Origin of the sequence: Pseudoalteromonas sp. APC 3893 (assembly GCF_030408095.1) — a bacterium.
Classification (GTDB): Bacteria; Pseudomonadota; Gammaproteobacteria; order Enterobacterales; family Alteromonadaceae; genus Pseudoalteromonas.
This window is the reverse complement of the sequence record NZ_JASDCD010000016.1, coordinates 1-99,115: the sequence shown is the minus strand read 5'-3', so window position 1 is coordinate 99,115 and position 99,115 is coordinate 1. Positions and strand designations below refer to the sequence as shown.

The following is a 99,115-nucleotide window of genomic DNA, read 5'->3' as shown; positions in this document are numbered from 1 at the left end:
ATCGATGCGCGGTACGGGTATAAATCACACATAATAATAAGCCAGCTCCCGCAGGAAAACTGGCATGAGATGATAGGAGAATCAACTCATGCTGACGCCATTTTAGATAGGCTAATTCATGGTTCGACTAAGTTGAATTTAAAAGGAGAATCGATACGAAAACAGTTAAATAAATTGACTGATGATGATCAGTTAAGCTAATTTAAAAACGGCTCTACAAAATGATAAATCAAGTGTTCAAAGCTGATGAGAACCGGTGATCAAAGTCATGAGAATGCGCACTAACACCCAATTTCATTAAACTGCGTACTTTGGTGCGTGCTATTCCTTTGTAAAGAGCGCCATTGTCGCCAGTAGACATTTTTATCCTACGGCGGATCCAATGATCTAAATCCACCGTTAGCTAATTAAAATGAAGGTCAAAATAGACAGCCCAATGGGGCGACGGCAGCTTTTTATTGAAGGAATGGCAAACGACTAGGCTGTATAGAGCCTGCTTTCCTTTAAATAAAAAGCGGAACATTACAGTCAATAAAGGCATGAACAAGTTTACCTTACGCGGACAAACGAAAGTGAATGCATTTACTTCATTCTGCGGCAACTGTATTGCTTAGTTCATAATATAGAAAAGCTGCAAACGCGATGCATTAAGAAGGGTAAGTCCTTATCACCTTAAATAAGCCACTCAAACACTTGTGATACCTTCCAAAACGCCAATTAAAGCAACAGCAAATCCTCTTTTTATATTTTATGTAAAACCAAAGTAAGCGATTGAATCAAAATAGGAACTCGGCTATGGTTAATGCATCAATAAAAATAAATTAAAAACGAGTAATTCTACAGCCTCGTTAGCTGCCGTAAAAAATCACCACACACTATGTCCAATTTACTGTACAAGTATGATTGCAATGGTTATACTTGTACCATAAAACGTACATGAGGAGGTTATATGAGAATCGTATCTTTTACAGAAGCTAGAAATGGTTTAAAAGCAGTATTAGACGGTGTGGTAAATGATGCTGATACAACGGTAATTACGCGCAGAGACTCAGAAGATGCAGTTGTGATGTCCTTGGACTATTACAATAGTCTAATGGAAACTGTTCACTTACTTCGTTCCCCTGAAAATGCGGAGCACTTGAATCGTTCAATCGCACAGTATCGAGCAGGTCAAGCAACGGCGCGAGAGCTAATAGATGAGTAGTAGTCAGCGTTTATTATCCTGGACTGATGAAGCTTGGGGTGATTATTTGTATTGGCAAACCCAAGATAAAAAGACGCTTAAACGTATCAACAAGCTCATCAACGATGTAAAGCGTTCACCATTTGAAGGTATTGGTAAACCCGAACCATTAAAAGAAAACTTATCAGGTTTTTGGTCACGTCGAATTGATGACATAAATAGGTTGATTTATGCGGTTGATAATCAGGCAATCACGATAATTTCATGTCGTTACCATTACTAACTTTATCACCTGAGACTGGCAGCTAACCGGGTAGCCGGAGGTCTCCTCCAGCCCACATCACCCATCATGCACTTTTTATTAGCAGGAAGTGCAATGTTAATTCCTTTTGTTTTTGAGCTTCTACAGGGGCCTTCGCTTCCAAGCGCCTACTTTTGGTACAGGTGATACCACAGGCTATGGCGAGTCGGGCCTAGAATCTGTATTACTCTTAAGCGCAGCATCTCTTAACCTCTTTGTGAATAATTTACTAAGTTTTTTGCACAAAGAGAAGGAAACAAAGCTAACTACTTGAACTGGCTTATTCTATGCCACTTATCATTATTGCTAGAACCTAGAACCTAGAACCTAGAACCTAGAACCTAGAACCTAGAACCTAGAACCTAGAACCTAGAACCTAGAACCTAGAACCTAGAACCTAGAACCTAGAACCTAAGCTATTTGCTTCTCAGCTAGATTCAATTCCATTGTCGCTTTTAACAAGCGATATAGGTTGATAGATGCATCAATCTCTTCTTTACGGTTGGTTAAACTTTCAATGTTTAAGCCTAGAGGCACATCTAAATGAGCGCAGCTTTGCAAAATTAAGTCTAAATTTTCACGGCAAATACGCACTGATTCACTTAATGGCTTTTCAGAGTCGAGCATACGCCATTTAGTTGCCTCAGGTACTGAAATACCTAGCCACTGCATAAACTCAAGTGTTTTTTCACTGCCACACGGCGTAAACGTTAAGATGATACGGTTTGGCTTAATTCCCTGTGCCTTACAGCTGCGTGCATAGCTGGTGATCAAATCAATAGTATCTTGTGCGTTGTAAACGGCTTGTGATATGAAAAACTGACAGCCCTGTGCGGTTTTTTCAAGTAGACGCTCATGTTCGTTACGTTTACTGGCGTGGCGCTCAGCAATGGTCACACCGCCTAAAAAGAAATTGTCAGCTTGTTTTGATAGTGCTTTGTATGCGTTTGGTAAACTCAGTTTGATGTCACCATTAGACGAGGGGCTACCAACGAGTACCAAGTTTGTTAAATCAAAGTCATTTTTAGTTTCGTCAAGCCACTGGTTAAATTCGGCTTCACCACGTTGCGCTACACTTTTATAGGTGATTACATCTTGGCGTGATAATTGGCGTAACAAGCGGCTATATTCACGAGGGTCAACGGTTTGCTTAAAAGGAAAAGGGCGAGGCTGCTCAGTTCGGCTGCTTTCGTCTTGAATGTCATAAATAACAACGCCATCGTATTCTATTTCGTGCAAGCGATCTAACAGCTTTTTTGCAATGGTTTCTAATTGGGCTTTATCGGTACCAATACGCGGTGGTGTGGTGCCAATTAAGTAAACACCCTGATTGGTATCTTGAATTTTCTCTTGTAATGATAAAGCCATAATCCTCATTCCAGCCAATTAACGTTCTATGCTTGGTAATATAGCAGCCATTTAGACGTCTAGATAGATTTTTTTAATGAAACTTTCTCAATCAATATAAATTTATCTCATATTTATTTGGTTTTTAGGTATGGCAAATACACAACTGTTTACATAAATCATTGGCCTTGGGGTCTTATATTGGCTCGTTTTGTTGCATAATCATTAAGGTGTAAAATTTTAGAACTAAAAAATATTCAACTAACAAGGGATAGCAATGAAATTTAAACTATTAGCGACCAGCCTCGCAGTAACGCTTGCATTGAGCGGCTGTGCTAGCAATAAAAGTACAAACACTGTTAAAGAAGTGGAAATCGAACAAAATTCTGTAGCAAGCGCAGATAGTCGTGTGTTCTCACAAGACTATGTACTCGAAGAGCTTGATAACGGTTTGCGGGTCATGGTGGTGAAAACTGATTACCCAGATGTCGTTTCATTGCAAATCCCGGTATCTGTGGGTTCACGCAACGAAGTTGAAGCGGGTAAAACCGGCTTTGCACACTTTTTTGAACACATGATGTTTAAAGGTTCTGAAAAATTCCCGCAAGATGTTTATTCTGATATTTTAAAAAATTCAGGTGTAGATAACCGCGCCTATACAACGAATGATTATACAAATTACCACCTAAACTTTTCCAAGCAGCACCTTGATAAAGTACTTGAAATTGAAGCTGATATTTTTCAAAACTTAAAATATTCAGAAGAGCAATTTCGTACCGAAGCATTAACTGTAAAAGGTGAATATCTTAAGAATAATGCTAGCCCAGTTCGCAAGTTGCTTTCAGCTGTGCGCAATGAAGCTTTTGAAAAGCACACGTATAAACATACCACAATGGGCTTTTTTGAAGACATTGAAGCCATGCCAGATCAAATGGCCTACGGTAAAGAGTTTTTTGATAAATTTTATAAGCCTGAATATGTATCGCTTGTGATTGTCGGTGATGTCGATCCACAAGAAACCATGGCTATGGTGAAAAAGCATTGGGGTAACTGGCAAAAAGGCGATTATGTTGCTGACATTCCAACTGAGCCAAAACAACAAGCAGCAAAGTATGTGCATGAAAAAAATGAAGGTTTACCAGGACATTGGTTGCTAGTGTCGTATAAAGGCGCGGCTTGGGAGCCTGAGAAAAAAGACCGTGCAGCCCTTGATTTGCTGTCGCAGCTCTATTTTTCAAATAACTCTGAGTTGTATCAAGAACTAGTGGTTGATAAACAAATTGCCAGCCAAATGTTTACCTATAACCCAGACACTAAAGATCCTGGTTTATTGCATGTATTTGTAAAAGTTGAGAATGAAGAAGATTTAGTTAAAGCACGTGATGCAATCAATAGTACTTATGCAAAAGCGCGTACAGAGCTTGTAGATAGCCAAAAGCTTGCTGATTTAAAGTCTAATCTTAAATATAGCTTTATAAATGGTCTAGATTCATCTCAAGCGATTGCTTCAACCCTTGCAAGTTATATGCATTTTGAACGTGATCCAGAAGTTGTCAATCAATTATACGCAACGGCAGACAGCATCACCGCAAAAGATATTCAAGACATTGCGAACAAGTATTTTGTTGATAGTAGTCGTACTACGGTGACTATGTCGTCGCTTGATAAAGTAGCTGGCTTTGAGCAAGAGGCTGATTTAAATACGCTTGTAGCTAGTAAACAAACGGTTAAAGAGCGCCACTTTAAGGTACTAGATAAAACCAATAGCTCACCGCTAATTGATGTTAATTGGTTATTCCATACCGGTGCATCCGCTGATCCTAAAGGTCAAAAGGGCGTAGCAGCACTTACAGCTGCAATGCTGGCTCAAGGTGGCTCAGAATCCAAGAGCTACAATGATATTAAACAAGCTCTTTACCCATTAGCGGGCAGCTTTGGTTATCAGTTAGATAAAGAAATGATCTCGCTACAAGGGCGTGTGCATAAAGATAATGCAGCTCAGTGGTATGCGCTAGTTAGTGAGCAGTTACTTAATCCGGGTTTTAGAGAAGATGACTTTAATCGTTTGAAGAAAGAGCTGATTGACGGTATTAAATCGGGTCTTAAAGCATCAAATGATGAAGAGTTAGGTAAAGAGGTGCTTTATCATAAGCTCTATCAAGGGCACCCATATGAAAGCTATAACTATGGTGATTTATCTGATCTTGAAGCGCTCACGCTTGATGATGTAAAAGCATTTTATGCTAAAGAGTTTACCCAAGCTAAGCTTACTCTTGGTTTAATTGGCGCGGTGCCACAGTCACTTAAAGCAACTATGCTGAGAGATTTAAGTGATTTACCAAAAGGTGATCAAAGCCGCCTATCAATCCCTGATGCGCCAGAACTTAAAGGGCATCATGCAACCATTGTTGAAAAGTCTGCACAATCTACCGCAGTCTCATTTGGCTTCCCGATTGATACAATTCGTAGTAGCGAAGACTGGACTGCACTTTGGCTAGTACGTTCATACTTTGGTGAGCACCGTAGTTCTAACGCTTATCTTTATAATCGTATTCGTCAAACGCGTGGTATGAACTACGGCGATTATGCTTATATTGAGTATTTCCCGCGTGGTATGTTCCAAACAAAACCTGATGCAAACCTTGGTCGTTCTGAGCAGATATTTCAAGTATGGCTACGCCCACTGCGCTCAAATAATGACGCGCACTTTGCAACACGTACGGCTCTATTTGAACTTGATAAGTTGATCAAAAATGGCATGACAGAAAAAGACTTTGACGCAACGCGTAACTTCTTAATCAACTTTGTGCCGCAAATGGTCGCCAGTCAAAACCGTCAATTAGGTTACGCACTTGATAGCGAGTTTTATAACACTGACACGTTTGTAAAGTATGTAACGAGCCAGCTTGAAAAGTTAAGCCTTGCTGACGTAAATCGTGTTATAAAAGAAAACTTACAAACAGATGATATCCAGTATGTATTTATCACCGGTGATGGCAAAGATATGCAAAAGCGCTTAGCGTCTGAGCAAACATCCCCTATGGTGTATAACGCAGAAAAGCCAGCAGAGCTGGTGGCTGAAGATAAGGTAATTGCTGATTACAAACTAGCAATTCCTGCGAAAAACATTGAAGTACTTGCTGTAGATAAAGTGTTTCAATAAACGAAATTCAGATAACTAAATACACATTAACTAAATGCCCCTTAAAGTAGGGGCATTTTTGTTTGCGATTAGTTATAACTAATAACCAGAACAAATAATTACAGGGTTAACACATTTGCGATGAAATCCGTTAAACTGGCACAAAGCATATTTTGTATTAATTTAAGGTCGTCCTATGCGTCATGAAATTTGGCAACAGCTTCGCACTGAAGCAAATGAAGTTGTAACTCGCGAACCCCTCTTGGCAAGCCATGTTTATTCATGCATTTTGAACCATGAGTGTTTAGGTTCAGCATTGAGCTTTATTGTTGCAAACAAATTGTCTGATGCAGTTGTATCTGCTTTTACAATTCGCGAATTGTTTGATCAAGCTTTTGTTGACTGTGACCGAATGCTCACTCATGTTGCCCATGATATAAAAGCGGTTAAAGACAGAGACCCTGCTGCCGATACATACCTTACTGTTATTTTAAATTTAAAGGGTTTTCATGCGATTCAAGCTCATAGACTTGCCCATTGCCTTTGGCGTCAAAACCGTAAAGAGCTCGCTCGATTTATTCAAAGCCGTACCTCAGAAGTATTTGGCGTTGATATCCATCCTGCTTGTAAAGTCGGTCATGGTATTATGTTTGACCATGCAACTGGCATAGTGATTGGTGAAACCGCAGTAATCGAAGACAATGTATCTATTCTACAGTCAGTTACCTTAGGTGGTACAGGTAATGAAAAAGGCGATCGCCATCCTAAAATTCGCGCAGGCGTTTTAATTGGTGCTGGGGCAAAAGTACTCGGTAATATAGAAGTCGGCGAGGGCGCTAGAATTGGCGCTGGTTCAGTTGTACTTAGCCCTGTACCTCCGCATACAACAGCTGTAGGGGTTCCTGCTAAAATAGTTGGTAAACCAAATTGCCCGTGTCCGGCAGAAAGCATGAATCAAAACTTTTTAGAAGCAGAGCCAGAGAACGAATCGCACACCAGTGCTATGCTGTAAAAGTGTCATGTTATAAAGCGTAGTAAAGGGATTACAACGAAATGGTAAAAAATAGTCTATGGTCTTTATTGCTCGCTTTTATAGCGGGCGTAACATTAGCCACAGGCTATTTTTTTCTAACTGCCCCGACGCCTTCTCAGCAACACACTGATGTAGAGTCTATTCAAACACACCCTAAAGTATCTAGAGAATCTATTGAAGTAGCCCAAATAGACATTTTGCCTACCGTGAAAGTAGAAAAACAGCCTGTAGATAGCGACCTTGGCTCAGAACACTCTAAAGAGCAATTACAGCAGCAAGTGAATGAGCTAAAGCAAGCGCTAGCAGTGCAAAAGGCGACTGTTAAAAACTATCAAAAGCAGCTTCGAGCTCCTTCTGATTTTGAACAAGTACTGCTTGATAAGTTTGAAGAACAAACACGTAATGAAGAGTGGGCTTATCGTACAGAAACAGCTTTAAAAGATTTCTTATTAACCGCTGATTTAACCGTTGCGCCAGAGCTTGTCAGCGCTGAATGTAAAACATCAGTGTGTAAGTTTGAATTAGTCGCGCCAGAAGATAACGATGCGTTTGACCATACTCAATGGCGAGAATTAAACGATAAGTTAGTAAAGCAAGAATTTTGGCAACAATTTAAAACCAGTACCTCTACATCGAGTGATGATGATTTTAAATTGTTACTTAGCACAGAGCAGTAATATATAACTAAGGTTAACTATAGTTTATTTAGTTAACCTTAGACTCAATGCTGCCATCAACTAGTTCAGTAATTAGCACATCACCCGATTTCACATTCGCGACTGATTTTATTACCTTGCCTTGCTGTGATTTAGTAATGCTATAACCGCGTGCGAGTACATTTAGCGGGCTGACTGAGTTTAATCGGCCTGCTTGCATCGCAAGGTTATTTTTAGCACTCCCCAGCTGCTGTTGCATTGCTTGTTGTAATCGCGCTTGCAGCTGTTGCAATTGATGGTCCGCTTGCGAAAGCCTCCTATCGGGCGAGCGCTGTAACAAACGAGGCTTTAAGTTAGCTAACCGGCGCTCTTGCTGATAAAGGTGTTGCTGCATGGCATTTTGCAGTGCAAGAGTGAGCTCATCTAAGCGTTGCGCTTGCTGAGTCAGTTGGTTACGAGGGTGGCAAAGTGTGAGTTTATGCTCTAGCTGTACCGCAAGCCTTCGTTTATCAGCCACTTGGTGTTTGAATGCATTCGCTAAACGATTAAGCATTTGCTGAACTTGGTTTGTTAACTCAGCACTGTTGGGGCTGACAAGTTCTGCGGCTGCACTGGGTGTTGCTGCACGTATATCGGCAACGTAATCACTGATTGTGGTGTCGATTTCATGGCCGACGGCACTAATAATTGGCAGTTCGCTTGCAAAAATAGCGTGCGCAAGCTGCTCGTGATTAAAGCACCATAAATCTTCTAATGAGCCGCCGCCTCGGCCAACTATGAGTACATCGACTTCATTACGCATATTAGCGAGGGTTATTTTATCAATTAACTGTAAATGCGCGTCTTTACCTTGCACTATGGCAGGGTAAATAACGACTTCAAGTTGTGGAGCGCGGCGCTTGAGTACCGTTAATATATCTTTTATTGCAGCCCCAGTGGCAGAGGTGACCACTCCCACTCGATGCACAACATTGGGTAAAGGTTTTTTATGTACAGAGCTAAACAGCCCTTGCGCTGCAAGGCGCATTTTTAATTCGTCAAACTCTTGCTTTAACAGGCCTTCACCAGCGGCCTCCATATGCTCAACAATTAATTGGTAGTCGCCACGGGGTTCGTACAAAGAGACCCGCGCTCGTACAGTCACTTGCGCGCCATTTTCTGGACGATAGCGTTGGCCACGATTATTACCGCGCCACATCGCGGCTTTTACTTGAGCGCGGTCATCTTTTAGAGTGAAGTACCAATGACCTGATGCGGGAGTGATAAAATTTGATATCTCTCCCGTTAAAATTAACGACGCAAATCCTTGCTCGAGCACTGTTCGTATTTCTCGATTTAGCCTAGATACGGTATAAATCGTTTGCTGCTTTGAAGTTATGGCCATAAAACGACTCTTAAAAACGTTGATAGAGGTATTTTATCATAAATATTTGCGAAATCTTATTTACTCATGTCAATAACGCTGATAAAATTTGGCCGCAATTCCTTATACAAGATCCACATGTGAGAAGTTGCCAAAATGCTTAGAATTGCTAAAGAAGCTCTTACCTTTGATGACGTACTTTTAGTACCAGGTCATTCTACTGTTTTGCCACACACGGCAAATATTTCAACTCGCTTAACGCGTGGTATCAAACTTAACTTGCCGCTAGTTTCAGCATCTATGGATACTGTAACAGAAGCTCGCTTAGCGATTGCTTTAGCGCAAGAGGGCGGTTTAGGTTTTATCCACAAAAACATGACAATTGAAGAACAAGCTAAAAACGTACGTAAAGTTAAAACGTACGAAGCGGGCATTGTTTCTTACCCTGTTACCGTTACAGCGGATTTAACCATTGCGGATGCAGTTGCACTTTCTGAAGAAAAAGGCTTTTCAGGTTTTCCGGTAACGGATGCTGATAATGGCCTTGTTGGTATCGTAACCAGCCGTGATATGCGTTTCGAAACGAAACTTGAGCAACCAGTTTCAACTGTTATGACTAAAAAAGACAAGCTTGTTACCGTTAAAGAAGGCGCGGCACGCGAAGAAATTTTAGGCTTAATGCACGAACACCGTATCGAAAAAATTCTTGTTGTTGATGACGCTTTTAAGCTAAAAGGCATGATCACAGTTAAAGATTACCAAAAAGCACAAGACAAGCCAGATGCATGTAAAGACGAGCAAGGCCGTCTACGTGTAGGTGCTGCTGTTGGTGTTGGTGCGGGGACTGATGAGCGTATTGCTGCATTAGTTGAAGCAGGCGTAGATGTATTACTCATTGATACTTCACACGGCCACTCTCAAGGTGTTATCGACCGCGTAGCTGCAACACGCCAAGCATTCCCTGATTTACAAATCGTTGCTGGTAACGTGGCTACAGCAGAAGGTGCAATCGCCCTTGCTGATGCCGGTGTTGATGCAGTTAAAGTAGGTATCGGCCCAGGCTCAATCTGTACTACACGTATCGTAACAGGTTGTGGTGTACCACAAATTACGGCTATTTCTGATGCTGTTGAAGGCCTTAAAGGTCGCGACATTCCAGTTATTGCCGATGGTGGTATTCGTTTCTCAGGCGATATCGTAAAAGCATTAGTCGCTGGTGCATCATGTGTGATGGTTGGCTCTATGCTTGCGGGTACTGAAGAAGCACCTGGTGAAGTTGAACTTTACCAAGGTCGTTACTACAAATCATACCGTGGTATGGGCAGCTTAGGGGCGATGGACCAAAAAGAAGGTTCATCAGATCGTTATTTCCAAAAATCAAATCAAGCTGACAAGCTAGTTCCTGAAGGGATTGAAGGTCGAGTGGCTTATAAAGGCCCAATCGCAACCATCATTCACCAACAAGTGGGCGGCCTGCGCAGTGCAATGGGCTTAACGGGTTGTGCAACCATTAATGAGCTAAACACTAAGCCACAGTTTGTACGTGTTACTTCGGCAGGTATGGGTGAATCACACGTTCATGACGTGCAAATCACTAAAGAAGCACCTAACTATCGCTTAGGCTAATAGCCATAAAATATTGAAATTACTGGGCCAGCATTTGCTGGCCCTTATTTATAGTCATTCAGGTTACCTGAATGCCAGTTCTTGACTAACGAGACCCTCAATGAGCAAAGACATTCACGATTCACGAATTCTTATTTTAGACTTTGGTTCGCAATACACGCAATTGATCGCCCGCCGTGTGCGAGAAATTGGTGTTTACTGTGAACTGTGGGCATGGGATGTAACGGAAGAGCAAATCCGTGAATTCAACCCACAAGGTATCATTCTTTCTGGTGGCCCTGAGTCAACAACCCTAGAAAACAGCCCACGTGCTCCTGAGTATGTATTTAATGCTGGTGTGCCAGTGCTAGGTATTTGTTACGGTATGCAAACAATGGCAACGCAACTGGGTGGTCGTGTACACAGCTCTGACAAAAAAGAGTTTGGCTACGCCCAAGTTGAAAAAGTAGGTGATTGTGCATTATTTGATGCGATTGAAGATCACATTACTGATGGCGGTAATGGCGTACTCGACGTATGGATGAGTCATGGTGATAAAGTAATGGAAATTCCAGATACGTTTACCACCACAGCTAAAACATCTACTTGTCCGCATGCGGCAATGTCTAACGAAGAAAAGCGTTTTTACGGCGTGCAATTCCACCCAGAAGTAACGCACACGCATCAAGGTCAGCGTTTATTAGAACGTTTTGCAATTGATATTTGTGGCTGTGAAAAACTGTGGACTCCAGCAAAAATCATTGATGATGCTATCGAGCGTATCAAAGAAACTGTTGGTGATGACGAAGTTATCTTAGGCTTGTCAGGCGGTGTAGATTCATCGGTTGTGGCGATGCTTATTCACCGCGCGATTGGCGAGCGTTTAACGTGTGTATTTGTTGATAACGGTTTACTTCGTTTAAACGAAGGTCAGCAAGTTATGGACATGTTTGGCAACAAGTTTGGCCTTAATATTGTTAAAGTTGATGCAGAAGATCAGTTCTTAGCGGATCTTGCTGGTAAGTCAGATCCTGAAGATAAGCGTAAAGCGATTGGTCACACCTTTATCAATGTATTTGATGAGCAAGCTAAAAAGCTTAAAAATGCGAAGTGGTTAGGTCAAGGTACTATCTACCCAGACGTAATTGAATCGGCAGCGTCTGCGACAGGTAAAGCACATGTGATCAAGTCTCACCACAACGTGGGTGGCTTACCAGATGACATGAAGATGGGCTTAGTTGAACCTCTACGTGAATTATTTAAAGATGAAGTACGTAAAATTGGTTTAGAGCTAGGTTTACCGTACGACATGCTTTATCGCCACCCGTTCCCTGGGCCTGGTTTAGGTGTTCGTGTACTAGGTGAAATCAAAAAAGAATACTGTGATTTACTTCGCCGTGCTGATGCAATCTTCATTGAAGAACTACACAAAGCAGAGCTTTATCATAAAGTGAGCCAAGCGTTTACTGTATTCCTACCGGTTAAGTCGGTTGGTGTAATGGGCGATGCGCGTAAGTACGATTGGGTTGTTTCACTTCGTTGTGTAGAAACTATCGACTTTATGACCGCACGTTGGTCGCATTTACCGTATGAGTTCTTAGGTGTGGTTTCAAACCGTATTATCAATGAAATCGACGGTATTTCTCGTGTTGTTTACGATATTTCAGGTAAACCACCGGCAACGATTGAGTGGGAATGATAGGTGCTAACACCTAACGTCAGGTAATATACATTAATAACTGAATAAGTCTTAAAGCCCAGCGTTCTCCGCTGGGCTTTTGTTTGTGAGCTAGGGTAGGTTTGAATATTACCCTTGCCGACGTAGGCTATACATTGCCCAAAGGCCTATAACAGGCCCAGGGAGTAGCCACCATGTTACCCAAACTCCTTGAGATTGCCATAAGGTTGTTGTCAATGCAATTGACGGAATAGTCAAAGCAAAGCCTATGCTATTTATTATGGCCAAAATTGAACCTATTTGCTCTTTTGGGGCTGTTTCGGCAATTAGAGCTGATAACTGAGGGGAATCTGCGATTACAGTAATCCCCCAGATTGCAAGTAATAAAAGCATAACTTCGGGCGGCCAAAAGGCAACCAACGGATAGATCAGGCAGATCAGTCCGGAGGACGCCAGAGCCAAACGCGCTACTGCTAGACTGCCTATGCGTCGACTAAGCGCTCCTCCACCAATACAACCCAATAAGCCAAGCGCGACGATGGTAAATGACATTAAGGGAACAGAATAACTCTGAGCATCTAGGCGCATTATTTCGCGGGTCACCATAAATGGAATAAGTGTCCATAGCGCATAAAGCTCCCAACTGTGCCCAAAATAGCCGAATGCAACTGCGCGTAGGCGCCGTTCACGTATGGCTGCAAAACCGTCACGTAGCTTTGCTTTGCCGCTTGAAGGCGGCAGGTGCGGTCCATCACCTAAAATGAATATAGCTGTGCCGCCCAGCAATGCTAACCCAGAAGCGCTCAGAATTGTCCACTCCCAAGGAAATTCGAGCGTTGCGCCACGCAGTAAATGAGGCAGAGCAGTGCCCATCGTTAACATACCTACTAGCCAGGCTAGAGCTGATCCTACATAGTTAGGTATCCAGCCAATTACTAGCTTCATACCTAAAGGGTATATACCAGCTAGACACAAACCTGTGAGAAACCTTAAGAGTAAAGCGTATGGCTGATAAGCAGCTACTAGAACAAAACTAGCATTAACCATCGCGCCAACTAGACAGGAAACCGCAAAAATATGATTGGCAGGTAATTTATCTGCTAGACCTGTTGTGGCAATAATTAACGTGCCAGTGATAAAACCCATCTGAACGGTTAGAGTTAACCATCCAAGGTCAGTTTCGCTTAATCCGATATCGTTAATAAGAGCTAAGCCAGCCCCATTTATGGAGAACCAAAGTGAAGTGCCACATAATTGTGCAAGGACAATAATAAATAGAGGGTGACGTTGAATTAAATTTTGCATTTCACTCCACTTTGTTCAATATAATTGATCAACCCTCTGATTAAAGCTATTTTTAGTAAAATAACGCGTTCAGAGGGAAGAGGGGCTATTGTGAGCAATTTCGATTGACTGATAAAAGATCACAAGCATTGGCAGTCTGAACATCACTTTCTGTTTTTCCTGCAAGAGCAGACGCGACAGATTTAACCTGTTTATAGCCTGTTCTTAACAAAAACGTCGGGGCACGTCCGTAGCTTTTAATTCCCACTATATATAGACCGCTCTCAGGGTGTGAAAGCTCAGTAGCACCATGTTCAGGGACCGAACCACAAGTATGAAGGTTTGGATCAATGAGTGGCCCAAGAGCTGCTGGACTTTGGGTCGCAGAATCTAGAGAAGTGCGCAATTCAGACATTACATCTAGATCTGGCCTGAACCCTGTTGCTGCAATTATCTGATCTACAGGAGGCAATTGACCTGAACGGTTTTGTAAGATCAATTTACCGTTTTCATAATTAATACTTTCAATGGCTATATTGGTAAATACTTCGATCTTCCCTTCATCTAGTAGCTTTTGAATGTGCATTTCAAGTCGTCTGCGTTCTTGTAACTCATCATTTTCAGGTGAACGAACGATGTTGTTGACGGAAGAACCACGTATCCCCCATAAAACACGCATACCATCAGATTGTTCAGAAAGTTTGACTAAATCCTGCAATGCATTAAATGCTGAATGGCCGCCACCTACGACAAGTACAGTCCGGCCGGCGTATTGTTTACGGGCAGGGCCTAAAATATCAGGCACGCCGTAGATAATAGATTGCGAAGCCGCAAGTTCACCAAGAGCGGGAATACCGTGAGCGCCCAGCCAGTTCGGTGTTTGATAGGTGCCAGACGCATCGATTACAGCTTGAACAAGAATATCGCTTTGACCTTCAGAGTTGGAGGTACGTACTACGAAAGGCGCGTTTTTCCGGCCTTCATTTCGAAGAATATCGTGATATTGACGGCTGACGTTTTCAACGCGAGTATTTAAATGCAGGTGTGGAGTAATCGCTTCGTGGGACGCTAAAGGGATTACATAGCGCTCAAGTAATTCTTGTCCAGTTGGGAATTCGCTTAGAACTGGCTCGATCCAGTCCGTTTTTTTGAGAAGAGAAATAGCAATAGGATCCATATTGTATGACCAGGGTGAGAACATACGCACATGACCCCATTTTGCTAAGTTAGAGCCAACACTACTGCCTGATTCAAAAACAATAGGAGTGAGCCCCATATCAATTAAGTTAACTGCTGCACTTAAGCCAACGGGGCCAGCGCCAATGATGGCAATGGGTAAATTTTTAACATTATATGTCATAGATAAGCCTCTGAATTTTGTTGTTACTAACAACAATTTGGTTAAAAAATAGCTTACGGGCCTAGTCGGGCTCGTGCCGCTGCGGTAAGTTTTCCTAGTAAAACAAGAGCTGCATCAACAACTTCAGGAGAGATATCCGCTATCATTGAGGCCTCTTCGTCGATCAAGGTTTTACGTATGGTTGTATATAACTCATGACCTTCAGAACTCAGTGAAATTTGAACAGCACGTTGGTCAAGTGGATCCAATGTTTTTAACGCATAGCCCTTGCGAATTAATGCATCAACTACACGACTTGTCGTGCTTTTATCGAGACACATCTCATCTGCTAAACTTTTAAGCCTCAGAGGGCCAAGTTTTACAAGCGTTTCCAGTGCGTAGCACTGAGCGACCGATACATTGTGACAGCATATACTTTCACGATCTCGGAACTGATGTACGCGGATAAGTTGGTTAACTGCTTCGTAAAGCGCTTCTGCGCGTTTAGGTTTCGAGTTCATCTATAGGGTACACTGATTTAGGTTGTTACTGACAACTATATTCTAAAGGTTAATTTTCCGCAAGCCAAAGGGATAGCTCAATTGTAAATGAATCTAAAATGGTTACTAGGACTGTTATCACAGCCATACTGTGCAATAGTAATATCATATAAAGTCGGTTGATAACGAAAACTGGTATCAACTATTAATACTTTCATAAGGTTTTGTTATATATGCCCCTTTTTTGATTACATGTTAGAGAAGGGTAACCTGTATGCGGTTTTTCAAATTAACTTTAAAATCACGTTCTAGCATGATAATTCACCGTTTTGATTATTAAAAAAGCAAACAAATTAAAAAAGTGATTTTTTTCTTTACCTTTAGCGAAAGGTCTCTATAATTCGTCGTCATTGCAGGGGCGTAGTTCCAATTGGTAGAACAGCGGTCTCCAAAACCGACGGTTGGGAGTTCGAATCTCTCCGCCCCTGCCATTTCTTCTTTACATCGTTTTTATTACTTCTTATATTGTTCCAGAGTTTAAATTTACTGAGTTGTTATGCATCCACGTCACGCAGCTATTTTTGGTATAGAAAACCTCGAACTAAACCAGCACTTTCGCAGTGATACTGCTCAATATGATAGCGCGGATATTCATCTAGAACCGTCAGCCGAAAAAAAGCCTATTATAGAGTCGCAAAGTCACATACTTGAACTTAATGCTGTGTTGTTAGCCGATCTAAACCGAGCCGTTGCGCCACATACAATTAATCATGTGATTCAAGCTGATGCTGTAAGCTGGCATAACGACACGTTGAGCTTACCCTCAGCGCAACTTAAAACTGAACATAAACGCGCACTGTGGGCGCTGATGAGTAAAACACGTGATAACCTTTAAAGCTGTTACTGAGTCTTCAATTGACGCGTTAATGGGCATTGAGAGCGCCTGCCACAGCCACCCATGGACAGTTAACACCATGCAATCTTGTTTGGCAGGACGGTATTTTAATTTAGCTGCATTTGACGATGAGCGCATGGTGGGGTTTTATATTGGTGAAAAAGCAGGTCCTGATTTTACATTAATGGATATTTGCGTTGCGCCAGATTTTCAGGGGCAAGGTATCGCAAAGCAGTTACTCGCTCAGTTTATTGCTTTTGGTGAACAACATAATGCAGAAAACCTCTTTTTAGAAGTACGTGAAACCAACGTACGTGCAATTAAGCTGTATGAGCTTGCTGGCTTTAGCGAAATGTCAGTGCGCAAGAATTACTACCCCAGTGACTGCCCTAATAAAAACGGCTTTGAAGACGCCATTTTGATGGGCATGACTTTATTATTTGGGTAATGGCTCTTGGCTTTGGGTGTATTTTATTGCTTCAATCAAACTCAAGGCTAAGTAATCTCGACGGTTTTTATCGTTTGTTCGGCCGCGTAAATTATCTTCAAGCGCCCCTGCTGCTTGATGAATATTGGTAAAACCAAAGCATCCTGCACTGCCTTTTAAATTGTGTGCCAGTGCTCTTAACTCTTCCCATTCGCCGGTATGGTATAACTCATTAACTTGCGCTAAGTGTTCAGGTAACTTGGAGCGATAGTTTTCATTTATTTGCTGGAATTTTTCACTATTAAGTAATGTATCCCATTTGTTTTGGCTGTCTTTTTCTATATGAAGATATCTCACTAAAACGTTTTCAAGGGCATCTTTATCAATGGGTTTAGCTAAAGCCTCGTTACACCCTGCATTAAGGTATGTATCTACATCATGTTTCATAACATTGGCAGTAAGTGCAATGATAGGGCCATCGTAGGCAGCATGGCGAAGCATTTGTGTTGCCTCTAAGCCACCCATAACCGGCATTTGCATGTCCATGATAATGACCTGATAATCGTTCACTAAAGCCATTTCTACTGCTTCAGCCCCGTTATTGGCAATATCAGGTTCAAGGCCCCATGTTTGGAGTAGTAACGTAATTAGTACTTGGTTATCAGGGTTATCTTCAGCAACTAAGATATTGGCATCAAAACTATTGGCTGCAAATGAAAGTTGCTCGTCTTTTACTGGGGTTAACTGACTTAACTCGGTAAGCATCAGAGTGGGTTCATTGTTCTCAGTCTCTAAATTAGAGGCTATTTTTACCCTAAAGCAGCTACCTTCACCGGGGGCACTTTTTACGTATACATCACCGCCAAGTAATTGCGCTAGGTTTTTTGAAATACATAGCCCCAGCCCAGTACCGCCAAAACGTCGAGTGGTTGTTGTATCGGCTTGTTCAAATGGTTTGAAGACTCGTTCAATTTCGTGCTCAGACATGCCAATGCCGCTATCTTGGATAGCAAACTCCATGAGCTGCGATTCAGTATCAAAGGTTATATCTAACGAGAGTAAACCTCGCTCAGTAAATTTAACGGCATTACTGGCAATATTAATGAGAATTTGTTTTAACCGAGTCGCATCTGAGTTGATTATTTTTGGTAACGGTAAATGAAAGTTAATATCGCATTTTAGATTTTTTTCTTGTGATAAAGGGCGAATGATCGAATCAATATCATGCACTAGTTGTACTATATCAAGAGGTTCCTTTTCAATGGCTAACTTTTCGGCTTCAATTTTTGATAAATCTAAAATATTATTAATAAGTTCTAATAAGTGCTTGGAGTTACGCAAAATAGTGGTTAAGTGTAGCTCATCACTCGCTGCTTTTTTATTGTGTATTAACTGCTCGGTAAAGCCCATGATAGCAGTGAGCGGAGTGCGAATTTCATGGCTCATATTCGCTAAAAAGCGGCTTTTTAACTGATTTGCTTGTTCAGCTTGTGCAATAGCTGACTCTAGCTGGCTATTCATGGTTTCGAGAGCTTTTGTCCGACTTTCTACTTTATCTTCAAGGTGATGCTTATATTCCTCTAATTCATCTTGGTAGTGCCGTATTTGGTTCACCATGTGATTAAAGTCATTAAATAAAACGCCAACTTCATCATTATTATGGGCAGGTAAATATACCGATAAATCACCATCGCCAACGCGATGACTTGCAGCACCTAAAAGTTCAATTGGGTTCAATAATAAGTTACGCACAACAATAAAAATCAGCATCGGCAGGGTGATCACAGAAATGATAACTATCAGGGCGGTAATTAAACTTATTGCTTTACCTGATTGATATAACAAGGCTTTAGGAATAGTTGAAACATAATAATAGCCGCCGCTCATTTGAATGGCGTAAATCATCCGTTCAATCTTGTCTATGCTGGATAGCTCAATGGTTGAAAGTTTGCCTAAATCAGCCAAGTTGTGAATTTGTTTGAGCTCATACTCACTAATGTATTGGCCTCGTTTATCGTAATCTGAGCTAAATAAGATCTTACCGTCTTCGGTTAACAAGAGGTTCAGTGTATTGTTATAGGGTGATTCTAAAATACTGGTGTTTAAAATTGATGGCTCAACATGCAATATAATAAAGCCAAGCTGCTGCGGGCGCTTTAAATAATAATCAGCGCTATAAATTCGTTGTATAAAGTAAAGGCTGGTGGTGCCGTCACTCTTTTGCACCATGAATTGTTGCTGACGTAAATTACTTTGCAATACGCGAGAAAAGAAAGGGTATTGAGTAGGCGCCGTGTTTAAGTTACTCGAGTAGTAAGCATTGCTTCTGCCGCTTGGAGAGACTAAGTTGACACTAATAATATCTGGGTAAGCTTCGGAGTAACTGGCAAATACATCCATTAAAGCACCAAGTCGACGAGTATAATTTCCACTATCACGAAGATCGTCTGCTAAAAAATCACTTAATACCGGCGAGGTGGATAAAAGCTTGGTAGTAGAGTGAAATGAGTCAATGTAATTAAATACTTTTTGTTGTTGTTGCTCTACAAAGCGACTAACAATTAATTCAGCTTGTTTTTGTGTAGAGCTTGTTACATTGGTAAGCGTAAAACCACCTAAAAATAATAGCGGTAAAATCACTAAAGGAGTGATATACCATAATAATCTGATACTTAGCTTACTAGTTTTCATTTTGTAGGCAGGATCCTTTGCAATCTATTCATAATTATTATGGTTATTTGCAAATTCGAGTTAATGAATTTTTTACTATAATACACATAGAGACCACTAGAAGTCACTTTTGTCACTTGTTAGTTTTAACCGTTAACGAAAACTAACGCAAATAACTTCCTGCTTGAAGGTTTTAGATATAGAGGCTGTTAATGGAGGTTATCGGTACTAGGGGAAGGCAGTACCGATACTAATCTATAATAGGATTGGTTAGTCGATTAGGCTTACATGGCACTGATAGGTGTTATCACCAACAGAAAAACTGCCTTTATCACTCCAATTATTATCTACTGCAAAACTTGCCGTAAAAGGTGACTGATAGCTACCAATTGCAGGCGGTGGGAAAGACACAATAGCTTGGCCTGTCAAAGCACCGACTTTCGTGACATCATTATAACCTGTTGCATGCATATGGCCTGTTGCACTCGATGTAAATTGTGGCGCATGTTGTGTACCTTCTTGGATACTGCCATTTGCACGACCATTGAGTGCCCCTGTCTTTGCATCTATTTGCTCGTTTCTCTCGCTATAGCAGCTTTTTAATTATTCGGGTATGATCTGCGCAACTTTGATTATCAGTTGCTATTTATGAACACGTTAAGTGCCAAAGAAAATATTCAAGCTATTGTGAAGACGATTAAAGCGGAAGAAGCAAGGCTTCGCCAAAAACACCCGCTGTTAGCCCATCAAAATACCTTAGGAATGGCGATTCTTTTACTTTCTCTCGCAGCGTTAATTGGCGTTGGTACGCTTTATTACTTTGCTATTATTCCCGGTTGGTTGTGTATTATTTTAGCGGCCATTGCTGCGTCAATTTCCCATGAATTAGAACACGATCTTATTCATAAACAATATTTTAGTAATCAGCCTTTTTTACATAACTTTATGATGCTCACCGTGTGGTTGATGCGACCAAACACTATTAGCCCATGGTATCGCCGCAAGATGCATTTACATCATCATAAAACCTCGGGCACCGAACAAGACCTTGAAGAGCGTTTAGTCGGCAACGGCATTAAAAATCCTTTTTTACGCGCATTAGTAATTGTTGATGGCTTGCTTGGTTTACTCATTAACACAAAGCGTTTTAGCAAAGAAATTAAAGACTTTAGCTTTTTTAAAGTATTTAATGCTGGGTTCCCAGTAACTACTGCGTATTTTGCCGTTTTATACAGCGTTATTGTATTTCATTTAGTTAATTTATTTATGCCGCTTGAAGCTAACTCACCGGTTTTACTATTAGATGTGATGACGGTGTTTGAGTTTTTAATGGTGGTGTTAATTGTGCCCAATATTGTGCGCTCAAGCTCGCTAAATTTTGTGACTTCATCAATGCATTACTACGGTGGCGTGAACAATATGCTGGAGCAAACCCATGTAATAACCAGCCGCTTATTTGCGCCGTTTAATTTGTTTTGCTTTAACTTTGGCCATACCCATACAATTCATCACTTTGTGCCGAACCAGCCATTTTATTTGCGCCAGATGATCAGTAAAAAAGCACTTGAGGTAATGAAAAAGCACGGAGTTCGCTTTAATGATTTTGCTAGTATCAAACAGGCAAACCGCTATCAAGCTTCTTAATACCTATGTAATAATTATTAATTGACCTCAAGTTTGGTTAAGGTTTTAGAGTCGTTATCTAACTTAATATTTAGGTAGCGACTATGAACCTTAATCAAATCACTTTACCTGTCTGTGATATCGAAAAAGCCAATCACTTTTATCTTACTTTAGGCTTTACACAAATTGTTAAAAGTCCTCACTATTCACGTTTCGAATGTGCAAATAAAGCTACGTTTTCATTGCTACTTACAGATGATGAGTTTACTAATGGTGCCGTTATATATTTTGAAAGCGATGATTTAAAACGGTGGGTTGAATCACTAAAAGCCAAAGGTATTGAATTTGATACTGAGATTATTGAACTGCGCTATTTATGGCATGAAGCTAAACTAACAGACCCATCAGGAAATCAAATTAAGTTGTATTGGGCGGGAGATAACCGCTTAAACCCGCCATGGCGAGTAAATATAAACTTTGATGTTTAGGGTCTGTTGACCTTTGCGGATTTAACCTTGAAAGATAAACAGACCCTAATGACCTAAATAAACAACCATTACGTATAGCAATATTTTGGGTGAATTATGCAATTTAATAGTGGTGATACATCAAGAATTATTGAAATGGCATGGGAAGACCGTACTCCTTTTGAGGCCATTGAACACCTTTATGGTTTAAACTACTCTCAGCTAGTTAATTTTATGCGAAGTAATGTATCTGTAGGCTCATTTAAAGTTTGGCGCAAACGCCATGTTGGTCGAGTAACTAAGCATCTTAAATTACGTGATCCCGCCGTTGGGCGAAGTCACTGTAAGACGCAATATAAAAATCGTTAATCCGGCCTAATTTATTCGTTGCAAAAACTCAGTATTACTGTGTTTTTGGCAATTTTTAACGTAGAGTTTTAAACATTAAAAAATAAATTATTTTAAGGATTATTATGCAGATCACCGGGTGTTGTCATTGTGGAGAAGTCACTTACACGGCAGAGGTAGATGAAACTAAAGTTATAAACTGTCATTGTACAGATTGCCAAGTCATGGCTAGTGCGCCTTTTCGTACGGTAGTGATGTCGAAGCCTAACGGAGTAACTTTTACCGCAGCTGCACCTAAAGAATATATAAAAACTGCACAGAGCGGCAATAAACGTGCACAGGGTTTTTGTGGCAACTGTGGTACGTCGTTATATGCAACTTCAGTAGGTGAAGGGAATAAAGTGTATGGCCTACGTATGGGCGCAGTTGAGCAGCGTGAACAGCTAATTCCTAATGCGCAAATATGGTGTCGTTCGAGTCCCTCTTGGTTGAAAGAGCTAAATGCAATTAAGGGTTTTGAAACAGTCCCACCAAATAAATAATTGAAAGAAAACTAGTCGTTTCGCTGTCTACTTAAAAGAGATATTTTGGGAGGCAGCTAATGTGTAGTTCAGTAAAATCAAACCGGGCGGTTAAGAAGTCACAATTTACATTCGATAATGAGTTGAGCGCAGAACAACGTTTACGTTTTGCTGCTAAAGCAAATTTAGCGCAAGCACGCCTTGAGGAAAGAGAAGAGGCTAGAAAGAGGTGGGCTGCTAAGCAACATGTTCAGCAACCCAAAAAGCAGACTTTACTAAGTTGGCTTAAGCACCTTCTTTTAAAGTAATATTGCGACCACCTAGATAGCCGAATAGCGCACAACCTAAACTTGCTATGGCACATAACCACAAAGTAGATGCCCAGCTATTAAAGTAAGCATGCAATGCACCTGCTAGCATTGGCCCTGTTGCTGCAATTAAATAACCAATACATTGTGCCATGGCTGAAAGCGATGCTGCTTGACGGCTGTTATGTGTGCGTAAGCTCACAAACGACAAACCTAAAATAAAACAGGCACCTGAGCAAAAGCCTAAGGTAATTGACCAAAACAAAGCTAACTCAGGCATAAATAGCAAACCAAATGAACACAGTGCGCCAATTAGGGCAAGTGAGCTGGTTAAAACTCGTTGGTCTTTTAATCTCGCTAATAACGGGATCAATACAATGCCAGGGATTGCTGAGGCCGCCTGAAATGCCCCTTGCATAGCGCCTGCTTTAACGGGCGATACGCCACCTTCAATTAAAATACTGGGTAGCCATGCGACCATAATATAAGTGAAAAATGAATTAAGCCCCAATAGCAGAGTAATTTGCCATGCGAGAGATTGTTTCCATACATTAGCTTGTGCGGGAGGTGGGGTTAACTCTTTCACTGGCATTGTGTGGTATTTAAGTTGTGGCAACCAAAGAGTAATACTGAGTAAAGTAAATAAACCATAACTTGCAAGTGCTAGCTGCCAGCCCAAATTATGCCACTCACTGAGTGGTAGTACGATAGCAGAGTAAGCACCGCCAAAAATAGCCATCGCCAATACATAGGCAGAGGTCATCACAGCGATTTTATGCGGGAAGTCGCGCTTTATTAAGCTCGGAAGTAGGACGTTACCAATAGCGATACCCACACCAATAACAGCGGTGCCTAAATACAACAAAGGCACGCTGGTGATGGGTCGAGAAGCCAGCCCCGCACCAATAAGTATTAGGGCAATAAAAAGGGCGACTTCAAGCCCGAGCTTTTTAGCAAGTAAATTAGCCAGCGGTGAAGCTAATGCAAAAGCTATTAAAGGTAAGGTAGTCAACATTCCAGCCTGAGAAGGAGACAAGCTAAAAGAGGCAATAATCTCCTCGAGTACAGGAGCGATACCAGTCACTGGTGCACGTAAATTAACAGCAATAAAGAAAACGCCGAGAATGAGAATAATAGAAGAAAAAGCAGTCCGCTTAGTTGGGGGAGAATACAAAACTAAATCACCAAATTGATGGAAAGTGATTTAATTATACCCGAAGGGTAATAGCGTTGATATTAAATTGACTACTCATTAGCCTTTAATTTTTAATAACTTATTCTTAACAATTTAAATAAAAACTAGCGCCTTTAAAAATAATTAACCCCACTTTTTCAAGTCATCCGTTTATAGCCTTATTGATGGATAATAAGGTGACTTTATGAATAACAAGATTAGTAATACCCAGCAGATTAACTTACCTTTGACTATGCTGAGTCTCGCGGTAATAATGAGTTTAACAGGCTGCGAACAGCGCTCAAAAAACGCTGTTGAGAAGCAAGAAAACCAAGTAAATAGCGCGGCGCAAGCTATATTAAGCGATGAACAAAAATCAGTGCAAAAAGTGCAAAAAAGGCAGAAGCAAAATGTTATAAGCTATGCAGCAATGCCGCAAGGGATGATGCATGCAAGTGTTGCTATGCAGCGCCCAGTTTTGCCACCGAACCCAGTTGATGATGTCATATTTGTGTCAGAGCAAGATCGTGAAAACTATTTAAAATCCCAGCAGAATCCTGTTAAGCAAACAGCCACTGAGCCTGTATCGACTTTCTCGATTGATGTTGACACTGGCAGTTACAGTAATACCCGTAGGATGTTGAATATGGGTAAGCTACCGCCAAGCGATGCCCTGCGCGAAGAAGCCTTTATAAACTATTTTGATTATGACTACAGTGCGCCCGAGACTATTAACTTACCCTTTAAGGTGCATACTGAGGTGGCAACGGCGCCTTGGAATGAGCATCGGCAATTAGTAAAAATTGGCATTAAAGGATTTGAAATTGAAAAAGCAGATTTAAAAGCGGCGAATTTAGTGTTTTTACTGGATGTATCTGGCTCTATGAATGCGCCAAATAAACTCCCTTTATTAAAAACCAGCTTGACCATGTTAACTAAACAATTAGATGAAAATGATTCCGTTGCTATTGTTGTGTATGCTGGTGCCGCAGGCGTGGTGTTACCAGCAACTAAAGGCAATGATCAACACGTTATCAGTGCTGCGTTAGATAAACTGGCTGCGGGTGGTTCAACAAATGGCGAGCAAGGCATTGAGCTGGCTTATCAAATAGCACAGCAAAACTTTAAAAAAGGTGGTATCAATCGGGTGATTTTAGCCACTGACGGCGATTTTAATGTTGGGATGCAATCGGTTGATAAACTCAAAGAGTTGGTGGCAGCAAAACGTAAAACGGGCGTTGCTTTGACCACGCTTGGTTTTGGCCAAGGTAATTATAATGATGGCTTAATGGAGCAACTCGCTAATATTAGCAACGGTCAACATGCCTATATTGATAACATTAACGAAGCACGTAAAGTGCTGGTTGATGAGCTTAGTAGTAGCATGCAAATTATTGCCAAAGATGTAAAAATTCAGGTGGAGTTTAACCCTCAGCAGGTCGCAGAATATCGTTTAATTGGGTATCAAAACCGCATGCTTGCCAGTGAAGACTTTAATAATGATAAGGTTGATGCCGCAGAGCTTGGTGCGGGCCACACAGTGACGGCGCTGTATGAGATTACGCTAGCAAACTCCGAGCATAAACAAATCGATGAGCTGCGTTATCAATCTAATCAAGATAAAAAACCGCTTGCCAGCAATGAACTTGCCTTTGTAAAAGTGCGCTACAAACAGCCTGACACAGAGCAAAGTGAGTTGCTTACTCAAGCAATTAGTAGCGATAAAATACAGCCGTTATCGCAGGCCAGTTCTGACTTTAAATTTGCCGCTGCAGTTGCTGGGTTTGCGCAGTTATTAAAAGGTGCAAAATATACGAGGGACTGGCAGTATGAAGATTGCGCTAAATTGGCAACCGCTAACAAAGGCATAGACACATTTAGTTATCGCAGTGAGTTTGTGCAACTCGTTAATAATGCTGCGGCATTGTGATTTAAGTGGCGGAACGGTGATTTAAGTAAAGGACATTATGACAGAGCTAGTTGATGAGCAATTAATGTTGAGTTATGGACAAGGCGATGTAAAGGCTTTTACCCAGCTGTACCTGCGCCATAAAAATAGCTTATATCGTTATTTTTTACGCCAATGCGCTAACCCGCAAGTGGCTGAAGAGCTTTATCAAGAAGTATGGAATAAGCTAATAAAAGCGCGCTCGCAGTATCAAGTGAGCGCCAAATTTACTACCTGGTTGTATCGTATTGCGCATAATGAATTGATTGATTATTACCGCCGCACTGGTACGCAAAGTAAATGGTTAGACGCCGATAATCAAGATCTTGAAACTGCCGAATTTGCTGATCATAACAGTAAATCAGATACTGAAAAACTTGATCAGGCCCAGCAAGCTAAGCAGCTAAAGGAGTGTTTAGCGCAATTACCTCGTGAGCAAAAAGAAGCATTTTTACTCAAACACGAAGCTGACTTTACCCTCAAAGAAATTGCCGAATTAGTGGTAGAAACAACTGAAAATATCAAAAGCCGCATCCGTTACGCTGTAGCCAAGCTAAAGCATTGTATCAAGTATAAATTGGAGACTAGCAATGAGCGATAAGTTAACCCGTCATGATATTGCTTCACTTTATAAACGGGGTGCAACGGAGCAGCCAAGTTCACAACTTGATGAGCAAATACTAAAACGCGCAGCAGATGACGTTACAGCTAATAAAGTAACTCCAATCAATAAACCTAAGCGCTTTTATCAAACCTGGCATGGGCAATTATCGACTGCGGCATCACTGGTATTAGTCGCCGTTTTATATGTGCAAAATACCGAACAGTATCATCAACCTTCAGAGCTTATAAATAAACCACAAATTTTAAATGATCAACAGTCTCAAGTTGCACCTGAGGCGGTATTTGAAGTGATGGAAACACAAGCGAGCGAGCACGCTGAGGTTAAGTTAAAACACACACTAAAGCGTAGTGCATCGCAGATGGCTGCACCTCAATTAAAGCTGCAAAGTATGGATACTGACAGTGAGTTTTTAAAACTTGCAGCGATCACCAAAAGCGTTGCTAATGATTTTAAAGTTATTGATCAACTTATGATTGAGGGTAAAACAAAAGTAGCAAAAGCACAGCTAAAAATGCTTTTAACAGAGCACCCTGAATTAAAAGCGCATTTAACTGATGAATATAAAAAGTTGCAGCAGGATAGTGGAGATTAGGAAGAGTAATTTAAACCAATTTAGATTTTTATTATTTATCATAATATTAGAATTGCTATTTCATTTTTATGAACAATCAATATAATTATTTATACAATATTGATGTATTGCAATCTTAGGAATAGGAAACTATGGAAAGATTATCACTGACAGTATCAAGCTTGGCACATTATTACAGTAACAAAGATCGGTTTATCAAACACAAAGGAGTTTTAAAAGAGACTAAAAATGTAAAAATAAATTATGATTTACTCGATGATAAAAGTCAGTCATCAACCATCATTCGTTTATTACTCATCATAGGTTTTTTAGGGTTATGCAATTTATTTTACAGTTTTTACTAGTTGCTTCGATTGTTTTACTGTTAATAACACTTAAAGGTTATAAGGTTAAGCGATTATTTAGAGTGCCTCTGTATTGTATTTATCTAGGGGGTAACTTTCATAATAAAAAACCAATTTTGTTAAAGAAAAACGAAATGGTAGGCGCGCCTGATGCTATATTTTTTAATCCACTGAAGCTTAGAATCGTTATTGGTGAATTAAAAAGTCATTATTACCGAGGCCATGTAACCGTGTACGAAGAGGCGCAAGTAACCCTGTATATGGGAATGTGCGCAAAGTGGTATTTATTAAACCCAGTATGTGTTTTGCATTACAGTGATGATAGCACTGTAGGTATAAAATATAATCCAGTGCTGTTTGCTGAGATATTTAAGCAGCGCTATGATTGCTTAGAAATACTTCGGTCTTAGGTTTTCGTATCGCTTCTAGCCTTAAAGCGTGGTCGTTTTTTACTGTAGTTACCAATTAAAGCTGGCTGAGATCATTATATTTCTAGGATCCCCAGGAAAGTATCGGTCGCCAGTAAAACTGGTGTAATCGGCACGCTCTGCATATGCAGTATCCATTAGGTTGTTGATTCGAGCGGTTAGTTTTAATTGCTCAGTTGCTTGCCATGTTGCGCGTAGGTTTAATAAGTTATGGCCAGCATAGTTATGTTGATTTTCTGGGTCGGTAAAATAGTCACTAACGTGATGCCATTCTAAAGCAACAAGCGTGTTATTAGTTATCTGCCAGTTTGCCTGTAAATTTGCCACGTTACGCGGTGCGGTGTCTATCTCGTTACTGTTAATATTTATACCTGACAAGGTTTGGTCATAGCTATAAGTATGTTTGGCATGGCTTGCTGCAAGGGCAAGCTGTAATGTATCCGTTAGCTGATAATCAAGCTCAAGTTCAATACCACGGTGCTGCGTTTGCCCGTCATTGACTGTAAAAAAGTCGCTGTCACGAAAGATGACGTTTTCTTTGTTCATCGCGTATGCTGAGAACACATAGTGTAGTTGTTGGTATTGACCTTTAAAGCCAAACTCTAAATTATCGGCAGTTTCAGATTCAAGATCTGCCACTTGCTGATCGCGTTGCAATTGGTATAACTCGGCTGCTTGCGGTGCACGGTAACCTTTGGATAAGTTTGCATATAGGTAATTATTGGCCGTTAATTGATAACTAAGGCCAAGCTTTGGTGAGGTGTTGGTAAAGGTATTTTCGCTACTTGGTGGGCGCGAATAACGACAGCCGCCAAACCCACATTCATTGCCATTTTCGTCAGTACGGCCTGCCAACATATTATTGGTGTAGTCGTAATTGAGTCGCTCAAACCGAGCGCCAAGACTGACACTAAGCGCTTGCCATTGCCAATCTAGACTAACAAAAGGAGCTAGTAGGATGCTGGTAACATTGTAATCATAATGCTTACCTTGCGGCACTGTGGCGATTAAAAAGTCAGAACCTTGTGTTGGCTGGTCTTGGTATTGCAAAAAGTCAGCACGGGTGTATTCGCTGTCTAGACCTAGATTTAAGGTAAAAGTGTTTGAGTAAGCATGTTGCCAAAGAGATTGTATACCAACACCACTTTGGCTGTTTTCTTCAAGTGGTGTGCCGGGTAAAAAGTGTTTAAAAAAGGTCATACTTTGGTTGCGAACATAGGGCGTTATAGTCAGCATATCTTGCTCGGTTTGCCACTGGGCTTTAGACCATAACCTAAATGAACTCGCCTCTCTAAAGGCATCGGGGTCAAAGTTTTGTTGGGCTATTTCATCATCTTTATAGCTTTCAAAGCCTTCGATAAACCCTGCGGTTTTTTGATCAAGGTTGGTATAGCTTAGCCCTGTTGTAATTGAGAGTTCGTCGTTGGTATAACGATGACGTAGGTTTAGTTTTTCTTGGTCGACGCTTTCATCATCACGATAACCCGTATCATGAGTGACACTGGCATTAATACCAATTCCTTGATTGTCCAAGTCTTTCCCGCTGCGCAATTTAAATCGGCTATAGCCGTACGAGCCTAAATCAAGACCGAGCAAGTGCTCATCATAGGTGGTATCTGGGGTGATAACATTAATAACCCCATGTACGGCATTTGAGCCATAAAGTGCAGAGCCTGGGCCTTTTAACACTTCAACGCGCTCGGCCATCTCTGTGTGGGCTTCAAATAGCTCGTTGATATTACAAAAACCTGCAGCGCGCAGTGGTATACCATCTTCTGCGGTTAAAATACCGCCGCACGCACCCGCGCCCGAAAGTACTGGAGATCGCAGTGCGGGTAAATATTCTTGGCCATTACCGTGTTGAACATTGGCTCCCGCAATTTTCTTTAAAACTTGTTCAATATGGGTTGGGGCGATTAAATCCAGCTGGGCTTGGGTAATACTGCTGATCACTAAAGGGAGTGGATCTGCACTTACTTCAGCCCGCGAGGCTGTGGTGGTTATGCGTTCAATATTGTTTTTCTCGCTAGCAATACTTATAGGTGAGGCAAGTAAGGCAGTGGTGACAATAAATAAACGCATTGTTTTCCTTATAAATTTAGTTGTTAACTCAAATCTAAAATAACAACTAAAGTAGTAACTAGCAATTACGATAAGATGAATGTATCAGTAATTTTGCTTTGCTTGATAAATTCCTCATCGTGGCTGACTAATATAAAGCTGCCAGAAAAATGCGCTAAATTTTGTGCCAATAATTGCTTGTTATTGAGGTCTAAGTGATTATCGGGTTCGTCCAGTAGTAATAAGTATTGCCCTGCATTATGCCCGGCAATAAGCATGGCTAATTGCATTTTTTCTCCGCCGCTTAATCGTTGTACTTCACGGTGAATATTGTCGCCTTTAAAGCTAATAGCAGCTAATGAGTATCGTATTTGCTGTGAGTCAAGTTCAGGGCAGTAATGTTCAACGGCTTCTTTTAGGCTATGATTCGTTGCTAGCAGCGAGCAGTGCTGGTCAATATAAAGCACCTTGCTGTTAAGTTGAATTGCCGTTGCTGTAGGTGACTTTGTAGATTCGCTTATCATTCCCAGTAGCGTTGATTTCCCCGAGCCATTTGGTCCTGCAATATGTAATTTATCGCCACTGTTAATTTGTAAAGTCACAGGGTTTTTACTACAACCACAAGGTAGGCCAAGTTTATCAATAAACAGTAAGCGTTTATTGCTGGTGGATTGGGTGAACTTTAACTTTCGTTCAATACTGTCTGGTAGCTGCTGTTTTAGCAGTTGTTGTTTTTTGGCTAACGCATCAAGCTTTGCTGAAGCTAAACGCTCATTTGCGCCTTTACTTGCTTGCGCACTGTTTTTGTTAAAATCTAGCATGACTTTAGGTTGGCTGGCACTGCGACGGTGCTTATTGCCTTGTGCAGCTCGTTGCTGTGCTTTTTCATGGTTAACTTGAGTTTGCTGTTGATGTTTTTTTGCTCTTTTGCTAAGTGATTTATTTGTTTCGTAAGCGCGGTTTGTTGCAGTAATTTTTGCTGGCAAAAATGCTGATAGTTACCAGTTTCGTAATGAATGCCAAGGCTGTTCAGCTCAATGATAGCACTGCAATGATTTAGCAATTGACGATCATGGCTAACAATAACGACTAGCCCTTTAAACGCATGTAATTGTGTTATTAACCATTGTTTTGCTGTTTGGTCTAAATGGTTGCTTGGCTCATCTAAAATCAGTAAGTCAGGCTGTGCTTGTAGGGTACAATAAAGTGTTAAACACCGTTGTTGGCCTGGGCTCAAATGACTTGTTGGAGTAGTCAGTGGTGCTTCAATACCCAAGGTTAACAGCTGTTGTTGATAGTTTTGCTCACATAGCCAATCGTCGCCTACCAGAGCAAAATCAGCCTCAGCAATACTCCCTAAGGTTATACGTGCAATGGCCGCCAACTTTTGATCGATTCCTAACAATTGGGCAATGGTATTTGAAGAGCCTTGCAAGTTGCGATCACTTAACTGCTGTTGCGTCACCACTAACCGCTTGCCGCTAAACTCAACATGTCCCGTACTAGGTTGTTGTTGGTTTGCTAATATACTCACCAATATTGATTTTCCGCTGCCATTAGCGCCGATAATCGCGGTGAGCTTTTCGTGAATTGAAAAGTTAAGATGTTTAAATTGTACATAACCATCAGGGTGCTGATAGCTTAAATTATGAACGTGTAAAGTATGCATAATGCCTCTGGAGTCAGCAGGGCATGGCGCGCAAAAGTAGTAAATTAGGTAATCTGATAGCTAGAACTATGACGAATTTTGCGCTCACTAACCCTGTAAATTCAAATAAATAAAACGAATTTCAGCAGGTGTTAGTTATTCATTAATGCGCAAACTCCATTAGGTAAGTGCTGCTATTTTAAACGAACCTCAAAGTGTTTGTCACTTACTTTTTATTTAGCCATTTGTCCATGGCGATATCATATGCTTGGGTTATTTTAGTTTTAGGGCAATCTTTACTGCCCGTGATGTAACTATCGGGCAAATCATTTTGAGGCATTGAGCCACCGCCAATAAATACCTTTTTAAAGCATTTATCACCAATACGATACGTGGTGAATTGCATGTTTTGTTGCTCAATCTTTAAAATAGGTTGCCCAGGCTTCACGTGATCTTCAGGAACGCTGATTCTGTCGGGAGCTTTTGGGTTTAATGATGTCAAATGTGATGATGAGTACGAATCTTGATACTGCATTTTGATGTTTTTTAAACCTTTATTGAGGTCTATTTTTTTGAACTCTTTAGCAGTATTTATTGTTTTTTGTTTGGGAGCGGTAGCCTTAATTTTTACTTTATTTTTTAAAGGTTGTTTATTTGCTGATATTGAGGCTGCAATAGCCGGACTGCTTTGTTTTTTTACTGTGGTTTCAGCCAGTTTGGAAGCAGGTTCTACTTGATTGGGCATGCTGACTACATAGACTTTCATTGCTGCCTTTTGGGCACTAGGCATAGTGGCTGTTTTACGGTTTATTAATACCGTGAAGATGATCACATGGATAATCACTGAAATTATCAGAGGCCAACACCATTTTGCCACAATGAACGTTCCTTATAAGATGATTTTATATGACCCTAAAATCACTGAAAAGTGCCAAGTAACTTAATATGTGAGTGTTCACTATTCCCATTATGCTTACATTCTTTACATTCTTTACATTTGAGTTAATTTTTTATTCAGCTTAACTCGCTAAGCTTAAAAGAAAGTAAAACACAGAGATTAAAATTATGAAAAGAACAATAGTATTTTGCGTGATGGTATTAGGGTTGGTATTGCTACCTCTTGAAAGTAAAGCAAGTAATAAACATGACAGAGATAGGTATGAACATAAATTCGATAAGAAGCACCAACACAGAAAGCTTAAAAAAGCGAAAAAACATGGTAAGTCTAACGGTGTCTTTTATAAGTTACCTTCAGGGCTATACAAAAAAGTAACGTACTCTCACCGCACTCCAGCGGCAAAGCCGAAGAAGTATCGTAAAGGTGATAAGTTAAACAAGGAAATGTACCGCCGTGGCAGGGTGTTAAAGCACGATAAACGCAATGGTGTTGTGGTGCTTGAAATAGACAGACGAATCTATCACCTAATGCACGATAGCCGTAAAATACTCGCAATAATAATGCGTTAATACTTTCAGTCAAAAGATTTCATTGCTGATTCATCTGTAGTTGCTATGCTAAAAGCGTTTGTTTTTAATTTATAAAACTACAAGGATTGATGTGTGTTCATATTATTAGCTGGCATTACGGTTATATTGTTTATCGCGAGTATTTTACCGCTTTCATATAGTCAACACTTTGCTGTGAGAGGCGCAGACTTTATTCGGTTACAGGTATTTTTCGGGGCTGTCATTAGCCTTGTGTGCGCTTGTATTACTGCAATAATTTATAAAGAAATGCCAACTACTTTTTTTATTGTCGTCGGGGTAAGCTCGCTCGTTATAGTGATGCAAGGGTGGTGGATTTTCCCATATACTTGGCTTGCTAACAAAGAAGTTAAAAGTAGTGATGAGGACGTAGCTCATAGTGTGCGAATAATGAGTGCCAATGTTTTGATGTCTAACCACAATAGTGAAGATTTAATAGCTTTGGTTAAACAGCATAAACCTGACTTACTCGTTACCTTAGAAAGTGATAGCTGGTGGCAAGAGCAATTAGCTGAGCTGCACGATGATTACCCTTATCGAATTGCATGCCCAAAAGACAATCGCTATGGCATGCATATTTTTAGTAAATATAAGATCATTCAACATAAAGTGTGTGAATTAGTGTCGCCAGATATTCCGTCGATTCATATTCTCTTTGAAAATGCAGATGGCCTAATCATACAAGGTCACTTTATTCACCCTGAGCCGCCAAGTCCCACGGAAAAGGAAACGTCTCGCACGCGTGATAGTGAGCTAATTATGGTGGCTAAAGCTGTTAAAGAGCCCATGAGACCAGTGATTGTTGCAGGTGATTTAAATGATGTTGCATGGTCGCGCACGACACAATTATTTATGAAACTTAGTGGCTTTTTAGATCCGCGCAAAGGAAGGGGCTTTTTTAATACTTTTCATGCCGATTACTTCTTTATGCGTTGGCCACTGGATCATTTGTTTCACAGTACTGGCTTTACCGTAAAGCGTATTAAGCGCTTAGCTAAATATGGATCAGATCATTTTGCGCTATTAACCGAGTTGGTGTATCAAAATGCTGATCAAGAGTCGCAGTTAGATAAAGATGAAAATACATTAGAGGTTGCTGAAAAGCTAAAAATGGAGGAAGTAGATAAACATCAAGTGCCTACCTTCAAAAATAAAAAGGGCCAATAAAGGCCCTTAGATTTTTAAAAGGTTTCTAGAATAAATATAAAATTAGCTGTTGATCATAATTGTTTTGATATTCACAAATTCACGAATACCAAAGCCACCGTGCTCACGGCCGTAGCCACTGTCTTTTACACCACCAAAAGGTAAGTTTGGTTGCGCTAAGCCATACCCATTGATATTTATCATGCCTGTATCAAAGTGTTTTTTGGCAAGCTCTATGGCTTTCTTTTCATCTTTTGAAAAAATGCCGCCACCTAAGCCATAGCGAGAGTCATTCGCTATGCGCATCACATCTTCATTGTCTTTTGCTTTTATCAATGAAGCCACCGGGCCAAATAATTCATCATCATAAGCAGGCATGCCTGGTGATAAGTTTTCAAGCAGTGTCGCAGGATAATAAAAACCAGTTTTATCTGGGATTTCGCCACCAAGGACTATGTTAGCGCCAGCACCAACAGACTCTTGAACTTGCTGATGTATTCTGTCTCTTAAATCTTCTCGAGCCATTGGGCCTAGGTCAGTGCTTTCATCCATTGGATCGCCAAGTTGTAAGCCTTTAAACTGCTCAGCAATGCCAGCTTTAAAGTCATCATATAGCGAGTCGACCACAACAAAACGTTTTGCCGATACACACGTTTGACCGTTATTAATCATACGACCTTGCACACATGTTTCAATCGCAAGTTCTAAATCTGCATCATCGAGTACTAAGTAAGCATCATTACTACCTAGTTCAAGTACTGTTTTTTTCACATGCTTACCTGCTGCTTCAGCAACTTTTTTACCTGTGCCATCGCTACCTGTAAATGTTACACCGCGAATTGCCTTATGGCTGATAAGCTCGCTAGCGGTTTTACCGTCAATAAGTAAGTTTTTAAACACATGACTTGGGAAGCCAGCTTCAATAAACATTGCTTCTATTTTTTCAGCCATACCAAATACATTGCCGGCATGTTTGAGTACAGCAGTGTTGCCTGCCATTACATTGGTCACGGCATAACGAATAACTTGATAAAGCGGGAAATTCCAAGGTTGAATACCCAGTAATACACCCGTAGGCTGATAACTAATGAGTGCCCGACCATTTTGCATTGGACGCTCTTCATCAGCGAGTTGTGTCTGCCCATGTTCGGCACTGTAACGGCATATTGCTGCACACAACTCTACTTCTTGCAGACCTTGCTCATACAGTTTGCCCATCTCTTGGGTCATTAAAGTGGCAAGGGATTTTTTTTGTTGTTCAAAAACATGAGCAAGTTGGTTTAAGTGTTTTGCTCGCTCAGTTAATGAAACGTGGCGCCACTGTAAAAAAGCCTCATGGCTTTTATCTATCTCATTTTTTGCCTGTTCTAAGTCAAGCAAGGTATAGTCTTCGATAGCTTGCTCTGTCGCAGGGTTGATTGTCGTTACTGTGCTTGTCATCTTTATCTCCTTACAAATAATAATAAGTAAGGAGTTTGCAAGGCTAACACCAACTCTTGGCCAGGCAATAAATTAGGTTTTAACATATTGCTGTGCATTGATTTTTTATAAAATAAATAGCTTTAATTTTGTTGTGGTTTTAGGTTAGTGCAAGTAATTAATGCAAATGGATGAAAAACTTACAAGGATTCTCACATGCAAAAACTTTTTAATACTGAGTTATCACTTATTCAAGCGCCAATGGCGGGTGTACAAAACTATCGCTTAGCTGCGGCAGTTTGTAATAGTGGTGGTTTAGGTTCATTACCTTGCGCCATGTTGTCAAAAGAGCAGCTACTAGGTGAAATTACAAAACTATCCCAGGCCACAGGTAAACCTTACAACTTAAATTTTTTTTGCCATAAACCAACATCTTATACTCAACAACAAAAGCGCCAATGGCATACACTACTCGCCCCTTATTTTACAGAGCTAGGAATCGACGAATCTAGCTTGGGTATGACGGCAACACGCCAGCCAATTAATAACGAGATAGTTGAGCTTATTGCGCCATTTAAGCCGCCAGTGGTAAGTTTTCATTTTGGTCTACCAACGACTGACATTGTAGAAAAAATTAAAAACTGGGGTGGTCAGGTTATTTCCAGTGCAACTACTGTGGATGAGGCTAAATGGCTTGAAGCTAACGGTGCTGATGCAGTTATTGCCCAAGGCCTTGAGGCGGGCGGCCATAGAGGTCACTTTTTATCAATGGATTTAAACTTGCAACAATCAACGGCGCTACTCGTTGAGCAATGTATTGGTGAGTTGAATATACCAGTCATCGCCGCAGGCGGCATTGCAACTGCGGAAGATGTTAAGCAAATGCTTGATCTGGGTGCTTGTGCAGTACAAGTGGGAAGTGCGTATTTATTATGCCAAGAGGCGACAACTTCAGCGCTGCATAGGCAGGCTATTTTAAATCAAAATGTAAATAGTACCGCGCTCACGACTATTTTTTCTGGACGAGCGGCTAGGGGAATTGAAAACCGTATTATGCGTGAACTGGGCGCTTTACCCCCTCAAGCCCCAGCATTTCCATTTGCGAGTATTGCATCAGGAGCATTACGAACACGCTCTGAAGCGCTAGGGGCAAGTGACTTTTCGCCGTTATGGTGCGGGCAAAAATACATTACAAGAGATGCAGTTAGCGCAGAAGACATTACTAAGGAGTTAATGGCAATCGATGCATGATTTATCTAAATTTCAGTTAGGCGATAGTTATGCCACCTTGGCAAAGGCTATCCTTGCACAGTGTAACAAGCAGTTTGCGGTGACCACATTTGAACGAGGTGAGGTTTTACTTCAGCAAGGTCAAAAACAGCAGTTTGGCTATTTAGTCTTGGATGGGGTGTTAGCTGCATTTCATAACTCAGATAGCGGCGAAAAAAAGTGCAAGGAGTTCTATTTTAAAGATGAATTTGTACTGCTATTTGGTAACTGGCTCACTAAAACGCCTGCGCTATATCAAATTAAAGTGATAAAGTCTGCGCGGCTTATTGCTGTGCCATTAACTAAAATTGCACAACCAGACTGGTATGAGCTAAAGCTGCAATTGGTATCACAGCAATTATTATTTAAAGAAGCGAAAGAAGCATTTTTGCTATTAAATACACCAGAGCAGCGTTATCGTTATTTGTTGGCACAAAAGCCACATTGGCTGGCGCAGCTAACCCTAACTGAAGTAGCTATGTATATCGGTGTTTCACCTATTTCTTTATCGCGAATTCGTAAACGTCTTAACTTAAGTTAAGGCAACACTTGATTCAGTAAATTAGACTGCTGTTTTTCAGGAGTCAGTATGTTTTTACTATCACAATGTTTGGTCAGTGTTGCTACGCTGCTAGATTTAGCGTCATTTCAATTTAAATCTAGGCGATTAATTTTACTGTGTTTGTTTTGCTCGGTTTTATTGACTGCTTGGCACTTTTTTTTATTGGGGCAACAAAGTGCTGGTTGGCTAATGCTCATTGCAGCCGCACGGTACTTATATTGTGTTTTTGCAAGACGACTTTTGATGATGTTGTGTTTTATTTTATTAAGTGTAACTGCGGTTTCGTTAACGTGGCATAGTTGGTTAAGTGGAATTGCTTTAGCCGCTACACTTATTCAAACTGTGGCGTCATTTCAATCCCATGATCTTAAACTACGTTCCATGATGCTCGTAGGTACGAGCATGTGGATTGCGCACAATATAATGGTCGTATCGCCGATAGCCGTAGTAATGGAATGCTTATTTTTAACCAGTAATATAGTTGGTTTATATCGATTTTATCGTGATAAACCATTCCTTACTAAAGCTGCTTAGCTATTTCTTTTAGCAGGTAAGTTTCCCTAATGATAGATAGTCCTTGTTTGTCACTATTGGCTATTGTGCGTTCATTATGAGCAATGGCATCATGTATGTTTACCCATTTGGCTTGCATACCATTTTGCTGTTCGTAATGCTCTAACTGTGCTTGGCCTAGCTGTTCATCAATATCACAAAAATAGCAGTATGACTTGATGTGAATGACGGCAAAGTCACCTTTATACCAAGGGCGGTATTCTTCATAAAGGCCAAACTCACCCGTAACTTTTATATTTTGCGCACCGGTTTCTTCTTGCAGTTCACGAAGTAAACCTTGTTCAATGCTTTCACCTTTATCAACCCCACCGCCAGGTAGGCTGTAGTCTTCATAGCGCTGTGTATACATAAGTAAAATTTTGTCGCCTTTCAAAGCGATAGCACGGCTTGTAATGCGTGTAAATTGACTCTGATTATCGGCGTTAATACTAGGATGAATATAGGTTTTGAGAAGGCGCATATCTTTATAAGCAAAAATAAATTTATAAAATTATACCGTAAAAATGATCTAAATTAACTTAGCTTTCGTAAATCTTGAGTTAATAATCGATTTCATAGAATAAGCATGTATTTAATATGTTAGGCTGGTCGATAATAAAAAGCATAGGGATTTATCATGTTAAACATTCTTTTAGTCGATGATGACAGCGAGTTTAGTGATGTTGTATGTCATATCGTCGAATTCTTAGGCCACAATATAGACACTGCAGCTAATCTGGCAGAAGCTCAAGAGTGGTTTGTGAATAATACTTTTGATCATGTGTTTTTAGATTTTATGCTGCCTGATGGCAGTGGTTTGCATTTAGTTGAGCATTTAGAAAGTATTGGGCGAACGCCTAAAATCACGTTAATTTCAGGGCACCCATCAGTAAAAGGCAAATTAGCTGAAATGTGTGCACCTAATGTCGGTCACTTAGTTAAACCATTACAACGTGAAGACATTGAACGTGTTTTAAACCCTAAGAAAAACACTGAAAAGAAAAAGTTAAAACCAAGTATTGATAAGCATTTTGGTACATTAATTGGCGAGTCAGCTGTAATGCAGCAACTTTACACCATGATTGAACGCGTCGCGAATACCAACGCAAACGTGATGCTAATGGGTGAAAGTGGTGCGGGTAAAGAGGTCGTGGCGCAAGCGATTCATAATGCGAGCCAGTGCCAAGGACCATTGGTCGCGACTAACTGCGGTGCCTTATCAAAAGAATTAATTGGCAGTGAATTATTCGGCCATGAAAAAGGTGCTTTTACAGGCGCTATTGCCCGTAAAGAAGGTGTGTTTGAGCAAGCAGCCACAGGGACTTTATTTTTAGATGAAGTAACTGAAATGCCTATCGACATGCAACCTAATTTATTACGCGTGTTAGAGAGCAAAAAAGTAACCCGCGTGGGTGGTAATAAAGAGTTACCGGTCGACTGTAGGGTAATATCTGCAACAAATCGTTCTTTGACCGATTTAGCCCAAAATAACATTATTCGTGAGGATATATATTTCCGTTTAGCCGTTTTCCCTATTGATATACCTGCATTACGTGATCGCAAAGAAGATATTCCGCTGTTAGCCAAAGCATTTTTAGAGCAGCTTAACGAAGAGAATGGAACCGATTTTAAATGGCAAGCAAACCAATTGAAAGAGCTAGAAAGCTACGATTGGCCAGGAAATGTACGTGAGCTTCGTCATGCAATTCACCGAGCATTTATTATGAGCGACCCTAAAGGAAAAAATATTACTTTACCGCAAAATTTAGAGTCTCCTTTTTCTCGGGTTAATAAGCAAACTCAAACTAACCAAGTCAGTGCGGGTCAAACGATTGAAGAAGTTGAGAAAGAATTGATCCATGCCACGTTAGATAAAGTGCAAGGCAATAAAACGCTAGCTGCACAAATGCTCGGGATCAGTACAAAAACCTTGTATAACCGTTTAAATGCCTATGGTGGCATTGGTGAATATAGTTAATAAAATCTGGGAGATTCATGAGTAATAACGAAACATTAAGAACACTGGTTCATGATGCTCGAGCACCTTTGAATCGAATTTCAATGAATGCAGAGTTGATAAAATTAGTACTTGAAAATGACATGCCAAAAGACAAAGCATTGGCAGCACTTGATAAAATTATTGCAAATTGTCAGCAGTGTAGTGAGAGCTTACAAAATATTTCAGACTTAAACTCAACTGAGTAAATTTCATGATAAAGGAAAGTAAATGAAGCTGCAAAAGCAACAAGGTAAAACTAATATCGTTTGGGCAAGTTTTATCGCCGTTGTACTGTGTATTATTGTGGGAAATGCATTTTTAGCTAGCAACACGATTCAAAGTTTAAGCCAAACACAACAGCGCTTAGATGATACCGGCATGCTCAATAGCGCAATAGAAAAACTACATTTATCAATTGTTCAAGCTGAGTCGGGTCAACGTGGTTATTTACTTACCGGCGAAGATGATTATTTAGCGCCATATTACGATGCCTTGCAACAATTAAACTCGCAGGCTGCATTAGTTAAAGGTTTACGCTCTGAAATTGATGGACAAGCAGGTAAAGTCGCGCAATTGCTTCATTTAGTCGATGAAAAGGTTGCGGTACTAACACGTACAGCTCAACTCGCTTTAGCAGACAAAGAGCGCAGAGCTCATTATTTATTGGAAACGCACGAAGGACGCAATTTGTATCGTGAAATACGCGTTTTAGCCGATGAAATTCAGGATGCTGAGTCTACTTTTAAGCTGGTGCAGTTTAAAAAATTAGGACAAATTAAAAAAGAAGCTAAAATTACTTTTGCGATTACTGCGGTGACGAGTGCTTTATTAATAATAGGTATGTTTATACTGATTCGAATTAATTTACGAGAATCGGCAAAATACAGGCTAGAGCTAGAACATCAAAACGAAACCTTGGCTTCAAAGGTGACTGAACGCACTCAAGAATTGACGCTATACTCTGATGAGCTTAGTCGAAGCAACCGGGAGCTTGAAGAGTTTGCATTTGTCGCAAGCCATGATTTGCAAGAACCGTTACGTAAAATACAAGCGTTTAGTGACCGATTAGAAACCATGTTCAAAGATGAACTAGGCGAAAAAGGCATTGACTATATTGCACGAATGAAAAATGCGGCGCAACGTATGTCGAATTTGATAAATGATTTATTAGAGTTTTCCCGTGTGACAACGCGAGGAAAAGACTTTGTTGATACTGATTTAAAACAAGTGCTTAATGAAATTGTAAGTGATTTAGAAATCGCGATTAAAGAATCAAAAGCGCAAGTTAGTATCTCAGATATGCCTGTTATTCAGGCTGACCCAAGCCAAATGCAGCAGTTATTTTTAAACTTAGTATCTAATGCCGTTAAATTTAGACGAGAAGGTGTGGCACCCATTATCACTGTAGATTATCAACATCACAGCGAATTTAGTGATGACCATAATACAGAGATCGAATGGCAAGTTATCACTGTTAAAGATAATGGCATTGGTTTTTCACAAGAATATACAGACAAAATTTTTGTACCGTTTCAACGCCTACATGGACGCTCAGAATATAAAGGCACAGGAATTGGTTTATCCGTGTGTCGACGTATTGTTGAACGTCACGGTGGAACGATAACGGCACAAAGTAAAATCGGTGAGGGAGCTACTTTCATCATCAAACTACCTGTGGAAGCTGAGCTTTTCACATTGCAAGGAGAGGCTTAAATGCCATTCACTAAAGTAAAACCTATCACCATTTTAATGGCTGATGATGACGAAGATGATCGTTTATTAACGCAAGATGCATTGGCTGAAAGTCGTGTATTAAACGAGTTACACTTTGTTGAAGACGGTGTCGAGTTACTTGAATACTTAGAACGCAAAGGCAAATTTGAAAACAAAGATGCTTCACCGCGCCCTGGGTTAATTCTGTTAGATTTGAATATGCCAAGAATGGATGGCCGCGAAGCACTACAAGCAATTAAAGCTAATCCAAATTTAAAAGGGATACCGGTTGTGATCTTAACGACCTCAAAGCAAGAGGAAGACATGGTTAAAGGTTATGATTTAGGCGCTGCTTCATATATCACTAAACCCGTTACTTTCGATGGCTTAGTCGATTTAATGAAAGCACTAGGTAAATACTGGGTTGAATTCGTTGAGTTACCTAGTACTTTTAACGATTAAAGTGGAGACGCTATGTTAGATAAGCCTACTAAACTGTTACTAGTTGAAGATGATGAAGATGATTATATTCTGACCTGTGACTATTTAGAGCAGTTAAGTTCTCATACATTTGACATAGAGTGGATAAGCGAACCGAAGCAGGCGGTTAGTGTACTGAGTAAAAATCAGCATGATATTTGCCTGCTTGACTACCGTTTAGGTGCATCTGATGGCTTAGCGGTATTAAAGCAAGCTGTTGAAAATGGCTTTAACGGGCCAATAATAATGCTTACAGGGCAATCAGATGAGGAGCTGGATTCAGCGGCTCTTGATGCCGGAGCTGTAGATTACCTTGTTAAAAATGAAATGAGCAGCAGTCGTTTTGCCCGTTCAATTCGTTATGCATTAGCACGACGAGATGTTGAAGATGAGCGTATAGAAAGGCTTAAAGCTGAGGCTGAAAATCGCTCTAAGGATCGCTTTTTAGCGCATTTAAGTCATGAGTTACGTACGCCGTTGTCTTCCATCTTAGGATATACTGAATTACTCATGCAAAGTGAAGTTAATGATAGCGCTGGTAATGAGCTCGGTGTTATTTATCGTAACGGAAAACACTTACTCAGCTTGTTAAATGATGTGCTCGATTTATCAAAAATAGCTGCTGACAAACTTGAATTAACCTGTACAGATGTAAACTTAGATAGCTTAATGGCAGATGTGTTTACATTAATGCGGGTCTCAGCGCTTGATAAGGGCTTATCACTACGATTTGAATCATTACACCCTTTACCATTGATTGTTAGCATTGATGCTACACGCTTTCGTCAAATACTGATCAATATTATCAATAACGCGATTAAGTTTACCGAACAAGGTGAGATTATCGTTCGTGCTTGGACTATGGTTGTTGATAACAGAGAAATGCTGTTTTTTAGTATTAAAGACTCAGGTTTAGGTATTGCTCCAGAGAAACAGGCATTAATATTTAAGCCATTTGAGCAAATTGCAGATGTAGAATCTCGCTCTGTTGGTGGAGCAGGGCTTGGGCTGGCTATTTGCTCTGAATTATTAAGCCGAATGCAAGGTGGTATATCTTTAGAGTCTGAAATAGGAGAAGGCTCTGAGTTCACTATTTCTCTGTACCCAGGTAATATTGAAAATGTTGAACGACACGTGCTGAAACTTGATTTAACACCCAATATGCAGCAAAAAACAGCGCCTTGTAAAGTATCTGGCCGTGTATTGGTGGTTGATGATTTGCGAGATTTACGCGTACTTGTAGGGCATATGCTTTCATCGGCAGGTGCTAGAGTAGATTATGCTGAACATGGTAAGCAAGCTCTCGATAAAGTGAAGAAAGCAGAGCAAAGAGGAGAACCTTACGATATTGTATTTTTAGATATCCATATGCCAGTAATGGGCGGCAAAGAGGCCACAATCGAGCTTAGAAAAATGGGCTTTTCAGGTGCGATTATTGCACTCACTGCAGCGACGATGAAAGGGATCCATAGCGAACTTACAGCCTTAGGGTTCAATGATGTAATAGGAAAGCCCGTCGATGCGAGTTTACTTTATCAATGCTTACAAAGTTATTTAACTAACAGCCACAAGCCAGCCGCTAAAATAGCCAATGTAGATAAAGAGCCCGACACATCCGAATCAACAATACGGTATTTATTAGTTGAGGACGATGCCGACGCTGCTCAAATTACCCAACTCTTACTGGAAAGTTTAGGGGTAGAAACCGCTATTGCAGACAGTTTTGAGCAATGTACAACAATGCTTAAATCGGATGCAAACTACGATAAAATATTGCTAGATATGCATTTGCCGGACGGCAGTGGCCTTGAACTCGCTAAATATGTTAAACAACACTATCCACATCTAAAACGCGTGATTGTCAGCGGTGTTGAGCCAGATCCTATACAAATAGAGCAGTTGAAAATTGAACAAGTGCTATTAAAACCAATTAATTTGTCTTTATTATCAGGCCTTATTGATGCCTGATAATAGACTGACGAATTACAAGTTCAGGTTCAAAGAGCGTTTGTAATTTGGGTGTCGTTTTTTTATAAACTTTACTTAATATCCAATTTGCTGCCATTTTGCCCATATCATCGATAGGGTAATTAATGGTAGAGAGTGCAGGAGAAATGTGGCGGGTGAAAAAGACGTTATCAAAACCGATAATAGAAAGTTGACTTGGCATATTGATATGATGCTCTCTGGCACTGGCCATTGCACCGGTCGCCATTTCATCATTTGCGCAAACGAGTGCAGTGAAATTATGAGCACTACGATATAGGTGTGTGAAGCCATGTGCTCCACTGTCTTCCATGAAGTTACCTTCGTACGATAATTGCTCATTAAAATCTAAGTTATGTTCACGTAAAGCTTGTTTATGGCCTGCGAGACGGTCTTGGGCGTCTTTTTTCCACAGAGGCCCGCTGATATAGGCTAGTTCTTTGTGGCCTTGTTCTAATACATATTTAGTTGCTAAATAACCACCATGTACGTTATCTAAAATAATACACCGATCAGCCAGCTCACTAATATATCGATTTAGTACGACAAACGGGGTTTTTCCTTTGCTCAGTTCAATTAAGTACTCATCTGTCACAGCTTCAACATGAAGTATTAAACCATCACAATTACGGCTAATTAAAAACTCAATAGCTTGCTCTTCTTGCTCTTGAACACTATGACCTGCAGCGATAATAACGTGTTTGCCCTGAGCGCGAAAAACAGTCTCAATACCGCCCATCATAGGCCCATAGAATGGCCCAGATAGTTCCGACACCAATAAGCCAACACTGTTCGAACAGTTTGATGCAAGTGATTGCGCAATTGAATTTGGTCGGTAGCCAAGCTCCGCCATCGCAGACATGACTTTTTTTCGAGTTACATCAGTTACATTAGCATTGTTATTCATAACTCTTGAGACAGTTGCCAGCGATACTCCCGCAAGCTTTGACACCTCATAAATGGTGGCCATGTTAATCCTTTTTCGTATCAGACGATGCTTTATTTCGAGCTGTTAAATCAGTATTTATTTGCGCTACGGTTTTATTATCCAGAATATACCTTTTCATGATCACGGCGACAAGCACACTGCCGATAGCGGGGTATAAAGTGAATGAGGTTAATATGCCATGTTTAGTTGCTTGTGAAAGCTCAGTATCTGCTTGATAACCATAATAGGCTAGTAACCACCCAGCACCTGCGCCACCAAGAGCTAGGCCAAGTTTAATAAAAAATACTACGCTAGCGTAGACCAAGCCGGTTAAACGTTGGCCGTCTTGCCATTGCCCAAACTCAATTGTATCGGCCATTTTTGCCCATAATAATGGTGTTGCCATTTGAGTAAAGAAACACCATAAAAAGTACACTAAAAACGCAAGGAACAGATTTTCACCAGGGAGCCAAAATGCGATACAGCTAATGGCAGCGGAGATGTATTGTAGGTAAATATAAGCCGTTTTTTTATCAACATATTTACTAAGAGGTTGGGCGCACGCACAACCTAAAATATTTCCAAGCATGCCTAATGTTACAAATTGTGTGACTAGATCTGCTTCACCAAGTACGTATTTAACGTAGTAAATAGCCAGAGTTGTACGTAGTACCATACTGGTTAGTAGCATCAATGATGCACCACAAAGCACTCTAAATGGACCGTTCCGCCAAAGTACAGCCATCTGTTGTTTAAGTTTTAATTGACTATTTTGTGCTGCACTCACGCGCTCTTTAGTGAACTTAAAACAAATAAGAAATAATGCAACACCGAGGCAGCTCATCAGCACCATGGTTAGCTGGTAGCCTAACGCGTTATCGCCTTTACCGAGCCAATCCACAAGTGGCAATGTGCAGCTACTGACGATTAGGCCGCCAAGCATGCCAAATACAAAGCGATATGATTGAATAGATACTCGCTCATTTGGATCTTTACTCAGTACGCCGCCTAGAGCGGAGTAGGGAATATTGATTGCGGTATAAACTAACATTAACAGGGTGTAAGTAATAAACGCATAAATCACTTTCCCCGTTGGCGATAACTCTGGTGTGGTAAAGGTGATAATACTGATCACCCCAAATGGCACTGCTAGCCACAGTAAATACGGGCGATAACTGCCATAACGAGTACGAGTTGAATCAGTAAGCGAGCCCATTAGTGGATCTGTTACTGCGTCAACAATTCGTACCACTAAAAATAATGTGCCTACCACCGCCGGTGATATACCAAAAATATCAGTGTAGAAAAAAGTTAAAAATAGCATTACCGTTTGAAAGATAATGTTGCTTGCAGTATCACCTAAACCGTAGGCTATTTTTTCTTTTTTAGTTAGCATGGTAGGTACTCATTATTAGCGTTGTTTTAATAGTGCACAATATTGTTTAGCGCTTTCTTTAAGTATACGTTGCTGAGTTTGGTAATTAATATAAACGAGGCCAAAACGCTTTTCATAGCCGTAGGCCCATTCAAAATTATCCATTAAACTCCAGGCAAAATACCCTTGTACGTTTACACCTTGGTTTATGGCATCGTTAACAGCATTTAAGTGGGTATGATAATAGCTTACACGCTCATAATCGAGTACTTGATTGTCATGAACGCTGTCGGCCATTGCGGCACCGTTTTCCGTAATATAAATTTTTGGTAAAGTATAAAGCTCATTTAATGATACCAGCAGTTCAGTTAAGCCTTGTGGGTATACTTCCCAACCCATATCTGTAATCGGCACATTAGTTAGGTTGGCTTCTTCGAACCAGTTATCAGCAGTACATTTATAATGGATGCGGGTGTAATAATTGACCCCTAAATAATCGATAGGTTGGCTTATTATTGCCATATCTTGTGGTTGAATGTCTGGCTGTACTTGCTCTGGTAGTTCATTGAGTAGTGACGGGTACTCGCCTTCTATTATCGCTTTTATATACCACTGGTTATGATATTGATCAGCTTGAAATGCAGCTAATTTGTCATTAGTTGTAAGTGGGTAGGTTGGGCTAAAATTAAGAACAATGCCGGCTTCTGTTTCAGGGCTATTCTTGCGCAATACTTGCATGGCAAGACCATGTCCAAGTAACAAGTGATGTGCAGCTTGACGTCCTGCTTTTTGGCTTTTTATGCCTGGTGCATGTACGCCAATTTCATAGCCTAAGTAAGCGCTACAAAATGGTTCGTTTAATGTTGCATAGGAGTCAACCAACCCAGCAAGCTCTTTACTGACAATATCGGCATAGGCTGCAAAAGCATAAGCGGTATCGCGGTTTACCCAGCCACCATCATCTTCTAAATACTGAGGCAAATCCCAGTGATACAAAGTGACATAGGTTTTAATATTTCGTGCTTTTAATGCCGCTAGTAAATCGCGGTAAAAGCCCATACCTTGTTGATTAGCAGTACCATCTTGGTTCATTGCACGAGGCCATGAAATAGAAAGTCGATAGGCATCAACAGCTAAATCAGCAATCATCTCTACATCTTGTTGCCATAAATTAACGTGATCACATGCAGTGTCGCCGTCACTTTTATCTGTAATTGCATTAGGCTGTTTACAGAATGTGTCCCAAATGCATGCTAGGCGTGTGTCTCTCGCCCCCTCTATTTGAAAGGACGCTGTAGCCACTCCAAATGTAAATGATGGTTTTAGCATTGGCGAATGGCTGGGTAAAGAAATTGTTTTAAACACGATTGGGTGTCCTGTAACTTATAATAGCAATTTGTATAAGGTTGAATACAATATAGCTGGTTTATGTAAGCGCTTACAATATTGTTGTAAATAAATTGCTAAATTCGATTTATATGATATAAATGTAAGCGCTTACATTTTATGTTGCAACTATTATTTGCTTTTAAAAATTATACTTAAAGTACCCTAATAGGTGTAATGAACTGATAATTAATAATTAATTAGAGATATATTATGGCACAAGCGCCTTTGACAACAAATCACCACAGCCAAGTACAGGGGATGCCTAAGCAAACATTTGCTTTAGCGTCACTGACCACATTGTTTTTTATGTGGGGCTTTATTACCTGTTTAAACGATATTTTAATTCCTTATTTAAAAGGAATGTTCTCGCTCAATTATACCCAAGCAATGCTAGTTCAATTTTGCTTTTTTGGAGCCTACTTTGTGATGTCAATCCCTGCAGGGAAGTTGGTAAGCAAAATAGGTTATCAGTACGGTATTGTCGTTGGTTTAGTTGTTGCAGCAATAGGTTGTGCACTATTTTACCCAGCAGCAGATGCACACGTGTATGAACTATTTTTGTTTGCTTTATTCGTATTAGCAAGTGGTATCACAATTTTACAAGTCTCTGCGAATCCTTATGTTAGTGTTTTAGGCTCAGCTAAAACGGCATCATCACGTTTAACAATGACACAAGCCTTTAACTCTTTAGGCACAACCGTAGCGCCTATCTTTGGTGGTTGGTTAATCCTCAGCGAAGTAAGCCAAGCCACAGCTGAACAAGTCAAACTACCTTATTTAATTTTAGCGGCAAGCTTACTAGTACTTGCTGTAATATTTGCATTATTGAAGTTACCTAAGCTTGGTAAAGCGGATTCAAATGAAAATGCTCAAGTAGATGATAACTTTGTTGATTTAGGTAGTGTTTGGCAATATCGCCATCTTATTTTTGGTGCTTTAGGTATTTTTGTTTATGTAGGTGCTGAAGTAGCAATTGGTAGCTTTCTGGTAGGCTTTTTAACTCTTGACCACATTGCAGCGTTAAGCGAGCAACAAGCAGCTCATTATATTAGTTATTACTTTGCAGGCGCAATGATAGGTCGTTTTGCTGGTGCCGTCATTATGCAAAAAATTAACGCTCATACAGTACTAGCTTGCCATGCTGTTTTAGCCGTAGTGCTCATTTTAGTTGCTATGACAGGGCAAGGCACACTAGCAATGTGGGCCATTTTATTCGTGGGCTTATGTAACTCAATCATGTTCCCAACTATTTTTAGCTTAGCGCTACAGGGTTTGGGGAAATACACCTCGCAAGGGTCAGGTATTTTATGCTTGGCAATTGTTGGTGGTGCGATTATTCCACTTTTACAAGGTGTGCTGGCTGATAGTATTGGTGTGCAACTAGCGCTGTTACTTCCCATCGGTTGTTATATTTATATCACTTACTTTGCGCTATTTGGCTCAAAAGTATCTTCAACTCGTCATTCATAATTAGGTGCAAAACATGACATTAAAAAAACCATTCACACTTTCGGCGCTGATGATCGCGACAATAGCGATGAACGGCTGTACTGGGCCTGATCAAATGCAAACAAAAAAAACGGATGAGCAAGAAATTTGGCCCATGATCACCACAGGCATTAAAGATGATGCTGCGATGGAAGCTAAAATAGCTAAATTATTATCAAGCATGACACTTGAGCAAAAAATAGCGCAAATGATACAGCCAGAAATACGCGATATTACAGTAGAAGATATGCGTAAATATGGGTTTGGCTCTTACCTAAATGGTGGTGGAGCTTTTCCAAATAATAACAAACATGCCAGTGCTGCTGATTGGATAGATCTAGCTGAAAAAATGTACCAAGCATCAATCGATGATTCACTTGATGGCAGTCGTATTCCGACTATGTGGGGCACAGATGCCGTACATGGTCATAATAACGTTATTGGCGCAACCTTATTCCCGCATAATATCGGTCTAGGTGCGACCAATAATCCTGCCTTAATTGAAAAAATTGCAGCTGCTACAGCACAAGAAGTTATGGTGACGGGGATTGATTGGGTATTCGCACCTACCGTTGCTGTTGTGCGTGATGACCGTTGGGGTCGCACTTACGAAGGTTACTCAGAAGACCCTGAAATAGTAAAAGAGTATTCTGCTGCCATAGTAAAAGGCTTACAGGGCGCTGTGGAGCAAGACTTCTTATCTGATAAGCGTGTGATCAGCACAGTAAAACACTTCTTAGGTGATGGCGGTACGCAAGGTGGTGACGATCAAGGAAATAACGTTGATAGCGAAGCTGATTTATTTAATATTCATGCTCAAGGCTATGTAGGCGGTTTAGGCGCAGGGGCGCAAACTGTGATGGCGTCTTTTAACAGTTGGAATGGCGAGAAAATACATGGCAGTAAGTACCTGCTTACTGATGTGCTAAAAGGCAAAATGGGATTTGATGGTTTTGTTGTTGGTGATTGGAACGGCCACGGACAAATCCCAGGCTGTACAAATGGTAATTGTGCACAAGCTGCAAATGCAGGCCTTGACGTATACATGGTGCCGACTGATGCGTGGAAGCCATTATATGAAAACTTAATAACCCAGGTTAAGGACGGTGCGATTGCGCAGTCACGCATTGATGATGCGGTAACACGTATTCTACGAGTGAAAATGCGCGCAGGGTTATTTGATAAGCCAAGCCCAGCACAACGGCCATTATCAGGAAAAACAGAGGTAATAGGCAGTGCTGAACATCGCGAAATTGCTAAGCAGGCTGTACGTGAGTCATTAGTATTACTTAAAAATAAAGCACAGTTGTTACCTCTTTCACCTAAAGCAAACGTATTGGTCGCTGGTTTAGGTGCCGATAACATTGGTATGCAATCGGGTGGTTGGAGTATTACATGGCAAGGTACTGGTAACGAAAATAGCGATTTCCCTGGTGGCACATCGATTTTGGATGGTATTGAATCCACTGTTAAGCAAGCAGGCGGGCAAGTTCAGTATGACTTAAACGGTGAGTTCAATACTCGTCCAGATGTTGCAATTGTCGTTTTTGGCGAGCAACCATACGCTGAAGGTAATGGTGACTTAGATAACCTTGAGTATCAACGTGGTAATAAAACAGATTTAGCATTGCTGCGTAAGTTTAAAGCAGCAGGGATCCCCGTTGTATCGCTGTTTATTAGTGGTCGTCCAATGTGGGTAAACGCTGAACTTAATGCCAGCGATGCCTTTGTTGCGACTTGGTTACCAGGCAGCGAAGGAGATGCAATAAGTGATGTACTATTTGCTGATGCCGATGGTTCAGTTAACCATGACTTTAAGGGTAAGTTATCATTTTCGTGGCCTAATAATCCAATTGATAACGAAAATAGAGGCGATGCTAACTACGCGCCGTTATTACCTTATGGCTTTGGCTTAACGTATGCAGATAAAAACACTCTTGCTGATGATTTAGCAGAGCAAAGCAATGCAACACAGCAGCTTGAAGACTTAGTGTTATTTGAGCGTGCAGTTAAAGCGCCGTGGGGCTTAGTACTACAAAGTGGCGAACAACAAAAAACAATGGCGAGTAGCCGTGAATCTGTGGGCGCTGTCAGTGTTAAAACCTTTGATAAAGAGGTTCAAGAAGATGCGCGTGCCATAACCTTTACTGGTAATGAGCTTGCTGCTGTACGTTTAATGGCTTCGTTTCCGTCAGATTTACGCTCATACGTTGAAAAATCAGGCCAGCTACAAATGCAAGTTAAAGTAGAGCAAAGTGCTGATGCGCCACTTTGGCTTGGTATGCAGTGTGGTGAAGATTGCCAAGGTAAATTTGATATTGCTAAACAACTGCAAAGTACAAATCAGTGGCAAACAGTCAATATAGACTTGGCTTGCTTTACTGAGCAAGGTGTCAATTTATCGCAGGTGTTCTCACCTTGGCAGTTAAGTACTTCAGCACCATGGCAGGTTTCTATTGCTAAGCTTAGTATTACCAGTAAGCAAGCTAACGAGAACGTTATTTCATGTCAGTAAAATCGCTATTTCTCATAGTTTTGGCAGGTGCGCTTAGCGCCTGCCAAACCTCACAGCCGCCAACTCAGGCCAGTATTGGTCAGGGTTGGCAGCTTGTCTGGCAAGATGAATTTAATGCGGCCACTCTTGATTTAAATAAGTGGCAGCACGAAGTTAACTGCCGAGGTGGTGGTAACGATGAGCAGCAGTGCTATACAGCACGCGAGCAAAATAGTTACCTGCAAGACGGTTTATTGCATATTGTCGCGATAAAAGAAGATTACACCGGACCTTTATATAACGCTGATGAAGTAAGTACTGAAGCGCAAGCTAAGCTGCAAGGCACACAGCCATTTACCTCTGCGCGGTTGCGAACTAAGGGCCAGGGCGATTGGCGTTATGGCCGTATTGAGGTTCGTGCAAAACTACCTGCTGGGCAGGGAGCTTGGCCTGCAATTTGGATGTTACCCACCGATTGGGAATACGGCACGTGGGCGTCATCGGGCGAAATAGACATCATGGAAGCGGTAAACTTAAAGACCCTAACAGATGATAAAACAGCCCCTGTAGGTACCCTTGAAAGCCGAATACATGGCACTTTGCATTATGGTGGCCCAGCGCCTGAAAATGTTTATAGTGGCTTGCCTTACACATTTACAGCTGATCAAAATCCTGCTGATGTATTTCATACTTATGCTATTGAGTGGCAGCAAGATGAAATTCGTTGGTATGTTGATGATCTCCACTTTGCCACTTTTAACAATAAGCAGTGGTATTCAAAGTCAAAACAAGCAGATGGAACATTCATAGAGAATACGGGCTTTGCCCCCTTTGATAAGCGTTTTCACCTTTTAATTAATTTTGCTATTGGCGGTAATTGGCCTGCAAATGTTAATGACAAAGGGGTTGATAAAAGCGGTTTTGAGAAACAAATGCTGGTGGATTATGTCCGCGTTTTTCAATGCTCTGTCAATCCTCAAACGGGTGAAGGTTGCGCCACGATTCAACCAAGCGCAAAGTTGATTCCAGGTAATCGCAAGTAACAAACTTTGAGTCTTAAGCCCGTTTTTGTATCGCCGAACTCGTTACATTGATAGGCTTTTGACTCACTCTCTATAGACTAAACAGTGGTTTAACGATTTAGTTTTTGCAGCAATAGTTGACGAATTCTACGAGCAGTTTGCTCATCAATATCCCCCAAAATACCCTTAGCATGCGGTGCTATTTGATCGCCTATATCTTTGTTATTACTAAATACATAATGATCAAAAAATTGCTGCCAATGAGTTTGCTGTGACTGTGGTAAGTCTTTTATTGCTAACATGCTGTGTAGCATGGCATCAAACGGGTTGGCTAGGTAATCGGGCGCTTGACGCCACCAGTAATTAACGAGCACGTTAAATTGGCTGTGAGCGCTTACGTGGTGCCACCAAAGCGCAGGAATGAATATCCCATCGCCTGGTTCTAATTTGGCTATTTGAGCGCTGTTAAGTGCATTTTGAAATCGTGGAAAGCGATTAAGATCGGGAGCGGTAAAGTCAACTAGGCTGACAGCTTGCCCTGCAGGCGTAAACTCTAATGGGCCAATGTACAAGTTATTGACCTGCTCAGGTGAGAATAAAATAAACTCACGGCTACCTGCACCAACACAAGCCAAATTATCAGCATTATCATAATGGGCTGCAATACGGCTGTGATTACCTACCCAGAGGCTTTTTAAGCAGCTATGCGTGGTTACCTCTAATGGGTTTTTAATTGTAAATTCGGGTGCGCAATAATCACATGCAGTCGACCCCATATAGTATGAGTCTGAATTGTCAGTTGTGAGAGATTGCTCCAGTGTAGTGATTAACTCAACTAAGGTACTGGCGTATTGCGTGAAGTTTAGGTCGGTCATATCTGCATTATAGAAATAACGACCTTGCTCTTTTTCTTTTGCTGTAAAAGCACGCACAGGCGAGTTACTGGCAATGCTTTTTAAATACTTTAGTGCGTGAGTATCACCGAGTTGTGCGTTTTGGACCATAGGCCAATGCGCGCATATTCCCTTGATTACGATAGGAGCTGTTTGCTCGGCTAAAAACGCAGGCAAGTCGTTAATATCATTAATATGGCATTGCTTTACTTGCTGCTTTATTTGTTGAGCTGCACTTTGCATTACTGCGCAGCCCATTTGTTTTTAAGTAATGTAGGAATTTGTTCAAGTGACGCAATGGCCATATAAATAGCATTTAGGTAGCCGCCTTGTTGTAGCTTTTGTAGTTGTTCGCCATTAAGTGTATTTAACACTTGTTGGTTTATAGTATAAAAGCCACCCACAGTTACTTTTTCTCCATTTTTTTGTTGGTATTCAATTGAAAACGCTTCAATTAAATTAAGTGCTAATAGCTGCTCAAAAAAAGCGGGTAGGGCTTGGTTTTCGATATGCAGCGTATTGAGAACTTGTGCAATATGGTTTAAATAGTCGCTATTTCCGCCATGTTCTAAAAATATCGCTTCGCCTTGTTCTTGGTTTAAACGTGGGCTGTCTAAATCTAGATGAACGACTAAAGACTGCTCTGGTATACCTTGGTTATACTGCGTTTGTTGGCCGATTAAAAACGGCTGGCGCTGCATACTCAGTGGCAGGTAGTTAAGTGATAAATTACCTTGCTCATCTAGCAATAAGTTTTCATTATTCTCAAAGCCAAATAATGCGAGGGCTTCAAATTGCCCTGTGTTTGGGTGTTTACGAAATACGATTGGTTGCTGTGCTTGCACCTTAGTAAATTCATTTGGGAAAATAGCCGTGCAGCTAATAGTGTCACCCCATTTAGCACCGCGCTCTGTTATTACTTTTAAGTCTTTATGGCTAATGTTATCAAGTAAAACGTGATTGGCCATGTGGCCTCCTGCTTGTTAAATCGGTTGTAGACCAAATTTTTTAATATGATTAAGTAATTGGCGGTTAGTGGGCAGTTTAGCTAAACCTTGTTTTGCATCTTGTTGGCTATTAGTAAAGTGCTCAATAATGGCTGCGGGCATTTTCATTTGAGGAAACTGCGGTAGTTGCTTCATACCATATAAAATGTATTGATAACTGGCTGCTGAAAACACCTCCTGCGCCCGGTCAAAATCATTTAACCATGGACTTTGATATTGCCACAGAGCTAGGTTATCTATCAATGCACTGGGTATTGATCTAGGTGCTTTATGTGCTTGCCAATATTCACTTGTACGAGTTGATAATACGTAGTGTAATTTTAAAAATTCAATAATGCGTTGCCAGCGATAATGAGTTTGTTGATCAAAGCGTTTTGCAAGTTGCGGCATTGCTTTTCTATTAGTTGGAAAATTAGCTAATAGGGTATTTAAACTCAGTTCAACCATCACCAAAGCAGAGGCCTCAAGTGGTTCAATAAAGCCCGCAGACATGCCAATTGCAATACAGTTTTTATGCCAAAACTGCTCACGATAACCAGGGGTAAATTTAAGTTCGCGAATCGTTAATTTACTTAGATCTAAATCACTTTGCGTTGTGTTTAAATAATTAATTAATTTATCTTTAGCACCTTGGGTTGACTCAAATTTACTTGAATACACCATACCGACGCCACGGCGACTTTGTAAGCCTATATCCCAAACCCAGCCAGTATCTTGCGCTGTGGCTTTGGTATAAGAGAGTATTTCTTGTTCATCATCTGCATATGGCACTTGTACAGCAACGGCACTGTCATTAAACAAAATATGGTCTTGTGTTTGCAGTGGCACTTTGTAGTATTTATCAATTAAGCGGCCATGATGACCAGAACAATCAATAAATAAGTCGCCAGTTATTAACCCGTGATCAGAGGTTTGCACTGCGCTGATATAATCATCTTCATCGCTAATTACTTCATCAACGTGACTAATAATGTGATTAACCCTGAGCTTATCAACACAATGTTGTTGCAACAACTGTGCAAATTTACCAGCATCTAAGTGATAGCCATAATTTGCATGTGTTTGATAGTCAGCGTGCATGTGAGTTTTTGGGGCTTTGTTCTGATCGCAAAAGTAAGTTTGACTCGAGACCGCATGACTAAAGCTCACCGCATTATGTTGAGCAAACCAATAAGGTGCTATATTCAAGCTTTGATAGGCCACCGGTAAGCTAAATGGGTGGTAGTAATATTCATTACTTTCGCCATTTTTTGCATCATGGCACCAACCATCAAAACGTGAACCTTGTTTAAACGACGCGTCACATTGGCGAATAAACTGTGTTTCGCTTATACCAATAGTCTTTAAGGTTTGGCGCATCGTAGGCCATGTGCCTTCTCCAACACCAAGAGTTGGGACATTGGGAGATTCAATTAAAGTGACTTTCGCGTTATGAGTTAAGTGTGGTTGAGCAGCTATCAAGCCTGCACTTAACCAACCGGCACTCCCGCCGCCAATAATAACAATATGATTTATAGTGGATGTGGCCATTAGTAATTACCAAGTTTGAGCTATAAACATCGTAGCAAAAAAAAGCCGCATAAAGCGGCTTTTTGACAACAAAATGCTAGAAAGCGTAACGGAAGCCGATGTTGTATCGGGCGCCGTACTGGTTAGCACGTAGTAACTGCTCAGAGTAACGAACGTATGTACGTTGTGTTTCGTCGGTTAAATTTAAACCTTCGATAAACACGGTAAATTGCTCGTTAACTGCGTAGTTTACATTCACATCCCACTGGCCATAGGCTTCAGTGAAAATAGGAGCAGAATGTTGGTCAAAACCTGTTAAAAACTCATCACGCCAGTTATAAGAAACACGTGCTGATAAACCATCTAAATCATAAATTGCTGAAAAGTTAGCAGAGTCACTTAAGCCAGGCAGTGCAAACTGATAACCAATAGTATCGCGGTCAGCCTCAACATCACCAAATACAAATGTTGCATTAGCTGCAATACCAAACCCTGTATCACCAAACATGTGCTGTGAAGCAAGTTCCCAACCCCATAAGTTGGCTGTTTCAACATTGGTATCACGTGATACATAGAAGGTTGCTAATGGGTCTGTAGAGTCACCTAAAATAGGTGTGCCAGACTCGTTACCTAGGTTTGTATTTATTTGGTCGTGGATTGCTTGATCCGTAGGTTGAATACCTGCTTCAGCTAAATCAGCGCGCGCTTGCTCAGCACGTTCGCCAATAAACGCATCAGTGATGTCGCCGATGGTTTCTTCAGTTGTTACATTAACTAAGAAGTTTTCAACTTGCTTACGGTAATAGCCTGCAGATACATAGCTTCCTTGACCGTAGTAATATTCAAGTGATAAGTCAACGTTGTCAGCAGTGTAAGGTTTTAGTGCGGGGTTACCTACAGCCACTTTACGTTGACCCACTTTAGGGTTACCTAAAAATGAGGTGGTTGAGCGCAGTGCACTTACAGGTGGACGTGCTAAACTTCTGCTGTAAGAAAAACGTGCAATCACATCTTCAACTACTTCAACGTTCATATCAAAACTAGGTAAAAACTCTTTAGTTGTGCCTTCACCTGTAGAGAAAGTGCGTTCATCTGCATAGATATATGACCACTCACTGCCGTTTACCCATTCCATGTTTGTAGCAGGGCGTTCAAGGCTGCTAGATGACACATCTGTTTGCTCATAACGTAGGCCAGTTGTAATGTTTACTGGCATGCCGTTAAATTCAGTTTCAAAGTTAGCTTGCATGTAAAATGCTAAGGTTTTTTCACTTACACGGTGATCGTCATCAATTGGGCCTGATTGAACTTGGCCATTAACATCCGCAGGCCAAGTGCATGCACCTAAGCCAGCATCAGGGTGATCACAGTCGATACTCTCTGCAATTGAGACAATTTTGTCAAAGTCAGCATCGTAGTAGTAGTTTAATAATTTGTCGCTACCACCACCTGAAAAACCATCAAGTAAACCAGTGCTATCTACACGAGAGAATAAGCCATCATCATACCAATCAGCTGACTTAGTCCACCAACCAGCAGCTAATTGACCTGAATAAGCTGACGTTGTACGAAAATCAATTTTAGTATGTGAAACACCAAAGTTGATACTGGCTAATGCGCCGCTGTCTTCATTATACCAAGTACCTTTTAACTGATACTGGTCTAGGTCATTAGTGTTTTCATCTTTACTTGCACCGGCAAATAGGCTACCCATGTCACTTGGTAATATTTCAGCTTGACCATTAGTTAAAGTCATATCAATAAGTGGGATTTCGCCTTGGCCAAAGTAAGCCATTTTCTCATCAATATTAACCGTTGGGTTTTCACACCAGTCACATGACGTATTACCGATAATCATGAATGCATCTTGGCCAATACCAACACCTGCACTTGTTGCAGATGAATTGTGTGCGTCAAATTCAATATTAAGTGTGTCAGTAACTTGCCAATCAATATTAAAACCAAGAGATTTGTTTTCGTTTTCAGTTTGGCCTTGGTTTAAGTTGGTAGAGTAATCCCCACCGACTTCTGTTACTTGTGTATAAGTACCATTTTCATTGATGGTAGCAGCATTTACACTACCACCATTATTAAACCATACGCCAAAGCTACGACCGTCTTTTTCAAACTCAAGTTTTGAGTAAGTGTAATCAACAGTCGCGGTAATATTATCTGTAGGTGCATATTGTAGAACTAGTTGACCATTGGTACGTTTACGGCTATTGTCTGAAAATGCATACCCAGCGTTTTGCGGATACCATGTTGAACCATCAGCACGTTGATTGTTATCAGTTAGGGCAAGGTTTGGTGATGTTGATAAATCTACATCTGGGATCCAGTTATCAACCGCCATTGATTGCTCGCGGTTATCACGCTCTTGCACCGAACCTGAAATTAAAATACCAAATTTATTATCATTAAATGTATTGCTATAAATTCCAGAAAGCTCAGGCGTAACATCACTACCAGTTTCATTTGAAGTATCCATAACTGCTTTTGCACCAATTGATGCATGCATACCTGGATTTGATAGTGGTTTTGCGGTTGTGATGTTTACAGTTGCACCAATGCCACCACTAGAAGCATCAGCACGTGCTGTTTTATAAACTTCAACACCACTGACACTTTCTGTTGCGATATTGCCAAAATCAAATGAGCGCCCACCGGTTGTTGGCATTTGGCGGTCATTGAGTGTTACGAGGTTAAACTCAGGGCCAAAACCACGCACCGTGATTTTACTACCTTCACCATTACTGCGATCAATTGATACACCAGTGATTCGTTGCAGCGACTCAGCAAGGTTAGTATCAGGGAATTTACCAATATCTTCAGAAGTAATAGCATCTACAACACCAGCTGACTGGCGCTTGATGTCCATTGATTTAACCAAGCTACCGCGAATACCTGAAACTTGTATTACTTCCATTTCATTTGTTGTTGCGGGTTCTTCTTCGGCGATAGCGTTATGAGATGACAGTGCACTTAAGCCCATCGCCATTGATAGGCTAACGGCAAGCTGTTTTTTCTTAAAGAATGTGTGGTTCATGCAAATCTCCAGATTTGTTTTATCTTTTATGGTTGTTGTCTTGTAAGCGCTTACATTTATATTTAAAAAAATCGCCGAACCCGACTTTGTTAATGTAAGCGCTTACAATAAGTTAGTAGAAAGTAAAACTCACGTCAATTAAAATCAGTTTTTAAATTAGGTATTAAAGGTTATCTATCTGTATTTATGAGAGTTATTTATCTGGATGATTTAATTAAATGCTTCGTATTATGGTAAATATGTGGCAAAACTCGATTAAAAGGCTGAGTTATGTTGTTAACTTCTCCTGCTTAAAGTTAACAACTGCAGTGGTTTGAGCAATCAAATCTTAAAATAGAATATAAAATCTAGCAGAGACTTAAGCACATTTGCTATGCTGTAACTTCAATTTAGCCATATGTTTTATAGGGTAATAGATAATGCCAAGTGAGCAAACTAAAGCAAATATACCTCCTGCAAAAATTGTTTGTGTTGGGCGTAATTATGTTGCACATATTGAAGAGTTAGGTAACCAAGTTGCGCAGCAAATGGTGGTGTTTTTAAAACCCAGTAGCGCTATTAGTGAGGTGCTTTTAAGCCAGCACTGCGCAGAAAATTTGCATTTCGAAACCGAAATATGTTTTAAAGTGCAGGGGGGGCAACTAGCTGAAGTTGCAGTTGGTTTAGATTTAACCAAACGTGATCTACAAACAGAATTAAAAAATAAAGGCCTGCCGTGGGAACGCGCCAAAGCATTTGATGGCGCAGCATTATTTAGTGATTTTGTTGCTATAAAGCAAGCTGATATCGCAAAACTACAAGTCTCTTTACAACTAAATAATAAGTTACAACAGCAAGGTAATGTTGATTTAATGCTCTATAAACCAGATGTGATTTTAGCACAAATAAATGAATTTATGACTTTAAATGATGGCGATATTATCATGACAGGTACACCCGCAGGGGTTGGCCAAATACATGCAGGAGATACATTTAACGCCCAGCTTCACTTGGCTGATCAGCTTCTTGTACAACAGAGCTGGGTTGCGCAATAGGCTGTAATATTAGTTGCTGATAATACTCATCAAAGTCTGTAAATGTGTTTTTAAGCCATTTACGTTGACTCTCTTGGTATTTTTCTGAAGGTAGGATGCTTTGTTTGAGCTTTTCGTTAATAATCTTCAGGGCTTTTTCTGCAAAGTTATTAGGTGCTGTAGCAGAGCAGCCAACCGCACCGAGTACAAATGTGTTTTTAGGTGCTTCAATTGGCAGGGCTATAACATTATCTTGCTTAGTAAAACGATTGTAGTAATCGGCTACAAAAGGGTAATCAATTGAGTAGTCGATATAGCCATGATTCAACCTTGAAATCACCGCATAACTTTCATTTTCACTTCCCCAACTTAAAGAGCCTTTTTCTTTTGCACCAGTATTTTTTGCAATGGTATTTATTTCATTTGTAAATTGACGAGCAGCCGTTTGACCAAAAATAAAGCTGTTGTCTATAAGTAAGTTGATTAGCCGAACTGGAGAGCCATGTTGTCGGCTTATTGTCTTAGCGTTATTTTTTGTCGTGATAATGCTGAATGGCGGATAAACAGTTGTCGGAATTGAATATATGGCTCTGACTGTACTTGTTTTTCTGTAGATCATACAAGGGTGGCAAGCCGCGTGGCCTTCCGTTAGGTATTTTGTGATGCGTTGGTTGGGTAATTGCAGGCGAGAGTGTTTTATTTGTGGTAACTCTTTTATCAATTGCTCCGTTAAATAATCGCATAGTCCTCCATTTGGAGATTGCTCGTGCTTAGCTAAATGAAATGGGGCGGTGTTACTATATAGCCATGTAATTTCATCAATATTGTTCGATGAGCATGCAAAAGAAGCTAAAGAGATAGTAGAGCAGAGTATTATTTTAATAATATTAGGCAACTTAATCATTCGTCTATCGAAATATCCCTGAGAAGACATAGTTAAAGTATAGAGAACTTTCGTGTATTTTCTTGTAAAAATAATGCCCTTCTACGAGGGCATTTATTAAATTAAATTTAAAAAGGCACTGGAAACTGCTGATACACCTGAGCGATATCATTAAGTGCTTGCTCGCTTAATTGAATATTAAACGCGTCAATGTTTTCTTTTAACTGTGCCATATTGGTGGCACCAATAATGGTAGATGAAACACCATCCACTTGATTACACCAGGCTAAAGCAAGTTGCGCTGGCGTGATCCTCAATTGGTTGGCTATTTCCATATATTGGCTAATAGCTTGCATTGATGCGGGTGTATTACGAAATAAGCCATTGCGTTGTGTTAATGTCCAGCGGCTGCCTTCAGGGCGGGCTCCATTTTGGTATTTACCACTTAACATACCCCCTGCAAGAGGTGACCAAGGCAGATAGGCAATGTTCTCATGAATACATTGCTCTATAAGGTATGGCCAGTCTTTACCATGAATAAGGCTAAACTCATTCTGAATTGACACCATGCGCGGTAAATTATGTTCTTCACTTAAACGTAAAAATTGACTAATGCCCCAAGGGGTATCGTCTGATAAACCACAGTGTTTGATTTTTCCGGCTTTTACACAATCATTTAAGCCTTCTAATATATCGAGCATACTTGCAGTATGTTGCTGTGTATCGGCTTCACTAAAGCGCACATTACCAGGGAAGTGCTTGCCAAAATGCGGCGTAGTACGATTGGGCCAATGTAATTGGTATAAATCTATAACATCAGTTTGTAAGCGTTTTAGTGAGCTCTCGACTGCATCAATCACAGCTTGGCGAGTTATATCTTCACCCTTTCTTACCCAAGGTAATCCGTTACCTGCAATTTTAGTAGCCAGTACTATATCATCACGCTTATGTTTATTGCGTGATAGCCAATCACCAATAATAGCTTCTGTTTTGCCGTAGGTATCTGCTGTAGGCGGTACTGCGTACATTTCAGCGGTATCAATAAAGTTAACACCGTTTGCTAAGGCATAGGCAATTTGCTCATTAGCATCAGCTTGAGTGTTTTGCAAACCCCAAGTCATGCTTCCTAAGCAGATGCGGGAAACATCGATTCCACTTTTGCCTAACGGGCTGTATAACATGGTTATTCCTTTTAATCTTGTGAATAGGTTTTAAGGGCTGCTAAAAGAGGCTCGCTTAGGTTGGCTTTTTTACCCGTTTTGAAATTAAACATCACCACTTGAGATGAGCCAATTGTTGTAAGCGCATTTTGTTGTTGGCTAAACACGTTGTAATGCATCATGAAGCGGTCAGCTTGAATATCGCTAATGGTCACACCAACCAATACAGTGTCAGGAAAGGTGACAGGGCGTTTGTAACGTGCGTTGTTTTCACTGATCACCGGACCGATGCCTGTTGTTTGTAAATCTTCGAGTAAATTTATTTGATTAAAAAAGTCGATGCGAGCCGTTTCAAAGTAACGAAAATACACCACGTTATTAACGTGTTGAAGGGCATCCATTTCACCCCAAGCGACATTTATTTTTGTGTGGATAGGGTGTTGTTCTATAAACGATTGCATATCAAAGCTCGGTTAATCTAAAGAATACTCAGGTTAGCAATAAGGCGCTGTTAGCTCAAGAAAATTAGAGTAATCATAAAAACATGCTATATTTTTAGGTTCCTGTTTACGTAAATGACAACTTTAGTCTGATACTTTAATGATTATAAGGAGAAAATTATGAATCCGGTTGCAGCAAAAGTCATCAAATGGTTAGCCTTGCTTGTAGTGATATGCTTAGCGTTTACTTGCTATGCAATGGGGAATGCCTCAGGAGCAATCGCTTTAGTTATCCTTGGCTTTGTATTTGAAGGTGCATTTTGGTTATTTGGTCACAAATTATTTAGCCGTAAAAAATCAGATAGTTCTCAATCACAAACTTCCTAGCTTGCTAATCACTCAAACATAATTAATAATAGCTGTTCATATATACAGTTGTTTGGTTTGAGACATGAAAAAGTTTATTCATATCGACATGGATTGCTTTTATGCAGCAGTAGAGATGCGTGATAATCCTGCCCTTGCGAATGTGCCGCTCGCGATTGGTGGCAATAGCCGTAGAGGCGTGTTATCGACTGCTAACTATATTGCTAGGCAATACGGTGTTCGCTCTGCAATGTCTAATTACCATGCAAAAAAACTGTGCCCTGATTTAGTTATCGTGCCCGGACGTATGCAGGTCTATAAAGAAATCTCAACACAAATTCGCGCTATTTTTAAACGTTATACCGATTTAATAGAACCCCTTTCTTTAGATGAAGCCTACCTTGATGTAACCGATAGTACGATTTGTAAAGGCAGTGCTACCTTAATGGCTGAGCAGATCAGAGCTGATATTTATAATGTCACAGGACTAACTGCTTCAGCAGGCATTGCACCGATCAAATTTATTGCCAAAATTGCCAGTGATGAGAACAAGCCCAATGGCCAATTTGTGGTGTTACCAGAGCAGGTTGATGATTTTTTGGCGCAATTGCCGTTAGGGAAAATACCCGGTGTAGGTAAAGTTACACTCGAAAAGCTTAATTTAAAAGGCTTATACACAGGGGCAGATGTCTGTGCTAAAGGCGTTAATTGGATGCAGCAACATGTTGGTAATTTTGGTGTGTCGCTTTATCAAAAATGTGCGGGTCTGCATATTGGCCAAGTATCAATAGATCGAGTACGCAAGTCACTCAGTGTTGAACATACTTATGAGTACAATAAAACCAGCTTACAAGAATGTTTAGAGCAATTGCCATTACTGCTTGAAGAGTTGACCCGCCGATTACAAAAACAACAATTAGAACAGCGAATAAACAAGCTCAGCGTTAAAGTTAAATTTGCTAATTTTGTGGTGACATCCGCAGATCAGTCCTATCATCAAATTGACACAGCAATTTTTGCAGAACTGTTGAGCAAAGCCTATCAGCGTGGTAACCAACAACCCGTTAGGCTTTTGGGCATTGGTATTGGCGTTAAAAACGAGCAGCAACAGCATCTTCAGTTAAGTATATTAGACTAATTATATAGTGTGATATTTAAAGCAATAACTGCTTGTAGACAACATAAAACCACACAATTAACTATAAGAGAGAACGCTATGCAATCAGTTGTAATTGTACTACTGGGTATGGTTGGAATGCTTTTTGGCTGGTTTGTTTATTCTAAATTTATCGCCGAAAAGATTTTCAAAATGGATGACAGTTTTGTCACCCCAGCCCATGAGCTTGAAGATGGAGTTGATTTTGTTCCGACCAATAAAGTGGTGCTTTGGGGGCATCACTTTACTTCTGTCGCAGGTGCTGCGCCAATCGTTGGCCCGGCAATTGCCGTTTATTGGGGCTGGGTGCCCGCAGTGTTATGGGTTGTATTTGGTACCATCTTTTTTGCTGGTGTACATGATATGGGAGCATTGTGGGCTAGTGCGCGTAACAAAGGTAAATCCATGGGGGCATTGTCTGAAAGTGTGATAGGCAAGCGTACCCGAGCTTTGTTTATGATCGTCGTATTTTTAGTGCTATTAATGGTAAATGCAGTATTTGGTGTGGTGATCGCGAAATCATTTATCAGTAGCCCGAATGCAGTTTTCCCCGCATGGGCAGCAATTGTGGTGGCTTTAGTTATTGGGCAGCTATTACGTAAAAAAGTGTCGCTTATTCCGCTGTGTTTTATTGGCGTTGGGATTTTATACTACACCATTTATTTAGGTAGCAGTATGCCAATTAGCCTACCAGATGAGCTATTTGGTTTGAGTGCAAATGCTAATTGGATCATTATTTTATTTGTATATGCAGCGATAGCGTCGTTGTTACCTGTTTGGATGCTATTGCAACCCCGTGATTTTATTAACGGCATGCAATTGCTGGTGGGGTTAGTGCTGTTATATGGCGCAGTGTTTGTTTCTATGCCTGACATCACAGCGCCGGCATTCAATACCCAAACTGCTATTGATACTCCTAGTATTATTCCGCTGCTATTTGTGACCATAGCCTGCGGCGCGGTGTCTGGTTTTCATGGCATTGTGTCATCGGGTACCAGTTCTAAACAACTTAACAAAGAAACCGACGGTCGATTTGTTGGCTACTTAGGGGCTGTAGGTGAAGGCATGCTCGCACTTATCACGTTAGTTGCCGTTAGTGGCGTTGCACTGGCTATGTCTCCAGAGGAATGGCATGAAATATATAGCCATCTAGGAGCTGGTAGTGTTGGGGCGTTTGTAAATGGTGGCGCAAACTTAATAGAAAGCGGCTGGGGGATTTCAAATGAAATAGCCTCTACATTGCTTGCGGTGATGGTGGTGTTATTTGCTGGCACTACGATGGACTCAGGTGTGCGCTTGCAGCGCTATATCATCCAAGAATGGGGTGATATTTATAATATTAAAGTCATTAAAAATGGCATTGTTGCCACCCTAATTGCAGTGTTAAGTTGCCTGCTATTAGCCTTTGGGGCTGGTGGTGCCAGTGGTAGTGGAGGAATGATTATTTGGCCATTGTTTGGCTCAACTAATCAGATTCTTGCTAGTTTAACCTTACTGGTTATTTCAGTGATGTTGATAAAGGCTAATCGGCCAGCGAAATACACTTTAATCCCAATGAGCTTTGTATTAGTTATGGCATTTTTTGCTGGTGTTATTAAGTTAGGTGAATATTACCAACAAGGTAATTGGTTACTCGTTACACTAGATGTTGTAGTGCTTGTGATTAGTGTACTGGTGATGCTTGAAGCATGGTCTGTGATAGCGAAGCACCGACGCGAGAATAACCCGCCAAAAAGCGAATAGTAATGTGGCATTACACTGTAATGCCAAGTTGCCAGTGGTGTTTTATCTCATCGCACTGAGCTGGCAATAGGTAGTCAAATAAATGATAATAAGGTCCTGAGCTTTTTTGACAACAGGACCTTTTTTTATGGCATATCCGCATGCAGTTGCAGCCCCGCAATTAGATAACGCAAAACATGATGCGCTTATTATTATTGCAGATGACTTTTCACAGCTAGACGATCCTAATTTGAGCAAGGCAATTAACGCTCAAATGGCTGTTGATGCACGTATCGGTAAGCAAGTTACACTGCTTGTTGTAGAGTCTAAACGTGTAATTTTAGCGCCTACAGGTCCGTTAAACCGTGATTATGACGACGTACGTCGTTATTTTGATGCTGCTAAATTAGCAATTAACGAAGCCAAAGCCTCGGGAAGTAAAAAACCAGCGATATTTTTGCCGCAAGCAAGCCAAGATAGTCGTTATCAATACGCATTAGAAGTGGCTTATTTAGGCGCTTGCCAAGCATTATGGCAGCCACTTGAAGCACGAGAATTCCATGGCGAAAGTATTGAGCCTATTACACAAATTGCCTTATTTGGCGCGAATGAACAAACAATAAAAGCGGTGAATGCTATTGCTGCAGGGCAATACGCTGCGCGAGACCTATGTGGTACTGAGCCTGAGCGCATGGCGCCGCCACGCTTTGCAGATTACTGCGTCGAGTTATTTAAAGACTCTAGCGTTAATGTTGAAGTGATTGCGGATATTGCTACCATTGATAAAGATTATCCAATGATGAGTACTGTGGCACGCGCATCGTATGCAGTTGAGCGTCATCATCCTCGGGTTGTTAAACTAGAGTACGTTCCTGAAGGTGAAGTAAAGCGTACTTTAATGTTCGTTGGTAAAGGCTTGGTGTACGACACAGGCGGTGCTGATTTAAAAGTTGGTGGCTTTATGGCGGGCATGAGCCGTGATAAAGGCGGTGCAGCATCAGTTGCTGGGTTTATGAAATCAGTTGCAGACTTTCAACCTAAAGGCGTTAAAGTCATTGCTTATTTAGCTGTGGTTCGTAACTCAATTGGTTCAGATTGCTTTGTGCCAGATGAAATAATCACCAGTCGTGAAGGCGTGCGTGTACGCATCGGTAATACCGATGCTGAAGGCCGTCTAGCGATGGGTGATTTACTCAGTGAGATGAAAGACCTTGCTAAAAACGAGGTGAATCCTGAGCTTTTCACTGTGGCAACTTTAACCGGTCACGCAGCGAGAGCTATGGGTCCATACAGTGCTTATGTTGAAAATGGCCCAGCACGTGCGACAAATGTATCACGTAAACTGGCTGATTGTGGCGATCTATGGGCAGATGGTGCAGAAGTATCGCGTAGTCGTCGTGAAGACTATGACTTTATTAAACCGCGTACATTGGCCGATGACGTGCTTTCAAGTAATAACGCAGCATCAGCAGTTACAGCTCGTGGTCATCAGTTCCCAATGGCATTTTTAGCCGTTGTTGGTGGTCTTGATAAGCATGGCTCTGAATCCGCACAACCTTTACCGTATGTGCATATGGATATTGCCGGCAGTGGCGTTGAAGGCGGCGATTGGCAACATGGTAAGCCAACAGCCGCAGGTTTAAGTAGTCTATTTGCTCGTTACTGCTTGTAACCTAAATGCTAAATAAAAAGCCCTGCTAATTAAATTGGCGGGGCTTTTTATTGTTTGAGCCGTGGTTAATCTAATTTAAAACGATTCACTACGTCGGTTAGTTCTTGGCTGCTGTGTTTTAAGTTATCGCTCGCATTAGCAAGTTGTGCGGTGTTTGACAGTGATTGCTCTGTTGATTGCGATAATTCATTAATACGTAAATTTACCTCATCTGCTGCACTAGACTGTTGCTCAGTAGCGCGTGCTATTTGGCCGTTCATATCGGTAATAATAGTTACTAATCGTTCTATTTCAGTTAATGAACTATTTGCTGTACCTGCTTGTTCTACAGTACTACTAGAAAGTTGCTGACTTGCAGTAACGGCATCAACAGCCGCTTGTGCGCCTTTCTGTAGTTTTGCGATCATCGTTTGAATTTCATCAGTACTTTTACCGGTACGACTAGCAAGGGTACGCACTTCATCCGCGACAACTGCAAATCCTCGACCTTGCTCACCCGCTCGTGCAGCTTCAATTGCCGCATTTAAAGCAAGTAGGTTTGTTTGCTCGGCAATACCGCGGATCACATCAAGTACTGATCCTATGTTGTTACTTTCTTGGGCCAGATCAGCCGTTACTTGGCTTACGGTTTCAATATTTTTAGAGAGTGTTTCAATTGCCTTAATTGTTTGGGCCACAACATTTTTACCCTCAGATGCGTTGCTAGCCGCGTCTACAGCTGCATGCTCAGCGGCCTCAGCGTTACGGCTAACATCATGTATCTGATGAGTCATTTGCTCCATGGCTGCGGCAACTTGGGTTGAACTATCATTTTGCAATTCAATAAACGAATGATTGGTTTTGCTAGCATCATCTACATTATGGGCATATTGGTTTACGTCATGGGCGTTTTGCGCAACGTGCTTAAGTGATTCACGCATTTTTTTTGTGTATAAATTAAAGTAGCGAGAAAGCCGAGATACTTCATCATTTCCATCTTCATCTAAGGTTTGCGTTAAGTCTCCTTCACCTTGTGATATATCTTTCATCATGTCGGCAGCAAGTTGAGTTGGTAGTAAAATACTGCGTGCTATTAAATAGCTTAGGCCAATTAATATCGCAATAATAATGGCTGCATTTAGAATAACTAAATTACGTAGGTGAGCAAATGCTTCATCTATGGTATCTATATAAACACCTGAACCTATAATCCACTGCCATTGTGAAAACCCTTTTACGTAAGCGATTTTATCAACTGGCTCATCTTTACCAGGCTTTGGCCATTTATAAGGGATCATGCCTTCACCTTGTTTTTTGACGATGTTAACCATATCGACAAATAATAAAGTACCGTCAGGATCTTTATTATTACTTAACGATTTACCATTAAGTTCAGGTTTAAAAGGATGCATGATCATTGCAGGTTGGTAATCGTTTATCCAAAAATAGTTATTATTGTCGTAACGCAGTGCAGCAATCGTGCTAAGTGCTTGTTGTTTAGCTTGCTGCAGGGTTAATTCGCCATTTTGCTGTAATTCATAAAAGTGGGTAATAATGCTATGGGCTGATTCAACCAGGTTTTTAGTTTTTGTATGTTGCTCTTCTTTTAGTGAACTATATTGCTGAGTTAATGTTGTGATGCTTAAAAAAAGTAAGCCTATCACGACAACACAAACCAATAGGGCTAAGCGCTGAAAGATTGTAAAGCGACGAAGGTACGGCATTAAGTATTCCTCTATGTGTGCTGACGTTCTGAATATCTATTAAGCGTAGTAAAAAAAGATAATAAATCTAGGGTCTGTTGACCTTTCAAGGTTGAATTTGCAGCAGTCTGTTTGGTATTTAGGCAAGGCAGCGCCTATGTGGTGTGGTTATTCCCCATAAATAGGCGATAACGCAGCATCAATGCCAAACAGGCGCTGCTCTTCGGGTTCTACCTAGGGGCGATTTACTCTTTGTTGCCTACATGGATGTAGGTAAGGGGCGTGAGCAGGACGCGGTAGCTTTGCTCGGTTTTGACTTAGCCCACTAGGTTACAAACTTCGCGCCGCGATTAAACCGCCCCTAGTTTGAACAAATTTAAATCTGCAAAGAAAAACAGACCCTAGAAACTTACTAAACATAAATAATGAAAATTAATGACGTGATGAACATTTTTAATGGCCAAAAAAAAGGCTGATTTTGCAATCAGCCTTTAGTATAAAAATTATTCTAATACAGTAACTTATTTAACTGCAAAATGACGATTAAAGAAGTTAGTTATGGTTTGATGTAAATGAGTCTGTACTTGTTTACCACGTAAGCTGTGCTTTGAGCCTGGGTAAGTCATCATTTCGAACTGTTTTTCATTATCTTGCAGCTGCTTAAATAACTTAGTCGCGTGAGTAAATAATACGTTGTCATCAGCCATACCATGATAAATCATTAATGGGCCTTTTAAACCATCAGCATAAGGGAACACAGCACTGTCGGTGTAACCTTTTGCGTTAGTGTCTGGGTGCGATAAATAACGCTCTGTGTAATGGGTGTCATAAAGAGCCCAGTCAGTAACTGGCGCACCAGATACACCTGCTTGAAAGTAGTCGCCGGCTTTAAACATAGTCATTAATGCCATGTATCCACCGTAACTGTGGCCATATATACCTATACGTTGTGGATCAACATAATCAAGTGTACGTAAAAATTCAACGCCCTTGATTTGATCTGCTACTTCTACCACACCTAAATGTTTGTAGATTGCGTCTTCAAACTTTTTACCTCGGTTGTAAGAACCGCGGTTATCGAGTTGAAATACCACGTAACCTTGTTGGGCCATGTATTGAAAGTATAAGTTTTTACTACGCCAGCTGTTAGTAACACGTTGAGCGTGTGGGCCACCGTATACGTTCACAAGTACTGGGTGTTTCTTACCATTATTCACTGTTGCAGGCTTGAACAAACGGTAGTGCATGACTTGGCCGTCTTCTGCTGTCAATGTACCGTATTCAGGTTTGGCTAAATCATCAAGGTAAGGAGTAAGTGGGTGGTTTTTATCTAACTTATTTTGTTCAAGCCAAGTAATAAATTCGCCATTTACTTTACGTAGTGCAGCTGAATTAGGCTGATTGACTGACGAGCTATTATCAATAAAGGTTTTGCTGTCTTTGGCCATAACGACTTTATGATAAGCACCTTGCTCAGTGATACGTTTGATATCGCCTTTTTTGAATAGTGGCGTGCTGTATAAATGGCTTTCAAGTGGCGTATCTTTACGCCCTGCAAAGTAAACAATACCTTTTTTCTCATCAATACCTTTTAGGCTATCTACAACCCAATCACCAGAGGTTATTTTGCGGATAAGCTTACCGTTGGTACGATATAAATAAAGGTGTTTGAAGCCATCGCGCTCAGACGCCCAGACAAAATGCTTTTTGTCTTTTAAAAATTGCAAATCAAAATGTAGATTAAGCCAAGTGTCACTCGTTTCAGTGAGTGCGACTTTTTGCTCTTTATTTTGGCTATTATAAAAGCGCAGCTCTAATTTATGTTGTGAACGGTTTTGCCATTGATAAGATAAAGTTTTGTCATCTTCTAACCATTTAGCACGGGCGATGTAAATGTCTTCATTTTTACCTAAATCAACCCAGTCAGTTTGCTGGTTATTGATTTTTACTACACCGAGTTGAATTTTAACGTTGTTAGTGCCAGTAAACGGGTAGCGTTGGTTAAAGAGTTTTACTTCATCAGCGTAAATCTCGTTGCGAATAGCTTCTTTTACAGGGCTTTCGTCAATTCGGGTGAAGGCAATTTTAGACTCATCGCCTGCCCACCAATAGCCAGTCATACGGCCCATTTCTTCTTGCGCGACAAATTCAGCCATGCCGTTTTTAATTACGCCACCGCCATCTTTGCTCAGTTGAATTTCTTCACCTGTTTCAAGGTTAAGCGCATATAAGTTTTGTTCACGAATAAATGAGACAAAATTACCTTTTGGCGAAAAGCGGGCATCGGTTTCAAATGCGTCGGTATTGGTTAATTTACGGCTTTTTGCTGATGCTAAATCGTAATAATAAAGGTCACCATTGAGAGGGAAAAGTAAGGCTTTACCATCTTTTGACCATTTGTATTCTAAAATACCTTTACCAAAAATACGTTGGCGTTCACGGCGGGCTTTTTCTTCGTCTGAGAGGTTTTCAGGGCCAGAAAATAACTGTGCAGAATCCACTAAAAGACGGTTTTTATTATCTTTTAAATTGTATTCCCATAAATCGTAACGGTTATAATCATCGGTTTTACCTTGCAGATAAGTAACACGGCTACCATCAGGTGAAAACTTAAGTTGTACAGGCGCTTTACCAGCTAAGCTAGGATCGTCAAAAATCCGTTCTAGTGAAAGCGGCTTCGCTTGTACTGTAACAGCGCTAGCCACTAAGGGTAGGGCCCATGAGAGGTGTTTGATTTTTTTTAACACGTATTTACCTTCGCTCGAATAAAAACTGGCCTGATGGTAAAGCCAAGCGTGGGCAACTGCAACTAAATGCTTTAAAGTTATGACATAGCAAGTTAAATAGAAGAGGATTAAAATGACAGCTGAATTTGTATTAGCCCCTGAGCTTACTCGAGACTGTATAGAGGTTACTGACTGGCCACTTTGTAAAGTGTTGCTAATGAATGACAGTCAATACCCTTGGTTTATTTTAGTGCCGCGCAAAATGGGTTTAAAAGAAAATATTGATTTAAGTGAAGCTGATCAACTCCTTTTAATGCAAGAGTCGGCTAAGTTGAGCCGTTTGCTACAAGATGTTTTCTCCCCAGATAAGCTCAATGTTGCAGCACTGGGGAATATGGTGCCACAGTTGCATATCCATCATATTGCCCGTTATAAAACGGATGCTGCGTGGCCTGCACCTGTATGGGGTAAAAATTCAGCCAAGCCATACTCAAGCGAGCAGTTAGCGCAATTGAAGGCTGTTTTTAATCATTCTTAACGACGTACCTTTGAGAGTTATATGAAACGTATAAAGCAATTTTGCACAAGTTTACTTTTATTATCCTTATCTAATGCCGCTTATGCTGTAGCTAAAGAGCAGGCAAGTGTTGGCTCGTCAGTGCCAGCTAATTTTCAAGCAATTGACAATATTGGTGTCGCTAATTTAACACCCCATGCAGGGCACGTATATTCAGCAGCGCAGCCAAGCATTGAACAGTTTAAGGCATTAGCGCATGAAGGCATTAAGCATGTAATTAACCTGCGTGGGCAAAGTGAACAAGATTGGGATGAAAAAGCACTGGTTAACAGCTTAAATATGAATTATGTCGCGCTACCTATTACAGGTGTCAAAGACATCAATGTGGAGAATGCGCGGTTATTAACGCAGTTTTTGGCGCAGAAAAAAGGGGAGGCTGTGTTAGTTCATTGTGCTAGTAGCAATCGAGTCGGTGCGTTAATGGCTATTGCAGCTTATGAAAGCGGCCAAGATGTAGAGGCTTCCATTGGTGAGGGAAAAAACTGGGGCTTAAAAAGCCTTGAGCCAGTAGTACGTAATGTTATTAGTAAATCAACATTAAAAAAATGAGCGGAGTTGAATTCGCTCATTCTTTATGTATAAAAGAGTTACAGCGCAGGCTTTAACTCTTTTAAATTTATTAAAGCCCTAAAACATTTTTACCTTGCTTAAAGGTAACATCGACTGGAATATTTGCTTGGCTTAGTTTTTCTAAGTCTTTAGCAAGCTCGGCTTTAATATCACCATGAGTAGCAATTAGTTGATCTACTTTTTGGTAATCACCATCCCCTTGTAAAGTCAAAATAAGGTTAGATAGCTTAGCCATTGCCTGGCCCATTTTTTCCATGTTGACACGGTAAAGGCCTTGCTCATTTTTTGAGAATGCGCCTTCTTGAGCAAAAAAGTTAAAACGAATCATGTTTGCTTTACCATGGGCACTTGATGCACCAAAGCGAACTGAACGGAAAATACCCGCCATAAACGTGGTGTAGTAATCTTCAAGAGTACCTTGAGTGATCTCGCCCTTTTTAAGCAATTGCTCAACCATATATAAGCCAAGAATATCGGCTTTACCTTCTTCAAGTGCGCTTGCATGTTCTTGTAAAGACTGGCGAACAGTACCTTTATCAGTGATTGTGTTTTTTATACCTAATCCGTGAGCCACTTCGTGGAACATGGTATTAGCAAAAAAGGCATCAAAAGTAATGTGCTTACGTTGCTCTGGCACAATTAACTGTTCAGCAATAGGTACTAAAATTTTATCAAACTTAGCACGCATTGCGTTTTTTAGTTGTAAACGACGAGTGCCTTTTTCAAGCTGTACTTGTTCGTCATTTGGTAGGTTGATTGCAATGGTTTTACTACCCGCATTTGAGTGGCCTGCGTAATAAACCACGTCATAAGCGTTTAAGTCGGCGTCTGAGCCTGGCACTTCTTGTTTGTATTTTTCATCAACAGGTAGGCCTTTTTGTAATTCAGGTAAAAAGGCTGCAAACTTAGCCAAGCGCTCACTCCAGGCTAAGTCTTTAACAAGTACATAAGATTCAAATGCCGCACGTGAACCAAATAATTGATCTTCATAAGTTTCGATTGGGCCAATAACCACATCAATCGGGTTATTTTTCATATCCATCCACGCGAAGTCTGACGCTTGATATTCATCACTTAAAAGTGCATCAGCGCGCAAAGATAAGTAATTAGCAAACTCTTTATCGTCGGCTAGTTTACTCGCTTCACGTAGTAGGTTTGCTGTTTTTTCTAGTGCTTGTGCGTATTCTACAGAATACGAAACGGTATAAAGTTTGCCGTTTTCATCACGTTTAACAACAGAATAAAGGCCATTTTTGTCTTCAACATCTGAGCTGTTTAATTCTTCTTTTGTAATATCAGCAGGGTAGAATTGCGCGCCAGGCGCTTTTTCATCATACCCAGATAAAAAAGCTTGGTCGCCATTTAAACGATCCCAAGGTCCATAGTTAATGTCTGCAAACTTTTGCACTTGTGGGTCATTAATTTTTGCCAAAAAGCTGGTTTTGTCTTCACCAAAGGCTTGACGCCAAAATAGCTCATCCATAACTTTTGATGCATCGATTAGCTTTGCAATCATGGCTTTTTGATTATCACTTAAATGCGTTAAATCAGTTGTTAAACTAAAATCAGTGTAAATAGCTAAGCGATCGGCATCGGCATTAATTAGCTGAGGAGAATCGGTTGTGGCAGGGGCTTTTTCTGCAACTGCGGCATCTGTTTTAGGTGTAACGGCTTGTTCTGAACATGCACTAAGAAAAGCTGCACCGCAAAAAATCAGTGCTTGGCTAATTTTGTTAAGAGTCATTTTGTTGCCTGTTAAAAGTGAAGTTATAAATCAGCAGCTAAATAAATTAGGCTGCTTGCTCGCTTGTGTTATGCATTAAAGCAAAACTTATGCGCAAATAGCAAGTTTGCTGCGTTTGAACCAATAAAGATTGGGTAGTATTGTATGATGAAAAAATAAAACACAGATAATTTGTGTAATTTTCTTAACTTTAGCGGTAAGTTAGACAATACTAACAATTAAACTTATAAAAACATCAGTGCTTAGCAAGCATCATGTTGCTGCAGGCTAACTCAAAAGGATGGCACATTTATGTCAACAGAAAACGCGCTATTAACCATTTTGGTTGACCGTATAAATAACGACACTTTAGTGTTACCAACGCTGCCAGAAGTTGCAGTTCGTGTTCGTCAAGCCGCAGACGACCCTGACGTTAATTTAGCGCAAATGGCTGATGTGATCTCTCATGATCCTGCATTAGCAGCGCGCATGATAAAAGTTGCCAATAGTGCGTTTATGGGACGCTCAATAAAGGTAACTAATTTGAATCAAGCGGTAACACGAATCGGCCTAAGACAAATTAAAAATATTGCCACCGCGATGGCGATGGAACAGCTGTTTGTGTCAAATAACGAACTTATTAAAGGTTATATGGATAAAGCCTGGCAGAAAACACTTAAAGTGGCGTGCCATTCAATTTCACTGATGGAGTTCTTTTTAAAAGAAAACAAGCAGACATCGTTGAATCGTGACACCATTACACTGGCATCATTAGTTTATAATATTGGTGTGTTACCTATTTTAACTGAGGCTGAGCGCCACCCTGAAGTGTTTGCAAACCCGAGTTTTTTAGCTCATGCGATTCAAAAGCTCAGTGGCAAAGTCGGTGGAGCGATTATGCGTGCATGGGATTTCACTGACGAATTTGTCGAAGTGGCTGAAAGTTGGGCTAACCCTAACTATCGCCCTGAGCATATCTGTTATGTTGATTTCATTCGTATCGGGGCAATTATGGAAGGAATTTTACAAGTGTCAGATAAATCTGCGGCATTACAGATGTATATCGATAAAGGTGTTATTCCATCATTAGAGATATTTGCAACAGATGAATACAACGACATGTTAGATGATGTGAAATCGGTTTTTAGTTAAAGCTTGATCGCAGGTTGAGTAAAAAGCGCCAAAACGTGGCGCTTTTTTACTTTTTAACCGTTAAGCTAAATCTTCAGCATCACCTAAGCCTGATGTTAACTCTTCTAGCATTTGCTTAATCTCTTCTGAAGCAAGAATAAAGTCCGCATCGAGCTTAATTATCATGTCTTCTTTTGGAATATCAGCATTCTCTTCTTTGAGTGTTTCAGAATAGCTTAAGCGTTTTATTGAGCCGTCATTCTGTAGCATAAACTTAAGGCGTTCTTGCCAATCAAGGGCCAGCTTGGTTACACGCTTTCCGCTCTCAAGGTGTGATTTAACTTCATCACACGCTAAGTCATGCCCTTTTAATTTTACTTGTGCGCCACTGTCATCAGCCTCTTCAAGCTCTGCATCAGAGCCTATAGCAAAGCCTTCAGGGGTACTGAAGTTAGTTAGCCAATCAGTTAAAAATACGTCTAAATCATAGTTAGCAAACGCAGGAACAACAGGTAGTGTGCCAAGTGATTTACGTAATAGTGCTAATAGTTCTTCAGCTTTATTGAAACTGCCACTGTTAACAACAACCCAGCCATTTTCTTGGTCGATAAATGCAAATTGTAAGCTCGACTTTTTAAAAGCTTGTGGTAACAAGGTGTGAAGAATGTTCTCTTTTAGCTCGTCTTTTTCTTTTTTCTTAACAGGGCGATTTTCTTCTGCTTCTATTTGCTCTATTTTCTCTGCAACCATTTCGTTTACAACAGCCGCAGGAAGTACTTTTTCTTCGCGCTTTGCACACACTAAAATGCTTTTTTGTGAAAAGTGAGATAATGACTCGCCATGTTTACCAAAAGCTTTGGTCCAGCCAAAGGTGCTTAAGTCTTGGCTACCACAAGGGCGAAATACATCTTGTTCTAGCGCGTTATCGAAGTCTTCTTGGGTGTATGAAACATCTTGCTTAAAGCGATAACAAATCAGGTTACTAAACCACATAGGGGAATTGATCCATTTGGTAAATTTGCTCAATCATAGCAATAAAAACCGCATGCTGGAACGGCTGATTTAGTTAATGCTCAGCAATTAAGCCAAGCATTAACCTAAACTTAAAATGCCGTTAATTATTGAAGATAGAGAGTGGCTTTGGCATGTTCTTAGGAAAGCTAATATGGTAGTGCAAGCCATTGCCTGGCGAGCTTGACGCTTCAATCTCACCGCTTAAGGTTTGTTTTACTAAGTTAAATGTAATGTGGGTGCCTAAACCACTGCCACCTTGATCACGTTTAGTGGTAAAAAATGGGTCAAATAACTTTTCGAGTTGTTGCTCGCTAACGCCATTACCATTATCTTTGAAATCTATAATGACTTGGCTGTCGTCATCTTTAATCAGAATATCAATAACGCCATTATTTACACCATCAAAGCCATGTATAAGTGAGTTCATAATCAAATTAGTAAATATTTGGCTGATCGCACCAGCCGGTAGATTCAATATGAGATCTTCAGGGCAATCTAAATTAATATGATGGCTAGTATTTTTAATTTTTGGATGTAATGATCGAATAACTTCGCCAAGATACTCTTTAAAGTTAATGGTTCTTACAGCTTCACTGGCTTGGTCCACCGCAATTTGCTTAAAGCTAGCAACAAGCTCTGACGCTCTATCTAAATTACTAGTCAGTAAGCTGGTGCTTTGTTTGGCGTCATTAATAAACTCTTCTAATGCTTTAGGCGACAAAGTTTTATCTTTATAGGCCGTTTCAATTTGCATTAAGCGCTCTTGTAAAAATGAGGTAGCTGTTACACCTATGCCTACAGGAGTATTAATATCGTGTGTAATACCCGCAACCAGACCGCCTAAAGCGGCCATTTTCTCAGAGCCGACTAGGCGCTCCTGTGCTAGATTTAACTCATCTACGTAACGTTGCATTTCTTTTTGTTTGGTAAGCAGCTCTTGCTCGGTATGACGGCGTAAGTCTACTTCTTCAGTCAATGTGAGTTTTTGTTTTTCAAGCTCATATTTTTGCTGTTGTAAGTCCATCATAGCTTGGCTGAGGTTTGAAGTTTTACGTGCCACTTCTTGTTCTAATTGCAGGTTGTGTTGATCGAGTTTTTCATTGGAGATGATTAACTCTTTCTGCGTATGCTCAAGCTCTTGTCGATATTGCACGACTTTATCAATTAACTTATTAAAAGACTGCTCCATTACTTTTAATTCGTTATGTTCAGTCGTTTCTATATTTATATGTTGGCCTTCAAGATCGTTAAGTTCTAAGTCTTCAATTTGCTCTGTTAGCTGCTCTAGAGGGTCGGTTAATAACTTTCTAAATGCAATTAAAAACAAAATTATTAAAAAGGTGGTTTTGATCATCGCATTACCAATTAAAAAGTAAATTGAGATCATAATGCGGCTAAAAACCACTTCTCGGCTAGAAAATAAGGTGACATCGCCTACTTGCGTTGCGCGCCCTGAAAACTCAAAAATGAGTGGGAAAGTATAACCAAATAAACCTGATGGTGTGTCTTCTATTATTGCTTCTTCTTGTACAAGTTGCTGGCTGTATAACTCGCGAATATCTAAAGAACGACCCAGTTGGGAGATTATTTCTCCGCTATCATCACGCACTATAATGCCTTCAATCATCGGAATAGCAAGTAAGCCTTCGGCTGTGGTGATTGTTTGCTTAGTGTTTAATTCCCATATGGCACGGGTTAAGCTTCGACTAAAGGTTTTTTGTAGTGTTGTAAGCTCGTCACGAATATAATCTTTTGTGTTTACGTATTCTGCAATAACTTGGCCACAAGTGACTACAAATGTAAGTAAAAAGTAGACTGATAATACGCTGGTCAATAGCTTTTTAGAGAGGCTTTTTTGTAGCATGGATTGTCCATAGCTCCTTGGTGGCAATTACATTAAGTTATGCTTGCTACTAAAGTTAGCTAATAAACGTCTAAAAATAAATAAAAGAATCATTTTTCGTTAACAAACATAGTAAATATTCTTTTTTAGCAAAAACTTAAGCTTATCTAGCTTGATTATTTGTGTTATAAAATCACAGTCGTTTAGTAAATAAAAATGAGTAGAAAACTCGCTCATTAACTTTTTTATTCTTAATCAAGTTGTTAATGGTATGAATTTTTCAATATTAGTATGTGATGACTCAACTGTAGCACGTAAGCAGGTTGTTCGCTGTTTAAATGAATGTATTGAAGCAGATATTATGCAAGCAAAGAACGGCAAAGAAGCTTTAATGTTGTTGCAAGAGCATTGTTTTGACTTGGTTTGTCTTGATTTAACTATGCCTGAGGTCGATGGTGTACAGGTGTTAGAAGCAATCAAGATGCAAAAAATAGAGTGCTTTGTATTAGTGATTTCTGCTGATATTCAAACACAAATGAAGCAGCGTGTGGCAAAGTTAGGGGCAATTGACTTCATTAACAAGCCAATAGATAAGTCGAAATTAAACGAAATCCTGCATAAATTTGGCATTCATTAGATTGCTATATAACCAGTTAGCATAATTTATCTTTTAATTTAGGGTTGACATAACAGCCTCTTTTCAGGCAGTCTAAAGGCTATGAAAACAAATAATCAAGTACTGACCATTATTATTACAACCACCATTCTTACTGGATAGTGGCATAGGTCGGTGCAACAAATTTAAAGGCCTGTGTTCACTAAGAACACAGGCCTTTTTTCGTTTTATGGGATGAGGAAACATAAAAATGCGAGTATTAAAATTTGGTGGGTCATCACTTGCCGACTTTGCGTGTTTACAACAGGTAGCTCAGTTAGTCAAAGCACAACTAAAAGATGAAATGTTATTGGTACTATCTGCACCTGGTGGTATGACTGATTCACTTGTCGCACTAGCAAGTAGTGCAGAGCAAGGACTTGATTACAGTCAGCAGTGGCAAGTATTAACAGCACGCTGTGAAAGCTTAAAAAGCGCGGTAGAAGCCGATTTTGGCCAAGTCGAAAACTGGCCAGATTTAAGCGAATTAGCGAACAAGCTTGCTGGTGTAAAACTTATACAATGCTGCCCCGATGAAGTGCGTGCCTATGTAATTAGCTTTGGCGAGCGTGTCAGCGTGTCATTAATGCAGTGTTTGCTAAGTTCACATAATGCACGTTATTTAGAAGCCACTGCATGTATTGCATCTACGGGTGGTCATATTGATGCTGAAGCTGACTTAGCTGCGAGCAAAGTACGTTTTCAAGCTGCATTAAAAGAAAGCCCAGCCAGTATTTACATCATGCCAGGTTTTACTGCAAGTAATGATCAAGGTGAGCTTACAACACTTGGCCGTAATGGCTCAGATTATTCAGCAGCGATAGCCGCTGCATGCCTTGAAGCCGATGTATGCCAAATCTGGACCGATGTAGATGGTGTTTATAATGCCGATCCTCGTTATATCAAAAAAGCCACTAAAGTTGATTATCTTTCTTATAAAGAAGCGATGGAGCTATCTTATTTTGGTGCCAAAGTACTTCACCCAAAAACAATTTTACCATGCGCTAAAGCGGGCGTGCCATGTGAGATTAAAAATACTCATAACCCTGATGCGCAAGGCTCATTGATTGGTAACGATTACTCATCAGATGAACCAGTAAAAGCACTGTCTAGTTTACAAGATCTTGCTATGTTAACGGTGTCTGGCCCAGGTATGAAAGGCAAGGTTGGCATGGCATCAAAAGTATTTAATGCCCTTGCTCATGATAACGTGTCTATTGTATTAATCACGCAATCATCGTGTGAATTTAGTATCAGTTTCTGCGTTCATGAATCAGATTTAGCCCTTGCACTTGAAGCTTTACAAACGGCCTTTGAGCTAGAGTCGCAAGCGGGCTTAATCGAACCAGTACAAGTACAGCGCAATTTAGCGATTGTCACACTCGTTGGTGACAACATGCGCGCGCATAAAGGCTTAGCGGCTAAGTTTTTTGCCTCTTTAGCGCAAGCACAGGTAAACATTGTGGCGATTGCGCAAGACTCAACAGAAAGTGCAATCTCAGCGGTTATCGATGGTGAATTGTGTAACGATGCCGTTAAAGTGTGCCATGAAAACTTTTTTACTCATATTCCATCAATTGATGTGTTTTTACTTGGCTGCGGCTTAGTTGGTCAAGAGCTAATTCAACAACTTGAGCGTCAACAAGCGTGGCTTGAAAAACGTAACATTAAACTTAATTTGTATGGCGTAGCTAACTCTCGTCAACTTCATTTAGATAGTGAAGGGGTGCAATTTGGAGATTGGCAACAAAAGCTCGCGGCATCAGAACAAGCGTTTGACCTAAAACTGGTTGAGCAATTTGTAAAGCAAAATCATTTAATCAACCCAGTGTTAGTTGACTGTACATCTTCGGATGCTTTAGCTGCGCAGTATGTCGACTTTTTAAATGCTGGCTTCCACGTAGTTGCGGCTAATAAAAAAGCGACCACCAGTTCATATACGTATTACCAAGACTTAATCAGCGCAACACAAAAAAATAACCGTAAATTTTTATATGAGACAAACGTAGGTGCGGGCCTTCCGGTTATTGATAATTTGCAGTCACTATTTGGTGCTGGAGATGAGCTTATTGAATTTAGTGGTATTTTATCTGGTTCTCTGTCGTACATGTTTGGTGCGTTAGAAGACGGCTTATCACTATCAGCAGCAACGGTAAAAGCGAAAGAAAACGGCTTTACTGAGCCAGACCCGCGTGATGACTTATCAGGCACTGATGTTGCGCGTAAGCTATTAATTATTGCCCGAGAAGCTGGATTAAAACTAGAGCTAAGCGATATCGAAGTGGAATCTGTGCTACCTGAAGGGTTTGCACAAGGTGACAGTGTTGATGACTTTATGGCTAAACTGCCTAGTTTAGATGCCGCCTTTAATGATCGTATTCAAAGTGCAGCAAGTGAAGGCAAAGTACTACGTTATGTTGGTACAATTAAACAAGGTCACTGCAAAGTTGGTATTGAGGCTGTAGATTCAAGCCACGCATTGAGTGTTATTCGTGACGGTGAAAACGCATTAGCAATTTTGAGTGAGTACTACCAGCCACGTCCATTTGTAATTCGTGGCTATGGTGCGGGCTCTGCTGTAACAGCCGCAGGCGTATTTGCAGATATCTTAAAAACATTATCTCGATAGGAGAGGGCTATGATTGAAGTATACGCGCCGGCTTCTATCGGTAACTTTGCGGTAGGGTTTGATGCTTTAGGTGCTGCGCTTGCACCGATTGATGGGACTTTATTGGGTGATGTAGTTGTTGTTAGCTCAGCGCCAGCTGATGAGTTTATTTGCTCTGGTGACTATGCCCATAAGCTACCCAGTGATGCCAGTGAAAATTTAGCGTATCAATGCTTGGTGCATTTTCGTGAGCATGTTGCGCCTAATATGCCTACTGTTAAGCTGGAGCTTAAAAAGAACTTACCAATTGGCTCAGGGTTAGGATCAAGTGCATGTTCTGTGGTTGCCACATTTGCAGCGCTTGATAAGTTTGCTGATAGCCAGCTTAGTCAAGTTCAGCTAATTGAATTAATGGCTGATTTTGAAGCCATTGTCAGTGGGGGTCGTCACTATGACAACATTACCCCATGTTACTTAGGCGGTTTGCAGCTAACGGGCGATCTAATCCCTGATAAATCGATTAGTTTACCTGTGGATGATAACTGGTATTACGTGGCGGCTTTCCCTGGTTTTTCACTCAATACAGCCAAGGCACGTTCGGTGTTACCCACACAGCTAAGCATGCATGCGAGCGTAGAATTTGCACAGCGTTTATCGGCGTTTAGCACGCTACTGCTAACCAACCGTTTTGATGATGCTTTATCAATTATGAGTGATGAAATAGCTGAGCCACACCGTGCGCCGCTTATCTCTGGGTTTAGCGAAGCTAAAGCAGCGCTGCCTGAGTTAGGCGCTGAAATTGTCAGTATTTCAGGAGCAGGCCCCACGTTATTTACCGTGTGTAAAACGCTTGAAGCTGCAAAACAGTGCGAGCAATGGCTACAAAGCAATTATATAAACGAACAAGGCTTTTGCCATATCTGTAAGCTTGATAATGCCGGCACGCGTCAGTTATAAGAATTTAAGGAACTAATAATGCAATTACATAATTTAAAAGACGACACGCAAAAAGTGTCGTTTGTTGAAGCAGTTAAAACAGGTCTTGGCCGTAATCAAGGTGTGTTTTTTCCTGAATCACTAGCACCCATGGCAGATATTGATGCTTTGCTTGATATGGATTTTGTCAGCCGTAGCTCGGCGATTTTATCGCACCTGATTGGCGATGAACTTCCAGCAGATACTGTTGCACAAATGGTACAAAATGCGTTTAACTTTCCGGTTAAATTAGTCCAAGTAGAAGACAATGTATATTGTTTAGAGCTGTTTCATGGCCCAACCCTTGCGTTTAAAGACTTTGGCGGGCGTTTTATGGCGGAGTGTTTAGCGCAGTTCAGCCAAGGTGAAAAAACCACTATTTTGACCGCGACCTCAGGCGATACTGGTGCAGCTGTGGCACATGCTTTTTATAATAAGCCTAATATCGACGTAGTCATTTTATACCCTAAAGGCAAAATTTCACTTGCTCAGCAAAAGCTATTTACTACCCTTGGCAACAACATTCATTGCTATGCGGTAGAGGGCAGCTTTGATGATTGCCAAAGCATGGTAAAAAATGCCTTTTTAGATGACGAAGTAAAAACACGTCTTGGCTTGAACTCAGCTAACTCCATCAATATTAGTCGTTTAGTTGCACAAGTATGTTATTACTTTGAGGCTATCGCACAGCTACCAAAAGAAAAACGTGCTACTGCGCATGTTTCTGTACCAAGTGGTAACTTTGGTAACGTATGTGCTGCGATGATCGGTGCTGTAATTGGCTTACCCGTTGCTAAACTAAGCGCCACAACTAATCAAAATGACACAGTGCCGCGTTTTATTGCAGATAAAAACTGGGCGCCTAATGCAACAATCGAGTCACTGTCAAATGCAATGGACGTGAGCAAGCCTAATAACTGGCCTCGCGTGCAAACCATGCTTGATAACAACTGGTTCAGCTATGATAACTTTTATTCAACCAGTGTTGATGAAAACGACACCCAAGCAGTAATGAAAGCAATTCAAAAAACAGGGTATATTGCTGAACCACATACAGCTATTGCCTATCAAGGTTTGAAAGCAGATTTAACCCCAGGTAGTGCCGGAATATTCTTAGCAACTGCACACCCTGCTAAATTTAAAGAAAGTGTTGAAGACATTTTAGATATTGAACTTGATATGCCAAAACCGCTTGCAGACGCACTTGCTAAGCCATGTTTAGCACAAGATATTGATAACGACTATGACGCACTTAGAGAGATTATCTTAGCTAAGCTAGGCTAATTAAGCTTACCTAAGCGACAGAGAAAACGGCATCGACTGCAAAGTGATGCCGTTTTTTGTGGACTCAAAATTAACCGCTCGTGTGAGCCTTAACTCAATCGCAGGCTGATAAACTCAGCGAGTTTAGCTACCGCATGTTCAGGGTGTTCTACACGGTTTATTAAGCTAATACCAATGCGACCAAGTTCGGGTAAATGTTTAGTGTGAAGCTGATAATTTAACTCATGTGGCACGGTACTTTTGGCAAGAACGGTAATGCCTAAGCCTTCTTTGAGTGCTGCGGTGAGACCAGTTAAATCAGCGTTGCTATAACTTATGCGGTATTTTATCCCTGCCATTTGCAGCGCCTCTATAGCACGGCGGCGGTAAATACAGCCTTCTGGTGCGGTAACCAGCGTTACTACTTCGTTTTGCGCTAATGATAAATCACCCACCCAGACGAGTTGATCTTGCATAAATACCGGGAATTTCTCAGAATTTAAATCTTCATTTAATGCCAATACTAAATCAAATTGATCTTCACGTGATACTGAAAGTAAATGCTTACTTAAACGTGATTTAACCTCTAGCGATACATCAGGGTATAGCGCTATAAAATCGCCAATGATAGAGGGCAATATTCGCGCGGCAAATTCGCTGGGAATACCTAACCTTACTTTGCCTGTAACGTTCTCTTTGGTAAACAACTGTAAAATACTGTCGTTTTGCAATAGCATGTGTTTTGCCATTGGCAATAATAATTCACCATACTGGTTAAGCACTTGGCGCTGGCCTTGTTTTTTAAATAGCTTATGGCCGAGCATGTCTTCAAGGCGCTTAATTTGTAAGCTCACAGCAGGTTGAGAAAGGCCTAATAATTCGCCCGCTTTGGCGAATCCACCTACTTCGACCACGGTAATTAAGGTGCGTAATCCATCTGTTGAAATATTCTTCATATAAAAAAATTCAATTTATCAGGTTAAATACATAATTATTATTTATCAATTGATAAGAAATTACAATTTGTTGTTGCACGTCACCCGCAATATACTTTTGTGACTATAGATTGATAGGTGTCAACGATGACTTTTACTCCAATAATGTTTGCTCGTCACAGCCAACTAGATGCGCCGCAAAGCAATATGCTGCAGGCCGATAATAATAGTGTGGTCATTGATTTTAGCGGCACTGAAGCAATCCCATTTTTAACGGCTATCTTAGGGTTAGATTTAAATAAACTAACCGCCAGTGGCTTAGGCCTAAAAGGCACGTTAGACGGTGACTTAAATAGCACCTATAGTTTTGCTTTGTATTACTTTAGCGAAACGGCATTTAGGTTTGTTTTACATACCGATGCCAGCGTCCAACTACAGTCACTTATTTGTGAGCAACAACTACGTTACGATATTGAATTTGTTGTACGCAGCGATTTATCGGTATTAACTTTATGTGGTGAGCAAGCTTTCGATACTTTGATTGATGCTTTTAAGCTTACCCCTGGTTTACGCTTATCAAATGCGGCGAGCTGTTATGGCGCACAAAGTGGCGAGGTATTTATTACCGCCATAGATAAACAATCTCTGCAGTATTTTCAGCTGGTGGCTAAAACCCCAGCGCTTGCAAAATGCCAAGCAACATTACAGCAACGAGGGTTTGATTTAACTCTGCCTGAGGTTGCTTAAATAGTTTTTAAAACACGGCATTAAAACCGTGTTTGTAGTAACAAATCGCAATTTGGGTGTCAGTGCAGTACAACTTATGTATAATCGCCGCCCATGTTATTCCCCCTCATTAAATTGAGGCCACGCCCAATATTGGGTTAATTATAAAGTGAAGGAATATTATGACTTCTAAAACAGTTTTACATGCAAAGCACCTTGAAGCTAACGCTAAAATGGTTGATTTTCACGGCTGGGAAATGCCAATCAACTATGGTTCGCAAATCGAAGAGCACAACGCAGTGCGCACCGATGCTGGCATGTTTGACGTATCGCACATGACGATTGTGGATGTTAAAGGCGAGCAAGCACAAGCATTCTTACGCAAATTAGTTGCTAACGACGTGGCTAAGTTAACTGTTCCAGGTAAAGCCTTATACACAGGTATGCTAAACGAACAAGGCGGCGTAATCGACGACCTTATCATCTACTTCTTCTCTGAAACTGATTACCGTTTAGTGGTTAACTCAGCAACTCGCGAAAAAGATTTAGCGCATATGGCTAAAGTATCTGCCGATTTTGCCGTTGCAGTAACTGAGCGCCCAGAGTTTGCCATGATTGCAGTACAAGGTCCTAACGCTAAAGCAAAAACAGCGACTCTTTTAACAGCAGATCAACAAGCTGCCGTTGAAGGTATGAAGCCATTTTTTGGTGTTCAAGTTGGTGATTTATTTATTGCGACAACAGGCTATACTGGCGAAGACGGTTACGAAATAGTAGTCCCGAACGATCAAGCCGCTGATCTTTGGCAACAACTGTTAGATGCAGGTGTTAAACCAGCAGGTCTTGGCGCACGTGACACACTACGTTTAGAAGCTGGTATGAACCTTTACGGCCTAGATATGGACGAAAGCGTATCACCACTTGCAGCTAACATGGCGTGGACCATTGCGTGGGAACCTGAAGATCGTGACTTTATCGGTCGTGATGTATTAGTTAAGCAACGCGCAGAAAAAAGCACTGACAAACTAGTTGGCCTAGTGCTTGAAGAAAAAGGCGTATTGCGTAGCGGTTCTAAAGTAATTGTTGAAGGTGGCGAAGGGGTTATTACCTCTGGTACTTTCTCACCTACTCTTGGTTTTAGTGTTGCCCTTGCACGCGTACCACGTTCAACAGGCGAGACAGCCCAAGTAGAAATGCGTAAAAAATTAGTTAACGTAAAAGTAGTTAAACCAAGCTTTGTACGTAACGGTAAGTCTGTACTTTAAAGTATTAATTAAAATTTGGTGTTATCACCCAATATAGAACCAAAGGAACAAACACATGAGCAATATCCCTAGCGAGTTAAAGTATGCCTCTTCACACGAGTGGGTTCGCAACGAAGGTGACGGTACCTTTACTGTAGGTATTTCTGAGCATGCACAAGAGCTTCTTGGCGACATGGTATTTGTTGAATTACCAGAAGTTGGCGACGAAGTAGACGCTGGTGAAGATTGTGCTGTTGCAGAGTCAGTTAAAGCAGCATCAGATATCTATGCACCAATCAGCGGTGAAATCGTTGCAATCAACGATGAGCTTGAAGATGCACCTGAAACTGTAAACAACGACGCTTACGGCGACGGTTGGTTATTTCGCATTAAAGCATCTGATGAGTCTGAGCTTGAAAACTTGCTTGACGCTGAAGGCTATGCAAACACCATCGACGAAGACTAATTATTAGTTTTATTCGATATTAAAAGCCCCAAAGACGGGGCTTTTATGATTTTACCGCTTACCTTTCCATACATTGTAAGTCACTAAATCAAAAAGCTTTTAAGTTATTGCTGGTCACCCATTAGTGATAACCATTTATTTTTTGGATCATAGGAATCTGGACAAATGTCAAACGCCAAATCTCTTGAACAATTAGAGCAAACGCAAGATTTTATTCGCCGCCATATTGGGCCAAGCCCAGCACAAGTAAGCGATATGCTAAGTGCTCTTGGAGTATCGAGTGTTGAAGAGCTGATCGGTCAAACTGTACCTGCAAGCATCCGCTTAGAGCAAGGCCTAACAGTGGGCGAAAGCCGCACTGAAGTTGAAACACTAAGCTACTTAAAATCAGTAGCCAGCAAAAATAAAGTGTTCAAGTCTTATATTGGTCAAGGCTACCACCCAACTCACGTACCACATGTAATTTTACGTAACGTACTTGAGAACCCAGGCTGGTACACAGCGTACACTCCATACCAACCAGAGATTGCTCAAGGGCGTTTAGAGTCATTACTTAACTTCCAAACTATGACCCTAGACCTAACAGGTCTTGATTTAGCAAGTGCATCATTACTTGACGAATCAACCGCTGCTGCTGAGGCAATGGGCCTTGCAAAGCGTGTATCTAAAGCTAAAAAAGCGAATATCTTCTTTATCGCTGATGACGTCCATACCCAAACAATCGACGTAGTGAAAACACGAGCCGAGCAATTTGGTTTTGAAATTGTAGTTGGTCCTGCGGCTGATGCCGTAAATCACGAGATTTTTGGTGCGTTATTCCAATACCCGTCAACATCAGGTGAAGTGGTAGACATCACTGATTTAATCGCTGGCGTACAAAGCAAAAAAGCGATTGCCTGTGTTGCTGCCGACATCATGAGCTTATTGCTATTAAAAGCACCAGGAAAACTAGGTGCAGACGTCGTACTTGGTTCTGCCCAGCGTTTTGGTGTACCAATGGGTTACGGCGGTCCTCACGCTGCATTCTTTGCAACACGTGATTCGTACAAACGTTCATTACCAGGTCGTATCATCGGTGTATCTAAAGACCGTTTAGGTAACGATGCATTACGTATGGCAATGCAAACGCGTGAGCAACACATTCGCCGCGACAAAGCCAACTCAAACATTTGTACAGCGCAAGTATTACTTGCCAACATGGCAGCGTTTTACGCGGTGTACCACGGCCCACAAGGCTTAAAAACAATCGCACAGCGTATTCATCGCTTTGCTGATATTTTAGCTGCTGGCCTACAAGCTAAAGGCGTAGCACTTAAGCACAGCACATGGTTTGATACTCTAACTGTTGTTAGCGATAACAAAGATGACGTAGTCGCACGTGCAGTTGCAAACGGCGTTAACTTTGCAACAAACCACGACGGCGAATACTCAATTGCAGTATCAGAAACTACAACACGCGCAGACGTAGCTGAACTTTTCGATATCGTATTAGGCGAAGGTCATGGTTTAAGTGTTGATACAATCGCAGCAGACATTGAAGCAAACGGTAGCGAGTCAATTCCGGCAAGCCTAGTACGTGATGACGAAGTGCTAACGCACCCGAACTTTAATTCGTACCACAGCGAAACTGAGATGCTGCGTTATATCAAGCGTCTTGAAAACAAAGATTTAGCGCTTAACCACTCAATGATCTCGTTAGGTTCATGTACTATGAAACTAAACGCGACAGCTGAGATGATCCCAATTACGTGGCCTGAGTTCGCTAACCTTCACCCATTCTGCCCGCTAGACCAAGCAGAAGGTTACCAAATCATGATTAACGAATTACATGATTGGTTGGTTAACATTACCGGTTACGATGCCGTATCACTACAGCCTAACTCTGGCGCACAAGGTGAATACGCAGGCTTAATCGCAATTCGTAAATACCATGAGTCACGTGGCGATGCACACCGTAATGTATGTTTGATCCCAAGTTCAGCGCACGGTACAAACCCTGCATCTGCACAAATGGCGAGCATGAAAATCGTGGTTGTTGATTGCGACAAAAACGGTAACGTTGATATGGCTGATCTTAAAGCGAAGGCTGAAGAAGTATCAGAAAACCTATCATGTATCATGATCACATACCCGTCTACGCACGGTGTATACGAAGAAACAATCCGTGAAATTTGCGACATCGTGCACCAGCACGGCGGCCAAGTATATATGGACGGCGCAAACATGAACGCCCAAGTAGGTGTTACTAGCCCAGGCTCTATCGGCTCAGACGTATCGCACTTAAACCTGCACAAAACGTTCTGTATCCCACACGGTGGCGGTGGCCCAGGTGTTGGCCCAATCGGTGTTAAATCACACCTTGCGCCATTTATGCCAAACCACAGCGTAATTAACGTACCTGGTACTAACGAAGGCAACGGCGCGGTATCAGCAGCACCATACGGCTCAGCAGCTATTTTACCTATTTCATGGGCTTACATCACCATGATGGGTAGCGAAGGCCTTAAACAAGCCACTGAAATGGCCATTGTGAATGCTAACTACTTAACTCACGAGTTAAGCCAGCACTTCCCAATTTTATACCGTGGTCGCAACAACCGTGTTGCTCACGAATGTATTGTTGACTTACGTCCACTTAAAGAAGCGTCTGGCATCACTGAAATGGACGTAGCTAAGCGCCTACAAGATTACGGCTTCCATTCACCAACTATGTCGTTCCCAGTAGCTGGCACGTTAATGATTGAGCCTACTGAATCTGAGTCTAAAGTTGAGATCGACCGTTTCATCGAAGCGATGGTGTCAATCAAAGGTGAAATCGACAAAGTAATCTCTGGCGAATGGTCTATCGAAAACAACCCGCTAGTGTTTGCACCGCATACACAAGGCGATGTACTTGGTAATGAGTGGGACAGAGCATATGACCGCTTCTACGCTGCGTTCCCAGTACCAAGCGTAGCAAAAGACAAGTTCTGGCCTACAGTAACGCGTATCGATGACGTATACGGCGACCGTAACCTAGTGTGTTCATGCCCAGCGGTAGATACTTACCGTGACTAATAATTTTTAAAACTTCCAATTAAAGATTGGGAATTGATAAAATTATAAAAGCCGTTGCAGCAATGTAGCGGCTTTTTTGTTGCTTAGTAAAAAACCATTTAAAATGCTTATGTAGGTTGGTTTGAGTGAAACGAAACCCAACGATTCTCCATTATTGTTACCAGCTCCCAAGTACGTAAATATGGATTGTTTGTAGGTCGTCCTTTAGGGCAATAAGTGAATTTCACCACAGAGAACTCAGAGGCGCTTCGCGCTGCACCGAGATTTAAAATATATTGTTGGTTTTAACATTACGGTCTGTAATTTAAATAACATTGTGTGTATGTAGCCTTTGGGCTACACTTGGTTTATGAAATATCATGTCAAGAAAACCGACGAGTTCGATAAGTGGCTTAAAAAGCTAAAAGATCGGCAAGCATTTATGGCGATTGCTAAACGTATAACGCGCGCTATTAACGGTAACTTTGGAGATAGTGAACCCGTTGGTGGTGGTATCTCTGAAATGCGTATTTTCGTAGGTAAAGGCTATCGTGTTTATTACATAATTAAAGGTAATGAGATTATTTTACTACTCAATGGCGGACATAAAGGCACGCAGAGTAAAGATATTAGTAAAGCGAAAGCCCTTTTAAGTGAATTGGAGTAACGATTATGACCTTACAAACATCAGATTTTAACCCATTTGATTATATGGAAACCCAACAAGAAATTAATACTTTCCTTGAAGAATGTTTGGCTGATGATGATCCCAACACGTTTATTGAAGCGCTGGGCTTATTGGTTAAAAAGCATGGCGTGAGCGATATTGCTAAGGCGACAGGGTTAAACCGTGAAAGCTTGTATAAGGCGGTGAATGGTAAAACCAAACCTCGATGGGAAACTGTGTTTAAAGTGATGAAAGCACTTAATTTTCGCCTTACAACACAAGTCACGTAGGTTGGGTAGAGTGCAACGAAACCCAACGACTCTCCAATACCATTGCCAGCTCCCAGTGAATAAAGATTATTTGTAGGTCGCTTTTTAGGGGGATAAGTGAATTTCACCACCGAGAGCTCAAATGCGCTTCGCTACACAGAGGTTAAATATTGGTCGTAGGAGATGGCTTTAGCCACGAATGGTTTACACCAATGTTAGAGTTAACTACCGTAGGCGCTGAGCTTGCTGGCGCGTGGGTTTGTAGGTTGGGCTTTAGCTCAAAAGTTGTATCACCTTGGCTGATGGTTCCTATTGCTAACTTTTGTCGGGATAAATCCTCGACCTACATTAAAAACCTTATTCAAGGTTTTGTCGCGCTGGCTTGGTGAGCCAAAACGGGGCTGCCGCTGACCCCTCTCTGGACTCTCCCAGCGCACCCGAGCATCACGCTTAATCCTTCAAAACAAAATTGATGTGAACGTAAGCGCCGTGTAATCGCCGACTTTCACATCCATGTACGCTCCCCAGTTCGGCCATCCGTGGCCTCTCGTTCAAAGCTACGCTTTTCACCCTTGGCGAAGTCACGGCTTTCATTTCATCCATGAAATTAATTAATCATCAATTGCTTATTTTCAGGGCGTGATGACGGGATAAGGGTGTTAAACGTGAGGTTGGTGTTTGGTCTTGGCAAGATGCAAGACCTGACCCTCCGCATTTTTGGAAAGACTAGAATATTCGCTGCACGATTGGCTGTGCTAGTGAACTGTTATAAGGTTGATGTTTAGTATCTCTATAAATACAATATTTATTAAGCTTTTTTAATTTTAGCAGCTTCAATGGCATGAGCTGCCTCTGTTGTAGTTTCGTTTACGGATGAACAGTAAAGGATGCTTACTACAGTAAGAATCAAAATATTTGTTATTATCCATACCCAAATGTAACGGTTTCTTTTTGTATTAATATAAGTTCTTTCTGTATTTGTTATTTCCGTTTCATTCAGAATTTTATCGAGATCCTTTTTATTTAAAAGTTCTTTATACCTACTTCTTATTTCAGAATATTTACCTAGTAAACGATCTCTATCAGAGTTTATTTCAAGAATTGATATTGCTAAATATATAAATGAAACAGCTATAAGCAATATACTTATCATTAATACTTCAAAGCTAAATGCACCAGAGAAAGTCCCCTTATTTACTACTCGAAGAAGAAAGACAGTTATAAAAAATGTAGTAAAAGTCCATAATCCTGTTTTAAACATGGAAAACATACTTTTAGTCATTTCTAAGGCTTTATCAGATTGATCTTGTATAAACTCAGAAATTTTATTCTTTATTTCAATGTACTGTTTTACATTTTCCTTAAGGTAAAGATCATAACCAGATTCAACAGAGTCTGATGTTCCTGCTTCAATTGAGAGTAGAGTTTCATTTTCTAAGTGGATTGATATTATATTTCTTGCAAGACCTATTTTGTCGGTATAATTGCCCTCTAAATAAGTCCATTCATAGATACGCTTTAGTTCACTAGGATCATACGCTTTTAACTTACCGAAACTAATACTTTCAGAAAGTAATTTATAACCTTTAAGTCGGTATTTGATAATATTTGATTCAACAGAAGAAAAATCAGATAGAAAAATAATTAATAATGTATTAAATAGACCATTGAAGTACCTTTCAAGATCTATATTATTAGTCACACAAGGCTTAAAATCACTTGGGATAAAGTTAAATTGAGCTGCATTTGCAAAGTGGCCACATTTATCTCGTTTTTCAATACGATTAGCTCTTTCATCCTGACAAATAGCAGTTAAGGATTGATTCACAGAAGATTTATCAATCGGGTATACTGATTGAAAAATAATTGACTCTGTTGAAAATGGTTCAACATCTTCCCAGACATTGATTTTGATTAGAGATGAAAAATTAAATTTATTCCACTTTTCAAAGCTTTCTTGCAACGTTAATGACTCAACATGATCGCAAAATTTTGAAAAGTTAAAAATGTTAAAGTTTTTGGATTGATCTTTATCAATCCTAAGTTCAATCTTAATCTTATCATCATCAATATACACTAATTGATCAATTAGTGACTCAACTTTTTCAGCCACAGTATCCAGGTTACTAGTAATAAACCTTACTGGATCTTGCACTTCAATAGTCAGAGTTAACTCAACTCCAAGCTTATTTAAGGCAGATAGATATTCAGTTAACTTTTCATTTAGCCCATTTAAAGCCGCTGATGAATTAAACGTATGCGTAGACTCGTATATGCTAAAGTTTTCTACGATTCTAGTTTCATTTAATTCACCAAAAAGCTTTAAAATTTCCTTGGCAATAGACATCAGTTGTCCTCAGCAGTTTTAAATTCATCATATCCTTTGTCAGAATATATTTTAATGAATTTACCTTTATCATCATGTCTAGCAAAAATTCGCGATTTCAAATCGTCAACTTCACCATTTATACGTAGTTCAAAGTTTGTATCTAACATAACTTTTCTAACAATTCTGGCCTTGATTGAACTAGATACTAGATCAAATTGTGTATCAAATGTCTTTGCTGCTTTTGTGGGGAGCTCTTCAAACTTTTTGACAAAAGAATCAAATTTTTCTTTGAATTCATCAGTTTCAGGTTTGTGAGCTTTAACCTTATCAACAAGCTCATCATAAGCTAGAGAATCTTCATTTCTAAAGTGATTAACAATATCATTTCTCAGGAACCAATAATCAACGGGTGATATCTTCTTTACTTCTTTTGTGAGTAAATTGTCGATTGCATTAAATGCATTCTTTGTATTGGTTTCAGAGTCTTGCAATTGCTCTGCGATTAGAAAGGATAAATACCAATATTCAGTAATTGTTGACTTACTATCGGATACAATAACTTCATCTACAGTATGTTCTGGTGTAAAAGTAATTACAGCAGCTTTTTGCAAACGACTTTTTGATGTAGGTAAACCAGACTTTAAATCTAAATTGTCTTCATCAAGATATTCACTATTATCAATTTTGATAATAACAAACTTTAAAGATTCATTATGTCTGATTTTAAGTTGTAGTAATCCACCCATTCGAACATCAGTTAACTGTTTAATTTTATCCTGAACTATAAGCTCAACATCATACAATTTCTGGGCTATTTGAGTTGATTTAGCTGTCCAATCTTCACCACTAGATATTGCAACAAGCGATGATGGTACAAGCTCATCCATATCTTTAAATTGAAAATAACGACTACGGGGGCTTTCTAACAATTCTTTCAAAACTAATTCAGTATATGTTTTTAAACCTTCAGCTGTACCATCTAGTGCCATTGGCACTGGTGCGTCTGTTTTAACATCAACTCTATGTAACGAATATTCAAGGACTTCCAAGTTTTCCATATAGCTACAACCTATTATTATTTGTCGAAATGCGTTTTTATTCTAACTGTAGAATAATACTGTTTCTTTGTACAGTTAAATTGGGCTGTTAGGTTAGATTTTACAGAAAAAGATATAATAAAGATATGACATGAATTTATATTCAACACAAAAATTCCTCAAATGAAACCAAAGGGGTCACCCATTAGAAAGTTCCGGTCAAGCAGGCAGCAGTGTTTTCTTGATCTTTTATTCAAAAAACCAGGACCAAAGGGGTCAAATCTTGACTTCATACATCAATGGTCTAGATTTATAGTTTATTGCTCATTGAGTTTATTATTATGTCTAGGCCGCTGCGAATAGAGTATGAAAATGCGTTTTATCATGTGATGAATCGTGGAAGAGGGCGTGAAAATACCTTTTTGAGTGATGACGATTTTACGTATTTTTTATATTGCATTGAGCAAGCAAATATTCGCTTTAATATTGAAGTGCATTCATATTGTTTAATGACCAATCATTACCATCTGCTAATAAAAACGCCTGATGCTAATTTAGGTCGAGCTATGAAGCATATTAATGGCCTTTATACTCAATACTTTAACAGAACACATAATACAGATGGTGCGCTATTTCGAGGGCGCTACAAAGCGGTGCTGGTGGATGCTGATAACTACTTATTGCATGTTAGTCGGTATATTCATCGCAATCCAATTGAAACGAGCACCCCGTTAGTAGATGACCTTGCTAAGTATCAATGGTCTAGCTATTCCGCTTTCATTAAAAGGGTAGCGGTGCCTAAGTGGCTCGTTCGGGATTTTATATTTTCGCTCCAAGGCAAAAAGCGTAAATATGCTGCTTATAAACAGTTTGTTGAATTTGAAAATAATAAAGAAATAAGCGCTTTTTATAGTGCTAAAAAGTTATTGTCGGTTCTGGGTTGTGAGGACTTTATTGAAAACATAAAAGACCATATTGCCAAGTCAGATAGCGAAAGAAAGCTTGTTAGTAAAAAGCACTCAGCAGATGATGTTATAGCTTACTTAGCTCAATACTTTAATGTTGAAGTTGATGAGATTATAGCGGTTAAAAAGGGGCGAAAAGAGAAAAATTTACCACGCTGGTTTGCTATTAAATTATGCCAAGATTTAACGGGATTAAATTTGCAGGCTTTAGCAGATGTTTTTAATGTTGAACACTATTCGGCAATATCTAAAGCTGTCGGTAGGTTGAATACATTAATGGTTGAAGATAAAAAGGTTAAATTACAATTGGAAAAGCTTCGAGATTGCTTGATGTCTGAAGTCAAGATTTGACCCCTTTGGGTTTGAAGTTGATGAGATTATAGCGGTTAAAAAGGGGCGAAAAGAGAAAAATTTACCACGCTGGTTTGCTATTAAATTATGCCAAGATTTAACGGGATTAAATTTGCAGGCTTTAGCAGATGTTTTTAATGTTGAACACTATTCGGCAATATCTAAAGCTGTCGGTAGGTTGAATACATTAATGGTTGAAGATAAAAAGGTTAAATTACAATTGGAAAAGCTTCGAGATTGCTTGATGTCTGAAGTCAAGATTTGACCCCTTTGGGTTTCGCTGACCCCTTTGGGTTTCGCTTTGGGTTTCTTTGTTCGCGTTCAGGGTGAAGCCTTAATGAGATTTGATCTGAGAGAAAACCATATGTCTATGGACATTATCGATGACTTACTTTTTGAGGCCTGCCTTGATGGTATTTTTGTTCGTTACTCAGGGGACTAGCTAGACAGAAATATAGGTCCGTAGGAGTGCTGAGACGGAAGACATTTTAAAGAAATCAGTAATATGACAAGTTAGTATTTTGTTACCAAATTCTAAACAGTTAAGCTAATTACCATTTTTTGTTTCCAAAATGCCTGAAGTCAGAATTAAATGGCAAAGTTATAGTTTTACTTGAAGCAATGGCAGAGCTGTTGCTTCTTTATTACTAATTAACTATTGAGGATATTATTATGGCAAAATCTAATTCATCAAAACCCGCTTCTAGTCATCCAGGCCCTGGTGGTAACTGGCCATCTACTACGGGCAATAAATCAGGTGGAGATAGAGGTAATGCTGCTCCTAAAAGTGGCAAAAAATAATAAGGAATGGGCCCTTGAGGCCCTTTATTTAAATGGAAAATAATAAAGCTACATTCCCGACTATCGGTGAACTTGTTCGTGAGATTTTTAATATTACTGGGCTTCTGGCACAAAAGGATAGAAGTAATTCATTCTTGAGCGAGAGTAACAAGAAAAAGCTGCAAACCAAGTTAAAACGTTTGGCTGACGAAAGCTCGAAAATTGATGGTAAGCTTGAAGAGTTAATTGATTCACTTAGATTATTGCTTGAAAGTGCTTTAGGTGAAGAGAGAGTTATTTTTATGGTATTGGAATCTGTTGAAGACCTGCTCGTCACTTATAAAAGTGTTTTAGCTGATGATGGTACATATCTCAATAAAAGAAACTCTTCAAAATGGTTTATCCAACAATATTTATTAGATCGGGTTTTACTTTCTTTTTATAAGAACTACTTAAAAATAAATGTGCCAGCCTCAAAACTCAATCTACCAAACTTAAAAGTATGGGCTTTGCCCGATATTGAAGGGCAAAATATTAACTGGCCATTAAGGAAAGCATGGCAACTCATTTATGAGTCTTTATCTATTAGCCAATCATCATTTCACTACCCAGATAAAAGTGTGGATGATTACAGAGCAAACCAGAACTTAGAAAATGCTCAGCATTGGAGCACAACTGATCAAATTCCAAGCATTAGTTCACTGTTTAACAATTTGGAATATTCATTGTCATTGTTGGAGTGTCCTTCTAATGGCTCTTTGAGAAGGTTACTTAGTAAATCAGAAAGGCAGCGCTTAAAAATAATCTTATTTATTGGGCGAGTTTCTTCTTATTGTTTTAGAAAACTGGAAAGTAATTTTGGCCGTGAATATCTAATTAGTTGCATTGAGCATGTTAAAGGTCAATCTGGTAGGTTATACCGCATAAATTCAAAGTTAGATAAATCAATAAAGGGTTTAAAAAAATCTACCGGTTTAACGAGTGAAGTTGATATTAATCGGCTTTATTTTTATGAGGTTTCTAGGTATTGGGAGCATTATGCACTAGATATTGGGCACGGTACTAAGGTATTACAAAGTTATATAGCGCATGAATCTTTTCAAGAATTAAACAAAATAGAAAAGGCTAAATTAGTTTTAGCTCATGTTGGCTCTTTTACTGGTCACCAAGTACTAACACAACTGGCATTAACTCTAGCTATAAAAGAGATACCATCAAAATTTATCGAGTTACTTAATGAAGGTATGTTACTAAAGAATAGCTATGATTCTTTGGATAACATCTATAATTATCATAATGAATTGAAGCAAGCTGAGCTTGATAATGTTTTGGGGTGGTTATGTAATTGGTGTTATGCAAATTATTACTACCATCATAAATCATTCGAAAAATCTTATATGTATTATGAGCAAGCGTTTAATCAGGCTAAGTATAGTGCTGGTCGGAATCAATATCTGCTTGTTAACCAGTACATAGAGTCATGCGCTAAAAATGGTAAATTTAAAGAAATGAAAAAAGCAGTGGCTTGGGCACAATATTTGGGTATCAAAGTAAGGTGGTTGAGAGGTTGGGATGACCCAGAGTCAGAAGGTAATTTGAAAAGTTTGTACAATTTAATGGGTAATCATAATATGCAGTACGCTCAACTATAAATCTTGTTGTATTCATAAGTTATCGAATGTTAGTTGCAAACTTTATTCAGAACGAGTTCGAGGAAGAGAAATAGATTAACCAGGGCGCGAGCACACTTTGTTAATGATGTTAACCAAACAACAATTCTTCCCTAAAAGCATCGTCATAACATGCTCTTACGCACTTACTTCTTATTGAACCCTTACTTTTCGTATGCTGTTTTACCA

The 99,115-nt window shown here is 40.4% G+C and carries 87 protein-coding genes and 1 tRNA gene; 56 read left to right on the top strand and 32 right to left on the bottom strand.

What is annotated here, in order from left to right; genetic code table 11:
• From QMA12_RS16410 to QMA12_RS16400, 3 genes are all read left to right on the top strand, one after another.
• Window positions 1-201 (top strand): ATP-binding protein (locus QMA12_RS16410; RefSeq protein WP_290210691.1); only part of this gene is annotated, 201 nt, incomplete at its 5' end.
• Window positions 202-949: 748 nt separating this feature from the next.
• Window positions 950-1,204 carry a type II toxin-antitoxin system prevent-host-death family antitoxin gene (locus QMA12_RS16405; RefSeq protein WP_290210690.1) on the top strand — a complete coding sequence of 85 codons (255 nt, stop codon included), beginning with the start codon at window positions 950-952 and terminating at the stop codon, window positions 1,202-1,204.
• Window positions 1,197-1,466 carry a Txe/YoeB family addiction module toxin gene (locus QMA12_RS16400; RefSeq protein WP_290210689.1) on the top strand — a complete coding sequence of 90 codons (270 nt, stop codon included), beginning with the start codon at window positions 1,197-1,199 and terminating at the stop codon, window positions 1,464-1,466. The genes QMA12_RS16405 and QMA12_RS16400 overlap by 8 nt, the downstream gene beginning before the upstream one ends.
• Window positions 1,467-1,895: 429 nt before the next feature.
• Here the strand turns inward: QMA12_RS16400 and QMA12_RS16395 are convergent, their stop codons facing one another.
• Window positions 1,896-2,852 (bottom strand): hypothetical protein, encoded by a 957-nt coding sequence (locus tag QMA12_RS16395; RefSeq protein ID WP_290210688.1) that lies wholly within the window; start codon window positions 2,850-2,852, stop codon window positions 1,896-1,898.
• A gap of 256 nt (window positions 2,853-3,108) precedes the next feature.
• Between QMA12_RS16395 and QMA12_RS16390 the strand changes: the two genes are divergently transcribed.
• From QMA12_RS16390 to QMA12_RS16380, 3 genes are all read left to right on the top strand, one after another.
• Window positions 3,109-5,994, top strand: a complete 2,886-nt coding sequence (locus QMA12_RS16390; RefSeq protein WP_290210687.1) for a pitrilysin family protein — start codon at window positions 3,109-3,111, stop codon at window positions 5,992-5,994.
• A 175-nt stretch (window positions 5,995-6,169) separates the two neighbouring features.
• On the top strand, window positions 6,170-6,985 hold the full coding sequence (gene cysE / locus QMA12_RS16385; protein ID WP_087532473.1) for a serine O-acetyltransferase: 816 nt from the start codon (window positions 6,170-6,172) through the stop codon (window positions 6,983-6,985).
• Window positions 6,986-7,026: 41 nt separating this feature from the next.
• Window positions 7,027-7,683, top strand: a complete 657-nt coding sequence (locus QMA12_RS16380; protein ID WP_290210686.1) for a hypothetical protein — start codon at window positions 7,027-7,029, stop codon at window positions 7,681-7,683.
• Window positions 7,684-7,711: 28 nt separating this feature from the next.
• Here the strand turns inward: QMA12_RS16380 and xseA are convergent, their stop codons facing one another.
• Window positions 7,712-9,046 (bottom strand): exodeoxyribonuclease VII large subunit, encoded by a 1,335-nt coding sequence (gene xseA, locus QMA12_RS16375; protein ID WP_290210684.1) that lies wholly within the window; start codon window positions 9,044-9,046, stop codon window positions 7,712-7,714.
• A 135-nt stretch (window positions 9,047-9,181) separates the two neighbouring features.
• On the opposite strand from xseA, the gene guaB reads away from it, so the two are divergent.
• Together guaB and guaA are read left to right on the top strand one after the other, a co-directional pair.
• Entirely contained in the window at window positions 9,182-10,651 is a 1,470-nt protein-coding gene (guaB, locus tag QMA12_RS16370) for an IMP dehydrogenase (protein WP_099294920.1), read from the top strand.
• Window positions 10,652-10,751: 100 nt separating this feature from the next.
• A complete protein-coding gene (gene guaA / locus QMA12_RS16365) occupies window positions 10,752-12,329 on the top strand; it encodes a glutamine-hydrolyzing GMP synthase (protein WP_290210683.1) in 1,578 nt (525 codons plus the stop codon).
• A 108-nt stretch (window positions 12,330-12,437) separates the two neighbouring features.
• Here guaA and QMA12_RS16360 read toward each other — a convergent pair whose 3' ends face one another.
• From QMA12_RS16360 to QMA12_RS16350, 3 genes are all read right to left on the bottom strand, one after another.
• Window positions 12,438-13,613 carry an MFS transporter gene (locus QMA12_RS16360; RefSeq protein WP_290210682.1) on the bottom strand — a complete coding sequence of 392 codons (1,176 nt, stop codon included), beginning with the start codon at window positions 13,611-13,613 and terminating at the stop codon, window positions 12,438-12,440.
• Between the two features lie 85 nt (window positions 13,614-13,698).
• Complete coding sequence (locus QMA12_RS16355) at window positions 13,699-14,952, bottom strand: NAD(P)-binding domain-containing protein (RefSeq protein WP_087532467.1); 1,254 nt, start codon at window positions 14,950-14,952, stop codon at window positions 13,699-13,701.
• A gap of 53 nt (window positions 14,953-15,005) precedes the next feature.
• The gene (locus QMA12_RS16350; protein WP_087532466.1) at window positions 15,006-15,452 is read right to left on the bottom strand and encodes a MarR family transcriptional regulator; all 447 of its coding nucleotides are present in this window, start codon (window positions 15,450-15,452) and stop codon (window positions 15,006-15,008) included.
• Between the two features lie 393 nt (window positions 15,453-15,845).
• Here QMA12_RS16350 and QMA12_RS16345 point away from each other — a divergent pair.
• The 3 genes from QMA12_RS16345 to rimI all read left to right on the top strand — a co-directional run bounded on the left by QMA12_RS16345 (window position 15,846) and on the right by rimI (window position 16,774).
• Window positions 15,846-15,922: transfer RNA gene (locus QMA12_RS16345), tRNA-Trp, on the top strand.
• Window positions 15,923-15,987: 65 nt separating this feature from the next.
• Window positions 15,988-16,326 (top strand): hypothetical protein, encoded by a 339-nt coding sequence (locus QMA12_RS16340; protein ID WP_290210681.1) that lies wholly within the window; start codon window positions 15,988-15,990, stop codon window positions 16,324-16,326.
• Window positions 16,313-16,774, top strand: coding sequence for a ribosomal protein S18-alanine N-acetyltransferase (gene rimI, locus QMA12_RS16335; RefSeq protein ID WP_290210680.1), 462 nt, complete (start codon window positions 16,313-16,315; stop codon window positions 16,772-16,774). Before QMA12_RS16340 ends, rimI begins: the two co-directional genes overlap by 14 nt.
• On the opposite strand, the gene QMA12_RS16330 is transcribed toward rimI, so the two are convergent.
• Window positions 16,763-19,444, bottom strand: coding sequence for a hybrid sensor histidine kinase/response regulator (locus QMA12_RS16330; protein ID WP_087532464.1), 2,682 nt, complete (start codon window positions 19,442-19,444; stop codon window positions 16,763-16,765). The genes rimI and QMA12_RS16330 overlap by 12 nt on opposite strands.
• Before the next feature lie 249 nt (window positions 19,445-19,693).
• Window positions 19,694-19,894: a hypothetical protein gene (locus tag QMA12_RS16325; RefSeq protein ID WP_290210679.1), complete on the bottom strand. Its 201-nt coding sequence runs from the start codon at window positions 19,892-19,894 to the stop codon at window positions 19,694-19,696.
• Between the two features lie 177 nt (window positions 19,895-20,071).
• Here QMA12_RS16325 and QMA12_RS16320 point away from each other — a divergent pair, with 177 nt between their 5' ends.
• The 5 genes from QMA12_RS16320 (at window position 20,072) to QMA12_RS16300 (ending at window position 22,690) form a co-directional block, all read left to right on the top strand.
• Window positions 20,072-21,067 (top strand): fatty acid desaturase, encoded by a 996-nt coding sequence (locus tag QMA12_RS16320; RefSeq protein WP_290210678.1) that lies wholly within the window; start codon window positions 20,072-20,074, stop codon window positions 21,065-21,067.
• Between the two features lie 83 nt (window positions 21,068-21,150).
• The gene (locus QMA12_RS16315) at window positions 21,151-21,534 is read left to right on the top strand and encodes a VOC family protein (protein WP_290210677.1); all 384 of its coding nucleotides are present in this window, start codon (window positions 21,151-21,153) and stop codon (window positions 21,532-21,534) included.
• A 96-nt stretch (window positions 21,535-21,630) separates the two neighbouring features.
• A complete protein-coding gene (locus QMA12_RS16310; RefSeq protein WP_290210676.1) occupies window positions 21,631-21,882 on the top strand; it encodes a TIGR03643 family protein in 252 nt (83 codons plus the stop codon).
• Window positions 21,883-21,986: 104 nt separating this feature from the next.
• A complete protein-coding gene (locus QMA12_RS16305) occupies window positions 21,987-22,403 on the top strand; it encodes a GFA family protein (RefSeq protein ID WP_290210675.1) in 417 nt (138 codons plus the stop codon).
• A 59-nt stretch (window positions 22,404-22,462) separates the two neighbouring features.
• Window positions 22,463-22,690 carry a hypothetical protein gene (locus QMA12_RS16300; protein WP_087532458.1) on the top strand — a complete coding sequence of 76 codons (228 nt, stop codon included), beginning with the start codon at window positions 22,463-22,465 and terminating at the stop codon, window positions 22,688-22,690.
• Here QMA12_RS16300 and QMA12_RS16295 read toward each other — a convergent pair.
• Window positions 22,668-23,864, bottom strand: a complete 1,197-nt coding sequence (locus QMA12_RS16295) for an MFS transporter (protein ID WP_290210674.1) — start codon at window positions 23,862-23,864, stop codon at window positions 22,668-22,670. The genes QMA12_RS16300 and QMA12_RS16295 overlap by 23 nt on opposite strands.
• 205 nt (window positions 23,865-24,069) lie before the next feature.
• Here QMA12_RS16295 and QMA12_RS16290 point away from each other — a divergent pair, with 205 nt between their 5' ends.
• From QMA12_RS16290 to QMA12_RS16270, 5 genes are all read left to right on the top strand, one after another.
• The gene (locus QMA12_RS16290; RefSeq protein WP_290210673.1) at window positions 24,070-25,794 is read left to right on the top strand and encodes a VWA domain-containing protein; all 1,725 of its coding nucleotides are present in this window, start codon (window positions 24,070-24,072) and stop codon (window positions 25,792-25,794) included.
• A 37-nt stretch (window positions 25,795-25,831) separates the two neighbouring features.
• Window positions 25,832-26,413: a sigma-70 family RNA polymerase sigma factor gene (locus tag QMA12_RS16285; RefSeq protein ID WP_087532456.1), complete on the top strand. Its 582-nt coding sequence runs from the start codon at window positions 25,832-25,834 to the stop codon at window positions 26,411-26,413.
• Entirely contained in the window at window positions 26,403-27,029 is a 627-nt protein-coding gene (locus QMA12_RS16280; RefSeq protein ID WP_290210672.1) for a hypothetical protein, read from the top strand. The genes QMA12_RS16285 and QMA12_RS16280 overlap by 11 nt, the downstream gene beginning before the upstream one ends.
• A gap of 131 nt (window positions 27,030-27,160) precedes the next feature.
• Window positions 27,161-27,373, top strand: coding sequence for a hypothetical protein (locus QMA12_RS16275; protein WP_087532454.1), 213 nt, complete (start codon window positions 27,161-27,163; stop codon window positions 27,371-27,373).
• A complete protein-coding gene (locus QMA12_RS16270) occupies window positions 27,346-27,783 on the top strand; it encodes a hypothetical protein (RefSeq protein WP_087532453.1) in 438 nt (145 codons plus the stop codon). Before QMA12_RS16275 ends, QMA12_RS16270 begins: the two co-directional genes overlap by 28 nt.
• 48 nt (window positions 27,784-27,831) lie before the next feature.
• Here QMA12_RS16270 and QMA12_RS16265 read toward each other — a convergent pair whose 3' ends face one another.
• From QMA12_RS16265 to QMA12_RS16250, 4 genes are all read right to left on the bottom strand, one after another.
• Window positions 27,832-29,883: a TonB-dependent receptor gene (locus QMA12_RS16265; protein WP_290210671.1), complete on the bottom strand. Its 2,052-nt coding sequence runs from the start codon at window positions 29,881-29,883 to the stop codon at window positions 27,832-27,834.
• A gap of 65 nt (window positions 29,884-29,948) precedes the next feature.
• Window positions 29,949-30,683 (bottom strand): ATP-binding cassette domain-containing protein, encoded by a 735-nt coding sequence (locus QMA12_RS16260; protein WP_290210693.1) that lies wholly within the window; start codon window positions 30,681-30,683, stop codon window positions 29,949-29,951.
• The gene (locus tag QMA12_RS16255; protein ID WP_290210670.1) at window positions 30,677-31,531 is read right to left on the bottom strand and encodes an ATP-binding cassette domain-containing protein; all 855 of its coding nucleotides are present in this window, start codon (window positions 31,529-31,531) and stop codon (window positions 30,677-30,679) included. The genes QMA12_RS16260 and QMA12_RS16255 overlap by 7 nt, the downstream gene beginning before the upstream one ends.
• A gap of 205 nt (window positions 31,532-31,736) precedes the next feature.
• The gene (locus QMA12_RS16250) at window positions 31,737-32,387 is read right to left on the bottom strand and encodes a hypothetical protein (RefSeq protein WP_290210669.1); all 651 of its coding nucleotides are present in this window, start codon (window positions 32,385-32,387) and stop codon (window positions 31,737-31,739) included.
• 188 nt (window positions 32,388-32,575) lie between these two features.
• Between QMA12_RS16250 and QMA12_RS16245 the strand changes: the two genes are divergently transcribed.
• Both QMA12_RS16245 and QMA12_RS16240 read left to right on the top strand, forming a co-directional pair.
• Window positions 32,576-32,977 (top strand): hypothetical protein, encoded by a 402-nt coding sequence (locus QMA12_RS16245; protein WP_290210668.1) that lies wholly within the window; start codon window positions 32,576-32,578, stop codon window positions 32,975-32,977.
• Window positions 32,978-33,070: 93 nt separating this feature from the next.
• On the top strand, window positions 33,071-34,162 hold the full coding sequence (locus QMA12_RS16240) for an endonuclease/exonuclease/phosphatase family protein (RefSeq protein WP_087532448.1): 1,092 nt from the start codon (window positions 33,071-33,073) through the stop codon (window positions 34,160-34,162).
• Between the two features lie 42 nt (window positions 34,163-34,204).
• Here the strand turns inward: QMA12_RS16240 and QMA12_RS16235 are convergent, their stop codons facing one another.
• Window positions 34,205-35,581 (bottom strand): NAD-dependent succinate-semialdehyde dehydrogenase, encoded by a 1,377-nt coding sequence (locus tag QMA12_RS16235; RefSeq protein WP_290210667.1) that lies wholly within the window; start codon window positions 35,579-35,581, stop codon window positions 34,205-34,207.
• Window positions 35,582-35,776: 195 nt separating this feature from the next.
• On the opposite strand from QMA12_RS16235, the gene QMA12_RS16230 reads away from it, so the two are divergent.
• From QMA12_RS16230 to QMA12_RS16220, 3 genes are read left to right on the top strand one after another with little or no spacing between them, the layout of a single operon-like run.
• The gene (locus QMA12_RS16230; protein WP_290210666.1) at window positions 35,777-36,811 is read left to right on the top strand and encodes a nitronate monooxygenase; all 1,035 of its coding nucleotides are present in this window, start codon (window positions 35,777-35,779) and stop codon (window positions 36,809-36,811) included.
• Window positions 36,804-37,370 carry a Crp/Fnr family transcriptional regulator gene (locus QMA12_RS16225; RefSeq protein WP_290210665.1) on the top strand — a complete coding sequence of 189 codons (567 nt, stop codon included), beginning with the start codon at window positions 36,804-36,806 and terminating at the stop codon, window positions 37,368-37,370. Before QMA12_RS16230 ends, QMA12_RS16225 begins: the two co-directional genes overlap by 8 nt.
• Window positions 37,371-37,418: 48 nt before the next feature.
• Window positions 37,419-37,925 carry a YgjV family protein gene (locus tag QMA12_RS16220; RefSeq protein ID WP_290210664.1) on the top strand — a complete coding sequence of 169 codons (507 nt, stop codon included), beginning with the start codon at window positions 37,419-37,421 and terminating at the stop codon, window positions 37,923-37,925.
• On the opposite strand, the gene QMA12_RS16215 is transcribed toward QMA12_RS16220, so the two are convergent.
• Window positions 37,912-38,424, bottom strand: coding sequence for an NUDIX hydrolase (locus QMA12_RS16215; protein ID WP_087532443.1), 513 nt, complete (start codon window positions 38,422-38,424; stop codon window positions 37,912-37,914). The genes QMA12_RS16220 and QMA12_RS16215 overlap by 14 nt on opposite strands.
• A gap of 156 nt (window positions 38,425-38,580) precedes the next feature.
• Between QMA12_RS16215 and QMA12_RS16210 the strand changes: the two genes are divergently transcribed.
• From QMA12_RS16210 to QMA12_RS16190, 5 genes are read left to right on the top strand one after another with little or no spacing between them, the layout of a single operon-like run.
• Window positions 38,581-39,921 (top strand): sigma-54 dependent transcriptional regulator, encoded by a 1,341-nt coding sequence (locus QMA12_RS16210; RefSeq protein ID WP_087532442.1) that lies wholly within the window; start codon window positions 38,581-38,583, stop codon window positions 39,919-39,921.
• A 17-nt stretch (window positions 39,922-39,938) separates the two neighbouring features.
• On the top strand, window positions 39,939-40,148 hold the full coding sequence (locus QMA12_RS16205; RefSeq protein WP_087532441.1) for a histidine kinase dimerization/phospho-acceptor domain-containing protein: 210 nt from the start codon (window positions 39,939-39,941) through the stop codon (window positions 40,146-40,148).
• Between the two features lie 22 nt (window positions 40,149-40,170).
• Window positions 40,171-41,655, top strand: coding sequence for a sensor histidine kinase (locus QMA12_RS16200; RefSeq protein ID WP_087532440.1), 1,485 nt, complete (start codon window positions 40,171-40,173; stop codon window positions 41,653-41,655).
• Window positions 41,656-42,117: a response regulator gene (locus QMA12_RS16195; RefSeq protein WP_087532439.1), complete on the top strand. Its 462-nt coding sequence runs from the start codon at window positions 41,656-41,658 to the stop codon at window positions 42,115-42,117.
• A gap of 12 nt (window positions 42,118-42,129) precedes the next feature.
• Window positions 42,130-44,103, top strand: a complete 1,974-nt coding sequence (locus QMA12_RS16190) for a response regulator (protein WP_290210663.1) — start codon at window positions 42,130-42,132, stop codon at window positions 44,101-44,103.
• Here QMA12_RS16190 and QMA12_RS16185 read toward each other — a convergent pair.
• From QMA12_RS16185 to QMA12_RS16175, 3 genes are read right to left on the bottom strand one after another with little or no spacing between them, the layout of a single operon-like run.
• Window positions 44,090-45,091 (bottom strand): LacI family DNA-binding transcriptional regulator, encoded by a 1,002-nt coding sequence (locus tag QMA12_RS16185; RefSeq protein ID WP_290210662.1) that lies wholly within the window; start codon window positions 45,089-45,091, stop codon window positions 44,090-44,092. The two genes, QMA12_RS16190 and QMA12_RS16185, sit on opposite strands and share 14 nt — an antisense overlap.
• Window position 45,092: 1 nt before the next feature.
• A complete protein-coding gene (locus QMA12_RS16180; RefSeq protein WP_290210661.1) occupies window positions 45,093-46,445 on the bottom strand; it encodes an MFS transporter in 1,353 nt (450 codons plus the stop codon).
• 15 nt (window positions 46,446-46,460) lie between these two features.
• Window positions 46,461-47,753 carry a GH1 family beta-glucosidase gene (locus tag QMA12_RS16175; RefSeq protein WP_290210692.1) on the bottom strand — a complete coding sequence of 431 codons (1,293 nt, stop codon included), beginning with the start codon at window positions 47,751-47,753 and terminating at the stop codon, window positions 46,461-46,463.
• A gap of 270 nt (window positions 47,754-48,023) precedes the next feature.
• On the opposite strand from QMA12_RS16175, the gene QMA12_RS16170 reads away from it, so the two are divergent.
• Genes QMA12_RS16170 through QMA12_RS16160 form a run of 3 tightly spaced genes read left to right on the top strand, consistent with a single transcriptional unit; the run spans window position 48,024 to window position 52,838 of the window.
• On the top strand, window positions 48,024-49,283 hold the full coding sequence (locus QMA12_RS16170) for a sugar MFS transporter (RefSeq protein ID WP_290210660.1): 1,260 nt from the start codon (window positions 48,024-48,026) through the stop codon (window positions 49,281-49,283).
• Between the two features lie 13 nt (window positions 49,284-49,296).
• Window positions 49,297-51,816, top strand: a complete 2,520-nt coding sequence (locus QMA12_RS16165; protein WP_290210659.1) for an exo 1,3/1,4-beta-D-glucan glucohydrolase — start codon at window positions 49,297-49,299, stop codon at window positions 51,814-51,816.
• Window positions 51,807-52,838: a glycoside hydrolase family 16 protein gene (locus QMA12_RS16160; RefSeq protein WP_290210658.1), complete on the top strand. Its 1,032-nt coding sequence runs from the start codon at window positions 51,807-51,809 to the stop codon at window positions 52,836-52,838. Before QMA12_RS16165 ends, QMA12_RS16160 begins: the two co-directional genes overlap by 10 nt.
• Window positions 52,839-52,927: 89 nt before the next feature.
• Here QMA12_RS16160 and QMA12_RS16155 read toward each other — a convergent pair whose 3' ends face one another.
• From QMA12_RS16155 to QMA12_RS16140, 4 genes are all read right to left on the bottom strand, one after another.
• Window positions 52,928-53,953 (bottom strand): cupin-like domain-containing protein, encoded by a 1,026-nt coding sequence (locus QMA12_RS16155; protein WP_176372533.1) that lies wholly within the window; start codon window positions 53,951-53,953, stop codon window positions 52,928-52,930.
• Window positions 53,953-54,678 (bottom strand): SapC family protein, encoded by a 726-nt coding sequence (locus QMA12_RS16150; RefSeq protein ID WP_087532430.1) that lies wholly within the window; start codon window positions 54,676-54,678, stop codon window positions 53,953-53,955. Before QMA12_RS16150 ends, QMA12_RS16155 begins: the two co-directional genes overlap by 1 nt.
• 15 nt (window positions 54,679-54,693) lie before the next feature.
• The gene (locus tag QMA12_RS16145) at window positions 54,694-56,247 is read right to left on the bottom strand and encodes a tryptophan halogenase family protein (protein ID WP_290210657.1); all 1,554 of its coding nucleotides are present in this window, start codon (window positions 56,245-56,247) and stop codon (window positions 54,694-54,696) included.
• Window positions 56,248-56,323: 76 nt separating this feature from the next.
• Window positions 56,324-59,272 carry a TonB-dependent receptor gene (locus QMA12_RS16140; protein ID WP_290210656.1) on the bottom strand — a complete coding sequence of 983 codons (2,949 nt, stop codon included), beginning with the start codon at window positions 59,270-59,272 and terminating at the stop codon, window positions 56,324-56,326.
• A 419-nt stretch (window positions 59,273-59,691) separates the two neighbouring features.
• On the opposite strand from QMA12_RS16140, the gene QMA12_RS16135 reads away from it, so the two are divergent.
• Complete coding sequence (locus tag QMA12_RS16135) at window positions 59,692-60,306, top strand: fumarylacetoacetate hydrolase family protein (protein ID WP_087532428.1); 615 nt, start codon at window positions 59,692-59,694, stop codon at window positions 60,304-60,306.
• On the opposite strand, the gene QMA12_RS16130 is transcribed toward QMA12_RS16135, so the two are convergent.
• The 3 genes from QMA12_RS16130 to QMA12_RS16120 form a co-directional block, all read right to left on the bottom strand.
• Entirely contained in the window at window positions 60,245-61,189 is a 945-nt protein-coding gene (locus QMA12_RS16130; RefSeq protein ID WP_087532427.1) for an ABC transporter substrate-binding protein, read from the bottom strand. The genes QMA12_RS16135 and QMA12_RS16130 overlap by 62 nt on opposite strands.
• 107 nt (window positions 61,190-61,296) lie before the next feature.
• Entirely contained in the window at window positions 61,297-62,349 is a 1,053-nt protein-coding gene (locus QMA12_RS16125) for an aldo/keto reductase (protein WP_290210655.1), read from the bottom strand.
• Between the two features lie 11 nt (window positions 62,350-62,360).
• Window positions 62,361-62,789, bottom strand: a complete 429-nt coding sequence (locus tag QMA12_RS16120; RefSeq protein WP_087532425.1) for a thioesterase family protein — start codon at window positions 62,787-62,789, stop codon at window positions 62,361-62,363.
• 159 nt (window positions 62,790-62,948) lie between these two features.
• Here QMA12_RS16120 and QMA12_RS16115 point away from each other — a divergent pair, with 159 nt between their 5' ends.
• The 4 genes from QMA12_RS16115 (at window position 62,949) to QMA12_RS16100 (ending at window position 67,684) form a co-directional block, all read left to right on the top strand.
• Complete coding sequence (locus QMA12_RS16115; protein ID WP_087532424.1) at window positions 62,949-63,155, top strand: hypothetical protein; 207 nt, start codon at window positions 62,949-62,951, stop codon at window positions 63,153-63,155.
• 64 nt (window positions 63,156-63,219) lie between these two features.
• Window positions 63,220-64,272 carry a DNA polymerase IV gene (dinB, locus tag QMA12_RS16110; RefSeq protein WP_290210654.1) on the top strand — a complete coding sequence of 351 codons (1,053 nt, stop codon included), beginning with the start codon at window positions 63,220-63,222 and terminating at the stop codon, window positions 64,270-64,272.
• 78 nt (window positions 64,273-64,350) lie between these two features.
• Window positions 64,351-66,033 (top strand): carbon starvation protein A, encoded by a 1,683-nt coding sequence (locus QMA12_RS16105; protein WP_087532401.1) that lies wholly within the window; start codon window positions 64,351-64,353, stop codon window positions 66,031-66,033.
• A gap of 127 nt (window positions 66,034-66,160) precedes the next feature.
• A complete protein-coding gene (locus QMA12_RS16100) occupies window positions 66,161-67,684 on the top strand; it encodes a leucyl aminopeptidase family protein (RefSeq protein WP_290210653.1) in 1,524 nt (507 codons plus the stop codon).
• Window positions 67,685-67,749: 65 nt separating this feature from the next.
• Here the strand turns inward: QMA12_RS16100 and QMA12_RS16095 are convergent, their stop codons facing one another.
• Both QMA12_RS16095 and QMA12_RS16090 read right to left on the bottom strand, forming a co-directional pair.
• Window positions 67,750-69,387, bottom strand: coding sequence for a methyl-accepting chemotaxis protein (locus QMA12_RS16095; protein ID WP_290210652.1), 1,638 nt, complete (start codon window positions 69,385-69,387; stop codon window positions 67,750-67,752).
• A gap of 500 nt (window positions 69,388-69,887) precedes the next feature.
• Complete coding sequence (locus QMA12_RS16090; RefSeq protein WP_290210651.1) at window positions 69,888-72,113, bottom strand: S9 family peptidase; 2,226 nt, start codon at window positions 72,111-72,113, stop codon at window positions 69,888-69,890.
• Window positions 72,114-72,225: 112 nt separating this feature from the next.
• Here QMA12_RS16090 and QMA12_RS16085 point away from each other — a divergent pair, with 112 nt between their 5' ends.
• Together QMA12_RS16085 and QMA12_RS16080 are read left to right on the top strand one after the other, a co-directional pair.
• Window positions 72,226-72,630 carry an HIT domain-containing protein gene (locus QMA12_RS16085; RefSeq protein WP_290210650.1) on the top strand — a complete coding sequence of 135 codons (405 nt, stop codon included), beginning with the start codon at window positions 72,226-72,228 and terminating at the stop codon, window positions 72,628-72,630.
• Window positions 72,631-72,651: 21 nt separating this feature from the next.
• Entirely contained in the window at window positions 72,652-73,218 is a 567-nt protein-coding gene (locus QMA12_RS16080; protein ID WP_290210649.1) for a hypothetical protein, read from the top strand.
• A gap of 70 nt (window positions 73,219-73,288) precedes the next feature.
• On the opposite strand, the gene QMA12_RS16075 is transcribed toward QMA12_RS16080, so the two are convergent.
• Entirely contained in the window at window positions 73,289-74,983 is a 1,695-nt protein-coding gene (locus QMA12_RS16075) for a Zn-dependent hydrolase (RefSeq protein ID WP_290210648.1), read from the bottom strand.
• A 291-nt stretch (window positions 74,984-75,274) separates the two neighbouring features.
• Here QMA12_RS16075 and QMA12_RS16070 point away from each other — a divergent pair, with 291 nt between their 5' ends.
• Entirely contained in the window at window positions 75,275-76,114 is an 840-nt protein-coding gene (locus tag QMA12_RS16070) for an HDOD domain-containing protein (protein WP_290210647.1), read from the top strand.
• Between the two features lie 60 nt (window positions 76,115-76,174).
• Here the strand turns inward: QMA12_RS16070 and rdgC are convergent, their stop codons facing one another.
• Both rdgC and QMA12_RS16060 read right to left on the bottom strand, forming a co-directional pair.
• On the bottom strand, window positions 76,175-77,086 hold the full coding sequence (rdgC, locus tag QMA12_RS16065) for a recombination-associated protein RdgC (RefSeq protein ID WP_290210646.1): 912 nt from the start codon (window positions 77,084-77,086) through the stop codon (window positions 76,175-76,177).
• A 121-nt stretch (window positions 77,087-77,207) separates the two neighbouring features.
• Window positions 77,208-78,971, bottom strand: coding sequence for an ATP-binding protein (locus QMA12_RS16060; RefSeq protein WP_290210645.1), 1,764 nt, complete (start codon window positions 78,969-78,971; stop codon window positions 77,208-77,210).
• 250 nt (window positions 78,972-79,221) lie between these two features.
• On the opposite strand from QMA12_RS16060, the gene QMA12_RS16055 reads away from it, so the two are divergent.
• The 4 genes from QMA12_RS16055 (at window position 79,222) to thrC (ending at window position 84,472) form a co-directional block, all read left to right on the top strand.
• On the top strand, window positions 79,222-79,587 hold the full coding sequence (locus QMA12_RS16055) for a response regulator (protein ID WP_087532391.1): 366 nt from the start codon (window positions 79,222-79,224) through the stop codon (window positions 79,585-79,587).
• Between the two features lie 229 nt (window positions 79,588-79,816).
• The gene (thrA, locus tag QMA12_RS16050; RefSeq protein WP_290210644.1) at window positions 79,817-82,234 is read left to right on the top strand and encodes a bifunctional aspartate kinase/homoserine dehydrogenase I; all 2,418 of its coding nucleotides are present in this window, start codon (window positions 79,817-79,819) and stop codon (window positions 82,232-82,234) included.
• Between the two features lie 9 nt (window positions 82,235-82,243).
• Window positions 82,244-83,170, top strand: coding sequence for a homoserine kinase (thrB, locus tag QMA12_RS16045; RefSeq protein WP_290210643.1), 927 nt, complete (start codon window positions 82,244-82,246; stop codon window positions 83,168-83,170).
• A gap of 18 nt (window positions 83,171-83,188) precedes the next feature.
• Complete coding sequence (thrC, locus tag QMA12_RS16040; protein WP_290210642.1) at window positions 83,189-84,472, top strand: threonine synthase; 1,284 nt, start codon at window positions 83,189-83,191, stop codon at window positions 84,470-84,472.
• Between the two features lie 89 nt (window positions 84,473-84,561).
• On the opposite strand, the gene QMA12_RS16035 is transcribed toward thrC, so the two are convergent.
• The gene (locus QMA12_RS16035; protein WP_087532387.1) at window positions 84,562-85,407 is read right to left on the bottom strand and encodes a LysR family transcriptional regulator; all 846 of its coding nucleotides are present in this window, start codon (window positions 85,405-85,407) and stop codon (window positions 84,562-84,564) included.
• Between the two features lie 126 nt (window positions 85,408-85,533).
• Between QMA12_RS16035 and QMA12_RS16030 the strand changes: the two genes are divergently transcribed.
• From QMA12_RS16030 to QMA12_RS16000, 7 genes are all read left to right on the top strand, one after another.
• A complete protein-coding gene (locus tag QMA12_RS16030; RefSeq protein ID WP_087532386.1) occupies window positions 85,534-86,133 on the top strand; it encodes a hypothetical protein in 600 nt (199 codons plus the stop codon).
• A 161-nt stretch (window positions 86,134-86,294) separates the two neighbouring features.
• Window positions 86,295-87,377 (top strand): glycine cleavage system aminomethyltransferase GcvT, encoded by a 1,083-nt coding sequence (gene gcvT, locus QMA12_RS16025; RefSeq protein WP_087532385.1) that lies wholly within the window; start codon window positions 86,295-86,297, stop codon window positions 87,375-87,377.
• 55 nt (window positions 87,378-87,432) lie between these two features.
• Complete coding sequence (gene gcvH / locus QMA12_RS16020) at window positions 87,433-87,822, top strand: glycine cleavage system protein GcvH (protein WP_087532384.1); 390 nt, start codon at window positions 87,433-87,435, stop codon at window positions 87,820-87,822.
• Between the two features lie 165 nt (window positions 87,823-87,987).
• Window positions 87,988-90,879 carry an aminomethyl-transferring glycine dehydrogenase gene (gene gcvP, locus QMA12_RS16015; RefSeq protein WP_290210641.1) on the top strand — a complete coding sequence of 964 codons (2,892 nt, stop codon included), beginning with the start codon at window positions 87,988-87,990 and terminating at the stop codon, window positions 90,877-90,879.
• Window positions 90,880-91,228: 349 nt separating this feature from the next.
• The gene (locus tag QMA12_RS16010; RefSeq protein WP_290210640.1) at window positions 91,229-91,525 is read left to right on the top strand and encodes a type II toxin-antitoxin system RelE/ParE family toxin; all 297 of its coding nucleotides are present in this window, start codon (window positions 91,229-91,231) and stop codon (window positions 91,523-91,525) included.
• A gap of 5 nt (window positions 91,526-91,530) precedes the next feature.
• A complete protein-coding gene (locus QMA12_RS16005; RefSeq protein WP_290210639.1) occupies window positions 91,531-91,815 on the top strand; it encodes an addiction module antidote protein in 285 nt (94 codons plus the stop codon).
• Between the two features lie 191 nt (window positions 91,816-92,006).
• Entirely contained in the window at window positions 92,007-92,183 is a 177-nt protein-coding gene (locus tag QMA12_RS16000; RefSeq protein WP_290210638.1) for a hypothetical protein, read from the top strand.
• Window positions 92,184-92,602: 419 nt separating this feature from the next.
• Here QMA12_RS16000 and QMA12_RS15995 read toward each other — a convergent pair whose 3' ends face one another.
• Both QMA12_RS15995 and QMA12_RS15990 read right to left on the bottom strand, forming a co-directional pair.
• Window positions 92,603-94,141: a hypothetical protein gene (locus QMA12_RS15995; protein ID WP_290210637.1), complete on the bottom strand. Its 1,539-nt coding sequence runs from the start codon at window positions 94,139-94,141 to the stop codon at window positions 92,603-92,605.
• Entirely contained in the window at window positions 94,141-95,181 is a 1,041-nt protein-coding gene (locus QMA12_RS15990) for a hypothetical protein (RefSeq protein WP_290210636.1), read from the bottom strand. The genes QMA12_RS15995 and QMA12_RS15990 overlap by 1 nt, the downstream gene beginning before the upstream one ends.
• A 320-nt stretch (window positions 95,182-95,501) precedes the next feature.
• Here QMA12_RS15990 and QMA12_RS15985 point away from each other — a divergent pair, with 320 nt between their 5' ends.
• The 3 genes from QMA12_RS15985 (at window position 95,502) to QMA12_RS15975 (ending at window position 98,908) form a co-directional block, all read left to right on the top strand.
• Window positions 95,502-96,476 carry a transposase gene (locus tag QMA12_RS15985; protein ID WP_290210635.1) on the top strand — a complete coding sequence of 325 codons (975 nt, stop codon included), beginning with the start codon at window positions 95,502-95,504 and terminating at the stop codon, window positions 96,474-96,476.
• Between the two features lie 672 nt (window positions 96,477-97,148).
• Window positions 97,149-97,277, top strand: coding sequence for a hypothetical protein (locus tag QMA12_RS15980; protein WP_016898921.1), 129 nt, complete (start codon window positions 97,149-97,151; stop codon window positions 97,275-97,277).
• Between the two features lie 32 nt (window positions 97,278-97,309).
• Window positions 97,310-98,908 (top strand): hypothetical protein, encoded by a 1,599-nt coding sequence (locus tag QMA12_RS15975; protein WP_290210634.1) that lies wholly within the window; start codon window positions 97,310-97,312, stop codon window positions 98,906-98,908.
• The last annotated feature ends 207 nt before the right edge of the window (window positions 98,909-99,115 follow it).

Coding starts and splice junctions, on each gene's coding strand:
- QMA12_RS16405 (WP_290210690.1), top strand. CDS start 950: ATGAGAATCGTATCTTTTACAGAAGCTAGAAATGGTTTAAAAGCAGTA.
- QMA12_RS16290 (WP_290210673.1), top strand. CDS start 24,070: ATGAATAACAAGATTAGTAATACCCAGCAGATTAACTTACCTTTGACT.
- QMA12_RS16095 (WP_290210652.1), bottom strand. CDS start 69,387: ATGCCGTACCTTCGTCGCTTTACAATCTTTCAGCGCTTAGCCCTATTG.
- xseA (WP_290210684.1), bottom strand. CDS start 9,046: ATGGCCATAACTTCAAAGCAGCAAACGATTTATACCGTATCTAGGCTA.
- QMA12_RS16010 (WP_290210640.1), top strand. CDS start 91,229: ATGAAATATCATGTCAAGAAAACCGACGAGTTCGATAAGTGGCTTAAA.
- QMA12_RS16055 (WP_087532391.1), top strand. CDS start 79,222: ATGAATTTTTCAATATTAGTATGTGATGACTCAACTGTAGCACGTAAG.
- QMA12_RS16360 (WP_290210682.1), bottom strand. CDS start 13,613: ATGCAAAATTTAATTCAACGTCACCCTCTATTTATTATTGTCCTTGCA.
- gcvP (WP_290210641.1), top strand. CDS start 87,988: ATGTCAAACGCCAAATCTCTTGAACAATTAGAGCAAACGCAAGATTTT.
- QMA12_RS16075 (WP_290210648.1), bottom strand. CDS start 74,983: ATGACTCTTAACAAAATTAGCCAAGCACTGATTTTTTGCGGTGCAGCT.
- QMA12_RS16280 (WP_290210672.1), top strand. CDS start 26,403: ATGAGCGATAAGTTAACCCGTCATGATATTGCTTCACTTTATAAACGG.
- QMA12_RS16165 (WP_290210659.1), top strand. CDS start 49,297: ATGACATTAAAAAAACCATTCACACTTTCGGCGCTGATGATCGCGACA.
- QMA12_RS16265 (WP_290210671.1), bottom strand. CDS start 29,883: ATGCGTTTATTTATTGTCACCACTGCCTTACTTGCCTCACCTATAAGT.
- QMA12_RS16235 (WP_290210667.1), bottom strand. CDS start 35,581: ATGACAAGCACAGTAACGACAATCAACCCTGCGACAGAGCAAGCTATC.
- QMA12_RS16125 (WP_290210655.1), bottom strand. CDS start 62,349: ATGTTATACAGCCCGTTAGGCAAAAGTGGAATCGATGTTTCCCGCATC.
- QMA12_RS16120 (WP_087532425.1), bottom strand. CDS start 62,789: ATGCAATCGTTTATAGAACAACACCCTATCCACACAAAAATAAATGTC.
- QMA12_RS16070 (WP_290210647.1), top strand. CDS start 75,275: ATGTCAACAGAAAACGCGCTATTAACCATTTTGGTTGACCGTATAAAT.
- QMA12_RS16300 (WP_087532458.1), top strand. CDS start 22,463: ATGTGTAGTTCAGTAAAATCAAACCGGGCGGTTAAGAAGTCACAATTT.
- gcvT (WP_087532385.1), top strand. CDS start 86,295: ATGACTTCTAAAACAGTTTTACATGCAAAGCACCTTGAAGCTAACGCT.
- QMA12_RS16210 (WP_087532442.1), top strand. CDS start 38,581: ATGTTAAACATTCTTTTAGTCGATGATGACAGCGAGTTTAGTGATGTT.
- QMA12_RS16285 (WP_087532456.1), top strand. CDS start 25,832: ATGACAGAGCTAGTTGATGAGCAATTAATGTTGAGTTATGGACAAGGC.
- QMA12_RS16305 (WP_290210675.1), top strand. CDS start 21,987: ATGCAGATCACCGGGTGTTGTCATTGTGGAGAAGTCACTTACACGGCA.
- QMA12_RS16160 (WP_290210658.1), top strand. CDS start 51,807: ATGTCAGTAAAATCGCTATTTCTCATAGTTTTGGCAGGTGCGCTTAGC.
- QMA12_RS16170 (WP_290210660.1), top strand. CDS start 48,024: ATGGCACAAGCGCCTTTGACAACAAATCACCACAGCCAAGTACAGGGG.
- QMA12_RS16400 (WP_290210689.1), top strand. CDS start 1,197: ATGAGTAGTAGTCAGCGTTTATTATCCTGGACTGATGAAGCTTGGGGT.
- QMA12_RS16215 (WP_087532443.1), bottom strand. CDS start 38,424: ATGCGCCTTCTCAAAACCTATATTCATCCTAGTATTAACGCCGATAAT.
- QMA12_RS16355 (WP_087532467.1), bottom strand. CDS start 14,952: ATGACATATAATGTTAAAAATTTACCCATTGCCATCATTGGCGCTGGC.
- QMA12_RS16380 (WP_290210686.1), top strand. CDS start 7,027: ATGGTAAAAAATAGTCTATGGTCTTTATTGCTCGCTTTTATAGCGGGC.
- QMA12_RS16340 (WP_290210681.1), top strand. CDS start 15,988: ATGCATCCACGTCACGCAGCTATTTTTGGTATAGAAAACCTCGAACTA.
- QMA12_RS16190 (WP_290210663.1), top strand. CDS start 42,130: ATGTTAGATAAGCCTACTAAACTGTTACTAGTTGAAGATGATGAAGAT.
- QMA12_RS15975 (WP_290210634.1), top strand. CDS start 97,310: ATGGAAAATAATAAAGCTACATTCCCGACTATCGGTGAACTTGTTCGT.
- QMA12_RS16145 (WP_290210657.1), bottom strand. CDS start 56,247: ATGGCCACATCCACTATAAATCATATTGTTATTATTGGCGGCGGGAGT.
- QMA12_RS16390 (WP_290210687.1), top strand. CDS start 3,109: ATGAAATTTAAACTATTAGCGACCAGCCTCGCAGTAACGCTTGCATTG.
- guaB (WP_099294920.1), top strand. CDS start 9,182: ATGCTTAGAATTGCTAAAGAAGCTCTTACCTTTGATGACGTACTTTTA.
- QMA12_RS16035 (WP_087532387.1), bottom strand. CDS start 85,407: ATGAAGAATATTTCAACAGATGGATTACGCACCTTAATTACCGTGGTC.
- QMA12_RS16080 (WP_290210649.1), top strand. CDS start 72,652: ATGAAACGTATAAAGCAATTTTGCACAAGTTTACTTTTATTATCCTTA.
- QMA12_RS15990 (WP_290210636.1), bottom strand. CDS start 95,181: ATGGAAAACTTGGAAGTCCTTGAATATTCGTTACATAGAGTTGATGTT.
- thrA (WP_290210644.1), top strand. CDS start 79,817: ATGCGAGTATTAAAATTTGGTGGGTCATCACTTGCCGACTTTGCGTGT.
- QMA12_RS16330 (WP_087532464.1), bottom strand. CDS start 19,444: ATGAAAACTAGTAAGCTAAGTATCAGATTATTATGGTATATCACTCCT.
- QMA12_RS16005 (WP_290210639.1), top strand. CDS start 91,531: ATGACCTTACAAACATCAGATTTTAACCCATTTGATTATATGGAAACC.
- QMA12_RS16325 (WP_290210679.1), bottom strand. CDS start 19,894: ATGCATGCAACAGGTTATAATGATGTCACGAAAGTCGGTGCTTTGACA.
- QMA12_RS15980 (WP_016898921.1), top strand. CDS start 97,149: ATGGCAAAATCTAATTCATCAAAACCCGCTTCTAGTCATCCAGGCCCT.
- QMA12_RS16245 (WP_290210668.1), top strand. CDS start 32,576: ATGAAAAGAACAATAGTATTTTGCGTGATGGTATTAGGGTTGGTATTG.
- QMA12_RS16195 (WP_087532439.1), top strand. CDS start 41,656: ATGCCATTCACTAAAGTAAAACCTATCACCATTTTAATGGCTGATGAT.
- thrB (WP_290210643.1), top strand. CDS start 82,244: ATGATTGAAGTATACGCGCCGGCTTCTATCGGTAACTTTGCGGTAGGG.
- rdgC (WP_290210646.1), bottom strand. CDS start 77,086: ATGTGGTTTAGTAACCTGATTTGTTATCGCTTTAAGCAAGATGTTTCA.
- cysE (WP_087532473.1), top strand. CDS start 6,170: ATGCGTCATGAAATTTGGCAACAGCTTCGCACTGAAGCAAATGAAGTT.
- QMA12_RS16275 (WP_087532454.1), top strand. CDS start 27,161: ATGGAAAGATTATCACTGACAGTATCAAGCTTGGCACATTATTACAGT.
- QMA12_RS16180 (WP_290210661.1), bottom strand. CDS start 46,445: ATGCTAACTAAAAAAGAAAAAATAGCCTACGGTTTAGGTGATACTGCA.
- dinB (WP_290210654.1), top strand. CDS start 63,220: ATGAAAAAGTTTATTCATATCGACATGGATTGCTTTTATGCAGCAGTA.
- QMA12_RS16150 (WP_087532430.1), bottom strand. CDS start 54,678: ATGGCCAATCACGTTTTACTTGATAACATTAGCCATAAAGACTTAAAA.
- QMA12_RS16185 (WP_290210662.1), bottom strand. CDS start 45,091: ATGGCCACCATTTATGAGGTGTCAAAGCTTGCGGGAGTATCGCTGGCA.
- QMA12_RS16130 (WP_087532427.1), bottom strand. CDS start 61,189: ATGATTAAGTTGCCTAATATTATTAAAATAATACTCTGCTCTACTATC.
- QMA12_RS15995 (WP_290210637.1), bottom strand. CDS start 94,141: ATGTCTATTGCCAAGGAAATTTTAAAGCTTTTTGGTGAATTAAATGAA.
- QMA12_RS16175 (WP_290210692.1), bottom strand. CDS start 47,753: ATGCTAAAACCATCATTTACATTTGGAGTGGCTACAGCGTCCTTTCAA.
- QMA12_RS16155 (WP_176372533.1), bottom strand. CDS start 53,953: ATGCAAAGTGCAGCTCAACAAATAAAGCAGCAAGTAAAGCAATGCCAT.
- QMA12_RS16260 (WP_290210693.1), bottom strand. CDS start 30,683: ATGCTAGATTTTAACAAAAACAGTGCGCAAGCAAGTAAAGGCGCAAAT.
- QMA12_RS16315 (WP_290210677.1), top strand. CDS start 21,151: ATGAACCTTAATCAAATCACTTTACCTGTCTGTGATATCGAAAAAGCC.
- QMA12_RS15985 (WP_290210635.1), top strand. CDS start 95,502: ATGTCTAGGCCGCTGCGAATAGAGTATGAAAATGCGTTTTATCATGTG.
- QMA12_RS16140 (WP_290210656.1), bottom strand. CDS start 59,272: ATGAACCACACATTCTTTAAGAAAAAACAGCTTGCCGTTAGCCTATCA.
- QMA12_RS16395 (WP_290210688.1), bottom strand. CDS start 2,852: ATGGCTTTATCATTACAAGAGAAAATTCAAGATACCAATCAGGGTGTT.
- QMA12_RS16060 (WP_290210645.1), bottom strand. CDS start 78,971: ATGCTACAAAAAAGCCTCTCTAAAAAGCTATTGACCAGCGTATTATCA.
- QMA12_RS16105 (WP_087532401.1), top strand. CDS start 64,351: ATGCAATCAGTTGTAATTGTACTACTGGGTATGGTTGGAATGCTTTTT.
- gcvH (WP_087532384.1), top strand. CDS start 87,433: ATGAGCAATATCCCTAGCGAGTTAAAGTATGCCTCTTCACACGAGTGG.
- QMA12_RS16310 (WP_290210676.1), top strand. CDS start 21,631: ATGCAATTTAATAGTGGTGATACATCAAGAATTATTGAAATGGCATGG.
- QMA12_RS16350 (WP_087532466.1), bottom strand. CDS start 15,452: ATGAACTCGAAACCTAAACGCGCAGAAGCGCTTTACGAAGCAGTTAAC.
- QMA12_RS16255 (WP_290210670.1), bottom strand. CDS start 31,531: ATGCATACTTTACACGTTCATAATTTAAGCTATCAGCACCCTGATGGT.
- QMA12_RS16000 (WP_290210638.1), top strand. CDS start 92,007: ATGTTAGAGTTAACTACCGTAGGCGCTGAGCTTGCTGGCGCGTGGGTT.
- QMA12_RS16200 (WP_087532440.1), top strand. CDS start 40,171: ATGAAGCTGCAAAAGCAACAAGGTAAAACTAATATCGTTTGGGCAAGT.
- QMA12_RS16135 (WP_087532428.1), top strand. CDS start 59,692: ATGCCAAGTGAGCAAACTAAAGCAAATATACCTCCTGCAAAAATTGTT.
- QMA12_RS16085 (WP_290210650.1), top strand. CDS start 72,226: ATGACAGCTGAATTTGTATTAGCCCCTGAGCTTACTCGAGACTGTATA.
- thrC (WP_290210642.1), top strand. CDS start 83,189: ATGCAATTACATAATTTAAAAGACGACACGCAAAAAGTGTCGTTTGTT.
- QMA12_RS16230 (WP_290210666.1), top strand. CDS start 35,777: ATGCAAAAACTTTTTAATACTGAGTTATCACTTATTCAAGCGCCAATG.
- QMA12_RS16320 (WP_290210678.1), top strand. CDS start 20,072: ATGAACACGTTAAGTGCCAAAGAAAATATTCAAGCTATTGTGAAGACG.
- QMA12_RS16030 (WP_087532386.1), top strand. CDS start 85,534: ATGACTTTTACTCCAATAATGTTTGCTCGTCACAGCCAACTAGATGCG.
- QMA12_RS16115 (WP_087532424.1), top strand. CDS start 62,949: ATGAATCCGGTTGCAGCAAAAGTCATCAAATGGTTAGCCTTGCTTGTA.
- QMA12_RS16220 (WP_290210664.1), top strand. CDS start 37,419: ATGTTTTTACTATCACAATGTTTGGTCAGTGTTGCTACGCTGCTAGAT.
- QMA12_RS16270 (WP_087532453.1), top strand. CDS start 27,346: ATGCAATTTATTTTACAGTTTTTACTAGTTGCTTCGATTGTTTTACTG.
- QMA12_RS16205 (WP_087532441.1), top strand. CDS start 39,939: ATGAGTAATAACGAAACATTAAGAACACTGGTTCATGATGCTCGAGCA.
- QMA12_RS16100 (WP_290210653.1), top strand. CDS start 66,161: ATGGCATATCCGCATGCAGTTGCAGCCCCGCAATTAGATAACGCAAAA.
- QMA12_RS16225 (WP_290210665.1), top strand. CDS start 36,804: ATGCATGATTTATCTAAATTTCAGTTAGGCGATAGTTATGCCACCTTG.
- guaA (WP_290210683.1), top strand. CDS start 10,752: ATGAGCAAAGACATTCACGATTCACGAATTCTTATTTTAGACTTTGGT.